The sequence below is a fragment of the Natrinema sp. 1APR25-10V2 genome, assembly GCF_031626495.1.
GTDB lineage: Archaea > Halobacteriota > Halobacteria > Halobacteriales > Natrialbaceae > Natrinema.
Genome location: NZ_JAMQOJ010000003.1, coordinates 281,265 through 389,318 on the forward strand (window position 1 = coordinate 281,265; position 108,054 = coordinate 389,318).

At 63.9% G+C, this 108,054-nt stretch carries 126 protein-coding genes, 2 tRNA genes and 4 pseudogenes (2 of these 132 running past the window's edge); 86 read left to right on the forward strand and 46 right to left on the reverse strand.

The genetic code is table 11. From position 1 onward, the window contains the following. On the reverse strand, window positions 1–193 hold the 5' portion of the coding sequence (locus tag NDO75_RS10710) for a polysaccharide deacetylase family protein (protein WP_310906205.1). The gene continues 1,010 nt to the left of window position 1, outside the view; the window shows 193 of its 1,203 coding nt (coding positions 1–193); the start codon lies at window positions 191–193; its stop codon lies off the left edge, out of view. Between the two features lie 388 nt (window positions 194–581). On the opposite strand from NDO75_RS10710, the gene NDO75_RS10715 reads away from it, so the two are divergent. Together NDO75_RS10715 and NDO75_RS10720 are read left to right on the forward strand one after the other, a co-directional pair. After that, window positions 582–1,343, forward strand: coding sequence for a protein sorting system archaetidylserine decarboxylase (locus NDO75_RS10715; RefSeq protein ID WP_310906206.1), 762 nt, complete (start codon window positions 582–584; stop codon window positions 1,341–1,343). A gap of 182 nt (window positions 1,344–1,525) precedes the next feature. Continuing rightward, window positions 1,526–1,801, forward strand: a complete 276-nt coding sequence (locus tag NDO75_RS10720) for a hypothetical protein (RefSeq protein ID WP_310906207.1) — start codon at window positions 1,526–1,528, stop codon at window positions 1,799–1,801. A gap of 57 nt (window positions 1,802–1,858) precedes the next feature. Here NDO75_RS10720 and NDO75_RS10725 read toward each other — a convergent pair whose 3' ends face one another. Together NDO75_RS10725 and NDO75_RS10730 are read right to left on the reverse strand one after the other, a co-directional pair. Continuing rightward, window positions 1,859–2,785: a DMT family transporter gene (locus NDO75_RS10725; protein ID WP_310906208.1), complete on the reverse strand. Its 927-nt coding sequence runs from the start codon at window positions 2,783–2,785 to the stop codon at window positions 1,859–1,861. Between the two features lie 158 nt (window positions 2,786–2,943). Then, entirely contained in the window at window positions 2,944–3,309 is a 366-nt protein-coding gene (locus NDO75_RS10730) for a hypothetical protein (RefSeq protein ID WP_310906209.1), read from the reverse strand. 275 nt (window positions 3,310–3,584) lie between these two features. On the opposite strand from NDO75_RS10730, the gene NDO75_RS10735 reads away from it, so the two are divergent. From NDO75_RS10735 to NDO75_RS10745, 3 genes are all read left to right on the forward strand, one after another. Further along, window positions 3,585–4,226 carry a ribonuclease H gene (locus NDO75_RS10735; RefSeq protein ID WP_310906210.1) on the forward strand — a complete coding sequence of 214 codons (642 nt, stop codon included), beginning with the start codon at window positions 3,585–3,587 and terminating at the stop codon, window positions 4,224–4,226. An 82-nt stretch (window positions 4,227–4,308) separates the two neighbouring features. Further along, on the forward strand, window positions 4,309–4,767 hold the full coding sequence (locus tag NDO75_RS10740) for a DUF2240 family protein (protein ID WP_310906211.1): 459 nt from the start codon (window positions 4,309–4,311) through the stop codon (window positions 4,765–4,767). Window positions 4,768–4,791: 24 nt separating this feature from the next. Then, on the forward strand, window positions 4,792–5,184 hold the full coding sequence (locus tag NDO75_RS10745) for a hypothetical protein (protein WP_310906212.1): 393 nt from the start codon (window positions 4,792–4,794) through the stop codon (window positions 5,182–5,184). Between the two features lie 17 nt (window positions 5,185–5,201). On the opposite strand, the gene NDO75_RS10750 is transcribed toward NDO75_RS10745, so the two are convergent. The 5 genes from NDO75_RS10750 to NDO75_RS10770 all read right to left on the reverse strand — a co-directional run bounded on the left by NDO75_RS10750 (window position 5,202) and on the right by NDO75_RS10770 (window position 11,025). Beyond that, window positions 5,202–5,744, reverse strand: coding sequence for a HalOD1 output domain-containing protein (locus NDO75_RS10750; RefSeq protein WP_310906213.1), 543 nt, complete (start codon window positions 5,742–5,744; stop codon window positions 5,202–5,204). A 146-nt stretch (window positions 5,745–5,890) separates the two neighbouring features. After that, complete coding sequence (locus tag NDO75_RS10755) at window positions 5,891–8,653, reverse strand: PAS domain S-box protein (RefSeq protein WP_310906214.1); 2,763 nt, start codon at window positions 8,651–8,653, stop codon at window positions 5,891–5,893. A gap of 442 nt (window positions 8,654–9,095) precedes the next feature. Further along, window positions 9,096–9,752 carry an HAD family hydrolase gene (locus tag NDO75_RS10760; RefSeq protein WP_310906215.1) on the reverse strand — a complete coding sequence of 219 codons (657 nt, stop codon included), beginning with the start codon at window positions 9,750–9,752 and terminating at the stop codon, window positions 9,096–9,098. Between the two features lie 315 nt (window positions 9,753–10,067). Next, the gene (locus NDO75_RS10765) at window positions 10,068–10,397 is read right to left on the reverse strand and encodes a HalOD1 output domain-containing protein (RefSeq protein WP_310906217.1); all 330 of its coding nucleotides are present in this window, start codon (window positions 10,395–10,397) and stop codon (window positions 10,068–10,070) included. Between the two features lie 181 nt (window positions 10,398–10,578). After that, window positions 10,579–11,025, reverse strand: coding sequence for a response regulator (locus NDO75_RS10770; protein WP_310906218.1), 447 nt, complete (start codon window positions 11,023–11,025; stop codon window positions 10,579–10,581). A gap of 113 nt (window positions 11,026–11,138) precedes the next feature. Here NDO75_RS10770 and NDO75_RS10775 point away from each other — a divergent pair, with 113 nt between their 5' ends. After that, window positions 11,139–11,798, forward strand: a complete 660-nt coding sequence (locus NDO75_RS10775) for a helix-turn-helix domain-containing protein (protein WP_310906219.1) — start codon at window positions 11,139–11,141, stop codon at window positions 11,796–11,798. 79 nt (window positions 11,799–11,877) lie between these two features. Further along, window positions 11,878–12,168: a HalOD1 output domain-containing protein gene (locus NDO75_RS10780; protein ID WP_310906220.1), complete on the forward strand. Its 291-nt coding sequence runs from the start codon at window positions 11,878–11,880 to the stop codon at window positions 12,166–12,168. A gap of 376 nt (window positions 12,169–12,544) precedes the next feature. Here the strand turns inward: NDO75_RS10780 and NDO75_RS10785 are convergent, their stop codons facing one another. From NDO75_RS10785 to NDO75_RS10810, 6 genes are all read right to left on the reverse strand, one after another. Continuing rightward, entirely contained in the window at window positions 12,545–14,203 is a 1,659-nt protein-coding gene (locus NDO75_RS10785; protein WP_310906222.1) for an NAD-binding protein, read from the reverse strand. A 229-nt stretch (window positions 14,204–14,432) separates the two neighbouring features. Next, window positions 14,433–15,764, reverse strand: coding sequence for a cation:proton antiporter (locus NDO75_RS10790; protein WP_310906223.1), 1,332 nt, complete (start codon window positions 15,762–15,764; stop codon window positions 14,433–14,435). A gap of 35 nt (window positions 15,765–15,799) precedes the next feature. Further along, entirely contained in the window at window positions 15,800–16,294 is a 495-nt protein-coding gene (locus tag NDO75_RS10795) for a TrkA C-terminal domain-containing protein (RefSeq protein WP_310906224.1), read from the reverse strand. A gap of 100 nt (window positions 16,295–16,394) precedes the next feature. Next, window positions 16,395–16,763, reverse strand: coding sequence for a methylglyoxal synthase (locus NDO75_RS10800; RefSeq protein WP_310906225.1), 369 nt, complete (start codon window positions 16,761–16,763; stop codon window positions 16,395–16,397). A gap of 85 nt (window positions 16,764–16,848) precedes the next feature. After that, window positions 16,849–17,550 (reverse strand): SDR family NAD(P)-dependent oxidoreductase, encoded by a 702-nt coding sequence (locus tag NDO75_RS10805; RefSeq protein ID WP_310906226.1) that lies wholly within the window; start codon window positions 17,548–17,550, stop codon window positions 16,849–16,851. Window positions 17,551–17,647: 97 nt separating this feature from the next. Continuing rightward, a complete protein-coding gene (locus tag NDO75_RS10810) occupies window positions 17,648–18,529 on the reverse strand; it encodes a halocarboxylic acid dehydrogenase DehI family protein (protein WP_310906227.1) in 882 nt (293 codons plus the stop codon). A gap of 96 nt (window positions 18,530–18,625) precedes the next feature. On the opposite strand from NDO75_RS10810, the gene NDO75_RS10815 reads away from it, so the two are divergent. From NDO75_RS10815 to NDO75_RS10825, 3 genes are all read left to right on the forward strand, one after another. Continuing rightward, complete coding sequence (locus NDO75_RS10815; RefSeq protein WP_310906228.1) at window positions 18,626–19,315, forward strand: haloacid dehalogenase type II; 690 nt, start codon at window positions 18,626–18,628, stop codon at window positions 19,313–19,315. Window positions 19,316–19,464: 149 nt separating this feature from the next. Next, window positions 19,465–20,556, forward strand: coding sequence for an AI-2E family transporter (locus tag NDO75_RS10820; protein ID WP_310906229.1), 1,092 nt, complete (start codon window positions 19,465–19,467; stop codon window positions 20,554–20,556). Between the two features lie 159 nt (window positions 20,557–20,715). Beyond that, a complete protein-coding gene (locus tag NDO75_RS10825; protein ID WP_310906230.1) occupies window positions 20,716–21,198 on the forward strand; it encodes a peroxiredoxin family protein in 483 nt (160 codons plus the stop codon). Window positions 21,199–21,224: 26 nt separating this feature from the next. On the opposite strand, the gene NDO75_RS10830 is transcribed toward NDO75_RS10825, so the two are convergent. Beyond that, a complete protein-coding gene (locus tag NDO75_RS10830; protein WP_310906232.1) occupies window positions 21,225–21,536 on the reverse strand; it encodes a tautomerase in 312 nt (103 codons plus the stop codon). A 265-nt stretch (window positions 21,537–21,801) separates the two neighbouring features. On the opposite strand from NDO75_RS10830, the gene NDO75_RS10835 reads away from it, so the two are divergent. From NDO75_RS10835 to NDO75_RS10845, 3 genes are all read left to right on the forward strand, one after another. Then, the gene (locus tag NDO75_RS10835) at window positions 21,802–22,485 is read left to right on the forward strand and encodes a haloacid dehalogenase type II (protein ID WP_310906233.1); all 684 of its coding nucleotides are present in this window, start codon (window positions 21,802–21,804) and stop codon (window positions 22,483–22,485) included. Between the two features lie 116 nt (window positions 22,486–22,601). After that, window positions 22,602–22,892, forward strand: coding sequence for a helix-turn-helix domain-containing protein (locus NDO75_RS10840; RefSeq protein ID WP_310906234.1), 291 nt, complete (start codon window positions 22,602–22,604; stop codon window positions 22,890–22,892). 106 nt (window positions 22,893–22,998) lie between these two features. Next, window positions 22,999–23,418 carry a VOC family protein gene (locus NDO75_RS10845; RefSeq protein WP_310906235.1) on the forward strand — a complete coding sequence of 140 codons (420 nt, stop codon included), beginning with the start codon at window positions 22,999–23,001 and terminating at the stop codon, window positions 23,416–23,418. A 48-nt stretch (window positions 23,419–23,466) separates the two neighbouring features. Here the strand turns inward: NDO75_RS10845 and NDO75_RS10850 are convergent, their stop codons facing one another. Then, a complete protein-coding gene (locus tag NDO75_RS10850) occupies window positions 23,467–24,816 on the reverse strand; it encodes a transposase (protein WP_310906237.1) in 1,350 nt (449 codons plus the stop codon). A gap of 269 nt (window positions 24,817–25,085) precedes the next feature. On the opposite strand from NDO75_RS10850, the gene NDO75_RS10855 reads away from it, so the two are divergent. Beyond that, the gene (locus NDO75_RS10855; protein WP_310906238.1) at window positions 25,086–25,226 is read left to right on the forward strand and encodes a hypothetical protein; all 141 of its coding nucleotides are present in this window, start codon (window positions 25,086–25,088) and stop codon (window positions 25,224–25,226) included. A 109-nt stretch (window positions 25,227–25,335) separates the two neighbouring features. Here the strand turns inward: NDO75_RS10855 and NDO75_RS10860 are convergent, their stop codons facing one another. Beyond that, window positions 25,336–25,602, reverse strand: a complete 267-nt coding sequence (locus NDO75_RS10860) for a hypothetical protein (RefSeq protein ID WP_310906240.1) — start codon at window positions 25,600–25,602, stop codon at window positions 25,336–25,338. 149 nt (window positions 25,603–25,751) lie between these two features. Between NDO75_RS10860 and pyrF the strand changes: the two genes are divergently transcribed. Further along, on the forward strand, window positions 25,752–26,555 hold the full coding sequence (gene pyrF, locus NDO75_RS10865) for an orotidine-5'-phosphate decarboxylase (RefSeq protein WP_310906242.1): 804 nt from the start codon (window positions 25,752–25,754) through the stop codon (window positions 26,553–26,555). On the opposite strand, the gene NDO75_RS10870 is transcribed toward pyrF, so the two are convergent. Further along, on the reverse strand, window positions 26,552–26,839 hold the full coding sequence (locus NDO75_RS10870) for a hypothetical protein (RefSeq protein WP_310906243.1): 288 nt from the start codon (window positions 26,837–26,839) through the stop codon (window positions 26,552–26,554). The genes pyrF and NDO75_RS10870 overlap by 4 nt on opposite strands. Before the next feature lie 19 nt (window positions 26,840–26,858). Beyond that, window positions 26,859–27,035 carry a hypothetical protein gene (locus tag NDO75_RS10875; RefSeq protein WP_310906244.1) on the reverse strand — a complete coding sequence of 59 codons (177 nt, stop codon included), beginning with the start codon at window positions 27,033–27,035 and terminating at the stop codon, window positions 26,859–26,861. 179 nt (window positions 27,036–27,214) lie between these two features. Between NDO75_RS10875 and NDO75_RS10880 the strand changes: the two genes are divergently transcribed. Next, on the forward strand, window positions 27,215–28,816 hold the full coding sequence (locus NDO75_RS10880; RefSeq protein WP_310906245.1) for a GTP-binding protein: 1,602 nt from the start codon (window positions 27,215–27,217) through the stop codon (window positions 28,814–28,816). 237 nt (window positions 28,817–29,053) lie between these two features. After that, the gene (locus tag NDO75_RS10885) at window positions 29,054–29,455 is read left to right on the forward strand and encodes a carboxymuconolactone decarboxylase family protein (protein WP_310906246.1); all 402 of its coding nucleotides are present in this window, start codon (window positions 29,054–29,056) and stop codon (window positions 29,453–29,455) included. Window positions 29,456–29,487: 32 nt separating this feature from the next. Here the strand turns inward: NDO75_RS10885 and NDO75_RS10890 are convergent, their stop codons facing one another. Beyond that, a complete protein-coding gene (locus NDO75_RS10890; protein WP_310906248.1) occupies window positions 29,488–31,872 on the reverse strand; it encodes a PAS domain S-box protein in 2,385 nt (794 codons plus the stop codon). A gap of 251 nt (window positions 31,873–32,123) precedes the next feature. Between NDO75_RS10890 and NDO75_RS10895 the strand changes: the two genes are divergently transcribed. The 5 genes from NDO75_RS10895 (at window position 32,124) to NDO75_RS10915 (ending at window position 36,416) form a co-directional block, all read left to right on the forward strand. Beyond that, entirely contained in the window at window positions 32,124–32,450 is a 327-nt protein-coding gene (locus NDO75_RS10895) for a TRAM domain-containing protein (protein WP_310906249.1), read from the forward strand. A 344-nt stretch (window positions 32,451–32,794) separates the two neighbouring features. Next, entirely contained in the window at window positions 32,795–33,289 is a 495-nt protein-coding gene (locus tag NDO75_RS10900) for a DUF411 domain-containing protein (protein WP_310906250.1), read from the forward strand. Window positions 33,290–33,483: 194 nt separating this feature from the next. Continuing rightward, window positions 33,484–34,260, forward strand: a complete 777-nt coding sequence (gene proC, locus NDO75_RS10905) for a pyrroline-5-carboxylate reductase (protein WP_310906251.1) — start codon at window positions 33,484–33,486, stop codon at window positions 34,258–34,260. After that, window positions 34,253–35,086, forward strand: coding sequence for a glutamate 5-kinase (gene proB / locus NDO75_RS10910; protein WP_310906253.1), 834 nt, complete (start codon window positions 34,253–34,255; stop codon window positions 35,084–35,086). The genes proC and proB overlap by 8 nt, the downstream gene beginning before the upstream one ends. Further along, on the forward strand, window positions 35,079–36,416 hold the full coding sequence (locus NDO75_RS10915) for a glutamate-5-semialdehyde dehydrogenase (protein ID WP_310906255.1): 1,338 nt from the start codon (window positions 35,079–35,081) through the stop codon (window positions 36,414–36,416). Before proB ends, NDO75_RS10915 begins: the two co-directional genes overlap by 8 nt. 4 nt (window positions 36,417–36,420) lie before the next feature. Here NDO75_RS10915 and NDO75_RS10920 read toward each other — a convergent pair whose 3' ends face one another. From NDO75_RS10920 to NDO75_RS10940, 5 genes and pseudogenes are all read right to left on the reverse strand, one after another. Next, the gene (locus NDO75_RS10920; protein WP_310906256.1) at window positions 36,421–36,996 is read right to left on the reverse strand and encodes a hypothetical protein; all 576 of its coding nucleotides are present in this window, start codon (window positions 36,994–36,996) and stop codon (window positions 36,421–36,423) included. A gap of 2 nt (window positions 36,997–36,998) precedes the next feature. Continuing rightward, a complete protein-coding gene (gene mch, locus NDO75_RS10925; RefSeq protein ID WP_310906257.1) occupies window positions 36,999–37,931 on the reverse strand; it encodes a methenyltetrahydromethanopterin cyclohydrolase in 933 nt (310 codons plus the stop codon). Between the two features lie 62 nt (window positions 37,932–37,993). Then, window positions 37,994–38,188 (reverse strand): annotated as a pseudogene (locus NDO75_RS10930) (heavy-metal-associated domain-containing protein); the annotation flags it as partial. Between the two features lie 27 nt (window positions 38,189–38,215). Then, window positions 38,216–38,539: an MTH1187 family thiamine-binding protein gene (locus NDO75_RS10935; RefSeq protein WP_310906258.1), complete on the reverse strand. Its 324-nt coding sequence runs from the start codon at window positions 38,537–38,539 to the stop codon at window positions 38,216–38,218. Between the two features lie 151 nt (window positions 38,540–38,690). Next, a complete protein-coding gene (locus NDO75_RS10940) occupies window positions 38,691–39,044 on the reverse strand; it encodes a HalOD1 output domain-containing protein (RefSeq protein WP_310906260.1) in 354 nt (117 codons plus the stop codon). 378 nt (window positions 39,045–39,422) lie between these two features. Between NDO75_RS10940 and NDO75_RS10945 the strand changes: the two genes are divergently transcribed. From NDO75_RS10945 to NDO75_RS10955, 3 genes are all read left to right on the forward strand, one after another. Beyond that, a complete protein-coding gene (locus NDO75_RS10945) occupies window positions 39,423–39,869 on the forward strand; it encodes a DUF4112 domain-containing protein (protein ID WP_310906261.1) in 447 nt (148 codons plus the stop codon). Between the two features lie 87 nt (window positions 39,870–39,956). Beyond that, window positions 39,957–40,235, forward strand: coding sequence for an amphi-Trp domain-containing protein (locus NDO75_RS10950; protein ID WP_310906262.1), 279 nt, complete (start codon window positions 39,957–39,959; stop codon window positions 40,233–40,235). Between the two features lie 4 nt (window positions 40,236–40,239). Continuing rightward, window positions 40,240–41,118 (forward strand): universal stress protein, encoded by an 879-nt coding sequence (locus NDO75_RS10955; protein ID WP_310906263.1) that lies wholly within the window; start codon window positions 40,240–40,242, stop codon window positions 41,116–41,118. 374 nt (window positions 41,119–41,492) lie between these two features. On the opposite strand, the gene NDO75_RS10960 is transcribed toward NDO75_RS10955, so the two are convergent. Further along, window positions 41,493–41,563 (reverse strand) — tRNA-Gly (locus tag NDO75_RS10960). A 302-nt stretch (window positions 41,564–41,865) separates the two neighbouring features. On the opposite strand from NDO75_RS10960, the gene NDO75_RS10965 reads away from it, so the two are divergent. The 25 genes from NDO75_RS10965 to secY are packed head-to-tail and all read left to right on the forward strand — an operon-like array spanning window position 41,866 to window position 56,367. Then, window positions 41,866–42,735, forward strand: coding sequence for an RNA methyltransferase (locus NDO75_RS10965; RefSeq protein WP_310906265.1), 870 nt, complete (start codon window positions 41,866–41,868; stop codon window positions 42,733–42,735). Window positions 42,736–42,739: 4 nt separating this feature from the next. Then, on the forward strand, window positions 42,740–43,759 hold the full coding sequence (locus NDO75_RS10970) for a 50S ribosomal protein L3 (RefSeq protein ID WP_310906266.1): 1,020 nt from the start codon (window positions 42,740–42,742) through the stop codon (window positions 43,757–43,759). 3 nt (window positions 43,760–43,762) lie between these two features. Beyond that, window positions 43,763–44,515, forward strand: a complete 753-nt coding sequence (gene rpl4p / locus NDO75_RS10975; protein ID WP_310906268.1) for a 50S ribosomal protein L4 — start codon at window positions 43,763–43,765, stop codon at window positions 44,513–44,515. Next, complete coding sequence (locus NDO75_RS10980; protein WP_310906270.1) at window positions 44,512–44,763, forward strand: 50S ribosomal protein L23; 252 nt, start codon at window positions 44,512–44,514, stop codon at window positions 44,761–44,763. The genes rpl4p and NDO75_RS10980 overlap by 4 nt, the downstream gene beginning before the upstream one ends. A 2-nt stretch (window positions 44,764–44,765) precedes the next feature. After that, window positions 44,766–45,488: a 50S ribosomal protein L2 gene (locus tag NDO75_RS10985; RefSeq protein ID WP_310906271.1), complete on the forward strand. Its 723-nt coding sequence runs from the start codon at window positions 44,766–44,768 to the stop codon at window positions 45,486–45,488. After that, window positions 45,485–45,907, forward strand: a complete 423-nt coding sequence (locus NDO75_RS10990; RefSeq protein WP_310906273.1) for a 30S ribosomal protein S19 — start codon at window positions 45,485–45,487, stop codon at window positions 45,905–45,907. The genes NDO75_RS10985 and NDO75_RS10990 overlap by 4 nt, the downstream gene beginning before the upstream one ends. 7 nt (window positions 45,908–45,914) lie before the next feature. Continuing rightward, a complete protein-coding gene (locus NDO75_RS10995; protein WP_310906274.1) occupies window positions 45,915–46,394 on the forward strand; it encodes a 50S ribosomal protein L22 in 480 nt (159 codons plus the stop codon). Next, complete coding sequence (locus NDO75_RS11000; RefSeq protein WP_310906275.1) at window positions 46,394–47,362, forward strand: 30S ribosomal protein S3; 969 nt, start codon at window positions 46,394–46,396, stop codon at window positions 47,360–47,362. Before NDO75_RS10995 ends, NDO75_RS11000 begins: the two co-directional genes overlap by 1 nt. Then, window positions 47,362–47,586, forward strand: a complete 225-nt coding sequence (rpmC, locus tag NDO75_RS11005) for a 50S ribosomal protein L29 (RefSeq protein WP_310906276.1) — start codon at window positions 47,362–47,364, stop codon at window positions 47,584–47,586. Before NDO75_RS11000 ends, rpmC begins: the two co-directional genes overlap by 1 nt. A gap of 7 nt (window positions 47,587–47,593) precedes the next feature. Continuing rightward, on the forward strand, window positions 47,594–48,046 hold the full coding sequence (locus tag NDO75_RS11010) for a ribonuclease P protein component 1 (RefSeq protein WP_310906278.1): 453 nt from the start codon (window positions 47,594–47,596) through the stop codon (window positions 48,044–48,046). After that, window positions 48,037–48,474, forward strand: a complete 438-nt coding sequence (locus NDO75_RS11015) for a 30S ribosomal protein S17 (RefSeq protein ID WP_310906280.1) — start codon at window positions 48,037–48,039, stop codon at window positions 48,472–48,474. Before NDO75_RS11010 ends, NDO75_RS11015 begins: the two co-directional genes overlap by 10 nt. Further along, window positions 48,474–48,872 (forward strand): 50S ribosomal protein L14, encoded by a 399-nt coding sequence (locus NDO75_RS11020; protein ID WP_006180012.1) that lies wholly within the window; start codon window positions 48,474–48,476, stop codon window positions 48,870–48,872. The genes NDO75_RS11015 and NDO75_RS11020 overlap by 1 nt, the downstream gene beginning before the upstream one ends. Window positions 48,873–48,874: 2 nt before the next feature. Next, a complete protein-coding gene (gene rplX / locus NDO75_RS11025; RefSeq protein WP_310906289.1) occupies window positions 48,875–49,231 on the forward strand; it encodes a 50S ribosomal protein L24 in 357 nt (118 codons plus the stop codon). Next, window positions 49,228–49,929: a 30S ribosomal protein S4e gene (locus tag NDO75_RS11030; protein WP_310906290.1), complete on the forward strand. Its 702-nt coding sequence runs from the start codon at window positions 49,228–49,230 to the stop codon at window positions 49,927–49,929. The genes rplX and NDO75_RS11030 overlap by 4 nt, the downstream gene beginning before the upstream one ends. Continuing rightward, complete coding sequence (locus NDO75_RS11035; protein WP_310906292.1) at window positions 49,926–50,468, forward strand: 50S ribosomal protein L5; 543 nt, start codon at window positions 49,926–49,928, stop codon at window positions 50,466–50,468. Before NDO75_RS11030 ends, NDO75_RS11035 begins: the two co-directional genes overlap by 4 nt. Then, a complete protein-coding gene (locus NDO75_RS11040) occupies window positions 50,461–50,643 on the forward strand; it encodes a 30S ribosomal protein S14 (protein WP_130498710.1) in 183 nt (60 codons plus the stop codon). The genes NDO75_RS11035 and NDO75_RS11040 overlap by 8 nt, the downstream gene beginning before the upstream one ends. A gap of 1 nt (window position 50,644) precedes the next feature. Then, complete coding sequence (locus tag NDO75_RS11045) at window positions 50,645–51,037, forward strand: 30S ribosomal protein S8 (protein WP_097378332.1); 393 nt, start codon at window positions 50,645–50,647, stop codon at window positions 51,035–51,037. A 2-nt stretch (window positions 51,038–51,039) separates the two neighbouring features. Next, window positions 51,040–51,573, forward strand: a complete 534-nt coding sequence (locus NDO75_RS11050; RefSeq protein ID WP_310906294.1) for a 50S ribosomal protein L6 — start codon at window positions 51,040–51,042, stop codon at window positions 51,571–51,573. Window positions 51,574–51,576: 3 nt separating this feature from the next. Continuing rightward, on the forward strand, window positions 51,577–52,293 hold the full coding sequence (locus tag NDO75_RS11055) for a 50S ribosomal protein L32e (RefSeq protein WP_310906295.1): 717 nt from the start codon (window positions 51,577–51,579) through the stop codon (window positions 52,291–52,293). Then, entirely contained in the window at window positions 52,286–52,735 is a 450-nt protein-coding gene (locus NDO75_RS11060; RefSeq protein ID WP_310906296.1) for a 50S ribosomal protein L19e, read from the forward strand. Before NDO75_RS11055 ends, NDO75_RS11060 begins: the two co-directional genes overlap by 8 nt. Next, a complete protein-coding gene (locus NDO75_RS11065; RefSeq protein ID WP_310906297.1) occupies window positions 52,735–53,283 on the forward strand; it encodes a 50S ribosomal protein L18 in 549 nt (182 codons plus the stop codon). Before NDO75_RS11060 ends, NDO75_RS11065 begins: the two co-directional genes overlap by 1 nt. Beyond that, window positions 53,280–53,939: a 30S ribosomal protein S5 gene (locus NDO75_RS11070; protein ID WP_310906299.1), complete on the forward strand. Its 660-nt coding sequence runs from the start codon at window positions 53,280–53,282 to the stop codon at window positions 53,937–53,939. Before NDO75_RS11065 ends, NDO75_RS11070 begins: the two co-directional genes overlap by 4 nt. After that, a complete protein-coding gene (locus NDO75_RS11075) occupies window positions 53,939–54,406 on the forward strand; it encodes a 50S ribosomal protein L30 (protein ID WP_310906301.1) in 468 nt (155 codons plus the stop codon). Before NDO75_RS11070 ends, NDO75_RS11075 begins: the two co-directional genes overlap by 1 nt. Window positions 54,407–54,408: 2 nt before the next feature. Next, complete coding sequence (locus tag NDO75_RS11080; RefSeq protein ID WP_310906303.1) at window positions 54,409–54,906, forward strand: uL15m family ribosomal protein; 498 nt, start codon at window positions 54,409–54,411, stop codon at window positions 54,904–54,906. A 3-nt stretch (window positions 54,907–54,909) separates the two neighbouring features. Next, window positions 54,910–56,367 (forward strand): preprotein translocase subunit SecY, encoded by a 1,458-nt coding sequence (gene secY, locus NDO75_RS11085; protein ID WP_310906304.1) that lies wholly within the window; start codon window positions 54,910–54,912, stop codon window positions 56,365–56,367. A 156-nt stretch (window positions 56,368–56,523) separates the two neighbouring features. Here the strand turns inward: secY and NDO75_RS11090 are convergent, their stop codons facing one another. The 4 genes and pseudogenes from NDO75_RS11090 to NDO75_RS11105 form a co-directional block, all read right to left on the reverse strand. Beyond that, entirely contained in the window at window positions 56,524–57,225 is a 702-nt protein-coding gene (locus NDO75_RS11090) for a hypothetical protein (protein ID WP_310906305.1), read from the reverse strand. A gap of 57 nt (window positions 57,226–57,282) precedes the next feature. Continuing rightward, window positions 57,283–57,638: pseudogene (locus tag NDO75_RS11095) on the reverse strand (helix-turn-helix domain-containing protein). Between the two features lie 118 nt (window positions 57,639–57,756). Continuing rightward, window positions 57,757–58,041: a hypothetical protein gene (locus tag NDO75_RS11100; protein WP_310906307.1), complete on the reverse strand. Its 285-nt coding sequence runs from the start codon at window positions 58,039–58,041 to the stop codon at window positions 57,757–57,759. Window positions 58,042–58,214: 173 nt separating this feature from the next. Next, window positions 58,215–58,703, reverse strand: a complete 489-nt coding sequence (locus NDO75_RS11105; protein ID WP_310906308.1) for a twin-arginine translocation signal domain-containing protein — start codon at window positions 58,701–58,703, stop codon at window positions 58,215–58,217. Between the two features lie 101 nt (window positions 58,704–58,804). On the opposite strand from NDO75_RS11105, the gene NDO75_RS11110 reads away from it, so the two are divergent. From NDO75_RS11110 to NDO75_RS11145, 9 genes and pseudogenes are all read left to right on the forward strand, one after another. Continuing rightward, on the forward strand, window positions 58,805–59,890 hold the full coding sequence (locus tag NDO75_RS11110; RefSeq protein WP_310906309.1) for a DUF3179 domain-containing protein: 1,086 nt from the start codon (window positions 58,805–58,807) through the stop codon (window positions 59,888–59,890). Beyond that, window positions 59,887–60,489 carry a hypothetical protein gene (locus tag NDO75_RS11115; protein ID WP_310906310.1) on the forward strand — a complete coding sequence of 201 codons (603 nt, stop codon included), beginning with the start codon at window positions 59,887–59,889 and terminating at the stop codon, window positions 60,487–60,489. The genes NDO75_RS11110 and NDO75_RS11115 overlap by 4 nt, the downstream gene beginning before the upstream one ends. Before the next feature lie 82 nt (window positions 60,490–60,571). Next, window positions 60,572–60,802: a hypothetical protein gene (locus tag NDO75_RS11120; RefSeq protein WP_310906311.1), complete on the forward strand. Its 231-nt coding sequence runs from the start codon at window positions 60,572–60,574 to the stop codon at window positions 60,800–60,802. A 26-nt stretch (window positions 60,803–60,828) separates the two neighbouring features. After that, a complete protein-coding gene (locus NDO75_RS11125) occupies window positions 60,829–61,551 on the forward strand; it encodes a prenyltransferase (RefSeq protein WP_310906782.1) in 723 nt (240 codons plus the stop codon). Between the two features lie 105 nt (window positions 61,552–61,656). Further along, window positions 61,657–62,445, forward strand: coding sequence for a DUF547 domain-containing protein (locus tag NDO75_RS11130; RefSeq protein WP_310906312.1), 789 nt, complete (start codon window positions 61,657–61,659; stop codon window positions 62,443–62,445). A gap of 58 nt (window positions 62,446–62,503) precedes the next feature. Continuing rightward, window positions 62,504–62,638 carry a hypothetical protein gene (locus NDO75_RS11135; protein ID WP_310906313.1) on the forward strand — a complete coding sequence of 45 codons (135 nt, stop codon included), beginning with the start codon at window positions 62,504–62,506 and terminating at the stop codon, window positions 62,636–62,638. A gap of 282 nt (window positions 62,639–62,920) precedes the next feature. After that, window positions 62,921–63,424, forward strand: a complete 504-nt coding sequence (locus NDO75_RS11140) for a hypothetical protein (protein ID WP_310906314.1) — start codon at window positions 62,921–62,923, stop codon at window positions 63,422–63,424. A gap of 152 nt (window positions 63,425–63,576) precedes the next feature. Continuing rightward, a pseudogene (locus tag NDO75_RS27750) lies at window positions 63,577–63,789 on the forward strand (dihydrolipoamide dehydrogenase); the annotation flags it as partial. A gap of 111 nt (window positions 63,790–63,900) precedes the next feature. After that, window positions 63,901–64,470 (forward strand): hypothetical protein, encoded by a 570-nt coding sequence (locus NDO75_RS11145; RefSeq protein WP_310906316.1) that lies wholly within the window; start codon window positions 63,901–63,903, stop codon window positions 64,468–64,470. 48 nt (window positions 64,471–64,518) lie between these two features. Here NDO75_RS11145 and NDO75_RS27755 read toward each other — a convergent pair. Further along, window positions 64,519–64,977, reverse strand: a pseudogene (locus NDO75_RS27755) (carboxymuconolactone decarboxylase family protein); the annotation flags it as partial. A 366-nt stretch (window positions 64,978–65,343) separates the two neighbouring features. Between NDO75_RS27755 and NDO75_RS11155 the strand changes: the two are divergent. From NDO75_RS11155 to NDO75_RS11170, 4 genes are all read left to right on the forward strand, one after another. Further along, complete coding sequence (locus NDO75_RS11155; protein ID WP_310906318.1) at window positions 65,344–65,607, forward strand: helix-turn-helix domain-containing protein; 264 nt, start codon at window positions 65,344–65,346, stop codon at window positions 65,605–65,607. Between the two features lie 98 nt (window positions 65,608–65,705). Next, complete coding sequence (locus NDO75_RS11160; protein ID WP_310906319.1) at window positions 65,706–65,882, forward strand: hypothetical protein; 177 nt, start codon at window positions 65,706–65,708, stop codon at window positions 65,880–65,882. 115 nt (window positions 65,883–65,997) lie between these two features. Then, window positions 65,998–66,372 carry a helix-turn-helix domain-containing protein gene (locus NDO75_RS11165; protein WP_310906320.1) on the forward strand — a complete coding sequence of 125 codons (375 nt, stop codon included), beginning with the start codon at window positions 65,998–66,000 and terminating at the stop codon, window positions 66,370–66,372. Window positions 66,373–66,418: 46 nt separating this feature from the next. Then, window positions 66,419–67,360: a DUF3179 domain-containing protein gene (locus tag NDO75_RS11170; protein ID WP_310906322.1), complete on the forward strand. Its 942-nt coding sequence runs from the start codon at window positions 66,419–66,421 to the stop codon at window positions 67,358–67,360. 113 nt (window positions 67,361–67,473) lie between these two features. Here NDO75_RS11170 and NDO75_RS11175 read toward each other — a convergent pair whose 3' ends face one another. The 4 genes from NDO75_RS11175 to NDO75_RS11190 form a co-directional block, all read right to left on the reverse strand. Beyond that, the gene (locus NDO75_RS11175) at window positions 67,474–69,117 is read right to left on the reverse strand and encodes a hypothetical protein (protein ID WP_310906323.1); all 1,644 of its coding nucleotides are present in this window, start codon (window positions 69,115–69,117) and stop codon (window positions 67,474–67,476) included. A gap of 268 nt (window positions 69,118–69,385) precedes the next feature. After that, the gene (locus tag NDO75_RS11180) at window positions 69,386–70,222 is read right to left on the reverse strand and encodes an alpha/beta hydrolase (RefSeq protein WP_310906324.1); all 837 of its coding nucleotides are present in this window, start codon (window positions 70,220–70,222) and stop codon (window positions 69,386–69,388) included. Between the two features lie 213 nt (window positions 70,223–70,435). After that, window positions 70,436–71,488 (reverse strand): FAD-dependent oxidoreductase, encoded by a 1,053-nt coding sequence (locus NDO75_RS11185; RefSeq protein ID WP_310906325.1) that lies wholly within the window; start codon window positions 71,486–71,488, stop codon window positions 70,436–70,438. 69 nt (window positions 71,489–71,557) lie between these two features. After that, window positions 71,558–71,791, reverse strand: a complete 234-nt coding sequence (locus NDO75_RS11190; RefSeq protein ID WP_310906326.1) for a hypothetical protein — start codon at window positions 71,789–71,791, stop codon at window positions 71,558–71,560. 203 nt (window positions 71,792–71,994) lie between these two features. Here NDO75_RS11190 and NDO75_RS11195 point away from each other — a divergent pair, with 203 nt between their 5' ends. From NDO75_RS11195 to NDO75_RS11215, 5 genes are all read left to right on the forward strand, one after another. Then, window positions 71,995–72,534: a hypothetical protein gene (locus tag NDO75_RS11195; RefSeq protein WP_310906327.1), complete on the forward strand. Its 540-nt coding sequence runs from the start codon at window positions 71,995–71,997 to the stop codon at window positions 72,532–72,534. Between the two features lie 107 nt (window positions 72,535–72,641). Beyond that, complete coding sequence (locus NDO75_RS11200; RefSeq protein WP_310906328.1) at window positions 72,642–72,782, forward strand: hypothetical protein; 141 nt, start codon at window positions 72,642–72,644, stop codon at window positions 72,780–72,782. Window positions 72,783–72,784: 2 nt separating this feature from the next. After that, a complete protein-coding gene (locus NDO75_RS11205) occupies window positions 72,785–74,287 on the forward strand; it encodes a glycosyl hydrolase family 28-related protein (protein ID WP_310906329.1) in 1,503 nt (500 codons plus the stop codon). A gap of 106 nt (window positions 74,288–74,393) precedes the next feature. After that, window positions 74,394–75,005: a uracil-DNA glycosylase gene (locus tag NDO75_RS11210; RefSeq protein WP_310906331.1), complete on the forward strand. Its 612-nt coding sequence runs from the start codon at window positions 74,394–74,396 to the stop codon at window positions 75,003–75,005. A 78-nt stretch (window positions 75,006–75,083) separates the two neighbouring features. Further along, complete coding sequence (locus tag NDO75_RS11215) at window positions 75,084–75,380, forward strand: hypothetical protein (protein ID WP_310906332.1); 297 nt, start codon at window positions 75,084–75,086, stop codon at window positions 75,378–75,380. A gap of 171 nt (window positions 75,381–75,551) precedes the next feature. Here NDO75_RS11215 and NDO75_RS11220 read toward each other — a convergent pair whose 3' ends face one another. Together NDO75_RS11220 and NDO75_RS11225 are read right to left on the reverse strand one after the other, a co-directional pair. After that, window positions 75,552–76,265 (reverse strand): NADH-cytochrome b5 reductase, encoded by a 714-nt coding sequence (locus NDO75_RS11220; protein ID WP_310906333.1) that lies wholly within the window; start codon window positions 76,263–76,265, stop codon window positions 75,552–75,554. Window positions 76,266–76,796: 531 nt separating this feature from the next. Beyond that, window positions 76,797–77,063, reverse strand: a complete 267-nt coding sequence (locus tag NDO75_RS11225; RefSeq protein ID WP_310906334.1) for a cytochrome C oxidase subunit IV family protein — start codon at window positions 77,061–77,063, stop codon at window positions 76,797–76,799. Between the two features lie 167 nt (window positions 77,064–77,230). Here NDO75_RS11225 and NDO75_RS11230 point away from each other — a divergent pair, with 167 nt between their 5' ends. Together NDO75_RS11230 and NDO75_RS11235 are read left to right on the forward strand one after the other, a co-directional pair. Continuing rightward, entirely contained in the window at window positions 77,231–78,631 is a 1,401-nt protein-coding gene (locus tag NDO75_RS11230) for a hypothetical protein (protein ID WP_310906336.1), read from the forward strand. Window positions 78,632–78,683: 52 nt separating this feature from the next. Then, window positions 78,684–78,971: a hypothetical protein gene (locus tag NDO75_RS11235; protein ID WP_310906338.1), complete on the forward strand. Its 288-nt coding sequence runs from the start codon at window positions 78,684–78,686 to the stop codon at window positions 78,969–78,971. A gap of 501 nt (window positions 78,972–79,472) precedes the next feature. On the opposite strand, the gene NDO75_RS11240 is transcribed toward NDO75_RS11235, so the two are convergent. The 4 genes from NDO75_RS11240 to NDO75_RS11255 all read right to left on the reverse strand — a co-directional run bounded on the left by NDO75_RS11240 (window position 79,473) and on the right by NDO75_RS11255 (window position 86,215). Then, entirely contained in the window at window positions 79,473–81,959 is a 2,487-nt protein-coding gene (locus tag NDO75_RS11240) for a cbb3-type cytochrome c oxidase subunit I (RefSeq protein ID WP_310906339.1), read from the reverse strand. After that, window positions 81,959–82,960 carry a cytochrome c oxidase subunit II gene (gene coxB, locus NDO75_RS11245; RefSeq protein ID WP_310906340.1) on the reverse strand — a complete coding sequence of 334 codons (1,002 nt, stop codon included), beginning with the start codon at window positions 82,958–82,960 and terminating at the stop codon, window positions 81,959–81,961. Before coxB ends, NDO75_RS11240 begins: the two co-directional genes overlap by 1 nt. Window positions 82,961–83,299: 339 nt before the next feature. Continuing rightward, a complete protein-coding gene (locus NDO75_RS11250) occupies window positions 83,300–85,534 on the reverse strand; it encodes an amino acid permease (RefSeq protein ID WP_310906341.1) in 2,235 nt (744 codons plus the stop codon). 219 nt (window positions 85,535–85,753) lie between these two features. After that, window positions 85,754–86,215, reverse strand: coding sequence for a hypothetical protein (locus NDO75_RS11255; protein WP_310906343.1), 462 nt, complete (start codon window positions 86,213–86,215; stop codon window positions 85,754–85,756). A gap of 59 nt (window positions 86,216–86,274) precedes the next feature. Between NDO75_RS11255 and NDO75_RS11260 the strand changes: the two genes are divergently transcribed. After that, window positions 86,275–86,910: an adenylate kinase gene (locus tag NDO75_RS11260; protein WP_310906344.1), complete on the forward strand. Its 636-nt coding sequence runs from the start codon at window positions 86,275–86,277 to the stop codon at window positions 86,908–86,910. Between the two features lie 60 nt (window positions 86,911–86,970). On the opposite strand, the gene NDO75_RS11265 is transcribed toward NDO75_RS11260, so the two are convergent. Continuing rightward, window positions 86,971–88,389 carry a hypothetical protein gene (locus tag NDO75_RS11265; protein WP_310906346.1) on the reverse strand — a complete coding sequence of 473 codons (1,419 nt, stop codon included), beginning with the start codon at window positions 88,387–88,389 and terminating at the stop codon, window positions 86,971–86,973. Window positions 88,390–88,672: 283 nt separating this feature from the next. Then, the gene (locus NDO75_RS11270) at window positions 88,673–91,156 is read right to left on the reverse strand and encodes a VWA domain-containing protein (RefSeq protein ID WP_310906348.1); all 2,484 of its coding nucleotides are present in this window, start codon (window positions 91,154–91,156) and stop codon (window positions 88,673–88,675) included. Between the two features lie 400 nt (window positions 91,157–91,556). Here NDO75_RS11270 and NDO75_RS11275 point away from each other — a divergent pair, with 400 nt between their 5' ends. From NDO75_RS11275 to NDO75_RS11320, 10 genes are all read left to right on the forward strand, one after another. Next, window positions 91,557–92,510: a DUF106 domain-containing protein gene (locus NDO75_RS11275; protein WP_310906350.1), complete on the forward strand. Its 954-nt coding sequence runs from the start codon at window positions 91,557–91,559 to the stop codon at window positions 92,508–92,510. Window positions 92,511–92,638: 128 nt separating this feature from the next. After that, window positions 92,639–93,214, forward strand: coding sequence for a (d)CMP kinase (gene cmk, locus NDO75_RS11280; protein WP_310906351.1), 576 nt, complete (start codon window positions 92,639–92,641; stop codon window positions 93,212–93,214). Beyond that, complete coding sequence (locus NDO75_RS11285; RefSeq protein ID WP_310906352.1) at window positions 93,214–94,122, forward strand: RNA-guided pseudouridylation complex pseudouridine synthase subunit Cbf5; 909 nt, start codon at window positions 93,214–93,216, stop codon at window positions 94,120–94,122. The genes cmk and NDO75_RS11285 overlap by 1 nt, the downstream gene beginning before the upstream one ends. Before the next feature lie 257 nt (window positions 94,123–94,379). Continuing rightward, entirely contained in the window at window positions 94,380–95,729 is a 1,350-nt protein-coding gene (locus NDO75_RS11290; protein ID WP_310906353.1) for an ABC transporter substrate-binding protein, read from the forward strand. Window positions 95,730–95,738: 9 nt separating this feature from the next. Further along, entirely contained in the window at window positions 95,739–96,587 is an 849-nt protein-coding gene (locus NDO75_RS11295) for an ABC transporter ATP-binding protein (RefSeq protein ID WP_310906355.1), read from the forward strand. Window positions 96,588–96,606: 19 nt separating this feature from the next. Beyond that, entirely contained in the window at window positions 96,607–97,305 is a 699-nt protein-coding gene (locus NDO75_RS11300) for an ABC transporter ATP-binding protein (RefSeq protein WP_310906357.1), read from the forward strand. Continuing rightward, window positions 97,302–98,339: a branched-chain amino acid ABC transporter permease gene (locus tag NDO75_RS11305; protein WP_310906359.1), complete on the forward strand. Its 1,038-nt coding sequence runs from the start codon at window positions 97,302–97,304 to the stop codon at window positions 98,337–98,339. The genes NDO75_RS11300 and NDO75_RS11305 overlap by 4 nt, the downstream gene beginning before the upstream one ends. A gap of 151 nt (window positions 98,340–98,490) precedes the next feature. Then, window positions 98,491–99,720, forward strand: a complete 1,230-nt coding sequence (locus tag NDO75_RS11310; RefSeq protein WP_345784903.1) for a branched-chain amino acid ABC transporter permease — start codon at window positions 98,491–98,493, stop codon at window positions 99,718–99,720. A gap of 119 nt (window positions 99,721–99,839) precedes the next feature. Further along, window positions 99,840–99,910, forward strand: a tRNA-Pro gene (locus NDO75_RS11315). Window positions 99,911–100,019: 109 nt separating this feature from the next. Beyond that, window positions 100,020–100,259, forward strand: coding sequence for a hypothetical protein (locus tag NDO75_RS11320; protein WP_310906362.1), 240 nt, complete (start codon window positions 100,020–100,022; stop codon window positions 100,257–100,259). A gap of 542 nt (window positions 100,260–100,801) precedes the next feature. Here NDO75_RS11320 and NDO75_RS11325 read toward each other — a convergent pair. Together NDO75_RS11325 and NDO75_RS11330 are read right to left on the reverse strand one after the other, a co-directional pair. Beyond that, a complete protein-coding gene (locus NDO75_RS11325; protein WP_310906364.1) occupies window positions 100,802–101,131 on the reverse strand; it encodes a hypothetical protein in 330 nt (109 codons plus the stop codon). 1,007 nt (window positions 101,132–102,138) lie between these two features. After that, complete coding sequence (locus tag NDO75_RS11330) at window positions 102,139–102,405, reverse strand: HalOD1 output domain-containing protein (protein WP_310906366.1); 267 nt, start codon at window positions 102,403–102,405, stop codon at window positions 102,139–102,141. Between the two features lie 454 nt (window positions 102,406–102,859). Here NDO75_RS11330 and NDO75_RS11335 point away from each other — a divergent pair, with 454 nt between their 5' ends. From NDO75_RS11335 to NDO75_RS11355, 5 genes are all read left to right on the forward strand, one after another. After that, on the forward strand, window positions 102,860–103,888 hold the full coding sequence (locus NDO75_RS11335) for a hypothetical protein (RefSeq protein WP_310906368.1): 1,029 nt from the start codon (window positions 102,860–102,862) through the stop codon (window positions 103,886–103,888). A 6-nt stretch (window positions 103,889–103,894) separates the two neighbouring features. Continuing rightward, complete coding sequence (locus NDO75_RS11340) at window positions 103,895–105,409, forward strand: molybdopterin-dependent oxidoreductase (RefSeq protein WP_310906369.1); 1,515 nt, start codon at window positions 103,895–103,897, stop codon at window positions 105,407–105,409. Between the two features lie 42 nt (window positions 105,410–105,451). After that, the gene (locus tag NDO75_RS11345; protein WP_310906371.1) at window positions 105,452–105,730 is read left to right on the forward strand and encodes a winged helix-turn-helix domain-containing protein; all 279 of its coding nucleotides are present in this window, start codon (window positions 105,452–105,454) and stop codon (window positions 105,728–105,730) included. A 2-nt stretch (window positions 105,731–105,732) separates the two neighbouring features. Continuing rightward, entirely contained in the window at window positions 105,733–106,029 is a 297-nt protein-coding gene (locus tag NDO75_RS11350) for a hypothetical protein (RefSeq protein ID WP_345784898.1), read from the forward strand. A 480-nt stretch (window positions 106,030–106,509) separates the two neighbouring features. Then, window positions 106,510–106,779 carry a HalOD1 output domain-containing protein gene (locus tag NDO75_RS11355; RefSeq protein ID WP_310906374.1) on the forward strand — a complete coding sequence of 90 codons (270 nt, stop codon included), beginning with the start codon at window positions 106,510–106,512 and terminating at the stop codon, window positions 106,777–106,779. A 71-nt stretch (window positions 106,780–106,850) separates the two neighbouring features. Here NDO75_RS11355 and NDO75_RS11360 read toward each other — a convergent pair whose 3' ends face one another. After that, window positions 106,851–108,054, reverse strand: the 3' portion of a protein-coding gene (locus tag NDO75_RS11360) for a hypothetical protein (protein ID WP_310906376.1). Its footprint extends 14 nt past the window's final position; only the last 1,204 of its 1,218 coding nucleotides appear in the window; its start codon lies beyond the right edge, outside the window; its stop codon occupies window positions 106,851–106,853.

A 108,054-nucleotide genomic window follows, 5' to 3' on the forward strand; every position in this document is an offset into this window, starting at 1 on the left:
GCTCCGCGTCCGCGGTGACCGTCCCGATCGGCGCGGACCACGCCTCGAGCGTTTCGAAGTCGTCGAACGGCTCGGCGTCCTCGTCGCTCGAGTCCGTCCGTCCTCCGTCGGGATCGTCGCCGGACTCTTCGGTACTGGAGCAACCGGCTACGGCGGCTACCCCCGCTGCACTGAGATACGTTCGTCGTTTCATCTCCGGTGACCGCCCCCGCGACGGACCGCCGTATTGTTATTCTCGATTGCCAACGGTGAGTTTCCGTCGCTAGCTCGAGCGAAACGGGCTCGAGACGGGTTCCTTGTCCCGAACGCGGTCGACTCCCCCGAAACGACGCGACCGACCGTCGTCGGTGTCGCGTACTCGCCGACTATCAGCTTTGTATCCGTGCAACGACCGTTTGTAGCCCCCTAGCGCACTGGGTCGCACCCGTTACCGACGTAACTCGTTCCGTATCGAGAGTCGATCGGTGCGCATACGGACCCCTCTCTGTCGTCTGGATCGTTCCGGTGACTCCCCCGATACGCGTCTGCCCTGCGGTTAGGGATCCGTAACGGCCATACGACGCGGCCTCGTCACTTCGTCCATGAAATTCGCACCCGGGGCCTGGAAGTACGCCATCCTTCCGCTGCTCGCCGCCCCGTTTGCCTTCATCATCAGCGTCACGGCGAGCCTCGTCGCGCTCGCGCTCGGCGTCGGCACCCTCGCGTTCTTCCGCGATCCGGACCGCACTCCGCCGCCGACCGGCGTCGTCTCGCCCGCCGACGGGACAGTCTCCGTCCTCCGCGAAGAGGATGACCGCGTCCGACTGGGCGTCTTCATGAACGTCTGGCACGTCCACGTCGTTCGCGCTCCCTTCGCCGGCCGCGTCGCCGACGTGGAACACGTCTCCGGCGCGAACCGGCCCGCGTTCTCGAAGGAGTCCGACCGCAACGAGCGGGTTCACCTCCGCCTCGAGACGGATTCCCCGAACCTGCCCGCTGCGGGCGACGAACGGGGCGAGACGCTCGCGGACGACGGCGGCGAATCGGTCGCTGACGACGGGTCGACGCTGCCCGAAGACCCGGTCGGCGACGCCGAAGTGACGCTGATCGCCGGCGCGTTCGCCCGCCGCATCCACCCGTACCTCGAGCGCGACGACACCGTCGAGCGCGGCGACCGGATCGGCCACATCGCCTTCGGCAGCCGCGTCGACGTCCTCTTTCCGCCCGAAGTCGACCTCGCGGACGTCGCGGTCGAAATCGGCGACTCGATGACCGCCGGAGAGACCGTCGTGCTCGAGTCGACGGTCGGTAAACCGGACAGGGCGTTCGATCTCGAGTCCGATGCCGGCGGCCGGGACGAGTAATCCGATCGCGACGGCTCCCATCGGTCGCGGTGCTTCCGGGGCGGACCGCGACCAACCGACCTTTTCGCAGTAAACGACGCGTTCAGTTCGGTCGGACTCGGCTGAATCCGTTCGAACCGATCGAAACGGTCGGCTCGGTATTTGGGGGATCGCCGACAACGAAATCACTAGCAGCACCTCCGATGGCGAGTCCACCATCCCTCTCCGATCAGCGGTCGGCCAGTTCGAACCCGCCGAGCGACCGCCGCGACGATGAGTCCGGTCGCCTCGAGCGAGCGGCGCCGGGGCTCGCCACCCCGATCCGCGCGGTCGGGTTCTGGGCGGCGATCGCAATGCCGATCCTCTATGTGCCGCTGCTCGCGACTGGACTGTCCTCGTCGCTCGACGGAGTACTGTTTCTCGCGCTGATCGTCGGCAACCTCCTCGCGCTGTACGTCGGCCACGCGCACCGCCGGTAGCACCGCTCGTCGAGTCCCGACCTCGGGGCCGGCACGGACCGCTCGTTCGACGGCCGATCACTCGCTCGAGCCGGTCGATCGCACGCCGTCGATCTCCCGCCGGATCGCTCGCCGCTTGACGAGGAGGAAGCCGACCGCGATGAGTCCGAACCCGGCCAGCGCCGTCGCGTCGACGACCTCGCCGAGATAGAGCCAGCCGACCACCGCGGTGACGACCGGGGCGACGTACGACACCATGTTGATCTCGACGGGCCCCAGTCGCTCGAGGAGATCGAAGTAGATGAGAAAGCCGACCGCGCTCGCGCCGACCGACAGGTACGCGAGCGCGCCGATGGCCTCGGGCCGTGCCCACGCGGCCGGTTCGACGGGCTCACCGATCGCGAGGCTCACGAGGTGCAGTGCGATCGCGCCGCCGAGCATCGACCAGGCCTCCATCGTTTCGATCGGCAGCGAGGCGTCGATCCGGCGAGTGAGAACGCTCCCGAGGGCGAACGCCGCCGCGGCGCAGAAGACGAGCCCTTTCGCGACGACGTCGATCGCGAGCAGATTCGACGGATCGGGTCGGACGATGACGCCGACGCCGACGAGACCGACGGCGACGCCGGCGACGCCGACCGCCGAGAGGGCGTCGTCCGGGACCAGAAGCCGCGCGAAGCCGGTACTCAGGACCGGCGAGAGACTCACCAGAATCGCGGCCGCTGCGGCCGTCGTGTTCTGCTGTCCGACGAACAGGAACGCGTGATAAGACGCGATTAACAGGAGCGCGCCGACGGCGATCTGGGTCCAGTCGGCGCGGTCACGCGGTCGCCAGATATCGACGGTAGACGCCGCGTAACCGAGCATCAGTACGCTGGCGATATCGTATCGCAGCGCTGCGAACAGGATCGGCGGGACGTGCGAGAGGCCCGCACTGATCGCGACGAACGCCGACCCCCACAGCGTGGCGAGGAGCAGGAATAGGGCGAGGTTTCGGTATCGGCTCACGGAGAGCGTCGCGGTAGGAGTGTCCTATCGGTTTCGATTTCGAACGCATTCAGCGGCAGCAACGGACTGGTTGGCGGATAGAGACGACAGCGGATAGAGACGATACCGGAGGACGTATGGAGGGAGATCGGCGGCCGAGCGCCGGTCGATGGACCGACTCAGAGCGGGGGCCGTTCGCGAATCTCGAGCTCGTCTTCGGTCTGTCTGAACTGCTCGAGCAACGGTTTGACGTCGTCGAATCCGTCCTCGAGGACGATGTCGCCGCTCCGAAGATCGTAGTCGATAATGTCGTAGTCGGCGAGGCGCGGCAGGTGGTTGTGGACTAGCGAGACGTACACTCGCTGCCGGGTCTCCTTGTCGATCTCGACGGCACGGACGTCGAGTTTCCAGGCCGCGACCTGCGTGACGAGATCCTCGATGTTCGCCGTTCTGTCGGTCGCTAACTGATAGAGCAGATACCGACGTTCGGACTCCGCGAGCAGCGAACAGGCCGCCTCCATCCGACTGGCGCTCGTCTGGTTCATATCTCCCCCAAGCACCCAGTGGTATTACACCTACTGCCAACACAGATTGGGTCCCGATCGATCGGTCGTGTTCCCGGCGGAAACCAAAACCGGAAATTCGGATATTGTGTGCCCTTTGGCGCGATATTCGGCTGATCTGATCAACCCGGTTGACGTTTTCTTTCTCGAGAACGAGTATAGAAGTATATTACGTCGACCGACCCGGCCCGTGACATACATTGTCATTTGTTATCACGGACAACATAATTAAGTGGGTGACTGGCCTACACGGGTATATGGCCGCTCACGGCCGGCCCGCACTGCGGGACCTGTTCGACGAGTCGCCCACACCCCACATCGCCCATCCCCCTCGGACCCACCATCGTGACTTCTACGTCGCTACCGACGGGTCCTTCCGGGATTCGGGCGGTGGGCTGGGGGCCGTCATCGAAACGCGCGACGGCACCCGCGTCGCACGCGTCGCGACCGCGGACGCGCCGCCGGACAACAACGTCGCCGAATATCGGGCGCTGCACCTCGGCCTCGACGTCCTCGCCGCTCGAGCGCCGCGGGATGCCTCGGTCGGCGTACTGATCGACCACGACGTGCTCGCCAGCAACGTCAACAACGCGATCCTCGCGACCCAGCACCCGGACGGCAAATCGCCCCGACCGGTCTCGGTCCCGGCGGCGACGCGGTATCACTGGCGCGGCATCCAGGCCCGTCTCAGCGGCTTCGAGGCGGTCCGGGCCGCCCGCATCGACAGCGATCAGAACCCCGCGCATCCGCTCGCGAACGCGCCGGAGCAGTACCGCCACGTCAACCGGGAACCCGAACGCTGCGTCCTCCCGGAGACGCCCGAACCGACCGCAGCCGAGTTCCCGCCGCCGTCCCGTGCCGACCGGAACGGCGGTGGCGGCGGCCGCGCGTCCGACTGATCGCCGCTGGCCGACACCCCTTTTCCGCTCGATTCGCTCGGAACCGCCATCGTTTTCTCGCCCCTCGAGAGAGTCGTCTCCGATGAGCCTTCGCGTCGCGGTCGCCGCGCCGTTCATCCAGAACGGCACCCGTCGCCTCAAGGAAAACGAGTTCGTCGTCGCCCTCTCGCTCGATCGGGACTGGTTCTCCCCCGACCAGGCCAAGCGACTGATCGACGTCGCGACCGGAGAGGGGCTGCTCGAGCGCGACGACGACGGCCTCGCGGTCACGTTCGACCCCGGCGAGGTGACGGTCCCCGAGGAGTTCGTCCCCGACGAGGACCTCCTGCGAGAGCGGTCGGCGTTCGAACGCGTCCTCGACTCGCTGGTCGCCGAGGGCATGGAGAAACACGAGGCCGTCGGCGCTATCAACGCGCTGCAGGGGGAACTCGAGCTCACGATCGAAGCCGCCGCGGTCGTCTACGCGCGCCGTCAGGGGATCGCGGTCGACGACCTCGCGCCGGTCGCCCGCGAGGCCGTCCTCGACACCGAAGACGGTTAATCCCCGGCGCGCCGACCGACTCGCATGGTCGAGGACCGGATCACCGACGGCCGCCGGATCGCCGAACTCATCTCGAGCGAGATCGACGGCCGCGAAGACGGCGAACTCGCGCGCTTTTCGGTAACGAACGCCGACAGAGACGTCGAGCCGACGACAGACGGCGCTCGCGCCTACGACGTCACTCGGGACGGCGACCGGCTCGCACGCGCGTTCGTCCACGAAGACCGCGCCCGCCTCGAGTTCGAGGACGGCCAAGACGCGGCCGCCGAGGCGGCGGCCGAGGTCGATCTCCGGGTGCGCCCGAAGGCGACGACGCCCCCGCGGACGCTCGTCTTCGTCGAGAGCGGGGCCGAAGTCAAACGTTCGACGGACGTGTTACAGACGGTGAGCCGACGGCTCGAGGACGGCGACGACTGACGAAGTGGGCGGCTCGGTCAGACGCTCGGCGTCTCGGTGACCGAATCTACGTATATCGTTCCCGTCGCGGTCACGGAAACGTCGCATTCGCAGTAGCGGAACTCGACCGCGCTCGCTCCCTCCTTCCCCGGCGGAGGCGGGTTCAGGACTCGCTCCAGCGCTTCGGGATCGACGGCATCGTACAACGGGTCCATCGACGTCGGTTCGGCTCCCGTTTCGGCAGTGACCGCCTCGACGAGCGACGGACAGATGGGACTGTCGCGGTGCCACTCGTGCGCACGACCGTCGGGCTCACCCCGATCGTCGCCGTTCGGTGAGACGGTTACCGCTCCGGTGCTGCGTACGTCGACGCGGCGGCCGAGATACGTGAACTCGACCCGACCAGCGGTGTCCTCGCGTCCGTCGAAGAGCGCTTCCAACGCGTCGGGATCGATCGCGTGGTACAGGGGCGGAATCTCTACGGGCGATGCGTCGACGGTGCTGGCCGCTTCCGATACTACTGTCTCACAGATGGTGGCATATTCGGGTGATGAGGGCTGACTCGGGGCGGTATCGATCATGGTGCTCTCATCGACTGTAGCGTATCAGCCCGGATACCGGTATTGACTAAATGAGTGCCCCCTCCCCGAGGGACCGGTTCAATGGTTAGGGTCGGTCGGGAACCGGCGCCTCCGCGAAAACTACCCGAGGCGTGTCGTCGGACTGCCTATCGCGGGCCCCCGTCCCCTTCGTAGAGGAGTCCGAGCAGTTTTCGCAACCCGGCGCGGATGTGATTGCTGACCGTCGGCGCGGAGACGCCGAGCGAGGTGGCGATCTCTTCGCCCGTCCGTTCGCGCGGCGATTCGAAATACCCGCTGAAGTACGCCGTCTGCAACACTTCGCGCTGACGGGCCGTCAACTGCTCCTCGACGGCCGTCGCGAACGCGCTCCGGGGCCGACCCGAACGGTCGCGCTCGCGGTTGGCGACCAACTCCGTGGTCGGGTATTCTTCGGTCAAGAGGTCGACGAACTCCCGGATATCGTTGTCATTCGATAGTTCGACTCGGAGCCGCCCGCCGTCTCGCGTGATCGTGAACGATCGCGGTACCGCACCGCGGTCGAGCAACCAGAACAGCAGGCTCTCGTCGGTAATGACGCTCTCGTACAGGTTCGACTCGTCGTCCGTCGAGATCAATTGACTGTCCTGAACGGCCACGTGCCGATCGACGAACGAGAGGTACGATTCCGGCGGCGCCCCGACGATCCGATAGTAGGCGCGGTACGCGCCCTCTCCGGTCGGGACGATGTTCTCGAGGCGGAACTCGCGATCGGGGTCCCGAGCGACGAACTCCTTGAGCGGATGGTCGGAGAGATCGATCGCGAGCTCGAGGTCGACGACGGTGTCGCTCACGAGCGCCTGTTTGCTCTCGACCGCGTTGATCGCGTGGCCGACCGTCTCGCCGAGTTCGGTGAGGACCTGACGCTCGATGCCGTCGAACAGTTCCGTCCGATCGGAGTACACGGTGAGAACGCCGTAGAGACTGTCCCGATAGGTGAGCGGAATCGAAATCACGGACCGGTAGCCCCTTCGGAGGGCTTTCTCTCGCCACGCTTCGTGTGGCGGATCGGTGAGGAGGTCGGTTTCGATGACGGGTTCCCGCTTCCGCACTGCCGTCTCCGCTGGCCCCTCGGACCCGTTGTCGGCGCCGGCGAACGAGAGCGATTTCAGGTATCCCTGCTGGTGGCCGCCCGATTCCCGCGGACTGACCGCGTCCGTCGCCGCTTCGTACCCGCCGATCCACGCGAAGGTGTACGTGTCTCCCGCGGTGAGCTTTTCGCACACCGCCCGCTCGATCTCCGTTCGACTCGAGGCGCGGACGAGCACCTGATCGATGCTCCGGACGACGTTGTTGATCCGATTGAGCCGGTTGAGCGATTCGTTCTGTTCCTCGAGGAGTTCGTCCCGGTCCTGGAGATTCCGCTCGCGGTCGATGCGGTCGAACGCCCGACGAACGTCCTCGGCGACGGTCTGAACGAATTCCATGTCGAGCGACGGCGACCCCGCGACGAGCACTCCGTGTCGACCCAGCGGGTGAACGATCAGCTCGTCTACCGGTCCGCGCTCGTCCAGATAGGGCGACGGATCCTCGATCACCGTGGGCTCTCCGCTCGTGAAGGCGCGCCACGCGATCCCCTCGTCCCGATCGAGGAGGTCGAAGGCGTTCAGCCGGTCCCGCGCCGACTCCGACTGCGCGGCCGGTCGGAGTTCCCCCTGTTCGCCGACGAGGGCGACGGTCGCGATCGGGAGGTGGAGTCGCTCCTGCGCGGCCTCGGTGAGGACGTCGCAGATATCCCCTTTGGATTCGACCTCCATACACTGAGAGAGGGTCTCGTTCAGACCGGCGATCCGTTCCTCGTGACGCTTTCGGCCGGAGACGTCCTGAAAGTAAAACGCCAGTCCGCCGTCGGACTCGGGGTAGACCTCGACGTGGAACCAGCCCTCGAGCTGGGCGAAGTGTTCGTCGATGGTGGCCGGTTCGCGGTCCTCCATCACGCCGCGATAGACCGTCTCCCATCGCGTCCCGAGTCCGTCGGCGAACACGTCCCAGAAGTGCTCCCCCAGTAACGCGGACTCGTCCATTCCGTAGATCTCTTCGGCTCGATCGTCGACCAGCGTGAAGCGCCAGTCCTCGTCGACCTCGACCACCGCGTCCGTCATCCGATCGATGATCGTCTGGCGCTCGCGCTCGCGCTCTTTCCGGCCGGTGATGTCGTGGCCTTCGGCGATCAATCGCGTGACGGTCCCGCCCTCGTCGGTGATCGGCCGGATGGAGAAATCGATGACGAGCTCTCGGTCTTCGCCCCGGACGCGGATTTCGTCCCGAAACTGCTGGCCGCCCCGTCCGCGTTCGATCGCTTCCCGAACGGTTTCCCGGGCCGCCTCCGACGACCGTACCCAGTAGGTATCCCAGAGACGCTTTCCGATCACGTCCTCCCGGTCGAGTCCGCCGAAGTAGAGCGCCGTCTCGTTGGCCTCGAGAACCGTCCCGTCCGGATCGAGGAGCCCCGCGAACTGAAACGTGTTGTGGAAGATAGACTCGAAGCGCCGCTCACGTCGTTTCTCGTCCGTGACGTCCTCGACGTAACCGAGGTAGGCGGGAGCCGAGCCCTCCGTGACGACGGTCCCGTGCGCTTCGATGGTGATCTCGTTCCCGTCCCTCCGTACGGCCTCGTGTTCCGCCGTGACGCTCTCGGCGTCTCCGCGAGCGAGCGCGGCCTTCTTCTCCCGAAACGCCTGGTACTCCCGTTCGGCGAGAACTGCGAACGGCGACGCTCCGACGAGTTCCGACGGGGTATAGCCAAACAGCTCCGCGAACTGTTGATTGACGTACGAGAACTGGTCGTTTCGAATTTCGCAGATCCCGATGTCGTTTCGCTCGACGAGCGCTCTGTATCCCGTCTCCGGCTCGCGGTTCGTGTTTCCGTTCATACCGGCGCGGGCGATCGATACGGCGACAGCGGTTCTCTACCGGTTCCGTGTCGGGCCGACGGGCCGTTCCCACGTCCGCGTCGTGCCCTTTCGTCTACTAAGAGACAGCGTTCGCGAAACGAGAGTCGCGGTCTGCGCACTGCACAGCGACGCTCGTTCGATACTGGACCGGAGCGATCCGGTCGAGAGACGTTGCTGAACGTGATACCGATTCTCGATGGAAGTAGCGAACGATACCGACTGCGATGCGCTTCGGGTCGACTTCTCGAGACGAACCGCGAGAGTCGATCGAATCGAGTGGGGCTAATCGTGATCGATTCTCGAGGCTTTTCGGCAAAAACCGTTCTTCCCAATTATCGAGGTGACTGTCGATCGATCGCGAACCGTCGGCGGCGCGACACGGCCTCGAGCAAACCCGGCGCGAGTACGAGAGACCGATCGGTTACGCCTCGAGGTCGGCGACGAGTCCCGATAGCGCGGTTGCGAGCTCCCGTTGTTCGACGTGCGCGACGGCGCGCGGATCGGGGTCGGGGCCGTCCTCGAGGAGGACTTGAATCGCGGCCATCCCGGTTTCGGTCGCACCGCGGACGTCCGCTTCGACCTCGTCGCCGACGTAGACTGCCTCGGACGGCTCGATGCTCAGTTCCGCCGCGATCGCCTCGAACGCGCGGGGGTCGGGCTTCCCGGCCTCGAGTTCGCCGGTGACCAGCGCGGCATCGAAGGTGTCCTCCCAGCCCAGCGTCTCGAGTTTGTCCCGCTGGGCGCGGACGGGGCCGTTCGTGAGCAGGCCGACCCGGTACTCGCCGCGCAGATCCGCGAGCATGGCCTCGACGCCCGGGAGCGGCTCGAGGTCGTCGGCGATCGTCTCGCGGTAGGCCGTCGCGACCTTGGCCGGGTCGGCGTCGCTGTCCGCGAGCAGATCGGCGAAAATGGGTTCGCGAGTCTCGGTGGTGAGGTTTCGGCGGTGAGCCTCGAGATAGTCGTCGCGGGAGAGCGAGGGCGCGCCGGTCGTCGTCGTGGCCTCGTCGAGGATGGTCGCCCGATCGCGTCGGGGAACGGCCAGCGTGTAATCGAGGTCGAAGACGACCGCCTGTGGCATAGGCGTTACAGGGGACTCGAGAAGGTTGAAGGTGTCCCTTCCGATCGGTACGTGTCGGTGCCGCTCGGAACGGGAACTCGAGCACGAGTTAGACGGCCGATTCGATGTTCGGACTCGCGGAATGACCGTCTCGTTACTAAAATGACGCTCGCAACCGTGCGGATGACTATGAGGGCCGTGGCCGTATGAATTATCCAGACTGACCATAGCAGAGTGGGCAACTGACCACCAATTCCGACGGCTTTCGGAGGGTGACCTGAAGTGGGAGAGATACGACCTGATTGAGGGCTACGAATCGGCCGAATAGTTATCAGATTACGCGATCCGATCGTAGCGGATAAGGAGACGGTCATCGCTGTACATTTCGACGGAGTAGATGTGTTCGGTCGAAACCTCGAAGGAGACAGAAGTCGTTCCTTCTCTTCCATCGTTCTCCAAGATGGTATCGAGGGCTCCGGGGTTGATGTGATCGTAGAGAACAAACCCAACCTCGGTCGGTACCTCCGTGGGATCGATGTCTTCGAGGACGCAAATCGCCTGAACTACGGCGGTGCTTGGCTGTATCTCATCGCTGTATTCATATTCAACAGCGGATCGGGACCCCTCTGTGGCAATTTCCTCGATACGTGTATCGGACTCGCTCATGTGTCTGTCTCAACAGATCGAACGCGGTCAACGGTGAATACGGCTCTGCGTGGGTTTGCAAATACCACACATTTTAGGTGCGGTCTCTTCACTAATCGCAGAGAGGCCTCTTCTCGAGCCGAAATTCAGGTTCGTAGTGACTTTTCTCGTCAATCCGTCCCAGGCAACCGGCTATCCGCTTTCACTCCGCGGTTTGGCGAAGCAGGCTCAACCAGAAGTACTCGAACGAACGGACGAGTCTGAGAAATTCGCTCGGATCGACCGGCTTCGTGAGATAGGCGTCGGCTTTCGGGTCGTGGGACCTGAGAAACTCTTCTTCGATATCGAAACCCGTAAGGACTATGACGGGAAGGTCATCTAAGTCGTCGGTGCTGATCTCCTCGAGGATTCTCTCCCCCGTCATCTGTGGTAATCGCCAATCGAGCAGGAGTAGGTCGGGGTATGGCTCGTCGGCGAACTCCCCGCGGTGATGGAGGTAATCGAGTGCGTCTTGGCCAGTCGTCACGACGGAGAGTGTGTTCGCGATACGCGCGTCGGTGAACGCTTCCTCGATCAATCGCGCGTCTCCCGGGTTGTCGTCGACGAGAAGGATTTCGACTGCTTGCCCGGAAGCGGCGGGGGAATCCATGAAACGATATCCACTGCCGTCGAGGTTAAGTCCCTTGTTTGATTGACACGGGTGAGAACGGCGAAATATAGCCGGGGAAAGAGTTGAGAGGACAGCAGTAGAGAGACGGTGGTATGCTACTCGCGACGCTTCGACTCGAGCACGGTGCGCTCTCTCTCGAGGAGACGTTCGAGCGGATACCGCACCTCGAGGTCGAAGCCGAACGGATCGCGGCCCATAGCACCGAATGGACGATGCCCTGCATGTGGGCGACCCGTGCCGAGCAGCAACGGATCACCGAGGTGTTCAAGGAAGATCCGTCGGTCGACGACATCGTCGATGCCACCGCGTTCGACGACGAGTGTTTTTATCAGGTGGAATGGAGCGACGACGTCGAAACGCGAATAGATGCGTATCTCGACACCGGCGGGTCAATTCTCGACGCGGAAGCCACTGCTGACGGCTGGCAGGTACGAATCCGGTTCGGGGCCCGTGATCAGTTCGATACCTTTCGGACGGTGTTGACCGACTGGGGGTACGAATTTGCGCTCCTCGGACTTACCGAGCCGAACGAGCCCCGCCATCTGGGCGGACAACTGACCGACGCCCAGCGTGAGGCCCTCACCGCCGCGAACTCCTACGGCTATTACGAAGTTCCACGCGCGATCTCGACGCGAGAGCTCGCGGACGAACTCGAGATGTCCCATCAAAACCTCTCGAAGTTACTCCGGCGGGCGACGGGACGGCTCATCGACGAAACGCTAACTGCGGCGGCCGATACCGAATCGGAGTGAGCCAGCGGCCGTAATTGCACTTAAAGGGGTGCCAGGGCAACCGGTCTCTTCTTGCCTCACGTTCCGTTATAAAGCGACAATGGATATCGATTCTGAGGAGGTTACGATTGACGGTCCGTCATCTCCGAGCCAGGCGATCGTGATGGGGCTCGCCGAGCGAAACGACGTGAGCCCGCTGGAAATGCAACCGCTGTACGAGGCGGTTAATCCGGAAGCACTCGACACACTCTTTCAGAACGGACGGTCTGGTCGCGTTACCTTCGAGTACGCTGGATACGAGGTGGCCGTCCACGGAAACGGGCACATCGATATCCACGAAACCGAGCACAGTGCTGGAGAGGGGGAACTGGCGGGCGCAGACGAGGAATGAGAGAGTCATCAGAAATTCAGCTTCGGTGTGGAGTCTGTAGGTGGGAGATCCCAGTCACCGATTCCATCGACTCAACAGAGGCGAGCCAGCGAGCGATCGATCACTTCCTCGAAACGGATCACACACCCATCGGAACACGAGATCTGATCACCGCATGAGCACTCAGACCACCGATGCGCCTCTCGAACCCTCCTCGCCGAGGACGACCCCGGTGATATCCGTCTGATTCAGGAGGGGGGCAGGGATCTCGAGTTCGAGACGGCGTTCTAACTGCCGTCGACGGGGATCGGCTTCCTGCGATCGTCTTCTTCCTTCTCGACTATCCGCCCTGCCGGGAGTCGTTAGCCCTGATCTGCGTCGTGGTACAACGCGATGGTCATACCGTGTCGACGGTTCGCTCGAACTCCTGAATCGCCCCGTCGCTTCCCGCGACGATCACTTCGTCGTCGGCTTCGACGGTGATGCGTTCGTCGGTCCGAACGGTACCACCACGCGAAACGCCGACGATAGTCCATCCGCGTTCGGTGTTGCGACGGACGTCCGCTACCGTCTCGCCGACGAACGGCGCAGCGTCGGCTCGGACGAGGCGAATCTGACTCGTCGGATCGATCACTCGTTCACCGTGAACCTCCGTCGCGGCCAGGCGAGCGGCCACCTGCTGAATGGAGAGGACGTAGTCGGCACCCGCTCTGAACGCCGCCTTCGTCTTCTCGCCGTCGGTCACTCGAGCGAGGATCTCTGTCTCGTCCGAAAGCGACCGAGCCATTGCGACTGTCAACAGGGCGGTCGAGTCGTCGTCGACGGTGACGACCAGTGCCGAGGCGTCGTCGATGCCGGCTTCGCGAAGCGTCTCGGGTTCGGTAATATCGCCGACGAGATCGGGATTTCGATCCGCCGATTCGTCCACGGTCGTCGCCGAAACGCCCGACGGGAGCGCCTCGGCGGCTGCGGTTCCGCCTTCTCCGAATCCGGCTACGATGATGTGTGACGGAGCCGTGACGCGTCGCGACCGGACGCCGGCGGTCTCGTTCGCGAACTCGTCGAGCTCGCTCGCCGGCCCGGCGACCACCAGCACGGTGTTCGGCCTGAGTCGATCGTCAGGTGACGGTGGCAGGTGCAATACGCCGTCGAACCACCCGGCGACCAGCGTCAAGTTCGGATGGCTCACGATCGGTGAGTTGCGTACGCGGACGCCGTGAAGCGGGCTATCGCGACGGACGAGTATCTCGCGGACGTCGACCTCGTCCCCCTCGGACCGTCCGTTGACCGTGACGGGGGTCACCGCTTTCTCCGCGAGTCGCTGCCCGATCAGTGCATGTGGAGCGACGCTCCGGTCGACGCCGACCTCCGCGAGCGCCGCCTTGCGGCGCGTCGACTCCGTGAAACTGATCACTCGGAGGTCTTCGTTCGCTTCGAGCGCAGTGAGGACGACGCTCGCCGTTTCGTCGCCGGCGTCGGTGATGAGCAGGGTGGCTCGCTCGATCGCCGCCCGGTCGAGGTCGGCTCGTTGCTCCGGGTCGCCGTTGATAGCCTGATAGCCGTCGTCCGAGAGGCGCTTCGCCTCATCCTCGTCGGATTCGATGAGAACGTAGTCGATACCGAGTTCCTCGAGTTCATCGAGCAGTATCTCGGTGTCGTGCCGGTACTCCACGATAACGACGTGGTCGTTCTTGCTCGTAAGTCGGTCGTCGAGGTTCAGCGGCGTCCGTTCGAAGAGCGGAATGACGAGGACGCGCAGCGTGACGAATCCGATGACGACGCCGCTCAACTGGATCGTCACCATCAGCACGTTCATTACCGGCGTCGACCACGGCGAGTCCGCGCCGTACCCGGTCGTCGTCATCGTTTCGACTACCGTCTGAAACGACCGAAAGACGGACTGCGGACGGTCCTCGAGCGCAGACATTCCCCAGTTGTAGACGATCGTGTAGAAGAGAACGGTCAGACTGAGACCGGCTACGAACGTCAGCAGGAGTCGCTGTCGCTTCGTGAGATTCTGCGGACTGAGTCCTTCGATGTCCCGGAGCGCACGCATCGAATACCCTCCAATCATCACCGATAGGGGCTCTGAACGATTAAGTGACGGGCTTTCGCCGGGACGGGTACTGTCCGTCGGGGAACGTCTCGTTCTTCGAGTATCGGTTACACGTCGTCTCGTGGAAACGAGTTGAGAGCCGCGATTTACCGTCCTATAGACTGTTCAGAGTCATCGTGAAGGGAGAAACGACGCTGTTCGCTCCCGGTTCGACGGTGGGACAACTGACTCATTCCTCCACCGGTCGAGCGGAACCGACGCCGTGCCGCTCGAGCAGGCCGACGACGGCGGGTTCGATCCGGCTCGAGTGTTGCATAAGCGAGGTGCCGAGGACGCTCATGACGAGGACGTAGCCGACGGCGAACGCGTAGATCGTCTCCGCTGTGCCCGTCGCGATGCCGGTACCGGCCCCCGAGAGCGCGAGGCTCGCGATAATCAGCGAGAACTCGCCGCGGGTGGCCATGCCGAGGCCGACCCGGACCGATCGGCGGTCGTCGAGACCGTAGATCTTCCCACCGAGGAAGCCGCTGACGATCTTCGCCGGCGCCGTCAGGACCGCCGCTGCGGCGATGGTGGCGAGCACCGACGGCGAGAACAGCCTCGGATCGGTGACGAGCCCGATCCAGACGAAGAAGATCGCCGCGAACGCGTCCCGGATCGGCTCGAGCAGCCGCTCCAGATCGTGGACGTGATCGGTCCCGGAGAAGGCCATCCCGACGAAGAAGGCGGCGACGGCCTCGCTGACGCCCAGCGCGTACGCGATGCCGGCGACGAGGATCGTGACGCCGAGCGCGCGCACGACGACGAACTCGTTGGTGTCGGCGTCGAGGAACCGCTGGAAGAAGCCGGTGCCGTACGAGACGAGCGCGAGCAGGGCGACGATGACGCCGATCGCGATCCCGATCTGCCCCGCGGCCGCCGCGACGTCTCCGCCGCCGAGGACGAGCGCCGACACGATCGCCAGGTAGACGGCGATGAACAGGTCCTCGTAGACGAGGATCCCCAGCATCGGTTCGGCCTCGTCGTTGGCGATCCAGCCGAGATCGAGCAGCGACTTCGTGATGATGGCGCTCGAGGAGATGTAGACGATGCCGGCGGTCAGCATGGCGGCGAGCAGACCGCCGAAGACGAGATAGCCGAACCCGAATCCGATCGCGAAGTTGACGGCGAGATCGACCGATCCCGCCTTTCCGATCCGATTCCGGCTCGCCAGCAGCCGCTCGAGGTTGAACTCGAGGCCGAGGAAGAACAGTAGGAGAACGATCCCGATCTCCGCGCCGACGACGACGAAGTCGGTGTCGGTGAGCGCGAGTCCCCCCAGCGCCGCGAGGAGGTCGACGCCGCCGATCGTGAGCTCGGGAACCGTGGCGGTGTACCCGCCGATCCCGACCTCGCTGCCGGCCAGCGCGGGCAGTTCGCCGAGGACGTTCGATCCGATGAGGATGCCGGTGAGGATGTACAGCGGGATCACCGACTGATCGATCCGGCTCGCCAGCACGCCGGCGAGTGCGACCGCTGCAAAGAGGAGTCCGACGTCGACGAGCGCCGTCTCAGTCGCCACTACCGCTCACCTCCGGCTGGGAGCATCCGTTTCGATCACTCCTCTCGCTCGCCACCGAGCAGTTCCTCGAACCGGGCGCAGTCCTCGCGCTCGCCGATGACGACAAGCGTGTCGCCGACTTCGATGGCCGTCTCCGGCGTCGGCGGCGAAATCAGGTCGTCGCCGCGCTGAATCGCGACGATGGAGACGCCGGTACGCTGGCGAACTCGCGCGTCGGCGATGCTCTTCCCGGCGATTTCGGACTCGTCCGTGACGCCGTACCACTCGAGGAACGTGTCGTCGCCGAGCATCGTCTCGACCTGCTCGGTCTCGACCGGCTGGAAGTACGCCCCCTCCAGAATCGTGCCGATCTTCCGGGCGAGCTGGTCCGAGACCTCGAACAGCTTGTCGCCGTCGGCGTCCGGATCCGCTTTCAGGTACACCTCTCGTTTCCCGGTGTTGTGGGTCACGATGACGAGCTGCTCGCCGTCCTCGAGGTCGACCTCGAACTTCTTCCCGACGCCGGGGAGGTCGCTCTCGTAGATGGTCATACGGAGACGTTCGAAGCCGCCGTATTAAATAGCATGCCCGCAGCGAAGTCCGAAGACAACATGACCGGCGGTATACCCCGTCTGGTCGACCGCGGAGACGCTACTCGGCGAGCCCTTCGATGAGAAACGTCGCGGAGGCGAGGTTCGTCGCGAGCGCCGTGTCGTGAACGTCGCAGATCCGCAACAGCGCCGAGATATCTGGCTCGTGGGCCTGCGCCCGCAGCGGATCCCGGAGGAAGACGATCCCGTCGAGCCGGTCTGCCGCGACTTCGGCGCCGATCATCAGGTCGCCGCCGAGCGGCCCCGACGCCTTCCGCTCGACCTCGAGGTCGGTCTCGTCCGCAATCCGCTTTCCCGTGGTCCCGGTTCCGACCAGGTCGTACTGCTGGAGTTGCTCCTCGTGGGCGCGAGCGAATTCGATGATGTCCGGTTTCTTCTCGTCGTGGGCGATCAAGGCGACGCGCGTCATAGTGGAGGATCGGCGCCAGACGTGATAACGGTATGCCACGTCTGAGCATCGGAGGGGACTCGGGGCCCTTGGATACCGCGGCCGCTCAGAACTCCTCGACGTGGGGGCGCAGGTCGAGTTCGAGCGTCCACGCCGACCGGTCCTGCTCGACCAAATGCCAGTAGGAGTCGGCGATTGCGTCCGGATCGAGGAACTCGTCTTCGTCGCGGTCGGGTTGGGACTCGCGGACCGACGGCGTCGCGATCCCGCCGTCGATCACGACGTGGGCGACGTGAATTCCCTCGGGACCGAGCTCTCTCGCCATCGATTCCGCCATCCCCCGAACGGCGAACTTGGCGGCGCTGAAGCCGATCGCACCGCCCCGGCCGCGGACCGCGGAAGTCGCCCCGGTGAAGACGACCGTCCCACCGTCGCCGGCGAGCATGTCGTCGACTGCTTCCCGCGAACACAGCAGCGCGCCGTAGGCCGACGTGCGCCACGCCCGTTCGAACTCCTCGAGCGAGATATCTCGGAGGCCCGACCAGGACCCGCCGCTCGCGTGGTTGACGAGGACGTCGACGGGGCCGAACGCGTCGCGGACTGCCTCGAACCCGGCCTCGACCTGTGCCGGATCGGTGACGTCCGTCGGGACGGCGACCGCGTCGTCGCCCAGGTCGGCCGACAGCTCCTCGAGGTAGTCGTCCGAGCGGGCGAACAGTCCCACCTGACAGCCCTCGTCGACGAACTTGCGGGCGAGCGATGCTCCGAGACCGGGACCGACGCCGGCGATGACGGCTGTGTGCGTCATAGGCCGAGGGACGACGGCCGGCCCCAAAACGCTGTTCCGGGGGAGACGGGCCGCTCGCCTCGAGCGTCGGCCTCAGCGTGCGCCGGCCGGCGACGCGTCAGAGTGACCGCTCGCCGCCCGCGTCGAGCGTCGCCGCGTAGGTGACGATGGTCTGGAGGACCATTCCGGTGGCCCCTCGGTTGAACGCCCGAACGTAGTGCTGGAGCTCGTCGATCGTCTCGTCGTCGAACCCCTGCTCCGCCAAGTCGGCGGGCGAGAGCCGCGGCGTGTACGGGAGCCGCTCGAGGTGGTCGTCCACGACCGCGTCCGCGTCGTGACAGCCTCGTTCGAACGCCTCGCTCTCGAGGACCGGCTCGAGATCGGCCCACGCCGGCTCGAGGTAGCCCGGCCACTGCGCGAGACAGCGGTAGATGCTCGGAAGTCCGCTCTCGAAGCCGTGGAACTCCCGAATATCGGCGACGGTCTCGGAGAGGTCGTCGGGAACGTCGCCGACCTCGAGCATCGTCACGGACCGACCGCGGTCGCGGTCGAGCCACGCGGGAAGGGGCACCGTCGACGGCGCGCCGTCCGGGTCGGCGTCCGGCAGTTCGTCGTTTATCGCCCGATCGCAGACCGCGAACGTGAGCGCCAGTCGCGGCGCGACGATGTCGAAGGTCGCGATCTGGCCCCGGAGCTCGCGCCACTCGGCCGGTCGGAGGTCGGTGTCGGCGCGCCGGTAGCGCGGCAGGTCGGTCGGGCCGCCTTCGATCGCCGAGAGCACGGCGTCGCGATAGCCGACGGAGTACCGGCCGAACTCGCGGGTCTGGAAGAGCGGCTTGATCTGCCCCCACATGTAGCGCGCGAACGCGGGCTCGTTGGCCGTCAGCGATCGAAAGTACCAGTTGACGATCGGCGCGCGAAAGGTCGTCTTGATGTCCTCGTAGAGGCCGCGTTGCCAGCCGGTCGCGTCCTGCTCGTACAGCTGCTTGCTCCGGTCCATACGGGCACGTCGACCGCGACGTCTATCAGTTCCGGGGCCGCCCGCGTTCCGCGAGCCGGACCAAGCTATTTCGACGTTCGTGGGGTAGCGATCGCTATGTCGTTCGACCCCGAGGCAGTCGAGACGATCGCGTTCGACTCGTACGGAACGCTCGTGGACGTCTCCGGCGTCTCCGAGCCGCTCGCGGAGCACGTCGACGACCACGATCCGAACCTCGTCGCGAAGCTCTGGCGTGAACGATCGCTGTCGTACGCGATGGTCGGCAACGCCATCGAGGAGTACGACTCGTTCTACGAGATGAACCGCCGTGCGCTGCAGTACGCCCTCGAGACGGCCGGCGTCGACGTCGACGAGGACGAGCGCGAGGAGATCCTCTCGACGTACCACGAACTGCCGGTCTTCGACGACGTTCACGACGGCATCGAGCGATTGCGCGACGCGGGCTACGACTGCTACATCGTCTCGAACGGCAGCGAGGAAATGCTCGAGTCGCTGCTCGAACACGCCGACCTCGGCGGGCTGATCGAAGACGCGGTCAGCGCCGACGAGATCGAGCAGTTCAAACCGCAACCCGAACTGTACCGCTACGCCGCCGACCGGATCGGGACGCCGATCGAGGATATCGCCTTCGTGGCGGGCGGCTGGTGGGACGTGCCCGGCGGGATTCACGCCGGAATGCAGGGCGTCTGGATCAACCGGCAGGACACTCTCTGGGGACCGTACGAAATGGACCCCGACCTGACGATCGAGAGCTTCCACGACCTCGCGGACGAACTCGAGGGCTGACGGCGGACCGCGTCGTCTCCCGCACCGTCCCGGTCGGGAACGCGAGGGCGCTCGATCGGACCCGGTCGCTCGACGTGACACTCACGCGTCGATGACCGCATTCTATCTCAAGACCGGCATTTTTCCCCTCGAGACCCGTGAAACCGCCTATGGGCGGTTTTCGCGGTCGTGAGGGGACGCGGCTCGTCTGGATCGCGCTGGGGCTGGTCATCGCAGCGCTGATCGCGCTCGCCCTCTACAGATACTTCGGCGCGCTTCTGTTCGCGATCTTCGTCTACTACGCGACGCGGCCGCTATACCGGTGGCTCGACGGCTACATCGACCACCCGAACGTGACGGCGACGGCCACGATACTGTTCGTCATCGTCCCCATGCTGGCCGTCGTCGCCTACGCGACCGTCGTCGCGCTCAGAGAACTCGATCAGTTCCTCGCCGCGAGCGATCTCGGGGCGTACCGGTCGCTCTTCCAGCCGTATCTGCGGCTGGCCAGGGAGGGAAATATCGATCGGCTTCGGGACGCGATCGCTGGCGGATCCGGCGGCTCGCTCGGCAGCGCCCTCCGTCAGGGCGTGCCGAGCGTCGTCGGACAGCTGCGGTCGATCGTCGGGACCGTCTTTTCGATCCTCGCCCAGTTCTTTCTCATGCTCACCTTCCTCTTTTATCTCCTGCGGGACGATCACAAGTTACGGCGGTGGTTCTACGAGAGCATCGACTACGACGACGACATCGTCTCGTTCACCGAGTCGGCCGACGGCGACCTCGAGACGGTTTTCGTCAGTAACGTAGCGGTTATCGCGGTCGCGGCCAGCGTCGCCGCCGTCTCGTTCTACGGGCTCAACGTCCTCTCCTCGAGCGGAGCCGTCGTCGCGGTGCCGATACTGCTCTCGCTGCTCATCGGGATCGGGACGCTGGTCCCGGCCGTCGGCATGAAGATCGTCTACGTCCCCTACGGGCTGCTCCTGCTCGGCGTCGCGGTTACGACGCCGACGCCACTGTGGCACCCGTTCGCTTTCCTCGCCCTCACGTTCGTCGTCGTCGACACGATCCCCGATTTCTTCGCGCGATCGTACCTCTCCGCGCGGAGCGGCGTCCACATGGGACTGGTCCTGCTCGGCTACTTCCTCGGGACGCTCGCCTTCGGCTGGTGGGGGCTGTTCTTCGGTCCGATCGTCGTCGTCCTCGCGGTCCACTTCGCCGATCAGATCTTTCCCGACCTCGCCAGCGATTTCCTCGAATCGTAACACGGCGACGGTTCACAGCACCGTGGTACCGGTTGGATCGAACCGAGCTGAGGCTCGAGCGAGTCGCGCCCGAGCCCGACGAGCACGGAGCAACGTCGACCGGCCCTTGCTTCCACGTTCAAGCCACGGACATACCCCACCGCGGACGCTCATCGGGGTATGGGACTCGAAGGCGAGCAAGCACCCGACTTCACGCTCCCGAGCACCGCCGGCGGCGAGGTATCGCTCTCCGATCGACTCGAGAACGGCCCGGCCATCGTTATCATCAACCGCGGTCACTGGTGCAGCTTCTGTGCGGAACAGCTCCAGACGTTCAGCGAGGTCGCCTACGACCTCTGGTTCCACGAGAAGGTCGACGTCCTGCCGATCGTGACCGATCCGCTGCCGCGGGTCGCCGAGATGCGCGACCGCTACGACCTCGAGATCCAACTGCAGGCCGATCCCGACGGCGAGGTCGCAGACCAGTACAGCGGCACCGAGGAGACGAGCCACGGCCTCACCGGCATTGCAGCCGTCTACGTGATCGACGAGGAGGGAACGATCCGCTACGAACAGGTCGCGGACGACCCCGCGGACCGCACCTACGCGAACTGGATCCGGTACTTCATCCGGAACGACTACCGGGATCCGTTCGGCGAGTAGCTGACGCCCGGCCGTTTCGGCACTTCTCACCGCCGACCAGCGCCGTCTTCGGCCTCGTGTCCTCCCCACGACGAGAGCACGCGGTCGTACTTGTGGAACCGGTCGCCGTCGTGCTCGGTGACGACGGCGTACATGTTCTCGGTCGGAACACCCCACCGTTCGTGAGCGCCGCCTTCGACGCCGCTCACGAACGATCGCCGCTGTTCGAACGACCGTCCGGCCCTGATGTCCGCGTTCAGCATCACCGCGTCCTCGCCGGGATCAAGCCGACCCAGCGAGAACGAGGCAATATCGAGGGCGCGGACTGTAACCGCGACGTGGCCGGTCCCCGTCGCCATCCGATCGACGTACGCGTCCGTGATCTCGCCGGCGAACGCGCGTTTCTACGCCGAATCGACTGCGGCCGTGGTTTCGAACTGAAGATGTGGTACGTGATTGCGCACCATCCGTCTCGGGATACGTCTTCGGTGTGACGTGAGTTGCGGTCGGGGACACCGCGGCTGCCCCCAATTAGTTTCACGCCGTCGGCTCCCCTTATTCCAGCCGCGACGGGTCGAGAGCGCGCGCGGGAACTATTACGCCTCGTGCAGACGTTCCGCCCGAATGACTTTCGACTCCGACCGCGTCACGACGATCACGTTCGACTCCTACAGCACCCTCGTCGACGTCGAGGCGGCCATCCGTGCGCTCGCCGATCACGTCGACGATCCCGGCCCCGTCTCGACCCTGTGGCGACTACGCTCGCTCGAGTACACCCTCGTCGCGAACCACGTCGACGCTTACCAGCCGTTCTACGAGATGAACCGCGACGCGCTCCAGTACGCGCTGGACGTGTTCGACGCCGACGTCACCGAAGACGAGCGCGACGAAATACTGGCGGTCTACCACGAACTCGATGTCTTCGACGACGTTCGTGACGGTATCGAGCGCCTCCGCGACGGCGGCTACGACTGCTACGTCGTCTCGAACGGCGATCCCGACATGCTGTCGTCGATGGTCGCCCACGCCGACGTTGACGACCTCCTCGAAGACACGATCAGTGCCGACGAGATCGAGACGTACAAGCCCGCAGCCGACCTCTACCGCCACGCGGCCGGCAGAACCGGCACGCCGATCGACGAGATCGTCCACGTCACTGCCGGCTGGTACGACGTTATGGGCGCCAAACACGCCGGCATGCAGGGTGCGTGGGTCGACCGCAAGGGCCGGCCGTGGGAGCCGATCGCCGGCGACCCGGATCTGACGATCGGGAGCTTCCACGAACTGGCCGATGAACTCGGAGTCTAACGCTTGCGACCCTGACGACTCGCGTCTCACCGACCGGCGGTCGTCCGGTGGCGGCTGTGCAGACCCGATACATTGCAGGGTGTGATTAAAGGCGGTCCGTTGCGATGTATCGCCAGATGAGTGATCAGGTCGTTCTCACCACCGACACTGTTCCGGACGCCGTCGACGAGACTCCTCCGAGCGCCAAACTCGTGCTGACGGTCCTCGCGCACGAGGGCTCTCTCACGCAGTCCCGACTCGCCGAGGAGACGATGCTCCCCGCTCGGACGGTCCGCTACGCGCTCACCCAACTCGAGGAACACGACCTCGTCACCTCACAGATATCCTTTGCCGACGCCAGACAGCAGATCTACTCACTGAACGACGACCTGTTCGCGGCGGCGGAGCGACGCGCATCGCGTTCGTAAATCGCTGCGAACGGTCGGTGCGATCTCCGGAAGACGTACGCCGACGAGCGGACCGCCGGACGGCACGGACGAAAGCGTTTTTCCCCGCGCTCGAGCGATCCAGAGTATGGCAGCCCTCAGTACACACCACGTCGGCATCACCGTCGCGGACCTCGAGGAGACGCTCGCGTTTTACCGGGACACCCTCGATCTCGAGGTCGCCGATCGATTCAGCGTCGGCGGTCAGGCGTTCGCCGACGCCGTCGGGGTCGACGAAGCGAGCGCCGACTTCGCTCACCTCGAGGCCGACGGGACGCGAATCGAACTCGTCGAGTACGACCCCGAGGCACGCGGATCTCCTGCGGCAGAGTTGAACCAGCCTGGCGCGACGCACGTCGGTCTCTCGGTCGACGATCTCGATCGATTCGCCGAGACCCTGCCCGGCGACGTGCCGACGATCAGCGGGCCGCGAACGACCGAGAGCGGCACGAAAATCATGTTCCTGCGGGACCCCGAAGGGAACCTGATCGAAATACTCGAAGCATGACATCCTCCGCGCCCTGAAGAGCGCGGTTTCCTCTCCGACGTGGGAGTCTCAGACTGCCTGAGACTCCCCGGAGGCAACATTCCTGTCACGGTGGACAGTACTCGGGTCTGTGCGCTGTTCTTTGGGATTTTCATGAGAGCATGGTGACTCCGACCATCGGTGGTCGTTCCACTCGAACCGCACAGGCCGTGCCATCGGCCTGACTGCTTTGCTTGTGTGCCGCTTCAGGAACGTTTTTGATGCCGTGAGGTCGGCGTGCCCTTCGAACCCACACGGGCAAGTGAGCGTGTCCTGATGCCGTGTCGTTCGGTCTGTGCCCCCGCACTGCGGGCACTCCTGACTCGTCCACGCTTCTGACCGAACCTCGAGCGAGATACCGTACTCTTCGGCGGTACAGGTCAGTCGCTCGGTGAACTGCTTGAACGCCCAGAAATTGTGCGTCTTGGCGTTCGTCTCCACTGACCAATGAGTTTCGAGGACATCGGTCAGCCCGCCAATATACACGGTTTCAACGCCATCGTCGTACAATCGTTCGATTAGATCACGACACAACGCTTCTTGAGCGTGGTCACGGCGACGAGTTCGCTTGCGGTACAGCCGCCGGATACGCTCGCTACTGTACTGATCTTCCTCAAGTTTCGACTGCAACCGAGCGATCTCTGTTGTTGTCCCACGGAACCGCTGGAACAACTTACAGCCGTTGTACAGATATTGTTTTCCGGTCGTGGTGGTACAGGCGACGAGCTTGTTGGCACCAATGTCCAGAGCGGCCTTCTCTGAGGCCAGTGGAGTTGCCCGTGCGTCGTCAGAAACAGTCACGGGTTGCGAAGTCCGGAAGGTGCTATCAGTCTCGTCGTACCACAGGTCCAACCGGCCCTGTTTGTCGTAATCAGGCCAATCCGGGCTGCCAGCAATTTCCAGCCGGAGACGCCCGGTGCGGTCGTATCGGTCTTTCAACTCACTTCCAACCAGTATCTCAAGTCGGGACCGCTCGCCCCAGTCGACGGTGTACGACGTGTTGCGAATGACGGTGTGCAGCTTGCGACCATCGTCTTTGTTGCCCCAGAATCCCGGTGGTTCCGGGTGTTCAGTGACCGATCTATCCGACTCATCGTGATACGCGTTCTTGTTCTCGAAGAATCCACGCCATGCTTCGCTATTTTTCCGTATCACCTGTTGGGCGGTGGAAGCGCCGAGAACGCCTTTGTATTTCCCTTCGAGTCGGCCTGTATCGGCGTCCCACACGTTGTCCTCGAAGCCATCCTCGCCGTTGTACCGCATGAGCCGTTCGTAGTTGGCTTCGTTCCAGAGAGCGGCAGAAGCGTCCAGCAGGTCCCGTAGTAGTTGCTCTCCGGTTTCGGAGAGCGGTCGTACGGCAAACGTGTTGGTTCGCTTCATGCTACAATATTTTTACTCATTTAATTCAAATAATTATTATGGCGTATGGCGACTGAAACGCCACTTACCTGCTACATTTGTGGTCGAACCAGCGACGAGTGGATGACCGTCGATATGATTGGGCTATTCAAAGACCAAGAAGCGGCACGAGACCGATTTGAAGAAAAACACGGAGAGGAACCTGAGAGTTACCTGTTCGTCTGTCCTGACTGTGATGAGGAGAGTCCACACCACGCAGAGAATAGCCGCGACAAGTACGGAGTGTACCGATGAGGCCAGTAATCGCCATTTCCGACGCGTTTCACGGGCCGATAAAAGACTACGCCGAAGCAAACGACCCCTCACTCGATGAGGCGTATGTTGTGGCGCTGGAAACTGGCCTCGACACGTTGGAGACTCAAGACAAGTAGTAACGCGGTGGTTCCTCACTGGAGTGTACGCGATTCACGCCCGCCGTGAACGGCGGGACTCTCTCGCTGTTGAAAGGTAGCCCGCCGACGACAGCGCGCTGGCCGGCGGCTACGGCCCCCGACAGGCCAGCGTCGATCGCACCTGCTCGACTTCCTCGTCACACTCCGAGCAGATGCGTTTCTCCGCGGCGATGTAGACGACACTGCACCGAGAGCAATGGAAGAGATTACCGAACGAGTCCGAGACACTGGACCCGCTATCGCGGTCGCCGCGATCCGTCTCGTCGACCGCCGTTTCGGGTTCGTTCGTCAACGTCGATCGGACCCGTTTACGGAGGCGCTGCGAGAGCGACGTTGCGTTTTGTCGAATTCCCATATCGGTGTACACTAGCGAGCGAGCGAAGTAACTGATGTCTAAAATATTTGGAACGGCTAGGTGTACCATGTCACGTTCGCGTCGGCCGGATTCGCTCCCGTCGGCCGACGGATAGCAACCTTTTCGACCGTCGCGGAGCCACTGCCGGCATGAACTTCTTCGACCGCTTGCACGACCGCATTCGGACGGTCGACAGCGTCGTCTCCGTCGGGCTCGATCCCGACCCGTCGCGCATTCCAGACCACCTGCAGGAGTACGACCTCCCCCGCTGGGCGTTCAACCGTCGCATCATCGACGCGACCCACGAGCACGCCGCCGTCTTCAAGCCCAACGCCGCGTTTTACGAGGATCCGGACGGCTGGGCCGCCCTCGAGGAGACCATCGCCTACGCCCACGGCAAGGGTGTTCCCGTCCTGCTTGACGCCAAACGCGCCGACATCGGAAACACGACTCGCCAGTACGCGAAACTGCTCGAGACGGTCGACGCCATCACCGTCAACCCCTACATGGGCCGCGATTCGCTGCAGCCGTTCCTGGCGGACGAGGAGTCCGGCGTATTCATCCTCTGTCGGACGTCGAATCCCGGTGGATCGGATCTGCAGGACCTCGAACTCGAGACCGGCGAACCCGTCTACGAGCGGGTCGCCGCGCTGGCAGACCTCTGGAACGAGAACGACAACGTCGGGCTCGTCGTGGGTGCGACCCAGCCCGAAGAGCTCGAGGAGCTGCGCGAGCAGGTGCCCGACCTGCCCTTCCTCGTCCCCGGAATCGGGGCACAGGGCGGCGACGCCGAGGCGGCCGTCGAGCACGGACTCGCGAACGGTGTCGGGCTCGTCAACTCCTCGCGCGGAATTATTTTCGCGGGCGAAGACGATGGCGAGGAGTTCGCCAGCGCCAGCGGTCAGGCGGCGAAGCGGCTGAAGAAGCGACTCAACCGATACCGGGAGAACTAGCGACTCGTCTCGGCGTCGTCCGATTTCGCAGCACCGTCGGGATCGGCGTCCACCACCCGCCCCGCGATCCGATCGTCGACCACTCGTGCGACGATCTCGACCGCGACGGGCTCCGTCGGCGGACGTTCTTCGAGCCGATCCAGCCCCTCGACGACGGCGATGTCCATCGGGCTGGCGTCGTTCGGGTGGGCGGCGACGAGCTGGCCGTCGCGCTGCTCGAGCCGGAGGCGATAGGTCTCGCCGATGCCGAGGGATTCGCTCAGCAGGTCGCGGATGGAAGTCACGGGTTCGTGGCTCGCGGGGTCAGAACCGGTTGATGTCCACGTCCTCGGACTGACCGGGCTTGGCCTGCGCGGCACAGTCGGCGCACAACCCCAGTTCGTCGTCGTAGTGGAGCTCACAGGCGAGCGTGCCGCAGTTGGGACACCGCTCCTGTGCGGGGCGTGATTCGCAGATCTGACAGAGGCCGCTGACGCTCATGGGTCGCAGTACGGACTCGAGCGGCTTGAAACCGAGCCCGGCAGTCGTGATCCATCCGATGGCCGGGACGGGCGACCGAGCAGGAGCCGGCGTAGTTTTCCGCGGCTCGGCAATTGTACCATGACAAACATTGTCAACATACGCGAAGGCTTTTGCCGTGTGCCTCCTTACCAGGGAATATGAGCCGTGACCGGGCTCTCCTCGAGCGAGCCCTGGACCGTGGCGAACAGGACGGTGGCAACGTCGAGTTCAAGGAACGACTGTCACGAGACGTCCACCTCGAGGGTGGACGACGGGAGAGCCTGGCCGCGCAACTCCGTCACCGCCTGCTGTCCGGCGACGGCGAAGCGACCTACGTGGTCGGCGTCACGGACGACGGCGGCCTCGCCGGCGTCGATCCCGACACCTTCTCCGAGACGATGGACGTCCTCTCGCTGCTGGCCGAGGAGGCCGACGCACACATCGAGGACGTGCAGACGTGGGGGATCAACGACGGACTCGTCGGTGTCGCCCAAGTTCGAGAGGGCGGCGTCCTCGAAACGGACGACGAACACGTCGTCGTCGGCACCGCCGGCCACGTCGACCACGGCAAGAGTACGCTAGTAGGGTCGCTCGTCACCGGCAAACCCGATGATGGGGACGGAGCGACGCGCGCGTTCCTCGACGTCCAGCCCCACGAGGTCGAGCGCGGCCTCTCGGCGGACCTCTCCTACGCGGTCTACGGCTTCGACGACGACGGACCGGTTCACGTTCGGAATCCCAATCGGAAGGCCGATCGGGCCGAGGTCGTTCAGGAGGCCGATCGGCTCGTCTCCTTCGTCGACACCGTCGGCCACGAGCCGTGGCTCCGGACGACGATCCGCGGACTCGTCGGTCAGAAACTCGACTACGGGCTGCTGACGGTCGCCGCCGACGACGGTCCGACTCGCACCACGCGGGAACACCTCGGCGTGTTGCTCGCGACCGACCTCCCGACGATCGTCGCGATCACGAAGACCGATCTCGTCGACGACGAGCGCATCGAAGAGGTCGAACGGGAGGTCGAGCGGCTCCTCCGAGAGGTCGACAAATCGCCGCTCCGAGTGTCCCGCCACGGCGTCGACGCCGCCGTCGAGGAGATCAGCGAACAGGTCGTCCCCATCGTCGAAACGAGCGCGATCACGATGGAAGGATTAGAGACGCTGGACGAACTGTTCGACCGGCTTCCGAAAACGTCCCAGGACACCGGCGAGTTCCGGATGTACGTCGACCGCAGCTACTCGGTGACCGGCGTCGGCGCTGTCGCTTCGGGGACGGTGATGGCCGGCGAGATCGAGGCCGGCGACGAACTCCTGATCGGACCCATGTCCGACGGCCGCTTTCAGGAAGTCGAGGTCCGCTCGATCGAGATGCACTACCACCGGGTCGACAAGGCCCAGGCGGGCCGGATCGTCGGCATCGCCCTCAAGGGGATCAAAGAAAGCGCCATCGAACGTGGGATGGTCTTGCTGCCTCGCGACGCCGACCCCGAACCGGTCCGAGAGTTCGAGGCCGAGGTCATGGTGCTCAACCACCCGACCCGCATCGGCGAGGGGTACGAACCCGTCGTCCACCTCGAGACGATCGCCGAGGCCGCGGCCTTCTACCCCGAGAACGGCCGGCTGCTGCCCGGCGATACGGGGGAAACCACCGTCCGGTTCAAGTTCCGCCCGTACCTCGTCGAGGAGGGCCAGAAGTTCGTCTTCCGCGAGGGTCGGAGCAAGGGCGTCGGGACGGTGACCGACGTTCATCCGATGGACTGAGCAGCGTCCTCGGCTGCGCTTCGTCGCCTGTTCCCGGGCTCGCGTTTCGATGCCTACGTCCGGGTCGAACCGGCCGTGTCGTTAGGACGAAAGGTGTCAAATCCATCGCGTTCCGTATCAAATGCTTGTGTGTGAGTTTGATTGCTCTCCGAACCGTACGAACCACGGGTTTCCACTGTCGTCCCGACGCCCCGACGCATCGGCGACGAGCACGAAATCCACGGGGGGTGAGACCACATGGTATCTACCGAGACAGAAACGGAGATAGAAGCGTACCTCGGGCGGGTTCCGAGCTGGCTCGCGGCGCTACCGGAACCGGCCGCAGACCACAGTTGGGGGATCGTCCGTGACCTCGAACTCGAGGAGACGAAGCTCGCGCAGCGGGAGAAAGCGCTCGCCGCACTCAGCGCCGCGGCAGCTATCCAGTGTCCGTACTGCGTTCACTTCCACCGGGAGGAAGCGAAACTCGAGGATGTAACGGAACCGGAACTCGAAGAGGCGATCGCGGTCGCCGGCAACGTGCGACTGTTCTCGTCGGTCCTTCACGGCGCGGAGGTCGATCACGAGGAGTTCGCCTCCGAGACGGCGGAGATCGTCGAACACGTGAAGGAACAACAGGCAGCGGCCGGAGACGACTGACGGGCGTTCCGTCAGTTATTTTTCGACAAGTGTCACCGATCGCTCTCGTCCTCGCTCGCGGCGGGGAGCGGAAACGAAAACGTCGCGCCTTCTCCGGGCCGGGAGTCGACCCGGATCTCGCCGCCGTGGCGTTCGACGATCCGCTCGCAGAGCGCGAGGCCGATGCCCGCCCCGTCGTACGCCTCGCGGCTGTGCAGGCGATCGAACACCGTAAACACCCGGTCGTGGTTCTCCGGTGCGATGCCGATCCCTTCGTCGCGAACCGAAATCGCCCACTCGTCGTCGCGCCGGTTCGCGTCGACGTGGACTCGCGGCGGCTCGTCGCCGCTGTACGCGAGCGCGTTCGACAGCAGGTTTTGCAGGACCTGCCGGAGCTGGCTGGCGTCGCCCTCGACGCGGGGGAGGTCAGCGGTCGTGATCTCGGCGTCGGTTTCTTCGATCCGGACCTGCAAGTCCGCGAGCACGTGCTCGAGAACCTCGTTCAGATCCGTCGGCTCGAACGAATCCCCTCGCGTCTCGACGCGGGAGTATTCGAGGAGGCCGTCGATCATCTCGCGCATGCGCTCGGCCCCGTCGACCGCGTACGCGAGGAACTCCTCGCCGTCCTCGTCGAAGGCGTCGGCGTAGCGCTTCTCGAGCAGTTGCAGATAGCTCGTCACCATCCGCAGGGGCTCCTGTAAGTCGTGAGAGGCCGCGTAGGCGAACTGTTCGAGCCGCTCGTTCGACGCCTCGAGCCGATCGACCAGTTCCTCGAGTCGGCGCTCGCGTTCGACCTGCTCGGTGATGTCCTGCGCGAAACTCAGGCCGGCGGAAATTTCCCCGTCGGCGTTCCGGAGCGGCGTCGCCCACACCCGCCAGTCGTAGCCGCCGAACGTCGTCGTCGTACTGGTCGTGATCCCGTCCTCGACGGCGGCGCGGAACACCGGCTCGAGGTCCGCGACCGTCTCGTCGGAGAAGATCTCGGGGAGGGGATTCCCTTCGAGGCGGTCCCCGCTGGGCAGGCGCTCGCCGAGGAGGGCACCGTCCGCCAGCGTGTATCGCAGCTCCTCGTCGTAGACGCCGACCGCGCCGTTCGGGAAGTTCTCCGCGAGCGTGCGGTAGCGACGTTCCGACTCCTCGAGCGCTCGCTCGCGCCGTTTTCGCTCCGTGATGTCCCTGACGACACCGACTTCTTCGCGGTCGCCGTCGTCGGTCTCGATCGCCGCGAAGGACCCCTCTGCGGGGACGCGAGGTCCGTCCGCCGTCAGGAGTTCGGCTTCCATGGCGGGGCTACTCGCGTTCTCGTCGGCCAGTTCCGACAGCCGCTCTTTCGACTGCTCGATCGTGTCCTCGTCGACGACGAGCGAGGCGTGTTCGCCGATCAGTTCCTCGCGGTCGTAGCCCGTCAGCTCCGCGTAGGCGTCGTTGACCATCGTGAACCGTCCCGCTTCGTCTTTGACGTAGATGCCGTCGTTGATCGTCTCGACGATGGTTTCGTACTTGGTCAGCGCTCGCTCGTGTTCGGTCCGTTCGCTGATGTCGCGCCCGATCCCTGCCAGCACTCGGTTTCCGTCGGGATTCTCGAGCCGGGCTGCGACGAATTCGTAGGGGATCTCCCTGCCGTCGCTGGTCAGGACGTCGACTTCGACGCGCGCGCTTCCGGTTTCGAAGATCTCCGCGATTCCGTTCTCGAGCCGTTCCCGATCGGACTCCACGACGAACTCCGTCGGCCGCATCGATTCGATCTCCGCGTCGGCGTAGCCGGTGACCTCGGTCAGCGTCTCGTTCCACCGCTGGAAGCGTCCCGCCTCGTCGACGACGTAGAACATGTCGTCGACCGCGTTCAGGATCTCGTCAGTGTAGGTCCGGTACCGCTCGAGTTGCGCCTCGCGGTCGCGGAGCCGTCGTTCCGTCTCTGCCCGGTCGACCGCCGCCGCGAGGACGTTCGCCACGCTCTGGACGAAGTTCGCGTCGTGTTCGGTGAACTCCCGTCGCGCTTCCGTATGTGTTCCTAGCACGCCCCACGGTTCGTCGACCGAGCCGATGACGACGCTGATGCCGCTGACCACGTCGTGATCGATCAGGAGGTCGGGACCGGAAAACCGCGTCTCGCGCTCGAGGTCGTCGACGATGACGGGCTCCGCCGACAGGAGCGTGTATCCGGCCTGCGAATCCATGTCGGTCGGCACCTTTGCCGTCCCGACGAGTCCCGACTGCCAACCGACGCCCTGACGCAACAGGACCTCGTCTCCGTCGGGGAGCAACTCGAGAACCGTGCAGTACTCGACGTCCAGCGTGTCGGCGACGGCCACCGAGGCGTCGTGCATCAACTGATCGATGTCCCCCGTTTCCAGCGCCTGTTGCCCGAGGTCCGCGACGACCTCCTGCTGGCGAATCCGGGACTCGAGTTCCGCGTCAGTTGGCGGGGGCGTTTCCATCTCGTCACTAATGCGGCGCGGAACTGGTAAAACTTCTTGGTAAGTATCCGGTTCGAGACCGTTCATCCTCGAACGCTGTGAATCGGCATCCGTATCGGGTTGCGGGTTGTTCCTTTCTTTCGGAGTTCATCTCGGTAGCGTACGTATTTCGGCGAGTGCCGCGCTCGACGATCACTCCGTTGTGAACGGCGGACGACGCAGTTTCGCGGAACGAGCGGCACGCTTTTGGGTGGCAGAAGCAACGGACTACTGTGGGACGCTACCAGCCCGGAGTTCACGACTCCTTTATCAAGTGTGAGACGCCTCGGTGTGGGGCGAACAACGCTCCCGAAGGAACCGCCGAGTACGACACTGACTGTTGGCGGTGCGGGGAGTCCCTCGGCGGGAAACCCGAACCGGGCGATACCGTCGCCGTCGACATCGTCGACGAGCAATCCGACGGGACACTCGTCTGTAAAACCGAGGGCGGTTTCGTCCTCTTTCTCGAGGCGGACGTGGCGGCGATCGAGGCCACGGTCCGCGTCACCGCCGTCGACGAGACGCACGGTGAGGCGGAACTCGTCGAAACGGGCTCGTAGCCGGCTCTTCTGCCGAAGACCGACGATGCATCGGTGCCGAACCGCTACCTGATCGAGCCGGGTGGCCCGACGCACGCCGCGGTCGTATCGCGTCGTCTACTGCCGGTGAGAGAGCGGACGGTTCCTCGAGGAGCCACGCAACGGCCGGGCCGATGGCTATGTGGGTCGCTCCGTGCTCGCCTCGGCCTCACCGTCACCGGCTTCGACCTCCACGGCGGCGCGGTCGAGACTTCCGACTCGACGCTTGGACCCGCTTGTGTACCCGATGAGGTGCCCGCGTCAGTCGTTCCTGCAGCGTCGGAATCGTCGCGAGAGGGATATACCGGTCCGATGTAGACGAGCGCATGCCAGCCCAGTGGACTCGGCGGCGCTTCCTCCGTCTCGGTGGTGTCACCGGAGCGCTTGGTGTCGCCGGGTGTTTCGGCGACGCCGACGAGAACCGATCGGAGATCGAGGATGCGATCGCCGTCACGAATGCCCGTCAGTACAACGCGCCGGAGTGTCGGTGCTGCGAACGGTACGCTTCTACTCTTCGTGACAGTATCGACGGTGAAATCACGGAGACCGTACCGGAAGATATCGGCGCTATCAAACGCGAGTACGGTGTTCCCGAGGGGCTCCGGAGCTGTCACACACTCGTCATAGACGAGTACGTCGTAGAGGGACACGTCCCCGTCGAAGCGATCGGGACACTTCTCACAGAGCAGCCGGACATCGACGGCATCGCGCTCCCGGGGATGCCGGCCGGCGCGCCCGGAATGGGTGGCCAGAAAGAGGCCCGATTCGCCGTCTACGCGATCGGCGGCGACCGAACGGGTACCGAGTTCACGACAGTGTAAGGTCGACCGCGCTGCGCTCGTTTGGAAACCGACCTCGAACAGTGTCCACCGCTTGCACGACTCGAGCGATCTCCGTTCACTCGCGGCGCGATTTGTGGGGCCACGAAACGGCCCCGCACACGGCCACCCGCGCTCGAGCCGACCGACCGAAACCAAAGTTGGTATGTCTGCCTCGGTTCCTTCCCCTAGACAAGATGGTACAGACGAGCGTTATCGGTTGCGGAAACATGGGGAGCGCCCTCATCAAGGGGCTCCATCGGGCCGGGAATCACACGGTGACCGCGTGTGATCTCGATCCCGACGCCCTCGAGTCGGTCGCCGATTACTGCGAGCGGACCACGTCGGACGTGTCGGAGGCGGCCGACGCCGACGTGGTGGTCGTCGCGGTGAAACCGGACATCGTCGGCGCGGTGCTTTCCGATCTCGAGCTCTCGCCGGACCAGACCCTTCTCTCTATCGCCGCCGGCGTCTCGACCGACTACGTCGAGGCCCGTACGGACGCGAACGTCGTCCGGATCATGCCGAATCTCGCGGCCGAGACGGGAGATATGGCCGCGGCCGTCACCGGCGACGACGTGCCCGACGAGGTGCGGGAACTGCTCGCCGACGTCGGCGAGTTCGCCGAGATCGACGAGGCACAGATGGACATCGCGACGGCCGTCAACGGCAGCGGTCCAGCCTTCGTCTTCTATCTCATTCAGGCGATGACTGAGGCGGGCGTCGAGGGCGGGCTCGAGGAAGCCGACGCCGAGACGCTGGCCGCCCAGACGTTCAAGGGCGCGGCCGAGACCGTCCTCCGGTCGGACGAGGACATAGAGGACCTGATCGACGCCGTCTGCTCGCCCAACGGGACGACCATCGAAGGGATGGAGGTCCTCTGGGACAGCGACGTCCAGGAGAACGTCGCCGCGGCGGTGACGGCGGCCGAAGAGCGCTCCGCGGAACTCGCATCAGGGCTCAACGATGAGTAAGGGACTCGAGGAGTCGGCCGTCGACGAGGCTCGACAGCTGGCGGCCGACGCCGATCGCGTGATCGTCAAGGCGGGGACGAACTCCCTGACCGACGCGGACTCCAACCTGGACGACGAGAAACTCGACAAGCTCGTCGACGACATCGAGGACCTCCTCTCGCGGGACAAGGAGGTGATACTCGTTTCGTCGGGCGCAGTCGGGGCCGGGATGGGGCGGATCGCACAGGGCAGCGAGACTCTCGAGGAGACCCAGGCCCTCTCGACGGTCGGCCAGAGCACCCTCATGCACCGCTACACCGAGAGCTTCGCGCGGTACGATCGGAAAGTGGCCCAGCTCCTCCTCACCCAGCACGACCTCGAGAACCCCGAGCGGTTCACGAACTTCCGAAACACCGTCGAGACGTTGCTGGACTGGGGCGTCGTCCCGATCATCAACGAGAACGACGCCGTCGCGACCGAGGAGCTCAGGATCGGTGACAACGACATGCTCTCGGCGGCGGCGACGATGGGCGTCGACGCGGACCTGCTGGTCACGCTGACCGACGTCGGCGGCGTCTACACCGGGAATCCGAAAGAGAATCCCGACGCCGAGCGCATCGAGGCCGTCGGACGCAACTACGATACGGTTCAGGACATCATCTCCGAGAGCACGACCGACGGGTTCGGCGGCATCCAGACGAAAGTCGAGGGGGCACGCGACGTCAGCGAACACGGGGTTCCGGCCGTCATCGCGAAGTCGACCGAGCCCGACGTACTCGAGAAGATCGCTACTGCCAAACCCGTGGGGACCGTATTCGTCCCCATCAACGGTGTGAGCGATGACTGAGACCGACATCGAACGAGACGTCGAGGAGGCACAGCACGCGGCCCTGGAGCTCGCGAAACTGTCCGACGAGGAGCGAAGCGGCGCGCTCCGCGAGATCGCCGACGCGATCGAGGCCAGAACCGACGAGATCCTCGCCGAAAACGAGAAAGACGTCGAGGAAGGCGAGCGGCTGCTCGAGGAAGGCGAGTACACGCAGGCGCTGGTCGACCGACTGAAACTTTCAGAGTCGAAGATCGAGAGCATCGCCGAGATGGTCCGCAGCGTGGCCGATCAGGACGACCCGCTGGGCGAGACGCTCGCGGCTCGCGAACTCGACGACGACCTCGAGCTGTACAAGGTCGCCGTCCCGATCGGCGTCGTCGGGACCGTTTTCGAGTCCCGTCCCGACGCGCTCGTCCAGATCGCGTCGCTCGCCCTGAAATCGGGGAACGCGGTGATCCTGAAAGGCGGCAGCGAGGCCCTGCACTCGAACCGGATCCTGTTCGAGATCATCGAGGACGCCGCAGCCGACGCCGGCATCCCCGACGGCTGGGCCCAGCACATCGAGGCCCGCGAGGACGTCGACGCCCTACTCGAGATGGACGACGCGATCGACCTCCTCATGCCGCGCGGAAGCTCGGCGTTCGTGAGCTACATCCAGGACAACACGAGCATCCCCGTGCTCGGCCACACGGAGGGGATCTGCCACGTATACGTCGATGACGTCGCGGACCTCTCGATGGCCGAGGACATCGCCTTCGACGCCAAGGTTCAGTACCCCGCCGTCTGTAACGCCGTCGAGACGCTGTTAATCCACGAGGACGTCGCCGCGGAGTTCCTGCCGGCGATCGCCGACCGCTACGAGACCGCCGGCGTCGAGATCCGCGGCGACGACGCCACCCGCGAGATTGTCGACGTCGAGGCCGCGACCGAAGCCGACTGGGACACCGAGTACGGCGACCTCATCGTCTCGGTCCGCGTCGTCGACTCGCTCGAGGCGGCCATCAATCACGTCACTACCCACGGCTCGAAGCACACCGACTCGATCGTCACCGAGGACGAAGACCGCGCGAGCACCTTCATGCGCAGCATCGACTCCGCCAGCGTCTTCCACAACGCCTCGACTCGCTTCGCCGACGGCTTCCGCTTCGGCCTCGGCGCCGAGGTCGGTATCAGTACCGGGAAAATCCACGCCCGCGGCCCCGTCGGCCTCGAGGGGCTGACGACCTACAAGTACCACCTCGAGGGCGACGGTCAGCTCGTCGCCACCTACGCCGGCGAGGACGCGAAACCGTACACCCACCGGGAGTTCGACGGCGAGTGGTCCCCCGGCCGGCTCTCTGACGAATAGCCGTCTATTTCTCTTCGCGCCCACGCGCGAGACGATACCCGATTCCGTTTTCGGCCCGCTCGGCCAGCCCGAGCAGCACCGCCCACTCGAGGAGGCGTTCGATCCGATCCTCCTCGATGCGGGTCCGGCGGGCTCGCCGCTCTCCGTCCGACGGGCCGTCGCTGACCGCGTCGGCCACCGCTGCGGCCGTCAGCGCCCGATCGGCGTCCCGACGAGTTTGCGAGTCGGGGCTCGTGGAACCGTGTTCCACGGCGTCTGCGAGCACTGCGAGTATCGCTTCGGTCCCGTCCACCCGCTCCCGGAACGCCCGACGGAGTCGGTCGCGCTCGAGCGCGGTATCGGCATCGTCGCTCGGACCCGGACTGCGCCGGCGATAGCCCGCCGACTCCTCGGTCGCGAGCTCGAGTGCGCGGAGAAAGGTGAGCCACGTCGCCGCCTCGTCGCGGTCTGCGATGGGGGTTTCCTCGAGGAGGTGGGCACAACAGTCGTCGACCGCGCCAGCGGTTTCGGGGACCGATCGCCAGACCGTTTCGACGAACGCGAGGTCGGCCGGCGGCTCGGGAACCGGCTTGAACCGCACGGCTACAGGTCGAAGGAGTCGACGAGCAGGTCTTCGTCCGTCTCGCCGTGGACGTAGGTGGGCCCGCCGATCACGTCGATCGTCACTGTCGCCGGCGCGAAGAGGTCCGACGGAACCTCCGCGAAGTCCCAGTCGAGGTCGTCGAAGACCGCGCCGAACGGCCGGCCGTGGTCTTCGGCTGCCGTCGACGGCACCGAATCGAAGACGTCGGCGTCCTCGCGGACGGTGAGGTGGGCTCGGCCGCCGTAGGCGATCGCGTCGGTCGTCCGCGCGATGGCCGTCCGTTCGTCGCCCGCGACGGGCGCGACCGGCGCGCGTCCGGTCGCCGAGACGATGTCGAGTGGGTCGTAGCCCAGTTCCGAGAGTCGGAACGTCGCGAGTTCCGCGGCGCGGGCGGCGTTCGTGATGCTGCCGGCGACGCTCGCGGTCCGGTAGGCCAGCAGGAAGACGCTGCTCGGCTCGACCTCGGCGAGGTCGGCGACCTGCTGGGCCGCGGCTTCGGTCGGCTCCGCGTCGGTTTCGACGGCCAGCGCGGTCAGGTCGAACGCGTCGGTGTAACCGATGCGTCGGAACTCGTCTTCCTCGGCGACCAGCGCTCGAGCGGGGCCGCTTCCCAGCCCCTCGAAGTCGTCCGTGGTCAGCTCCCAGCCGGCTTTCTGGGAACACAATAGCGAGAGCGCGGGCTGGTCCGTCGAGAGCTCCACGTAGGGGATCGACGCGCCGCCGAGTTCGCCCAGTTCGTAGCTCGGCGTCGCCATCCCTGCGGTCTGGATCTCCGTGAGCAGCAGTCCGGCCTCGATCCCCCCGTCGAACTCGAGCCCGAAGTCCAGCACCGTCGATTCGTTCGCGAGGTCGTAGGCCCCGACGTTGAGCTCCTCGGCGTAATCGAGGGCCTCGTCGACCAGCTCGATCGCCATCCGATTGAGACTTTCCATGCGACGGAGTTCAGCCTCCGTGGTGAAACAGTTTGTCCGTTGGGATTCGGTGGGGGAGCGCCTCACTCGGGGCCGCTGCGCAGCGCTTCGACGGCGTTACCCGCCTCCGCGGCCGTTCCTGCCGGAGTCCGCTCGCCGACCGTCGATTCGTCGTGTTCGATGCGCGCTTCGTCGACCTCGGGATCCGCCCGCGCCGCGGACACCCCCTCGAGCGCCTCGAGGGCGTCGGTCACGGTCCGTTCACAGCCTTCGCGGGTCGTGTCGGTGACTGCGAACGGTGTCCGTCATTCGTCGGCCCCGTCGGAACTTCGTGCCGGCCGACCGAGTCGCTCCTCGACGGCGTCGACCTTCTCCGACGCGCGCACGTCTCGCGTGCGCTTGTCGTCGATTTTCAGAACGGTGCTCACCCGGTCGGCGTCGACGGCCTCGTGGGCCGCCTGCGCGGCCGCGAAGAGTTCGTCCGTCGTCTCGGCCTCGATCACCGTTCCCATCGGGTTCGTCTCGTAGCTGACGTCGTACTCCTCGAGCGCGTCGACGGCCTTCGCGACTTCGCCGGCCATGCTGTCCTCGATTACCGGTGCGACGCTCAACAGCGCGACTACCGTCATGATGTCAGCGGACGGGGCGCACGCTCCTAAATCCGTTCCATGTGGACGCGTGATCCGTCGGATACCCGCGGCCGTGTGCAGCCACAGCGCTCACGAGGGAGTGGTATCGCGTAAAAACGATCAGGGCGGCGACGGCGTCTATTGGCCGACCTCAGCGCGGGGCGGCCGACCGGTGCGTCTCCGCAGGCGGGTAGATGATGACGTCGCCGTTCGCGTAGACGTACACCTCGTGCTCGAGGGCGGTGAAGGCGATGTGGCCCCCCGTCCGATCGGTCCCGTCGGCCTTCTGGCTAAAGATGCGCTCGAGCGCGTCCGGATCGACGCTGTCGTACAGGGAGAACTCACCCTGCGAGACGTCGGTGTCCGCGATCGACGCGAGTGCGTGGACGATCGTCGTGGTGATCGTCGCCGTGCTGTCGTCGTCGTGGTGGAAGACGTAGCGGTCGTTTGTCTGGTCGTACTGGAGGTCGTCCGTGCCGTCTGCGGGTGAGAGTTCCGTCTGCATTGCTAGATCTGATCGTTCAATCGTGTATTAGACTGTAGTTACTCATAGTATAAAAGCCACTCGTCGTGACCAACAGTAGGCATTTGTGAGATACATATCTGTATTAGTAAGGTATGTCAAAAACGAGAGTACGGAGTCGTTCACGGTCGTTCGCACGAGTCGCCGACAGGAGTACGCCGGTGACGTTCTCGGCAACACGAACTTTGAAACCGGCAATCTGTGGTTGTTGGCAGTCGTTCGGCGACGGAACGAGCGCTCTGCTTCGGCCGGCGACTGCGTCTTCACGCCGTTACTCGACGAGTCGCGACTGCACCCGGTCTCGCCGCGCTTGCCACGGCCGCCCACGGGCTTATCTACGCACGCGCCCAATCGAGTCGTATGGCTACCGACACGATCGACGACATCAGTGCCGAACTCGAGGAGGTCGACGGCGAACTCCCCGATTCGGTCGACGAAGGCGCGCTCGAGCGAATGCGCGTCGTCGCCCACACGCTAGACGAAGGGGTCCGCGTTCCGCTGACGGACTTTCGAGTCGGGATCGATCCGATCGTCGGCATCCTCCCGGGAGCCGGGGACACCGCGGCGGCGGTCGTCTCGCTGTACATCGTCGCCGAAGCCGCTCGCATGGGCGTCTCCCAGTCGACGCTGCTTCGCATGGTCGCGAACGTGGGCGTCGACGCCGTCGGTGGTTCCGTTCCCATCCTCGGGGTTCTCTTCGATTCGATCTGGAAGGCGAACAAGTGGAATCTGCGGCTGGCACTCGAGGACCTCGCCGACGAGGGCGAGCAGTCCGATATCGACTCGGACGTCGTGACCATCGACTGACGGACGCCGATCAGTGTCCCGAACCGATATTCCCTCTTCCTGAGGAGTGCCGTCCCCGTTTAAGGGAACCTTCGGTGTCGGGGAGATATGGGAGAACTGGAAACCGAAGCGAAACGATCACGAACGGAGATCGCCGATTCCCTTCGAGAACTGGCCGACCAGCTCGATGGCGACGGCGACGTGACGCTGGAACTCGGTGGGACGCGAGCACGATTGAACCCGACCGACCCGATCACGTTCAAACTCGAGGGCGAATCCGACTGGTCCGAGGGAGACACGGAAGCGAAACAGAGCATCGAATTCGAACTCGTTTGGTGGCGAGCGGCGACCACCGCCGAGGAAGCGTCGCTGGACGTTCGGGAGTAATTCGATGTTCACGAACATTTGCTTTCCAACCGACGGCAGCGACGGGGCGTCGGTCGCGTTCGACCACGTCCTCGAGATCGCCGCCGCCCACGGCTCGACGGTACACGTCCTCAACGTAGCGGACACGACGAAGGACAGCGTCGTCCGGATGCAGGGCGACGTCGTCGACGTTCTCGAGCGGACGGGCGAACGGCTCGTTCGCGACGCCGCGGATCGCGCACGGGAACGCGGGGTCGAGACGGTCACCGAGGTCCGTCAGGGAACGCCGTACAGTACGATCGTCGACTACGCAGACTCGTACGACATCGATCTCGTCGTCATGCCGACCCACGGCCGCCGGGGGCTCGAGCGACTCCTGCTCGGCAGTACGACCGAACGCGTCGTTCGCCGCTCCGACGTCCCCGTATTGACGATCCGACCGGACGCCGAAGCGGGCACCTATCCGTACCGAAACGTGCTGGTCCCGACCGACGGGAGCGACTGTGCACGGGAGGCGCTCGCGACCGGAGTCGAGATCGCCGATACGGACAACGCTGCCCTCCATCTCCTGTCGGCCATCTCCACGACGAGCCTCGGGGTCGACGTTCGTAGCGATATCCAGTTGACGATGCTCGAGGAGAGCGTCGAGACGATCCTTTCGGACGCCTCGTCGTTCGCCGCCGACGCTGGCGTCGAACCGGTCGAGACCACGGTCGAATTCGCCCCCTCGATTCACGAGGCGATCCGTTCGTACATCGAGGACCACGGGATCGAACTCGTCGTCGTCGGCACGCACGGCCGGACGGGCTTCGACCGGTATCTCCTCGGCAGCGTCACCGAACACCTCGTTCGAACGTCGCCGATCCCTGTGCTGACGGTTCGAGAAAGTCTGTCAGACGAGTAGACAGACGGGGAACTCGAGACGGAATCGGCGGCAATCAGCCGCTGTAACTGGTGCATTTGCATCGCTATCCGATGCTTGCGGTGCGCGTTTCGAGAAATGCGCTGGCTGGGATTCGAACCACGGTCAGACGGTCGCCTCGCTCCGTTCGGCGCTGCGACTGATCTCGTTCAAATCCAGTACGATTTCTCTGAATACGGTACTCGCGTTGCTACGCAACGCTCGTGGTGTTGTGTTCAGAGAAATGCGCTGGCTGGGATTTGAACCACGCCCAGACGTGCTCGCTACGCTGCGCGCGACTGGTCTGATTCAAATCCAGGACGACTTTTCGATACTCGAACTCCTCGCTACGCTCGTCGTTGTTGAGTATCGAAAAGTGCGCTGGCTGGGATTTGAACCCAGGTTGTGACCATGGCAAGGTCACGTGATACCACTACACTACCAGCGCCCTGCTGCACTCATACCTACTGCCGGACGGATGTATAAGGGTTGCGAATCGATCCAGCGTCGGCATGCTTGCGCATGGCGATTCTCGAGCAATCGGTCTGACAGGCTCGCGGAACTTCCGGCAACTGTCGCCGGCTCCCGGCGCAGGCGTCAAGTGACACATTCCCAAACGAGAGTGTGTCCGTTCCGCACGAATTCGTGGGTGTGAGCCGTTGACAGCCGGAATCGAATCCGCTATTCTTTTAAGACCCTCTCCGCAATAGATCGCTACAGTCTAGTGACGCGGTGCCGAAGCGTTTCGGCATGACCGTCAGCGTACTCGTGCCGTCGTCGCTCAGCCGGGAAGCCGAGGACAAACGCGAGGCAACTCGCAAACTCGGATACGTCGCCCGCGCGGCGACGATCTTCCGGGCCGATCGCCTGCTCGTCTATCCCGACCGGGACGGCGAGACCGGGCGATTCGACGGCGGGTTCGTCCGTACCGTCCTGCGGTACGCCGCAACGCCCCCCTACCTCCGCAACGAGGTCTGGGGGATGCGGGACGAACTGGAGTACGTCGGCGTCTTGCCGCCGCTCCGCGCGGTGTCACAGACCGGCTCCGAATCGAACGGTTCGGGGTCGTCAAGACAAGGGATCGTGACCGAGGTCGGACCTGAAGGGCGCGTCCGGGTCAATTGCGGCTTGCAACACCCGATCTCCCTCAACGTACCGCCGAACATGGCGGTCGAGGAGGGGGAGCGCGTGACCGTCAGGATCTCTTCGCGACGACCGGTCCGGGCGAAGCTCGTCGACAGCCCCCTCCCGGGGCTGTCGGTCGAGCGGACGGACCTCTCCGCAGCACTCGGCCGTGAGGACGCCGGCGTCCGCATCGCGGCCTCCCGATTCGGTGAACCACTCACCGTCGGGCGGCTCGAGACGCTGGCCGGGCGCGTCCAGCGCGACGGCATGACCGTCGCCTTTGGCGCACCCGAGCGAGGGCTGCCGGATATCCTCGGAATCGAGGCGTCAGCCGTCCCCTCGTCTCCGGACGAGGCGGACGATGACGGAGTCGAACCCACTGCCGATCCGGGGTTCGACCTCTGGCTGAACACGGTTCCGGATCAGGGAAGCGAGGTGGTGCGAACGGAGGAGGCTCTGTTCGCCACCCTCGCTCCCCTCTCACTGAGAGAGTGATAGAATGCCACAAGCAAATAGACCACGCAAAGGCTCACTCGGGTTCGGCCCACGGAAGCGCGCGACCAGCGAGGTTCCGCGCTTCAACTCGTGGCCGGACGACGACGGACAGCCGACGCTCCAGGGCTTCGCGGGCTACAAGGCCGGCATGACCCACGTCGTTATGGTCGACGATCAAGCGAACTCGCCGACCGAGGGGATGGAACAGACCGTCCCCGTGACGATCGTGGAGACGCCGCCCATGCGCGCCGTCGCTCTGCGAGCGTACGAAGATACACCGTACGGGAAGAAGCCGATAACCGAGGTCTGGACCGACGAGTTCGTTCCCGAACTCGACCGCGTCCTCGACCTCCCAGGTGACGACTACGACCCCGACGCCGCCGAAGACGAACTTCGCGGCCTCCACGAGGAGGGGCGCGTCGACGACGTTCGAGTCATCACCCACACGGTTCCGGCCGACGTTCCCTCGGTGCCCAAGAAGAAACCAGACGTCATGGAAACGCGCGTCGGCGGCGGCTCCGTCGACGAGCGCGTCGACTTCGCCCTCGAGACCGTCGAGGACGGCGGCGAGCACGTCATGAACGACGTGTTCCGCGCCGGCGAGTACCTCGACGCGAGCGGCGTGACGAAAGGGAAAGGGACCCAGGGTCCCGTCAAGCGATGGGGCGTCCAGAAACGCAAGGGCAAACACGCCCGGCAGGGCTGGCGTCGCCGCATCGGCAACCTCGGCCCCTGGAACCCCAGCCGCGTCCGCTCGACGGTCCCCCAGCAGGGGCAGACCGGCTACCACCAGCGGACGGAACTGAACAAGCGCCTCGTCGACATCGGCGACGGCGCCGACGCGACGGTCGACGGCGGCTTCGTCAACTACGGCGAAGTCGACGGGCCGCACGCGCTGATCAAGGGCTCGCTCCCCGGACCGGAAAAGCGCCTCGTGCGCTTCCGGCCGGCGATCCGACCCGGAGGACAGCCGCGCCTCGACCCCGAGGTGCGCTACGTCTCCACCGCATCCAACCAGGGATAACACATGGACGCAACAGTACGAAACCTGGACGGCGACGACGCGGACACGGTCGAGCTCCCGGCGGTCTTCGAGACCCAGTACCGCCCGGACTTGATCGGCCGCGCCGTGCGCGCCGCACAGGCAAACCGAAAACAGGACTACGGCGCCGACGAGTTCGCCGGCCTTCGAACGCCGGCCGAATCGTTCGGCAGCGGCCGAGGCATGGCCCACGTCCCCCGACAGGAGGGTCGCGGTCGCCGCGTTCCCCAGACCGTCAAGGGACGGAAGGCTCACCCGCCCAAAGCCGAGAAGGACTGGTCCGAATCGATCAACACGAAAGCAAAGAAACTGGCCGTCCGCAGCGCGATCGCTGCGACGACCGACGCCGAACTCGTCGCCGAGCGCGGCCACGAGTTCGACGACGACGTCGAGATTCCGGTCGTCGTCGACGACGAGTTCGAGGACCTCCAGAAGACGCGTGAGGTCGTCGACTTCCTCGAGGCCGCCGGCCTCGCCGACGACATCGAACGCGCCGACGAGGGTCGCAGCGTCCGCTCGGGTCGCGGGAAGACCCGCGGTCGCAAGTACAAGACCCCGACGTCGATCCTCTTCGTCACCTCGAGCGAATCCGGTCCGTCCCGTGCGGCCCGGAACCTCGCAGGTGCCGACGTGACGACGGCCGCAGAGGTCAACGCCGAGGACCTCGCGCCCGGCGCACAGCCCGGACGGCTGACCGTCTGGACCGAGAGCGCACTCGAGGAGGTGGCCGACCGATGAGCGTCATCGAGCACCCCCTCGTGACCGAGAAGGCGATGAACGACATGGACTTCGAGAACAAGCTCCAGTTCGTCGTCAACACGGACGCGACCAAGCCCGAAATCCGGGACGAGGTCGAGGAGCGCTTCGAGATCTCCGTCCAGGACATCAACACGCAGGTAACGATGAAAGGCAAGAAGAAGGCGATCGTTCGCCTGAGCGAGGAGGACGACGCACAGGAAGTCGCTTCGCGAATCGGGGTGTTCTGAGAATGGGACGACGCATTCAAGGACAACGACGCGGCCGCGGTACCTCGACGTTCCGCGCCCCGTCGCACCGATACAAGGCGAAGCTCGACCACAAGAAAGAGGAAGACGACGACATCGTGCGCGGGACGGTCGTGGACATCGAACACGACCCGGCCCGATCCGCACCGATCGCCGCCGTCGAGTTCGAAGACGGCGATCAGCGACTCATCCTCGCGCCCGAAGGCATCACCGTGGGCGAGGAGTTGCAAGTCGGCGTCTCCGCCGAGATCAAGCCCGGCAACACGCTCCCACTGGCCGAGATCCCCGAAGGGGTTCCGGTCTGTAACATCGAGGCGAACCCGGGCGACGGCGGTCGGTTCGCCCGCGCCTCGGGGACCAACGCCGACCTGATCACCCACGACCGCAACGCCGCGGTCGTCCAGCTTCCAAGCGGCGAGGTCAAGCGCCTCGATCCGCAGTGTCGCGCCACCATCGGCGTCGTCGCCGGCGGCGGTCGCACGGAGAAGCCGATGGTCAAGGCCGGCAACAAGTATCACAAGATGAAGGCCCGGGGCACGAAGTGGCCCCGCGTCCGCGGTGTCGCGATGAACGCCGTCGACCACCCGTTCGGTGGCGGCGGCCGACAGCACCCCGGCAAACCCAAGTCCGTCTCGCGGGACGCCCCACCGGGACGGAAGGTCGGTGACATCTCGTCCCGACGCACCGGTCGAGGTGGCAACAAATGAGTCAGGAGTACCGAACCGGCCGCGAAGGTGAGTTCACCTACCGCGGTCACACGCTCGAGGAGCTGCAGGAGTTAGAGCTCGACGAGGTCGTGGAACTGCTCCCCGCACGTCAGCGGCGAAGTATCGAACGCGGTCTCTCCGTCGAGAAGGAGAAACTGCTCGAGGAGGCCCGCAACGCGGGCGAAGAGGAGACGGCGAACGACCCGCTCCGAACGCACCTGCGGGACATGCCGATCCTGCCGGAGTTCGTCGGACTGACCTTCGAGGTCTACAACGGACAGGCGTTCGAGCGCGTCCGCGTCGAACCCGAAATGATCGGCCACTACCTCGGCGAGTTCCAGCTGACGCGGACCTCCGTCGAGCACGGTCAGGCCGGTATCGGCGCGACCCGATCCTCGAAGTTCGTCCCACTGAAGTGATCTACGCATGGGAATCAACTACTCAGTCGACGCGGATCCGGACACCACGGCGAAAGCTATGCTCCGGGAGCGTCATATGAGCCACAAGCACAGCAAGGAGGTCGCCCGCGAGATCAAGGGCCGAACCGTCGGCGACGCGCAGGCGTACCTCCAGGACGTCATCGACAAGACGCAGTCGGTCCCGTTCAAGTCCCACAACGCCGGTGCGGGTCACCGCTCCGACGTCGAGGGCTGGGACGCCGGCAAGTACCCGGAGAAGGTCTCCGGGGAGTTCCTCGATCTGCTCGAGAACGTCTCGGCCAACGCCGATCACCAGGGATTCGACGCCGAGTCGATGGAGATCGTCCACGTCGCCGCCCACAAGGTCGGCGAATCGGTCGGTCGCAAGCCCCGCGCGATGGGGCGGGCGTCGTCGTGGAACACCCCCCAGGTCGACGTCGAGATCGTCGTCGCAGAACAGACCGAAACCGAGGAGGACGAGAGCTAATGGCTGACGAACATCAATTCATCGAGAACGGCCTGCAGCGGTCCCAGATCGACGAGTTCTTCCAGGAAGAGCTCGGCCGCGCGGGCTACGGTGGCATGGACGTCGCCAAGACGCCGATGGGAACCCAGATCGTCCTCAAGGCCGAGAAGCCCGGGATGGTCATCGGCAAAGGCGGCGAGAACATTCGGAAAGTGACGACCGCCCTCGAGGAGAAGTTCAACCTCGAGGACCCCCAGATCGACGTGCAGGAGGTCGACGAACCAGACCTGAACGCGCGGATCGTCGCGGACCGACTGGCGAACGCACTCGAGCGCGGCTGGTACTTCCGAAAAGCCGGTCACACGACGATCGACCGGATCATGGAAGCCGGCGCGCTCGGCGCGGAGATCGTCCTCTCGGGGAAGGTCACTGGCGCGCGATCGCGCGTCGAGAAGTTCAACCGCGGCTACATCAAGCACAACGGCGAGCCCGCCGAAGAGGTCGTCGACCACGGCCAGGGCGTCGCGGTCATGAAACTCGGCACCATCGGTGTCGACGTCAAGATCATTCCGCCGGGAGCCGAGCTCCCCGACGACTTCCATGTCAACGAGGACATGGACCCCGAAGAGCTCGTCCCCGACGCCGTCGAGGCCAACGAGGCCGAGGGCGTCGAGGAGCTCCTCGAGGGCGAACCCGAAGAGGCAGAAGCCGCCGAGGGCGGTGCCGAGGCCGCGGCCGACGAAGCGGCCGAGCCCGTCGACGAGGACGTCGAGGAAGTCATCGAAGAGGAAGTCGCTGCTGACGCCGACGAGGAGTTCGAAGAGGTCGAGGTCCCCGGCGGCGACGAAGCGGTCGAGGAAGAACTCGAGGAACTCGAGGAAGACGTCGAGGCGGAAGCCGAGGAACTCGTCGCGGAGATGGAAGACGAGGAAGCTGCCGACGAGGAAGCTGCCGACGAGGAAGACGCAGACGAGGGAGGTGACGCCTGATGGCGATTCTCCACGTCGAAGAGATCCGCGACATGACGCCCGCCGAACGGGCGGAGGAACTCGAGGAACTCGAGACCGAACTGCTGAACCAGAAATCCGTCCTCGCCGCCGGCGGGGCCCCGGAGAACCCGGGCCGTATCGGCGAGATCAGTCGCACCGTTGCGCGGATCAAGACGATCCAGCGTGAAGAGGGCGACCTCGAGGACGACGCAGACGAAGAATAACACGACGATGGCACTGACACCCGAGACGCTGCCGCGACACGAACTCAACGGACTCCCCGTGCGAGTCGTCGAGAGCGACGACTCCTCGCGGGTGGGTCTGGAGGGCCGCGTCGTCATCGAGACGACGAAGACCCTCTCGATAGAAGTCTGCGTTCCGCCGGAGGCGGAACGATGGCGAGGCGGTGCAACCGCCGAGCGTCGAGACGGCGAGTCTCGGGTCGTAATGGTGCCAAAATCGGGCTCGACGTTCGAGTTCGCGATCACAGATGAAGCCGCCGACTCCGCCAAGGAGTCGGGGACTGCGTCCAAACTGGCCGACACTCAACCTGGGATGTCCGAGCAATCGAACGTCCCGGACAGTGCTGGCGAGGACGTAGCCTACGTTACGGTCGATGGATCGCGGCTGCTCTCACGACCCGCCCGACGCACGGAAACGAATGGTGACTCACCATGGCAATAGGACTAGACGTTGAAACCCCTCCGGAACCCGAAAACCCGGAGGAATACGACTACGAGAAGTGTCCGTTCTACGGCGAACTCTCCGTTCGAGGTCAGATCCTCGAGGGGACCGTCGTCTCGACGGACATGGACAAGACCGTAGTCGTCGAGCGAGAGTACGATGTGGCGGTCCCGAAGTACGACCGACACATGAAACGTCGCTCGCGCATCCCGGCACACGTACCGGGCGTGCTCGAGCCCCTCTCGGTCGGTGACACGGTCAGAATCGCAGAGACCCGACCACTGTCGAAGACGAAATCGCACGTGGTCGTCGAAGTAACCGAAGAAGCGACCGCGGAGGACCTCGCCGAGCTCACGAGCCAGGCAGAGCCCGAGCCGGAGCTCTCCGACGAGGACTTCGCCGCGGACGAAGACGAGGGTGATCAGTGATGGAGGCGATGAAAGCCGACGTCACGCAGGGCCTGAAGAAGGGTTCGCTGGTCACGTGCGCCGACAACACCGGCGCGCGCGAACTGAAGGTCATCAGCGTCGCGGGCTACCACGGCACCAAGAACCGCCAGCCGAAGGCGGGGATCGGTGACAAGGTGACCGTTTCGGTCACCAAGGGTACCCCGGAGATGCGCCGACAGGTCCTCGAGGCCGTCGTCGTCCGCCAGCGGAAGTCGATCCGCCGGCCCGACGGCACGCGGCTCAAGTTCGAGGACAACGCGGCGGTCATCATCGACGAGAACGAGGAGCCCCGCGGCACCGAGATCAAGGGGCCGATCGCCCGCGAAGTCGCAGAGCGCTTCGGAGCAATCGCCAGCACGGCGACGATGATCGTATAGATATGAGCAAGCAACCACACAAACAGCGAACGCAGACGGAGCGAGCGCCGCTGCACAAGCGACAGAAGCAGCTCCACGCGACGCTGTCCGACGAGCTCCGCGAGGAGTACGACACCCGTCGAACCCGCGTCAACGCGGGCGACACGGTCGAGGTCATGCGCGGCGACCACGCCGGCGAAGAAGGCGAGGTCCTGCGCGCGATCCTCGAGGACGGGACGATCCACGTCGAGGACGTGACCGTCGAGACGGCCGACGGCGAGGAAGTGCCGCGGCCGCTCGACCCGTCGAACGTCCGGATCACGGAGCTCGATCTCGAGGACGAGCGTCGCGAGGCGCGTCTCGAAGGTGATAGCGAATGACGAAACACCAGAAACGACTGTCGGTACCGAAGTCCTGGCCGGTCGAGCGAAAGACCGAGACCTTCACGGTCAAGGCCGACGCCGGCCCGCACGGCGAAGACGGCGTGCCGCTCGTCGTCCTCCTGCGGGACGTGCTCGGCTACGTCGACTCCCGGAAGGAAGCCCGATACGCCCTCTCCGAGGACGCGATCCTCATCAACGGGGACTCGATCAACGACGAACAGCGCCCGATCGGCATGTTCGACATCGTTGCGTTCCCCGGCCGCGATGAGTACTACCGCGTCTTCCCCGACGAGGGCGGTCGGCTCGCGCTGACCGAGATCGACGAGGACGCGGCCCAGAGCCGCCTCGGCAAGATCGAGGGCAAACAGCAGGTCCCGGGCGGCGACACCCAGCTGACGCTGCACGACGGGACGAACGTCATCGTCGACGACGACGAGTACGAGACGAAAGACTCGATCGTCGTCGACAACGACGACAAATCGATCGTCGCGCACTTCCCCTACGAGGAAGGCGCGCTCGTGACCGCCGTCCGCGGCAACCACGGCGGCAAGATCGGCGAGATCGACGCGATCGACGTGACTCCGGGCAGCGGTCCGAACCGAGTCGGCGTCTCCACGGACGACGACGGCTTCGAGACCGTCGAGGAGTACGTCGTCGTGATCGACGAGAACTTTACCGGAGGTGACGACGAATGAGCAGCGAATCCGACTCCGGCGCGGACTTCCACGAGATGCGCGAACCGCGCGTCGAGAAGGTCGTCGTCCACATGGGCGTCGGTCAAGGTGGCCGCGAACTCGGCAAGGCCGAGGACATCATCGAGGAGGTCACGGGTCAGGAGAGCGTCCGGACCCAGGCGAAGAAAACCGAACCCGACTTCGGCATTCGCCAGGGCGACCCGATCGGCACGAAGGTCACCCTCCGTGGCGACGACGCCCACGAGTTCCTCGAGACGGCGCTGCCGCTGACGGACATCTCGCCGGCGCAGTTCGACGACACGGGCAACTTCAGCTTCGGCGTCGAGGAACACACCGACTTCCCCAGCCAGGAGTACGACCCGAACGTCGGGATCTACGGGCTCGACGTCACCGTCAACCTGGTGCGTCCGGGCTACCGGATCGCCAAGCGCGACAAGGCCACCCGCTCGATTCCGTCGAACCACCGACTGACCCCCGAGGACGCACTCGCGTTCATCGAGGCGAACTTCGACGTGAACGTGGAGGCAGACGATGAGTGAAAGCGAAACAGAAAACGACCGCACGGGCGAGCACGCGGCGAAACGGACGGGACAGATCGAGTCCTGCCAGCGCTGCGGCCGCGAGCAGGGACTTGTCGGGAAGTACGACATCAATCTCTGCCGGCAGTGCTTCCGCGAGATCGCCCGCGACATGGGATTCAAGAAGTATCGATAACATGACCGGAAACGATCCACTCAGCAACGCGCTCTCGGGACTCGACAACGCCGAGAGTGTGGGTCATCTCACCCACGAGGTAACGCCCGCCTCGAACGAGATCGGCAGCGTGCTCGAGGTCTTCTACGACCGCGGGTACATCGACGGCTTCGAGTACGTCGACGACGGTAAAGCCGGTCAGTTCGAGGTCGAACTGAAAGGAGCGATCAACGAGTGCGGCCCCATCAAGCCCCGCTACGCCGTTGGCTCCGAGGACTTCGAGAAGTGGGAGAAGCGCTATCTCCCCGCTCGAGACTTCGGTGCCCTCGTCGTCACGACGAGCAGTGGCATCATGAGCCACTACGAGGCGCGCGAACAGGGTATTGGGGGCCAGGTGATCGCGTACGTCTACTAACAATGCGAGTCGAACTGGAAATTCCCGAAAACGTAACCGTCGAGGTCGATCGGTTCGACGTGACCGTCGAAGGACCGGAAGGCAGCGTTACACGCCGCCTCTGGTACCCCGACGTGACCGTCGATGTCGACGACGACCAGGTGGTCATCGAAAGCGACGCCGAGGACGCGAAGACGAACTCGACCGTCGGCACCTTCGAGAGCCACATCACCAACGCCTTCCACGGCGTGACCGAGGGCTGGGAGTACGAGATGGAGGTCTTCTACTCTCACTTCCCGATGCAGGTCCGCGTGGAGGGCGACGAGGTCGTCATCGAAAACTTCCTCGGCGAAAAGGCACCGCGACGAACGACTATCCACGGTGAGACCGAGGTTGCCGTCGACGACGAGCAGCTCGTCCTGTCCGGTCCGAACAAGGACCACGTCGGACAGACGGCGGCCGACATCGAGCAGCTGACGAAGGTCAGCGGCAAGGACACCCGCATCTTCCAGGACGGGGTCTATATCACCAACAAACCCGCCAAAGGAGGTGCCTGATAGATGGCAGACGAAAACGACGAACCCCAGACGCTCGAGGACATCAGCGGCGTCGGCGAGAGCAAGGCCGAAGCCCTGCGCGAAGCCGGCTTCGAGTCCATCGAGGACGTCAAGGAAGCCGATCAGGACGACCTGGCCGATGCAGAGGGCATCGGGAACGCGCTCGCGGCCCGCATCAAAGCCGACGTCGGTGACCTCGAGGTCACCGAAGAGACCGAGGCCGAGATCGAGGACGAGGGCGTCGAGGAAGAAGAACCGGCCGAAGAGGTCGAGACCGAACTGCAGCCCCGCGGGCTGACCGAGAAGACGCCCGACCTCTCCGCGGACGAGGAGCGACTCCTCAACCGCCGGCAGAGCGAGGGGAAACCGCAGTTCAATCGACAGGACTACCACAAGAAGAAGCGCACGCCGGAATCCTGGCGCCGACCCCGCGGCCAACTGTCCAAGCAGCGAAAGGGCATCAAAGGCAAGGGGCCGAAGGTTCAGGCCGGCTACCGCACGCCCAAAGAAGTCCGCGGGAAACATCCCAGCGGCTTCGAGGAGGTCTACGTCGAGAACCTCGACGATCTCGAGGGCGTCGACGGCGACCGCGAGGCGGTCCGGATCGCGTCAGCGGTCGGCGCGCGCAAGCGCGAACGAATCGAAGAACAGGCCGAGGAACAGGGCGTTCGCGTCCTGAACCCGACCTACGAAGAAGTCGAGGTGGAAGCAGATGACTGATCTCTCCGCACAGAAGCGACTGGCTGCCGACGTCTTGGATGTCGGTCAGAATCGCGTCTGGCTCGACCCCGACGCACAGAGCGACATCGCCGAAGCGATCACCCGCGACGAGATCCGCGAACTCGTCGACGAGGGCCGCATTCGGGCTGCCGACTCGTCGGGCAACTCCCGCGGTCGCGCCCGCGAGCGCAACGAAAAGCGTTCCTACGGCCACCGGAAGGGTCAGGGCAAGCGCCGCGGCAAGAAGGGCGCACGCCAGAACGAGAAAGACGAGTGGCAGAACAAGATCCGCGCACAGCGACGGAAGCTGCGCGAACTCCGCGACAAGGGCGAGCTGACGCCCACGCAGTACCGCGAGCTCTACAAGAAGGCTGGCGGTGGCGAGTTCCGCAGCGTCCGGTACCTGTTGAACTACATCGACGACAACTACGGTGACCAATAATGGCGACAGGACCACGATACAAAGTACCGATGCGGCGTCGCCGTGAGGTCCGGACGGACTACCACCAGAGGTTGCGCCTGCTGAAATCGGGCAAGCCCCGCCTCGTTGCTCGCAAGAGCAACAAGCACACTACGGCGCAGCTGATCACTCCCGGACCTCAGGGAGACGAGACGCTCGCGAGCGCACACTCGAGCGATCTCGAGGAGTACGGCTGGGACGCCCCCACGAGTAATATTTCCGCGGCCTACCTGACCGGCCTGCTGGCCGGCCAACGAGCCGTCGACGCCGGTCTCGAGGAAGCGGTCCTCGACATCGGTCTCAACACGGCGACGCCCGGGAACAAGGTGTTCGCGGTGCAGGAGGGGGCGATCGACGCCGGCCTCGAGATCCCGCACAACGACAGCGTGCTGGCTGACTGGTCGCGTACCCGCGGCGAGCACATCGCCGAGTACGCCGAGCAGTTAGACGAGCCGCTGTACAGCGGCGACTTCGACGCGACTGAACTGCCGGAACACTTCGACGAGGTACGAGAGGCGATTCTCGAATGAGTGGAAACAACTACAACGACAGTGGATGGGAACCCGTCACCCGTCTCGGCCGGATGGTCCAAGAGGGCGAAATCGACGACATGGAGACCGCTCTCAACTCGGGCCTCCCGCTGAAGGAACCCGAACTCGTCGACCAGCTCCTCCCCGGACTGGAAGACGAGGTGCTGGACATCAACATGGTCCAGCGGATGACCGACTCCGGACGGCGCGTGAAGTTCCGCTGCGTCGTCGCCGTCGGCAACCGCGACGGCTTCATCGGCTACGCGGAAGGCCGTGACGATCAGGTCGGGTCCGCCATCCAGAAGGCGATCGGTATCGCGAAGCTGAACATGATTCAGGTGCCCCGCGGTTCGGGCTCCTGGGAGGACCGCTCGGACCGGCCCCACTCGCTGACCCGACGAACGACCGGCAAGGCCGGCTCCGTCGAGGTCGAGGTCATTCCGGCCCCCGAAGGGCTCGGCCTGGCCGCCAGCGACACCGTCCGTCACGTCCTCGAGCTGGCCGGAATCGAGAACGCCTGGACCAAGAGCCACGGCAACACCCGAACGACGGTGAACCTGGCGAAGGCGACGTTCAACGCCCTCGAGAACGCATCGCAGTCGCGACGACCGCGTCGAAACCGCGGCGGCCGTGAGGAAGCCGAGGTGAGCGAGTGATGAAGGCGATCGTCCAGATTCGCGGCGAAGTGAACCGACAGGAGGACGTTCAGGACACCCTGTCGATGCTCAACATCCACAACGTCAACCACTGCACGCTCGTCCCCGAGACCGACGCCTACGAGGGGATGATCGCGAAGGTCAACGACTACGTCGCCGTCGGCGAGCCCGATGCGGACGTGCTCGAGACCCTGCTCGCGAAGCGAGCCGAGCCCCTCGAAGGCAAGCAGGCGGACGTCGACGAGGAGTGGCTCGCCGAGAACACCGACTACGACGACTTCGGCGAACTGGCCGAGGCGCTCCTCGCAGAGGAGACGACACTTCGTGACGAGGGACTGTCACCGACGCTTCGACTTCACCCACCGCGGGGGGGTCACGACGGTATCAAAAAGCCGACCGTCGAGGGCGGCCAACTCGGAAAGCATACAACGGGGCAGATTAACGACCTGCTAGAATCGATGCGATAACCATGACGAGCAAAAAACGACGCCAGCGCGGATCGCGGACCCACAGCGGCGGTTCCCACAAGAATCGACGCGGTGCGGGCCACCGCGGTGGCCGCGGCCGTGCCGGGCGCAGCAAACACGAGTTCCACAACTACGAACCGAAGGGCAAACACGGCTTCAAGCGACCGCACGACATCCGCGAGGACGTCGCCGAGATCGACGTCCAGAAGCTAGACGAGGACGCGATCCTCTACGTTGCGGACGATCTCGCCGAGGAAGCCGACGGCGGCTACGAACTCGACGCACGCGATATCGTCGAGGACGGCCACGAGGTCGACGTCGTCAAGGTCCTCGGATCGGGTCAGGTTCGCAACGAGCTGACCGTCACCGCGGACGCCTTCTCCGACGCAGCGGAAGAGAAACTCGAGGCCGCCGGCGGCAAAGCGGTCCTCTCCGAGCGCGGCGAGGAGCGGGCGGCCGAGGACGAGGCCGAAGCCGACGCTGAACAGGACGAGGAATAACGTATGGGATGGAAGGAAGCCGCTGAACCGGTCTTGACGCGGATGCCAGCAGTGCGCCGTCCGGAGGGGCACGTCCCCTTCAAGCGGAAGCTGATGTGGACGGCGGGTATCCTCATGTTGTACTTCTTCCTGACGAACATCTCACTGCTCGGAGTGCAGTCCGGCTCGGAAGACTTCTTCGGGCAGTTCCGCGCGATCCTTGCTGGCTCGCAAGGGTCGGTGTTGCAGGTCGGTATCGGACCGATCGTCACCGCGAGCATCGTCTTACAGTTGCTCGGCGGTGCGAATCTGCTCGGCCTCGATACGGACGATCCGCGGGATCAGGTCCTCTATCAGGGCCTCCAGAAGCTGCTGGTCGTTCTGATGGTGATCCTGACCGGGCTTCCGATGGTGTTCGCCGGCGGCTTCCTGCCAGCGGTACCCCAGTTGCAACTCGGCGGACTCACGCTCGAGGGGACGCAGCTCCAACTGCTGATCTTCGCCCAGATCTTCGTCGGCGGCGTCCTCATCCTCTACATGGACGAGGTCGTCAGCAAGTGGGGTGTCGGCAGCGGGATCGGCCTGTTCATCATCGCCGGCGTGAGCCAGCGGCTCGTCACCGGGTTCATTCAGCCCGCAGCGGGCGGCTTCTTCTTCGACTGGTACCGCATCCTGACCGGTCAGGTCGAGGTCGGCTCGATCATCTCCGGCGAGGGGCTGCAGACGCTGCTCATCAGTCAGGGGCACATCATCGCCCTGCTGACGACGCTGCTGATCTTCGGGATCGTCGTCTACGCGGAGTCGGTCCGCGTCGAGATCCCGCTCAGTCACGCCCGGGTCAAGGGCGCACGCGGTCGCTTCCCCGTGAAGCTCATCTACGCGAGCGTCCTGCCGATGATCCTCGTTCGCGCAGTGCAGGCGAACGTCCAGTTCATGGGCCAGATCCTGAACCGGCAGCTGGCGAGTATGCCCAGTTGGCTCGGCGTCTACTCGCAAGGCCAGCCGACCGGCGGGTTGTTCTACTACCTCGCGCCGATCTACTCGCCGCGGGATTGGATGTGGTGGACGGCGAACGTCGCCCAGGAGTGGTGGCAGGTGATGATCCGCATCGGCATCGACGTCACGTTCATGGTCGTCGGCGGTGCGATCTTCGCCATCTTCTGGGTCGAGACGACGGACATGGGTCCCGAATCGACGGCCAAGCAGATCCAGAACTCCGGGATGCAGATCCCCGGCTTCCGACAGAACGTCGGCGTCATCGAGAAGGTCATGGAGCGATACATCCCGCAGGTGACCGTCATCGGCGGCGCACTCGTCGGCCTGCTGGCCGTCTGGGCCAACATGCTCGGCACCATCGGGAACGTCTCCGGCACGGGCCTGCTGCTCGCGGTCTCTATCACGTACAAGCTGTACGAGGAGATCGCCGAGGAGCAGCTCATGGAGATGCACCCGATGATGCGCCAGATGTTCGGCAACGAGTAACGAATATCTGGACTCTTCTCCGTTATTTTCGGCGGATCAGACACCTCTATTTCGGTCTGACCGTGTCGACGAGTGGTGGTCGCAGTGACCGCCCGCAAATTCCTGTGGTTTCAGTGCCACGAGTTCGACGGTCATTTCCATCTCGTTCGGGGTGGACTAAAGCCGTACTATGCACTCACGGGCGTCCGGAAGAACCACGACTGGACCAACGAAGGCAAGCCGTCCGGCACTTTCGAGGCCGGCGGAGAAACCTGGCGGGTCTGTCTCGACAATGATGACCAGCTGATTCTCCCGTGGGATGATCCGTTCTACAAGCTCGAGACGGCGTATCTGTACCGACTCTACTTCGTCTGCGAAGACGAACCGTACGACGGCGAACGGGCCGATCGGAGTCAGCGAATGAAGGGCGGGACAATCACGTTCCGCCCTCGCTGGCCGGACATGAAGCGCCGAGAGAAAGCCGACAGTGACGGCGATGGTGAATGGACTGGTCCTGTAAAAGACGTGAACGGTTACATGGACCTCGGCGTTCCGTACGTCGACGCTCAGGGACAGGAATCGAATATCGAATTCGATCGCTACTCCCACCTGCTCGCTGAGGCCGCAGCGACCTTCGGGATACCGCGTCGGTACTTCGACGAGTTCTGCCAAACCAGCAACATCGTCGATGTGGCGGTATATGTTCGACTCCAGCGATCGGAGTCGGGACCGATCTATGCGGCAGATGGGCCGATCGCTCGAATGCATTCGCTCCTCGAGTCCGATCGGTCGGGGTATCGGAAACACGTCGAGGACGACCGGGAACGTCCTGGCGACTACGTGACCAGTGTCGTTAACGAGGCGGGTCGGGAAGATCATTCGTGGTCACGAGATCGGGAAAGAGATCAAGCACTACTACATAAAGGATCCCGATAACTACGATCCCGACGAGTTCGGGTGGCACCCGATATGAGACTCAATTCGATCGTGGGCCTGTGCCGCCCACTGATCGATGGACGAGTGCAGTAGTGTCTTGGCCTCCGGAAGCGGAGTCGGAAAGTATGGTAGACATATCCACCGCCATCCAATATCTTCCGGTCGCGCTGGATGAGTCCCGTCTCGGAAAGCGCCGAAAGAGATCGGTTTACGCTGCTCCGATCGCGGTCGAGGTCTACGGCCAGTTCGGTCGTCGTGCTTCCCGGCGCCTCGAGCAGCGCAAAGTAGGTGCGACGCTCGTGACTACTGATCCCGAGCACGCACTCGAGCACCTGACCGAATTCGGGGTCGTCGATACGAACGGGTTCAGTTACTTCCGTACGCTGATCAGCGGTGGCTGCCGCCGACGTTTCGAGCTGACGGTGTCCTGTCGGCTGTACACTTCCAGTACCGGTACTGCCACTCCGCGGTCTCTCACTCATGGGACGGCACCTCGAGTCCGCCGGCGACGTCCGGCTCCCGATCTGACGTCGCGAGTCTGTATCGCTCGAGACAGGATCGCATCTCTTCCGTCGTACTATATTTGAGGAGTTTGACTGGCGTATCGCAGTAGTACGTCTCATCGTGCTTGCGAACGACCATTCGAATCGATTTCCCGAGAAGATCGATTTCGATTACGACTCGATTCCCCGTGTTGACCTCATCGAGAATCTCCGTTGCGGTCAGCTCTCCTCGCTGGACGTAGAGTGTGTCAGTCATCTGTATTACGTTCGAGCAGCGATCAGCGGGTTGAGTCTACCAGTCCGGATCATTCTGCTGCGTTCTATCAAAGCCGCAAATCTCTGCGCTACCGATTTCGGTGGTTCGAGCCGCAGTTGGATCATCTGGTGATCGTCTCACATATCCCTTCGTCGGGCCAGCATCAAATAGTGTCAGGTAGCCGAGTAGTAACCCCATTTCGGTGGTAGGAATCGGCACCCGGGTGAGCGCCGATGCGATCGAATCCCGTCTCGACCGGCGATCGCTGCGATGAGGCGAGTCGCCGCGTCATCCGCAGTAACAGTTGTCCCCAGGGCAGAACGTCGGCTCCCGATCACCGACGGAGAGACCTCGACGTCGGTTCCGTACTGATTGGCCGGGAACAACGGGGTCGTATCGATGAAGACGGTCTCGATCAGTTCGTCGGCGGCGCCGTCGATGACGCTCATCGTTCGATCGGCGTTGTTGAACACGTACACCGTGGGCGCTTGACTTCCAGTCGAGTCCGAAAGACAGCCCGACAGCGTCGCTGTCGCGCCGATCGCAGCGGAGGACCGCAGTACTCGGCGTCGATCGATGCCGTTCCGGAACGGGTTCTTCGCCGCCGGATTCGCTCGATTCTGCGCTGCCTCGCCGTCGCTGTTCCCGTCTGTGAGATGCACGCGATGGTTTCGTCGGACGACGCTAAAAATCGATACGGGGCTGTGCGTCGATCACGCACGGCCGACGCCGGGTTATCTGCGATGAGCCCCTTTCGACACCTATGCGCGACGGACGACGCAACACCCTGTCGAGACGTCGCACTATCGGCGCTGCCGGTAGCGTCGCGTTCGCGGTGCTGGCGGGCTGTCTGGACGGCTCAGGTGCATCAGATCGCGAAGCGACGTCGATGAGCGGCCCGCCCCTTGCCGACCGATCGCTTCCCGAGGAGTACACGACCGACGAACTCGAGGACGCGAGCCTGTCCGGCGGCCCGGGACAGGACGACATCCCGTCGATCGACGATCCCCAGTTCTCCTCGGCCGACGATCCGCCCGCGAACCTGGCCGCCGGCGATCCGGTCTTCGGGGTCGAGTTGAACGGGAACGCGAAGGCGTATCCGCAGTATGTACTCGTGTGGCACGAGGTCGTGAACGACGTCGTCGGTGGCGAATCGGTCGCAGTGACGTACTGTCCGCTGACCGGGACCGCACAGGGCTTTTACCGCGGTGAAAGCGAATTCGGCGTCTCCGGCCGACTGGTTAACAGCAACCTCGTGATGTACGACCGCGGGACGGAGACGTGGTGGCCCCAGATGCTCGCGCGGGGTATCCGCGGTCCGAACGAAGGGGAATACCTCGAAGAGTTTCAGGTGACTTGGACGACGTGGAAACGATGGAGCGACCGGCACCCCGATACGGCCGTGCTCACGGAAGACACCGGTCACATCCGTAACTATGGCGACGATCCCTACGGCGGATACAATCCCCGGAGCGGCTACTACGAGGACGAGAACACGCTGTTCAGTCCTCTCGCGACCGACGACCGATTCCCCGCGAAGCAGGTCGTCGTCGGAGCCCGGAACGCCGACGGTTCTGTCGCGGTTCCCAAGACGACCCTCCGCGAGCGCTCGGTCGTCGACGGATCTGTAGGCGGCGTTCCGCACGTGACCGTCTACGACAGAGACCTCGATGCGGGCCACGTGTATCGAAATCCCGACGATCGAACGGTCGAGTACGACGGCGACGCCGTCACCGTCGACGGTACCGCGCACGAACCGACTGCGCTGCCGCTCGAGCGCGAAATCGGGTTCGACGCGATGTGGTTCGCCTGGTACGGCTACTACCCGTCGACGGAGGTCCACGCATGAGTACCGAGAGCCGATTCGAGCTACACCCGAAACGACGACTCGACGAGACGCTGGCCGCGATCGCCCTCGTCTTCCGCCGATACGACTCGCTGGCGATCGCCGCCGTCGTCTCGGCGGGCTACCTCGTGACCTTTCTCTGGGCCACCGGCGACCTCGCATTTCGGCCCGACGTCGCGGCGAACCTGATCGTGGTCGACGATCCGCTCGTTCGAGCGTTCGAACGAACCGGCCCCGCGTCGTTCGAAGCCGTCGCACTTCTCGACACCGGCGTCGTTCGAATCCTGATCGCGCCACTCAATATTGCGATCGGTCTCTCGATCGCCGGGCTCGTCGGCGTCAACCTCGGGCTGACCTACCTCGCGGTCGTGCAACCGGCGGCCTGCGGGCTCGGCGCGGGAGCCGGTCTGTTCGCCTCGGCGCCCGCGTTACTGTCGGGAACGGTTTGCTGTGGCCCCGTCGTTCTGATCGCCCTCGGTGTCCAGGCGAGCGGCTTCCTGTTGACCCTGTTCGTGTGGGTGTTGCCGCTGGGAATCCTCCTGCTGCTTTCGAGCCTGGTGTACGTCGCCGGGAAGATCGACATCGCCGGAGCATCGCAGTGAGGGTGCCAACGAGGCGACGCAGCCCTCCCGGAAACGGACACCGGTCGGCGGAGTTACGGGGTGTCGGTACGGAGGCCGTACCGTGACTGCCTCGAATTCCGAGTCGCCGCCCTCGAGTTCGGCAGTCCCCGACCGGATGCCGAGACTCTGGACGCTCTGGGCGGCCGCGCGACCCAGCCAACTCGGGCTCATCGCGGTAGTCTACGCACTCGGTGTCGGAATGGCGACTGCGGGACCACCGCTGGTCGCGCCTGAATCCGCACCCGTCGACGCGAATTCAGCCCCGTTTTTCGAGGCCGTTTCGGGGGGCTGATCGCACTGCTTTCCGTTTCGATCGCGATCCACTACGCCAACGAGTATGCCGACGTCGAGACGGATGCGCTGACGGATCGGACGCCGTTTTCTGGCGGTAGCGGAGCGCTCGTCCGATCGGGACTACCGCGAACGTTCCTTCGTTCGTCGACGATCGCGTCGGTCGCGATCGCGTTGACCATCGTGGGTGGGGCGACCGATACCCTGGGACTGCCGCTCGACGCGGTCGCGCTCCTCGCGACGATTTTCGGTCTCGGACTGGCGTACTCGCTGTGGCCGATCGCGTTCGTCCGACGCGGTCTCGGTGAGCCCGTGAACGCGTTGCTCGGCGGGCTGTTGCTGCCGCTGTACGGCGTCGCCGTAGTCGCCTCTCCGGGGTTCGCTGCCGCACTCGCGGTCGTCCCGTTCTCGCTGCTGGTCGGCTGCAACCTCTTCGCGACGCACTGGCCGGACAGAGCGGCGGACGCGACGGTCGGAAAGCGGACGCTCGCGGTTCGGTGGTCTCCCGCGCGGATCAGGCGTGGCTTCACCGTCCTCGCCGTCACTGCCGCGACTGCGACGGCCGTCACGTGGGGAATCGGCGTGTTCCCGGACGCCGTCGCGGTCGCTCATCTCGCACCGCTCCCGTTTCTCCTCTGGGGGAGAGCCGTCCTGACGCGGCAGCGATCGCCGTTTCCGGCGGTCCTCGAGATGGTCACTCTCGCAGCGACGAAAATGCTCGCCTGGTGGTGGGTCGGGGTGGTCGGGTGACTACGCCCTGAATTCTCTCCTCGGCTTCGTGTGGCGCGCGGCTGCTTTTGCAGGCTCCGTACCACACCGCGCAACGGTTTTGTGGCCCGATGGCCGTGTCATCGTATGGCAGACTCCTCCGGAGAGGATCAAAGCGAGGCGCCCGAGGGCGATACCTCTTCTCCAGTGACGGCTCCCGAGCCCGAGGGCACACAGCTTACGGACCTCTCCGCAGCCTCCGCCGCGCGCGGCCTGTTCGAGAGCGTCAGGCGTGAGGAGTCGCCCGATCCGTTCTCAAGCCGGATCGCCGAGGCCGGTGACGACGACCTCGTTCCCGTCCGGACCGACCGGCGTCAGGGGCTCGCGTTCTGGCTCAACGTCTACAACGCCGGCGCGCAGCTCCTGCTCGAGCGCCGTCCGACCCTCTTCGAGTCGCGGCTGCGGTTCTTCCGGACGCCCGCGGTGACCGTCGCGGGCGTCGATCTCAGCCTCGACGACATCGAACACGGAGTGCTCCGCGGCGGTCGATCGAAGTACGGGCTCGGGTATCTCCCGCGGGTCGAGCGAACGGGACTCGACCGCGCGTACCGGATCGAGGTGGATCCACGGATTCACTTCGCGCTCAACTGCGGAGCCGCGAGCTGTCCGGCCGTCCTCGCGTACGACCCCGACACCGTCGACGAGACCCTCGACGACGCGACGCGGTCGTATCTCGACGAGACGGTCCAGTACGACGCCGAGCGAAATCGAGTGCGGGTACCGCGATTCTGCCTGTGGTTCGTCGGCGATTTCGGCGGTCGATCGGGAATACGTGAATTGCTGCGGGAATTCGAGCAGATCCCGCCGGAGTCGTCGCCGTCGCTTCGCTTCTCGGCATACGACTGGACGAAAGAACCCAGACGGTTCGAGGGGTAGCGCGCCGAAACGAGCGCTACGCTCGCTCGACGTCGGGGACGTCGGTGGTCATCGGGACATGGCCGGCGGTTCGCTCCGGCTCGGGAGCTTCGGCGATACCGTATTCGACGATGATCACCTCCTCGAGTTGCTGTTCGATGACATCGCTCGACGATTTTTCAAAGCGTTACATCTCGACGAGCGCGTCGGATAACGCATCAGGTGGCTCCCGATCGGTTTCTCGTCGATGCGTCGGCGCCCGTTCTGACACAGCGATGGTCGACCGAACCGCGTCTGGGTCTGTGTCGAGTGCTGACGGTGCGATTGACGACTCCCGGAGCGTGACGTTCCGGCGGTCCCCGCCGGAAGTCCGCGCTTCTACCGACCCCCGTTCGTATCAGCTAATCGATCGTTCGTCGAGGGCGCACGATCGAGTACGGGTTTTTATTGGTCAGGACCCGTGTTTCCGTAGATGCCACTCTGACGGAGCAACACCATGAAGAGAAATATATCCGACACGAGCGACGGCGTATCGAGACGATCAGTTCTGACTATCGGGGCCGTGGCCGGCGTCGGAACGGTCGCAGGCTGCCTCGGTGGGACGGACGAGGGTGAAGGGGACGCGGAGCAAGAGGCTAGCAACGGCGATCACCCGGGCGACGTCGGAAGCGACGTCAGTGAAGAAACGAGAGCGCTCGCGGCGGAGATGGTCGAATCGATCGACGACGACCTCTCGGTGCGGGAATGGCAGTTACACAGCATGTTCGTCCCGGAGTACACCGACAGCCGCGGCGTGGAAGGTGACGTCCGGATTCTCGGAGACGCTTACGCCGACATCGTCGATCGGGGGTTCGACTACCGAGCGATGCCGACTGCCCTCGACGAAAATATGTATACCGACTTCATGGTCTTTCTCGAGCCCGAGTGGGCTACCGCGTATCTCAACGGTGACTGGTCGAAAGAGGTGTACTACGCGGAGATCGAAGCCTCTCACCACTGATCCCCACGACTGTACCACATCCTTCGGCGGGAGTGTCAGGATCGTGCACGTGTCCGGCTATTTTCCCCCTCGCGTTATTGGCTCGGCGGTCGTGTTTCCCCGACGAATACCCCCGCCACTATTTACGCGCTTCCGGTGGTGGTACCGCTGGAATAGCCGATTTTGACGTCCTCGTCATCGGTGGTGGCACAGCTAACAATGTCGCTGCGGCGGCCGCGAACGCCGGACTCGAGACGGCGCTCGGCGGGACGTGTCTCAACCGAGGGTGAACCCCCTCGAAGATGGTGATCCAGGCCGCAAACGCGATCAACCACGTCCGAGACGCCGACGCGTTCCACGTCGACGCCACCCTCGAGGGGATCGACTAGGGAACCGTCGTCGACGAGATGGATGCTCTCCTTCCGGGATATCCCGACGTGATCCGAAGCGAGCGCCCGATCCGAGAGCGTTTGTATGCGGGATGTCGACGAAGTACTATGAGGGATTTTGCTCCCCGCAGACGACGCCTCCTCGGCGGGCTGGCGAGCGCGCTCGCGTCCGTGACGCTGGCCGGTTGTAGCGACGGGTCGGATTCGGCCGGCGAATCTTCCCCGAACGGTGACGAGGCGGGGGAGGCAGACGACCCCGATCCGGACGACGGTCCCGATTCGGAGCCAGAGGGAGAGACGGAAGCGGACCTCGATCTGCGCGAGGCGAACGTCGTCGACGTCGCGTTCGAGCGCCAAAACGGTGCGTACACGTTCGACGTCTCGTTGCACCACGACGACGCGGGCGAAGACGGCTACGCGAACTGGTGGCAGGTCGAGACGCTCGACGGGACGCAACTGGGTCGGCGCGACCTCCTCCACGCACACGACCAGCAGCCGTTCACCCGCTCGGAGACGATCGAGATTCCGGACGACGTTACCTGCGTCGTCGTTCGGGGGCACGACCAGACGCACGAGTACGGCGGTCGGCTGCTGGTCGTGAATCTCGAGTCGGGCGCGACACGCGCCGTCGATCAGGGCTCTGATCCCCGGCCCGTCGACGAGAGCGACTGTCCCTGATTCGGAGGGAGTACCCCTCATCTCGCGGGCGCCGAGACGGACGGCGATCTACGACGATTCGTCGTCGAAGAGCCGTGAAACCGTCCTGTCGTCAGGTACCCAGCCGACGAATTCCCCGCCTTCGAACGGCAGATCGACCGCGGCGATGTAGTTGCACAGGCCGACGTAGAAGTCGATGAGCAGACCGGCCGCGACGATCTCCGCCGGCGAATACTCCCGAGCGAGGGCGTCGTGAATCTGATCCGAAACCGTCCCGGATTCGACGGCTCGAGCGTACTGGAGCAGGACGAACTCGCTCTCGTCGAACGACGAGAAGTCGCCGCCGCCGATCGCCCGTATCTCGTCGACCGCGACGCCCTTCTCGCGAGCGATGTCGACGTGCTGGTGCCACTCGTAGCGGGCGCTACGCGCTCGTGCGACGGTGAGGATGACCAGCTCTTTCCGACGATCGCCGAGCTGGTCGTAGAGCGTGTTCAGATACTCCAGAGTGGCCTCGAGCACCTCGGGAACGAACAGTACGAACTCCCGTTTCCGCTCCTGGCCGACGAATCGAAGGCGACGAGCGACCGGTACGATCAACCGGTTCGATTTGGAGCCGTCGGTTCGTTCCACGACATGGTCGGACGGATGCCCGAGGCGATTCTCGTTGATACTTCCAGTGAGCAACCGTCGATCGAATACGTTCATCGCGGAAAACATCCCGCCGATCGTCCGACCGCCGACGACCTTCTCGAGCGTATCGACGAACTCGCGGCCGCACGGGTCGAACGGTAACCGTACCCATGTCTGAATTGAGCGGTAGTCCATGCGGTCGTGTGCGCGCAGTGCACCACCGGTATACGAGTATATAATTCCGAGACCAAGAGAGCGCGTGTGACCCGTCTTTCTGACCGGCTCTATGACCTCCCACCGAGCGCGAAACTCGTCTTGAAAGTCCTCGCGATCGACGGTACGATGACTCAAGGACAGCTCGCAACCGAAACTCGGCTAAGCAAGCGGACGGTTCGGGACGCGCTCGAACGCCTTCGCGATGTCGACGTCATCGACGAACGCGTCGACTTCCGCGACGCGAGGAGATCGCTCTACTCTGTCTCGGATTCGATCGCATCCGACCAATCGGTGGGTTTCGAGGACTGACTTACCCCGGTGTTACCTCGTAACCTAGTCGTTCGCGAGCCCTTATGAGTAACCAACTGTTAGTTAGTACTACAAGGTTACCTACCCGGAGGACCACCATGTCCGCAGACACCACACCATCGGATCGACAAACGACTGTCGGCGTCGACGCAGTTTCGCTCGAACGGTATTCCGCCGTTCAGACGGACGACTTACAATTGATCGTCTACGACGAACTGATCGACGACGCCTGGATTCAGTCGACCGACTGGATCGACGCGCTGGCAATGGCTTGACGCCCCTCCCGTCCCGAAAGACAGGTCACCATTCACTGGAGAGGAACGGATAGATACCTATAGTAACGTAGTTACTACACGTAACTGTATGGTGATCCGGAACGAGGACACAACCATGGTCGAGACGACAGAACAACTGGAAATATGGTGCGCGGGCGAAGACTGGTGTCCCGTCACGTCCACCGCGACGTTGATCGGCAAGAAGTGGCACACGGTGGTTCTCCATCGACTGCTGGCCAACGGCCCGCTCGGGTTCAACGCGCTGAAAACGGAGGTCGGTGGTATCTCGAGCAAGGTCCTCTCGGACACCCTGGACGACCTCGAGGAGAAACGGTTGATCGACAGGGAAATCGTCAGCGAGAAACCGGTGCGCGTCGAGTACTCGCTGACCGAGCACGGCCAGTCGCTCGAACCGGTCATCCAGGAGATTGCCAAGTGGGGTCAGGAACACCTCACGGCGGCGGCGGACGAAGAGAGTTCGATCGCATGAAGGAGCCCACCGTCTCCGCTCGAGGGCGGAGTAACGGATTACGAAAATGAACGTACGGAACGTCCTCCCGCGTGACGCCATTCCGAGTATCGACGAGCCCGAATTCGGTGACGAGTACGTCGGAGACTCTGACGACGAGGTGATCGTCGCCGACGGCGATCCCCCTCGAGCGTGCCCGATTCGCTTCCTCAGCTACCACGAAATCGTCAACGACACCGTTGACGATCGCCCCATCGCAGTCACCTGGTGCCCGATCTGCTGGAGCGCCGTCGTATACGATCGAACGGTCGACGGACGAACGGTAACGTTCGGCGTGTCCGGGAAACTCGCCGACGATGCACTCGTCATGTATGACCGCGAGACGGAATCGGAGTGGAAACAACCGACCGGGACGGCTATCGCCGGCGAACTGGAAGGAGCGCAGCTCGAGGCGCTCCCGTCGCCCGTAGTCTCATGGGAACGGTTCGTCACCGATCATCCGGATGGGATCGTCCTCCAACCCGTCCGCGGGACCGAGACGGAGAGCGACCGCTCCCCGCTCGAGATCTACAGCTTGGAACCGTACGAGCAGTACGTCGAACGGGGAGACTTCGGACTCTACGGGATGCGCGGCGAAGGAACGCGCCGATCTTGGGATCGTGATGATTTCGACGCGAAGACGCTCGTCCTCGGAATTGAACACGGTGGCGAGGCCATCGGTTATCCAGAATCACAACTCGAAGCCGCAGGAGGTGTCGTCACCGATACCATCGGCGGGCGAGACATCGTTGTTTTCGCGACGGACGACGGGATTCACGCGTTCGAAAATCCCGGCTTCGAATTCGAACATCGAGACGGGGCGTTGTCTGCTGCCGGAACGACCTGGAACGGCATCACTGGCGAAAGCGCCGATGGTCGTCAACTCGAACGCGTGCCCGGTCGACGGCTGTTCGCGTTCGTGTGGGAGGACGATCACGGACCTGCTTCGTTCTATCGGACGACGGAGTAGCGATAAGTACTCTACGCGAACCGGTTCTCGGTGGTGATCTCGCGAACAGGTCCTCGAGAGCGGCCTTCTCACGCTTGGAAGGTCGCGGCGTCCTCGTGAAATCGGTCGTCGACTTACTCGCTGGGGGGCGAGTCGGAGTGTCCCGGGCGACCGCGGCCCTGGTAGAAGTCACCAGCCCACTGCCCGATCCAGATATCCTGATTGGCGAGGTAGAGTGACCACTCTGTCTTGAACCGGTCGTCGGTCACGGACCACTCGTCGGCGTTGGAGTCGTACTCGACCACGGCGTTGGAGACCGCCGCCTGGCCGTATTCGCCGCCAGCTTCGGGTGGCAGCGGAAGCGTATGCTCGGCGCTGTCGTCACGAGACTGCGGCCGCTCGGCGCGCTGAAGTCGCCCGCGGTTGAACGTCTGGTTGAAGAATCTGGCGAACAACTCCTTCGCGCCCTCCATCTCGAGAACGGCGTCTCCCGCGTTGAGCCCCCCGACGATGTCGCCGGCGTCTCGAGCCGTGATCGTGTAGGTCGTCGCGTTCGACCCAGATTTGAACGTTCCCGCGTCGGCGTCCCACAGTTCGTCGGTCATGTATCCGAGCACGTTCTCGGCGGTGTCCGTGTGGTCGACACCGTCGAGTTCCGACGCCCACAGCAGTCCTTGACCGACCAGCCCCTGGGTTGCGGCTTGATTCGCCGGTCCGTTTTCGACCTTCCCGTTGTCGTCGAGGGCGTCTTCGACCGCCCCAGCGAGGCCGTTCGCGTACTCGACGGCGTTCGCCTGCATTTGATCGTTTCCGGCCTGAGTGCCGTACCATCCGACCGCCCCGAGCGTCTGGCCGAGTTGCCGCGTCGACCGGGACGCGATGTCGGCCGGCGCGAACTGGGACCGGGTCGTCCGGAACATTCCGCCGGCTAACTCCTGAATCTTATCCGCGGGGATGAGCGGCTCTGGATTCTCGTATCCGAACCAGCCGCCCTGGGAGAGGCTGACCATCTCCGACAGGAACCAGAGCATCGCCGAGTGATGGTGGACTCGCGGCGTCGAGTCGGTAACCTCCGGACCGCCCGGTCGGAACCCCGAGATCAGTTGCAACGAATCGTCGCCGGCCGTGAGGGCACCGTTGCCCTCCGGTCCGCCGGCGATGAGCGTGGCCTTGATGCCGATCTGGGCGAGCGTCGAAAGCACTTCCGAGCGAAACTCCGCTGCGATGTCGTCCGGCAAGACGTCGAAATGGGCCTCGAAGTTTTTCGCCCACGTGACTCCCTTGAGGTGTGTCCACGCCAGCGACGAGGGACTCACCACGCCGGAGGACTTCGATTTATCCCACTCGAGGGTGCTCGCGTCCGGCCGCCCGCTATCGTCTTCGAGCACCGGCGGCTGGGTGAACGACGGATCTCCTTCGGTGAACGCGGCCATGTTCAGATTCGCGTTCTTGACGGGCGGCTGCTCCTGGCCTGCTGCCTCGAGCATCGCCGGAAACCGCTGGTCGAACTGAGCCTGCTGCTCGTCGTTGTGCGGGAACAACACGCCGTTCCCGCTCATCGCGATGTTGGTGCTCATGTTGTACAGGGAGTACCAGTAGGAGTCCCAGGTCGCGTCCTCCCAGCCGTACGACTCGCCGTCGTTCCCGCCGTCCATCTCCTGATCGGTCGTGTCGTCCTCGTTCGGCTCCTGTTCGGTATTCGTATCGGAACAGCCCGCGAGAGCTGCAACCGTCGCGAGACCACCGAGACGAAGAACGCGTCGTCTATTTATGTTCATCACGGTCAGAAAATTGTTCGAGAACTCAAAGGACATTCTCCGGTACTGTATCCAGAAACAACACGCCCCAAAGATTTATTGCCCTGGTTCTCCCCCGAAAGGGATCGGCGATGCAGAATAATCATTTCACTTCGGTCTGGGAGCGCCGCACGACGACAGACCAGGCGTCGAAACCGATGCCCCGAGATAGTGGCCGAAGTCAGGCGATCAAAATATGGAGTCGCAGTCGTCCGCTCGTGAACCGAAACCGCGTATAGTGGTGACTGGCTCAATCACCTTCGAGGAACTCGTCCAGTCGATCGCGGTAGGCGTCCGGTCGATCGGCCATGACCCAGTGGTTCGCGTCGTCGAGTCCGACGAGTTCTGCGTCCGAAATGTCGTCCTCGAGCCGCTCGGCGTTGGAGATCGCCTGGAACTCATCGTCGGCGCCCCATAGCAGGAGCGTCCGGGCCGTAATCTCGCTCGGGTCGATTTCGGTCGTGTGGCTCGTGTTCGTCCCGATGGCGTTTCGCGACAGCGAAATCATCGCTTCCTCCGAGTCCCAAGGCGCGAGCATCCCCTCGACGAACGCCTCGTCGGGGTCGCCGGTCAGGGTGTCCCGAAAGAGCCCCTCGAACATCTCCTGGAGTTCGTCGACGCTCATCTCGTTGATCGTCGACGGTAGTCCGAGGTCGACGATCGTCTCGATCGGCCACGAGTCGTAGCTGACCGCGTTCGAGAGCACGAGCGCCTCGACCGTGTCGGGGTTGTGTGCGGCGTAGCGAAGCCCCACGCCGCCGCCGAGGTCGTGGCCGACGAACGAGAGCGTCTCGAGGCCCAGTTCGTCGACCAGCCCGTCGATCATCACCTCCTGCGCCCGGATCGAGCGGTCGAAGCCGTCGTGCATCGCCGAGTTGCCGTAGCCGACCATATCCGGCGCGATCACCCGGTGCCCGTCGGAAAGCGGCGGCGCGACCTCGTTCCAGAGGAACGATGACGTCGGGATGCCGTGACAGAACACGACCGGATCGCCGTCGCCGTCGTCGTAGTAGGCGACCTCGAGGTCGTGTCCGTCGACGGTGACGGTCGCCGTCTGCTGGTTCTCGGACCATGTGTCGTAATCCATGCCGCGTCGCGCTCCCACGCCGACAGCAATAGTGCTTTCACCGGTCGGCGTTCGAACGAGTTGCCGGCTCGCGGATTCTCACTGCCCGGTCGGGTCGATCCCTCGCAGTCGTCACGACCGCGACGGTCCCATGCCGACCTCGGCAAAGCGGTCGATGGTACGGACTGCGCTCAGTCCAGCGGTCCCGCTGTATGCTCTGGCGTCTTTCTCCCCTTAGTAGAGGGCCCTCCAGTAAAACGGATAGCTCTTCGCGGCGACGGCTCGAACGAGGGCCGGTCCCCGACCTTTGTGAACGACGCCGTTTATCACGGCCAGTGCGGTGTCTCGCCCGAGATAGACGATTCTCGGATGCCACCGGACATCGTGCTCTATCCGTCGTCGTCCTCGGATATCACGAACGATGTTCTTTGCAGCGGTTTTGGCCTCTAACCCCGCCGAGTAGCCGTCTTTCACTTTTCCCGGATAATCGACCACGTCGCCGGCGGCGTACACGTCGTCGGTCCCCTCACAGCGTAGATGTGAGTCGACGTGCACGCCTCGATCGGTCAGCGGAAGGTCGAAACGGTGGATCACTGGATTCGGTCGTACGCCCCCCGCCCAGACCGTCAGGTCGCTTCGCTTGGCCCGTCCGCCAGCGAGTACGACGCGGGTATCAGTGACTTCGTCCACGCGAGTGTCCGACCGCGTGTCGACATCACGCCGTCGGAGCTCCCGTTCGGCGAGTCGACTCGCCCGCGGCGGAAAGTCGGGGAGTAAACGGTGACTCGACGTAACGAGCGTCGTATCGACGCTCTCAGTGATGGTCGCGAGTGTCGCAGCCGTCTCGACGCCGACCGGCCCTCCGCCGACGATGACGACGTCGTGAACGTCGGGAGAACGCACTTCGTCACGAATCTCACGTGCATCGGTCCGGATATCGGAGACGTGCCGCCGATCGTCGATCGTGTACTTCGTCACGCCGCCGACAGCGATCAGGAGCGTATCGAAACCCAGCGACCCGCTTCGAAGTTCGATTCGGCGTTCGGATACGTCTACGGCGTCGACGAGGCCCTGAAGGAAGGTCACGTCCGTATCGCGAAATACACGTCGGAGATCGAGGCACGCGTCGGCGAACGGTCTCCCTTCGAGCACGTGGTAGAGGAGAAAAGAGAATACGTGACGATCCCGCTCGGAGACGACGACCACGTCCGTCTCCTCCGCCCGCTCGAGGGACGCCGCCGCGATCAGTCCCGCATCGCCGCATCCGAGGACGACCGTCCGTTCCATCGTTTCCAGTAGCTCCGTCTCCCGACGAATCCACGGGCCCGCTCTAAACGGTTGGGGTCGTCGGGTCCCTCACCTATCGGCGAACGCCGACGACGACTCCGACCGGTGCTGGTCTTCGTCCGCCGAATGGCCGTACAGTTTCGTCAGCGGCGTGGCCGTAAGGCCGTGGACGAGGATCGAACTCGCGACGACGAGGCTGGTCATGCCCCAGACGAGTTCGTGACCCAGAACGCGGTGGGTGACCGTCGCGTAGAAGATGGCTGCGATGCCGATCGTCTCGAGTGCGATGTTCAGCGCGTCCATAGTCTCGATCGGTCGATATCGGTCCGAACGCGCCCTCGAGCCCGGCTCCTGTGCCGGTGTTTCCGTCGCTTACGGGAGGCTATTCGGCCTGCGTGTTCCGAGCCGTCCCAGCTGAGCAGCTATCGCCAGTCGGACTCCCCTCGAAGCCGCGTCTGCCATCGCCGGTACGGGACCTACCCGTCTGCGGGGCGTCGCGTCGACCGATGGTCAACGCGTTCTGGCTCGATCGCGACCTCGAGCGAGCCGCGGCGTGGCTGGTCGACCGCCACGTCACGAGCAGCGTCTTCGAGTGTTCGATGGTGCTGACGACCGCGGTCCAGCAGAACGGCTACCCGGAGTCCGCCGACCTGTACTTCACCCATCCCGACAATCCGCTGACCCGCTGGGCGGCGCGCTCGGCCGCCAACTGGCAGTACCTGCGCGAGTACACCGCGGCGGCCCACGAGGAGTGGCGCTACCGCTGGGACCACGACCCGACGGAGCGCCACGGCTGCTGGGCGACCGTTCGCTCGCTGGACGACGCGGCCGTCGTCGACCTCGAGTGGCCCGCCGAGGGCCGAACGGACCCGCCCCAGCTGACGGGTGAGTGGACGACCGACGACTACGTCGACGCGTATCGGTACTACTACGCCAACGACAAACGCCACCTGTTCGGCTGGGCGAAAGATCGGTCGATGCCGCCCTGGATCGACGAGTACACGGTCGACGAAGCGGCGAACACAGCGGTCGACGATGTGGGGTGAGCGTCGTTCCGCCGCAGCGTCGCACCGATCTGCGTCGGTCGAACCGCGAGTGGTCTCCGGGCGAATTCGGGCACGTGGTTTATACGCCCTCGGGAGAGTCGGTGGGTATGCGTAGTTCAGGACTACGGCGGCGTGACGTGTTAGTCGCGGTGTCGAGCGGCTCCATCGCGCTCGCAGGGTGTTCCGACGGGACGGTCGACCGATCGAGCTACGGAACCGCGTACGGGCGGAGCTACGGAGCCGAGTAAGCATGGCCGATCGGACGCCGCGTCTCGGACTGGGGACGTTCGACCCGGGCGACGAGTGGGACCACACCGACACGGTCGAGGCCGTCGACGAACGCGCGATCGTCCGCGGGCCGATCGCCGAGCGACCGGCAGCGGGCGAGTACGACGACGAACTCTATCACGCGACCGATCAGGGGATCACCTGGCGCTGGGACGCCGACGGCGAGGACTGGACCTATTTCAGCGGTCGGGGATGTGCCGATCGGCCGGTGCCGGGGACGAGTCACTTCGAGGCGGCACGGCTCACCCACGCGCGGACTGCGGAGACGCCGGTCTGGAACGTCGAGGCCCACGGGATCGAGGGCGACGGGACGACCGAGGTCGGCCGGGCCGTTCACGACCTCCTCGAGACGGTCGCCGAGGCCGGCGGCGGGATCGCGTACTTCCCGCCCGGACGATATCTCCTCGAGCGGACGCCGCTGGTTGGCGACGACACGATCTTGCTGGGCGCGGGGCGCTCGACCGTCCTCGAGGGGCCGCGGCCCGACGGCGACGAGGGCCGAGCGCTCGTCTCGAACAGGGGCTACGACGAGACCGAATACGACGGCGCGTCGAACTGGGGGATCCGCAACGTCCGGATCGACTCCCCGGAGTCGACCGGGATTATGCCCGCACACGCCGAAAACGTCCGGCTGGAGAACATCTACGGCGACCGGATCTATTACCATCACATCGACGTCGTGTCCTCGAAGAACGTCACCGTGGACGGTTTCTGGGCGACCCGCGGCGGCGAGGGCGACTCCGACGCGCCGGTGCAGTTCGACAGTCAGCGGTCGGGAACGAACTGGAACAGTATCTGGGACGGGCACGACGACGGGCTCGTCGCGGACGACGATACGCCGACCCGCAACTGCACTCTCACGGACTTCGAGATCGATCCGGTGAACGAGCCCGAGTACGGGGTCCACCTTCACCGCGGCGAAACCGAGTCGATCACGCTCAGCGACGGCTACATCACGGGCTGTCAGTATACGGCGATCAGGGGCGACCCCGACGAGAGCGTATCGGACCTGACGGTCGACGGCGTCTCGTGTCTCGAGAACGCGAGGGGGATCACCCTGGGCCACGTCGAGAGCGGACGCCGGGAGTTGACGGTCGACAACGTGACCATCAGGACCGACGACGGCGATCTGGCCGCCGGGTCGGGACTGTACGCGGCCGGTTTCGACGGCGCTGCGATCTCGAACGTCACCGTCAGCGGCGCGTTCACCAACGCGATCATCTTCGACGACATGACCGACCTGAAGCTGAGCACCGTGACGGCGACCGGGGCCGACGATCAAGCATTCCGGTTCCGAGAGAACGTCGACGCGACGCTCACGACGGCTCGAGCGGCGAACTGCGGCAGCGCGGGCGTCTACTCCGGACCCGACAGCAGCGTCGCCTACGGCGGCGTCACGTTCGACGACGTCGGCGAGGCCGTCGTCGTCGACGGCGAGACGCGGGCGTGGCGGACGTCGTCCTGACCGCTCTCAGTGGATGCCGGTCCCTGGGCCGAGACCGTCACCCGATCGATCGGTCCAGCATGAGCAACGAAAAGGTGTTTCCTCGAGGTGAGCGTACCGCCGCGGCATGAGCGACCGGCCCACGACCGACTGGGCGTTCGACGACGAGTTCGCGGACGCGCTCGAGACGGTACCGGACGACCAGTTCGACCGCGAGCGGTTCGTTCCCGGCGTCGGCCCGCTCTCCGCGGACGTAATGCTCGTCGGCGAGGCCCCGGGGAAACAGGAAGTGGACCAGGGCGAGCCGTTCGTCGGTCAAGCCGGAAACCAACTCGACCGGGCGCTCGAGGCGATCGGCTACGACCGGGGCAATCTCTACATCACCAACCTCGTCAAGGTGCGCCCACCGGAGAACCGCGATCCCTACGTCGACGAGATCGAGGCCTGGCGGCCGGTGCTCGAGGCGGAGATCGACCGCGTCGATCCGAGCGTGCTCGTCCCGCTCGGGAGCGTCGCGACGGACGAACTCCTCGAAACCGACGAGACGATCACCGACCTGCACGGGCAGGAGTTCGAGCGCGAGGTGCCACGCACCTCGGATTCCTCGAGCGGACGCAGTCCGCGAGAGCGCGAGGGACGGACCGTCGTGCCGGCGTTCCACCCGGCGGCGGCGCTGTACGACCGCAGCAAGGTCGACGCCGTCGAGGAAGACCTGCGGACGGCCCTCGAGTTAGCCTGACGGCTCGAGACTGCCGGAATCGAACCCGGTCCGTGCAGGCAGGAACGGCTTCCCGGAACCGGCGCTACGTTCGACGCGATGTGGCCACCCATCACCGACGACGATGTCGGCAAGCGTGTCGAGAGCGCTGACGGCGAGACGCTCGGGACCGTCGTCGACGTCGAGGCCGAGACCGCATACGTCGAGCCGGAGCCCGAACTGACCGACTCGATCAGGGCCGTCCTCGACTGGAACCGCGATGTCGGCGAAACCGTCCCGCTCGAGGACGACGCCGTCGGCGAGATCACCGCCGACGCGGTTCGGATCGACGCCGAGTTTTCGGCCGACAGCGTCGATTCTGACGCCGACCATCCGAGCAGCGCGGAGAATCGGTAGCCGCGGATCGGCGCGTCGGTCTCTCGGATGACGGCTGTGCGTGGGCGCGTCTCCCTCTCGCGCGGTGCGATCATCGAGCAGCGTCGCTGGCGTTCGGGCCGTCGCTCGAGCCCGTTCTCAGGGACGGAGCATAGCGTCGATCACGACGCCGCGACGGCGACGAACACCCGCTCAATCCTCCTCGTCGACCGCGTCCGATTCCCACCCCTCGCTGTGGATTCGCTCCTCGGGGGCGCCGAGTTCCCGGAGCCGATCGGTCGTCTCGACGACCATCCCCGGAACGCCGCAGACGTAGAAGTCCCTCGTTTCGAACTCGTCGAAGAGGTCCTCGAGATGCTCCTGGACGTAGCCGACGCGGCCGAGCCAGCTCCACTCCGGGTCCGACAGGGTGTAGGTCACCGCGACGGAGTCGTCCATCGCGGCCAGCTCGTCGAGCGTGCTCCGGTGGAAGATCGAGTCGGCCGTCCGCTCGCCGAAGACGAGGTGCGCGTCGCCGTTCCCGATTCGCGCGTACTGGCGGAGGATCGAGAGCAGCGGCGTCAGGCCAGTCCCGCTCGCGAGCAGGGCGATATCGCGGTCCGGGTTCTCGAGAGCGAGGTTTCCCTCGAACTCGCCGATCTCGACCTCGTCGCCGGGCGATCGCGTGTGCATGTACGAGGACGCGAGGCCGTCGTCGTACCGCTTGATCGCCAGCGCGAACTCGTCGGTGCCGGGGAGGGTCGTCGGACTGTACGGGCGGACGACCTCCGTGCCGCCGGCCTCGAACCGAACGGTGGTGTGCTGACCGGGGTCGAACGCGAACTCCTCGCCGGGAACACGGAGACGGAACCCCGTGACTCGCGGGGTGAGTCGATACGTGTCGATGGTCGTGGCTGTCCGCGTCATCGAATCCGACGTACGCGGATCGGACGGAAAACGGTCAGTGCCGTGTTCGACGACTGTCACGGCCGCGGGAACGTCGGGGCGGCGGACGACTGGGCGACCCGCGGTCGGCGATCAGTCGGCCGTCGACCGAAACGCTCTCGATGTCCCGACCGACGACCCGAGACGAAAACGGTGCTCGAGTCGACGATGTTCCGGGACTCGCACGGCGTTTCGTCACGCGGCCGGTTACGGTCCCTTTCGGAGCGGTGTCGGCGTTCGAATCGCGGTAGATGGGCGATAACAATGTCGTCAGTCCGTGACCGTCAGCCCAGTGATCAGAAAGACTCCCTCCAGTCGAAACCGGCCGGTTCGTCCGCCACCGTTCACTCGAGTCGCGAGCGTAACGTCGGCGCCGCGACGACGTCGCGGCCGCCCGAACGGTCCCAATCGTCGGGCACGCGAAGGCGAGTATCGGTTTCGAGTGCTCTCACTCGAGCGCGACAGATCCGAATAAACGGCCAAACGACCGCAGACGGAGAGAAAAGCGGCGAGTTACTGGATCGAGTAGCCCGCGGCGAGGGTCAGCAGGAAGACCATGAACACCGCGGTGAGCATCAGGTAGGTGATCGAGCGGGGCTCGTCTTTGAGGTGCTGGAAGTAGCCGGCGATCAGTGACGTCTTGGTGATCGCCAGAACCATCGTTCCGGCGATGGCCATACCGTAGGTGAAGATCCCGTCGAAGTGGAAGAAGACGAACTTCCCCGTCGCTAACAGTATCAGTGCCACGTAAATCAGGCCGTACGTGCGAAGGCTCGCCATTGGTGGAGAATGTGGGTGACGGATACTTATACCTTACCTCATCCCGCTCGCACAGATGGCCAGACGACGTCCGTGTTCTCCCGAGTAGCGAGGCAACGCGGCGACGAGGCGCCGAACCGTGGGAGCGAAGCGACACGTAGATGGGTCGCCGCTCCGACTAGCCGGCAATGAGTGGACGCTCGGCTCTCGCTCGCCGGACCGCTATCGGACTGGCCGCCGCGCTCGCGGTTTTCGGGTTCGGTACCGGCGTCGTCGCCGCCAGCAACGTCGCCGCCGGTCTCACCACTGGCGGCGACGTCACCGTCCCGACGTGGCTGTACCTCGCGACCGGCGGCGGCGCCGTCGGGGCGTCGGCGCTGTTGACGATGCTCGTCACCGACCGCGACGTGATCGGAACCTACCACGACCGTGCGCTCGAGACCTCCAGAGACCGACTGCTGGACGCCGGTTCGTTGCTGCTCGGCGTGATCGGTCTTCTCGGCCTCGCACTTATCGTCGCCGCCGGACTCGTCGGGCCGAACATCGGCCTCGTGAGCGCGACCGTCCTGATAACGTTCGTCGCGGGCCGCGCCCTGCTGACGATCGTTACCTACACTGTCGGCAACCCGTGGCCGGCGCTCAACCCGTGGCGACGGATCGCCGAAGTCCTGCCGACCGCCGACGAGCCCTATCCCTCCGCGTTCGAGTCCTGGCCCGCCGTCGTCGCCCTGCTGACGTTCGTCTGGCTCGAGATCGTCGCACCCCTTACGTCGTCGCCGGACACGCTGCTGGCCATCCTCGTCGTCTACTCGCTGTTTACGATCTCGAGCGCGGTCGTCTTCTCGCCGTCGACCTGGTTCCGCCGAGGAGATCCGCTCTCGCTGTGGTTTCGACTCTACGGGGCCGTCGCGCCGATCCAGCGCACCGACGACGGCTTCGAACTGCGATACCCCGGCTCACGACTGAGCGACGACGACCTCGTCACCGACACCTCGCTGGTGGCCTTCGTCCTCGCGCTGGTCTGGGAGCTGACCTTCAGCGGCTTCATCGTCACGCCGGTGGGCGTGCGGACCATCGAAGTCCTCGTCGGGATCGGCCTACCGCCGATCCTCGTCTACCTGGTCCTCCTCGTCGGCGGCTTCGGCCTGTTCTGGAAGGTGTACTGGATCGCCATCGATCGGACTCGCGAGCGCGCCGAGACGTACCTCTCCCGGCGCTACCTCGGACTCCGCTTTGCCGCACCGCTGTTGGCCATCGCGGCCGGCTACCACTTCGCCCACTACATCGGCTTCGGGCTCTCGCTGTGGCCGTCGCTGGTAGACGCCGCTGCGATGCCGCTGAATCCGCCGCCGAACCCGACCCAGTACGCGCTGCCGGGCTGGTTCGGCTACCTCGAGATCGCCGCCATCCTGCTCGGCCACGTCCTCGCGGTGTGGATCGCACACACCGTCTCCTTCGACCTCTTCCCCGGCAAGCTACAGGCGATCAGGAGCCAGTACCCGCTCATCGTCGTGATGGTCTTCTTTACGATGGTGAGCCTCTATCTGGTCTCACAGGGAACGATGAGTCCGCCGTTCGTGCCGAGCTAGCCGTGCGGCGAATCGGCAACCACTTCCTCGCGCCGCTGCAATGGGCGATCAAATGGCGACCGATAGCGCGATCGAGCGGGAGTACGACGTGCCGGCCGACGAAACGCCCGGCGCGACCTGTCCGTACTGCGGTCGGCCCTATCGCTCCGAGCAGTACGTGACGTTTCACATCGGCGTCGATCACGCCGATGAGTGTTCCGAGGCCGAACGCGAGGCCTTCGAGGAAGAGCGTGACGACGAGGAGTACGACCTTTTTACGTTCCACTTCAAGGCAGCCATCTCCGTTTTCCTGATCTACTTCCTGTTTACCTTCGTCTACGCGCTGGTCTGGGCGGGATAACGGGTCCCGTTCGATCGCGCGGCCGCCGCTCCGTTCCCGTCGTCGTCTTCTGCGTACGTAGCTTACACTCTATCTCGAGACGGTGCTGTTGCCCCCTGTTCCGATCGGGCGTTCCGGTTCGGGCCATCGGGACAATCCGGAGCGAACGTGCTATCGAGCCGTCCATCGACGCGACCGCTTCTCTGCCTCGAGCGTCGGCCGATCCGCTGGTGAGACCAGTCGATGATGCCGGGTTGTGAATGGGATATAGTAGCCACTGAAGACCACTGCACACCCGATCGCACGACGAAAAGGCGGTTCGGAGCGAGCAGCGAGCGCGAGACCCGCGGACTATGCGATCGATGTGTACATCGTATCAGTTGGTACTATAGCCGAACCGCGACGGTCGTCGCCGGCCGGAACCGTCACCCCGTGCGAACTCGAGGGGCGGCGTTGGCACTCCGCTCGAATCGATCGGTAACGCAAAACGGCGAAAAACGAGCCCTGCGTAGCGGCGAGCCGCTACATCAGGTAGAACAGTGGGAAGAGGAAGACCCACACGATGTCGACGAAGTGCCAGTAGAGTCCGAAGTACTCCACCGGCATGTGATCCTCGAGATACGCATCGACCGAGGCGATGCGGTAGATCATGAACAGGGCGACCAGTAGCCCGAGGATGACGTGCAGCGCATGCAGGCCGGTGGTCACGAAGTACAGCGAGTACTCGATCCCGCTGAACCAGTAGTGACCGTCGGCGAACTTGCTGCTGTACTCGAAGGCCTTGACGCCCATGAACACGAGTCCGAGCAGGACCGTGGCGCTGAGTGCGCCGAGCAGCCCCTTCTTGTTCCCGCGTTCGGCCATCACGTGCGCCACTACGACCGCGAAACTCGAGGTCAGCAGGACGTACGTGTTGAACAGGCCGGCCATGGTGATCGCGTCGAGATGCCAGTTGTTCCAGCCGCCGTGGATGCGCATGAAGACGTACGCACCGATCGCGGCACCGAAGACGACGACGTCAGACGCCAGGAAGAACCAGACGCCGAGCTTCTCGTTGTTGATGCCGCCGAACGGCCACTGCTCGGCGACGAGCATCTCGGGCGCGTCGAACTGTTCGCGGCCGAACTGGAACAGCGTGACGCCGAGGAGCCCGATTCCGAGCGCCGTCAGGACCGGGTAGACGATGCTCTTCGCCGGTGCCGTCCCCGCCAGGGTGACGAACTCGCCGGCGTGCATGTGCTCGCTGACGAACGTGTAGACGTACGGCGTCATGCCGCTGAGGCCGAGGAAGAACACGGCGGTCGCGATGCCGATGCCGAACGGCCAGATGCTGGCGTGGTCGGCGTGTTCCTCCTCGTGGCTGGCCGTCGCCGCACTGGCCGCGTCCTTGCCCGTCGCGACGCCGCCGTCGGTCGCGGTCGCCGCGTCGTCGACGAACTCGAGCCGCCCGCTGGCGTAGCTGGGTCGGTCCGGCCAGTTCTCGAGGGGCGGCGGCGAGGGGATCGCCCACTCCGCCGTTCGCGAGAACGCCCAGGGATTGTCGGGCGCGTCGGGGCCCGACCGCAGGCTCTTCGCGAGCGTGAAGAGCACGAGCAGCACCGACAGGCCGAGGACGAACGCCCCGACAGTCGCGAGCTGGTGGTACAGCTGCGTCCCCTCGGGGTAGTGGAAGACACGTCGCGGAGTCTCCCAGGCGAGGAACATCGGGAAGTACAGCAGGTTGAAGCCGATGAAGTAGACGGCGAAGCTGAGCTTCCCGAGCCGTTCGGAGTACATCTTCCCACTGATTTTCGGCCACCAGTAGTAGAGGCCGCCGATCAGGGCCGTGACGCCCGAAACCATCACGTAGTGGAAGTGGGCGACGACCCAGTACGTGCCACGGAACTCGTAGTCGAGCACGACCGCGCCGAGGAAGACGCCGGTGATCCCGCCGAGGATGAACAACACGAGCGCGCCGAGCGCGAACAGGAACGGCGTCGTGAATCGCACGCGGCCCTTGACCATCGTGTAGATCATCGCGAAGACCATCAGGTCGAACGGCAGCGAGATCCCGATCGTCGTCGCCATGAACAGCGTCTTGATCGGGAGATTGATCGTCGACAGGAACATGTGGTGCATCCAGACGAGGAACGACTGGACCGCCACGAGGACCATCGCGATGATGACCCACTTCCGACCGACCAGCCGGCGTCCGGTGAACGTCTGGAAGATCTCGAACATGATTCCCAGCGCGGGGAAGAAGACGATGTACACCTCCGGATGGCCGAAGAACCAGAAGACGTGAGCCCACAGCAGGCTCGAGCCCTCGTTGGTCGCGAAGTACTGGGTGAGGAAGACGCGGTCGATCGACAGCAACAGGACCGCTGCCAGCAGCGCCGCGAAGGCGAACAGCATCATCCAGACCGTCAGCAGCCACGACCAGGAGAACATCGGCATGTTCCAGAGGCCGAGCCCCTCGGCGCGGGATCGGTGCATCGTCGTCAGGAAGTTCACCGTCCCGAGCGTGATCGAGATGACGAACAGAGTCAACGCGAGGATGGTCGCGTTACTGCCGGCCGTCGCCTCCATCACTGAGGTGTACATGGGCACGTTCAGCGGGGAGTACATCGTCCATCCGCCGGCGAACGATCCGCCCTGGAAGAACGAGAGACCCATGAGAACGCCCGAGAACAGGTAGAACCAGTAACTCAGGGCGTTCAGCCGGGGGAACGCGAGGTCCTTCGCACCGATCTGGAGCGGCACGAAGTAGTTCGCGAAGCCGCTCGCGATCGGTGAGAGGAACCAGAAGACCATGATGAGCCCGTGGCCGGTCACCGACTGGTAGTACTGATCGTTCGTCAGCAGCCCTGTCCCGCCGGCTTTCCACAGGTGAGCGCGGAACAGCAGCGCGAGAAGACCGCCGAACAACAGGAAGAACAACGCCGTCCCCAGATAGAGGATGCCGACGTCCTTGTGATTGGTCGTGACCAGCCACCGTTTGAGCGATCGCCTCGGTGGAAGATCACTCATCAGTTCCCACCTCCGCCGTTCGATTGCGTTTCGTTTCCATTCGTGTTACTTTCAGTCGCGTTGATGCCTTCGATCGTGATGGTCTCGTCGACCGGACCGGTCATGTCGAACTGCGTCGTCGTCTCCTCGAACTGACCGTCGGTCGACGTGACCGTCACGTTGTACTGCCCGCCTTGCTCGATGTCGTTGAGCGTGAGCGTTCCGTTCTCGAACTCGCTCGCCGAGTACGTTTGCTCGAAGTCCGACTCCTGGCTGACGAGCGTCAGCTCGTAGCCCTCGGTGAGCGGCGTCTCGTTCGCACCCTGGACCGTGAGCGACATCGTCAGCTGCTCGTTCATCCACTCTTCGAACGCGTCGGGTTCCATGATCTGGACCGTCCCAGTCATCTGGGTGTGGAACTCGCCGCAGAGTTCGTAACACCGGATAGTTTGCGTTGTACCGGCTTCCTCGGCTTCGAACCACGTCTCGTCGTACTCGCCCGGAATTGCGTCGGCTTTCACCCGTTGCTCGGGTATGCCGAACGTGTGCCAGACGTCGCCGGACGTCGTCCGAATCCAGATCCGCTCGTCGGCGGGTACGCGGAGCGTGCTCACCGACTCGATGCCGTTCGAGTACTCGAAGTACCAGGCGAAGCTCTCGCCCGTGACTTCGACTTCGAATCGTTCCTCGGCCGGTTGGGCTCCGTCCGGACTCTCGACGTACAGGAGCATCCCGTACGTCCAGATCACCAGCGAGATGACGATGATCGCGCTGATGCCGAACGAGAGGAACAGTTTCTTGCCGCCCTTTCCGCCTGTCGGTAACTCCCCGACCGATGGCAGATCCGCGTCGGCGTCGGTTTCGCCAGTGTCACGGTACTTGTACGCGTTGTACAAGACGTACGCGACGACGACGACACCGACGATCGTCCCGAGTCCCAGGAAGACCAGAAAGATCTCCTGGAACACGTCGACACGAGTCTGCTGCAGCGGGGTCGTAAGTGCGCTGAAGATTGTATTCACCTCTTTTGAAGGTCGCTTATATGTCGGTGGATGGTTGCTGGGGACACTTATCTATTTGGAAACCGCCCGGAGGATCCGGTCTGACGGCTACCGCGATGCTGATAAGCCATGCACCAGTTCGATCTGCCACCGATCCGTCTGTCGTGTTCCATCATTGTGCCCTTGGAGTCGATGACCTTTTTTCTGTCGCTGCGCGGGCCGAATAGTGTGTTCCCACTCACACGTTCGCTTCGATATTCAATGTTATAGCGAACGTGTTCGCGTCGGCTGGTCGACGGCGGGTCGAGTCGACCGGCCGTCTCGAGTCACTCGCACCGTTTCGCGGTCGCTCGCCCGTTGTCAACCGAACAACCGCTCGCGAAGCGACCGCTCGTGGCGCTTCTGGGCGAGCAGGACCGAACAGTCGACAGTTTCGGCGACGTCGTCGATGAGCGAATCGCCCATGAGTCGCGATAGCAGCCCCTGTTCGGTCGCCCCGATGACGACCATCGTGTGATCGGTAGCCGCCCGTTCGATCGCCGTTCCGGGATCACCGCGGTCGACCAGCAGGTTCGCGTCCGCGAGGTCGTGATCGGTCGCCCACTCCTCGAGGAAGGATTCGGCTTCGTCGGGAGACTCGTCGTCGTCGCGGACGTACAGCAGGGAGACGTCGCTGTCGTACTCCGCCGACAGCAGGTTGGCGACGGCCGCGCCGAGCTCGGAGTCGGGACCGCCGGCAGTCGGAACGAGAATGCGCGATGCGTCGAACCCGCGATCCTTGAGGACGAGGAAATCACAGGGGAGATCGCCCGTGAGTTCGTCCATGCGGTCTTCCGCCCGTCCGTGCGCGTGCGGCCCCCAGCCCATCACGACCAGGTCGGCGTTGTCCGACTTCGCGGCGTCGAACACCTCCTCGAACGATCGGTGGGAGAGGATCGTTTTCGTCTCGACGTCGACGTCGAGCGTCTCGGCGTCCTGTCGTGCTCGCTCGAGTAGCTGTTCGGATTCGGCGTCGAGCTCCGCAACGTGGTCGGCTCCCTGCTCGAGAGCGGTCTGGTCGGGGACCTGAACGATGTGTGTCGCGACGACGGTGCCGTTTCGCTGGTTCGCGATCGCGCTGGCGAGAGTTATCAGGTCGGTTTCGTGGTCGGGGTTGGCCAGCGGGACCATCACGCGGTAGGTGCCGCCGTCGGGTCGGACACTCGTGGCGGCGGTGACGGCGGGTTCGGGCATTTCGTCGGCCCGGTGGAGGATGTACTCGCTCAAGACGCCCTGCGCATCGGTCTTGTCGCGGGCGTAGACGAGATACCACAGGGCAGCCACTACCACGAACGCGATACAGAGGGCGATGACGCGCGGGTCGATGAACGCGATGAGGGCGAGTGAGAGGACGGCACCGAGGATCGGCGTCGCCGGATAGAACGGGACGCGGTAGTCCGGATCGTACGCCTCGGGTTCGGCCTCGCGCATGACGATCAGCGCGATGTTCAGCAGGCCGTAGATGACGAGATGGAGGACGCTCCCGGCGGTCGAGAGCGTGCGGATGTCGCCGATAAGTAGGAAGAGGACGATGAAGCCGCCGGTCACCGCGATCGACCGATACGGCGTCCCGTAGCGCGGGTGAATCTCGTTGAGTTCGGGGCTGACCAACTTGTTTCGCCCCATCGCGAAGTTGATCCGGGACGAGGCGAGGATCGACGCGTTCGCCGACGAGGCCGTCGCGAGCAATCCCCCGAGCAACAGCGCGGCAGCGCCGATCGGGCCGATGAGCCGGCTCGCCACGTCGACGACCGCCGTATCGTTGTTGGCGACGAGTTCGGTCTCGACGGCGGCGAGGACGGCGAGCAACACGAGCGCGTAGATCGCCGTCACGAGGACGACGCTGCCGATGACCGCTCGCGGGAGGTTTCGCCCGGGATCCTTGATCTCCTCGGCGACGGACGTGATCTGGACGAAGCCGAGATACGAGACAAAGATCAGACCGGTCACCGGTAGCAGGGGCGTGAGCCCCTTGTCCGGCGGGACGATCGGTCGCAACGTCGCGAGATCGGCGTTCAGAACGCCGAACGCGGTGAAGACGGTCAGAATGCCGACCAGCGTGATGACGATGACGTTCTGGAGGGTGCCAGTTTCCTTCGCGCCGACGTAGTTGACGGCGATGAAGAACAGCGCCGCGCCGAGCCCGATCAGCTGCGCGGCCGACAGCGAGAGGAAGCCGAGTTCGACCGGCCCGAACGAGATGCCGGCCATGCGCACGATATACTCGCCGAACCCGTACACGTAAAACGCCGAGGCGAACGCGAGGCCGATCCAGTTCCCCCAGCCGGCGATCGAGCCGAACAGCGGTCCGAGCGCACGGTTGACGTAGAAGTACGCGCCGCCGGATTTGGGCATCGCCGTTCCGAGTTCACTCGCCGAAAACGCCGTTAGCAGCGCGATCCCGCCGCCGAGGACGAACGCAATCGCCGCCAGTGGGCCTGCCGTCGCGACCGCTTCGCCCGGGAGAACGAAGATCCCCGCTCCGATCATCGTCCCGACGCCGATCGTCAGCGCAGCCAGCGGGCCGAGGTCTTTCGCCAGTTCTTCGTCACTCATCGTACTCGGACTGACCGCCGACTCCCGATCGTCCAGCGTTCGAGACTGGCGGACCACAGCATTGGGCCATCGGATCCCGCGACCGTGTCGCGACCAGTCCTGAGTAGCAACGGGACTGGTCGGTGCGTCGTGTGAAGTCCATATCGGCAGTTGCGACTCTCGGTATTATAGTTCCCCGATACTGGTCATTGCCGACCCGACGGCTCACATCTGTGCCATCTATATCTCGACGGCCCAGATGCGACCCGTCGACGGCAACTCGTACACCTCGAGAAAGACCGTATCGACGAACTGCGCGATTCGGTTCGGATCGGCTTTCGCGCTGACCCGGACGTTGACCCCCTCTGCCTCCTCGGGACGGATCAGATCGTCGATCTTGAACGCCGGAAACTCCTCGAGCACGGCCTTCAGCGCGTCGAGTTCGTCTTCGGTACAGTCGAGGTTGACCGTCCCGTCGCCGAACTGGATCCACGGCGCACCGAGTTCGTCCGTGTCGTCGCCTGATTCGTCACCGGAGGCACGGTCGCTAGCTCCCTCCCCCTCGGCGTCCGACCCACCCTCGAGCGCGCTCGGGTCGGCCTCGAGCGTCAGGAATCCGCTGCCGCGCTCGCGGTGTGCGGTGATGGCGTCGACGTACAGCTTTCGTCGCTCGGCGGGCTCGGCGGCGTCGAAGCGAGTCATAGTCGGAGGAACGTGCCCGATTCTTTAAGCCTTTATGTGCTGCCCCTGAACGCTCTCGTATGGCTCAGCCACGAATCCTGATCCTGGGCGCGCCCGGGGCCGGCAAGGGGACCCAGAGCGCGAAGATCACCGAGGAGTTCGGCGTCGATCACATCACCACGGGCGACGCGCTACGGAACAACAAAGAGATGGACATCTCCGATATGGACACCGAGTACGACACGCCTGGCGAGTACATGGACCGTGGCGAACTCGTCCCCGACGACGTCGTCAACGCCATCGTCGACGAGGCGCTCTCCCAGGCCGACGGGTTCGTCCTCGACGGCTACCCGCGGAACTTAGAGCAGGCCGAGGAACTCGAGGACATGACCGATCTCGACGTCGTCCTCTATCTCGAAGTCGGCGAGGAGGAACTCGTCCACCGGCTCACGGGTCGACGGCTCGACCCCGAGACGGGCGACATCTACCACGTCGAGTACAATCCGCCCGAGGACCCCGAAGTCGAGGCGCGACTCGAGCAGCGCGACGACGACACCGAGGAGACCGTGCGGGAGCGACTGTCGGTCTTCCGCGAGAACACGGAACCGGTCATCGAGTACTACGAGGAGCAGGGCGATCTCGAGCGCGTCGACGGCGAACAGGCTCCCGACGGCGTCTGGGAGGACGTGAAGGAGACGATCGAGAACGCGGCATAACTGTCCGTAGCGAGCGATCAATTCGGAGACGAGTCGGGCGTGTGAGGTCTACACCGTCGGTTATTCGTTCTGGACGTCCAGTTTGTGGACGGCGACGTTCAGATAGGTGATCTGAGGCGGAAGTGAGTATTCGTCAGAGTAGGGATCGATGTTGGCGTTTTTCAAACTCTCGTCGTAATCGAAAGAGGTGGAGGCCGAGTGAGCACAGGCCGAGTAGGCCACGATCGATCCGTAGAACTCGCCCTTGGCCTGCATGTGGACTTGATGGTAATCCTTACAATTTCCGTTACCGTTCACTCCGTCCCACCAGTCTCTCTGCTCAGATGACGCGACATACAGCACACCCTCGAAGGAACCCTTACTCCCTGGACCGAGGTCAACGCTCATCGTCGACGGGCCATAGAATTGGATTGACGATGCGTCGTTACTACAATTCCCGTCACTGACATCACAGATGTCTCCGTTTATGACGGTGTCGTTCCCGCCGGCGTAGATGCGAAGGACGTTATTATCGTCTCGATTAGTGATGTTGATCGACCCATCGTCTCCGAGATTTACGTCGCCCTCGACTACCAGCGTCGCGTTTCCGTCCGAGAGATCGAACGTGTAGTCTTCATCACCGTTAATCTCTTCGATGAAATACGTGCCCTCGTCGAGAGAGGGATTGGTGTATGTCCCGTTCGAGAGGTTCTTGTCCACGTTCTCGCCGGCTTTCGCGTCAGCGACCATCTGATCGATGACGCTGTCCATCTCCGGCAACGGTGTTCCCGTTCGGTGAGAGTCGCCGAAGTTGTCGTGCTGATCCTTGAAGTCGGCCGAGTCGTCCGAACCGATCGTTGCACCTTCGTCGAACGCGTTCTCGAGATCAGCGTACCCGAGTAAGACCTTGATCGTTCGGTTCTGGTGATCGACGTTTTGGATCGATGCTCCGCCGGCTTCCGTCCGGAAATACCGTTCCCAGCCCCGGTAGTAGTCGCTCTGAATCGTGATCGTGACAGAGTCGTTTTTCACGAAGGTCACATTACTGATCGGGTCAGTGGTGTTGTGTTCGACCGAGATTTCCCCCGAATTGAGCGATTCTCTGCCGCTGAGCGTCGTAATAGGGAACCACAGTGTTTCCTCCTCTGGATCGTAATCGATGTTCGGTGCGGAGAGCATCCGAGTCTGGTTTCCCGTTTCGCGCCAGACTCCACCCGATTGATAGGAAATAATGGACCCATCGTCGCCTCTGTACTCTACGGCCCCGATCGATCGATTGATGTCGACGCTTCCCCCTTCGATGTGGATCCAGCCTGCTTTCGTTTTCGTCACCGCACCCGATTCGCCCGCTTCGAACTGAAGCGTCCGTGACGTATCATCGTTTACAGAGACCGTCGACATCGTATGACCGAGTTCGACGAACGCCTGTTCGACGCGCTCGTTTTGCGACCCCTGCTCGGCAGCAGTCATCACGTCTCCGGCGACGAGAAGTATTCCCATACTGATCGCTATGACCATCCCAATTAGCAGAATGACGCCAAGTAGTGCCGACTGTCCTCGGCTACTCGAGATAGGTGTTCTTCTCCGCCGAAAACTCATTGTAGACATGATTGTATAGCCTCGTTATATAAAGTTCGACCGATTAAACAGTTCAGGTCGGTTTATTGCCGAACAGAAGACGTGACTTTTAACGCGAGTTGAGAACTGCTTTCTGGCTTCTCCCCGTCTTACGTCATCGATTCAACCGGAAGCCGATGGCGTCGACATGGCGAAAAGATATGATCTACCCGCCGATATTGACCGTCTGCGTGTCGATATTGACGACGTAATCGCTCGAGGTTCCGCTCATCGTGGGTGAGACGCTAATGTCGAACGAGAGATCGCTTTTCTGCTGAATCTCTCTGTTGGCGATCCCCTCGAAGATGTCCTCGAGTTGGCTTGCGTTATCGATCATGTGGAACTCACCGTCGTCGGTAGCGGCGTCTCGCAGGAGTGGCTTGTTGATGTTGTTCTCACCGAGTCCGATCGTATAAACGGTGATGTCCCGGTTCTCTGCTCGTTGTGCCTGCGCCCTCGTTCGGCTGTCCGCCGCGGGATTGCTGTTTTCGCCGTCACTGAGGACGATCATGATCCGATCCCGTCCGGGCGTAGGCGTGGCACTGTACTCGTCGATTGCGCGTTCTATCCCGCTCGAGATGTCCGTCCCGCCGCCGGACGTGACCGAGACGCTGTCGTGGACATCGTCGATGTCGCGGCTCAGCGAGTGGAGCTCGTATCCGTTGTAGTTGAATTCGAAGACGCCTGCACGATCGTCGTTGGACTGATTCAGTAAATCGATGAAGTCCTTGGTCGCATCTGCGCGAAGCCCTTCGGGATCGGACCCGTATCTGATAGTGACGCTATCGGTGCTGTCCCCGCCTTTTATCCGCACAGAGGAGAAATACGGATCGAAGGATTCCCCCGGGTCGGCGGTCTCAAGGGTGCAGTAGGGTGAGCAAGAGTAGTACTCGAGCGAATGACTCGCGGCTGAATCGACGGTCAGCGAGAGATCGCCCGGCGGCGACGGAACTGACTGCCAGCCGGAGCCAGTGACCGTCCCGGTTTCGCCCATCGAGCCGGAGCGGTCGAGTACGAACGTTACGTCGAGCGGATTTCTCGTTCTGTCCGCCTCGATCGAAATATCGCGGTTCTCCGTCGGGATCGGAACGTCGGTTCGAAGCGTCCGATCGAAGTTGATCGTCGCGTCGCCGTGGAGGTTGGTCGTCCCACCGACGACGGCACCGGTGATCTCGACACCGTCGTCGATCGTGACGTGGCTCCCCGGCGCGTAGACGACCCCTTCGTAATCCCGCTCTACGTCGATAGTCGAACTGTTCGAGCCGTACACCCAGAGTGCACCCGTCCGATTGCCCGGGACCTCGACGTCCTGTCGGATATCGACGTGACTCTCGGTGTAGATGTAGGCACTGTTGTTGCCCGTGATCGAAAGATTCGAGAGCTCAAGCGGACCGCCACCGCTACCGATTCCGATGTGGACGTCGCCGTCGGAGGTGTTGATCGTGGTGATCGACCCGTCCAGATCGTCCCCGTAGTAGAGCCCCGAATCGACGGTGGTGCCTCCGTAGCTCTCGATGTCGGTCACGTCGGGGTTGCTCTCGAGATAGTCGAGCGCCTTGTTCTCGACGTTCGAATCGATCGAATCGACGCTATCGAACGGTTGCGACATGTTCGCTACGAGGCTGTCGTGCTGGCCAGTCAACCAGAATGCGGCCGTCGAACCGTCCGCTGTAGTGTTGATGTAGTCGTATCTCGGCGGTGAGTTTCCACGTTCGAGCGCAGCGGCGTACGCGAGCGGCGAGACGTTCGGGTCGCCACTCGCCGTCGGCCGGAGGTGGTCGTTGACCACTGGGATACCCTGAACTTCTGCACCGCCGTTCAGCGTGACACCGTCATCGATGGCGAACAAGTCCGCCGATCTGTTGCTGATGTTGTGGTTCTCGTACCCGCGGACGGTCAGATCCGAGCCGTAGGCGCCGGTGATCCTGTCGGCGTACAGCCCGCCGTAGACCGTCGGATCGATCTCGACGTGATTCGCGAACGGGTTCGTACCGTCGATGGTCGCGATGACGGTAACCTCCTGGTTGGCTTCGTCGTGACAGATGATGTTCTTGTCGGCACCGTCGGCGACGTCACAGTCGCTCGCGCTCGAGGCTTCGAACTCCGTCTTCAGGAACCTGTACCAGGCGTCGTGATACGGAGTGTCGGAGACCTCGATCGCGACGTGACTGACGAAGCCGACGTCCCCCACGTCGAGTCCACTCGTCGACGCTGACGGCTGTTGTGTCACTCTGTTCGTACCTCTCTCGACGTTTCCCCGGAGGTTCGTTACCGAGAAGTCGATCCGACCGACTTCGTTTCCACCGGACTGTTCGGTGTAGTATCGAATACCCGGCTTCGAGACGACGCTCGCGCTTTCCCCGGTCTTGCGCCAGACACCGCCCGCCTGATGGGCGAATTTGTTCCCCGCTTCGTCTTCGTAGCGAAGCGTCCCCATCGGGATATTTTCACTTTGCGTGTCCCCGTATCCGTTCGAGACGGTGATTTCGATGTTCCCCTCGTCAGTGAGATTGTAGTTACCGTTAGAGAGATACACCGATCCAGTGGTGTTGTCCAGCATCGCCGTCTGGAGATCCTTGTCGAACTGTCGCATCACCTGCTCGCCGTGTTCACCCGATGCCTGCATCTGAACGGCGTCCAGCGCAGCCATTCCGGCGGCAACGACGAGCGAACCCGCTATAATCACCAACCCGAGCAGCAGAATTATCCCGACCTGTTCGCTCGCCCCTCGATCCGATCGCCCCGTTGCCGATAATTCTCTCCCCGTTTGCTTCATTGATTGTATCGTGTGTTGCCACCTATTTTATAAAAAACTGTGGCAATTCATTCTCTATTCTGTGAACTGAAACGAACATTTTAAATATATTTGATGTATTATTCCACTTCTATGAACTGAAAGAAACGGAATAAACGACGGCGGAGGAAGGCGATCGAATCACGAAAGAGGAGAACGGTGGGTCGGAAGGGTGCATCCATACTGCAGGAACTGCCGCTCACTGCCAGCCGAAGAAAAACACTTGTATACCGGACGAGGCCTAGACCCACACTAGATGACGCGTACAGCCGAGAAAATCGACGCCCTCGTCCGCGAGGATTCCTCGATGGCGGGTGCACTCGAGGCCATCCGCGAGGAGGCCGACAGGAACGGCGGCGAGGTCCAGTGGGCCGACGTCAACGACGAGTTGACGAGCGGACAGTGGGGGCGGCTGATCGAGAAAGGAGTGTTAGTCGACGGCGACGAGGGGTTCGTGATCGCCGATCGCGAGGCTTTCGACCAGGCGCTCGACGGTGACGGCGAGAGTAGTACGGCGGCGGCCGATATCGATATCGACGAAGAAGAGTCGAGCTGGTCGCAGTGGGACAAAATAGCTGGCCTCGCTGCGCTCCTGTTGATGCCGGGCTACTGGTTCAACTCGATACGGGAGGTCGTCGGAACAACAGTCAACACCGTTCTCGGGCCGCTCGACGCGGCGTTGCCGTTCTACGCCGTGATCCTCACCGTCGCACTGATCACCGGCCTCTACTCGTCGCTGCTACAGGCGAATCTGATGGACACGGAGCGTATGGGGAAGTACCAGGAGCGGATGCAGGCCGTTCAGCAAGAGCAGAAAGACCTCCGCCAGCGCAAGAAAGACGCCGAGGAACGGGGCGCGAGCGACGCCGAAATCGAGCGCCTCGAGAACGAACTCGAGCGCGCCCGCGAGGAACAGATGGAAGCCATGGCTGACAATCTGGGCATGTTCAAAGAGCAGTTCCGTCCGATGGTCTGGATCATGCTGCTGACGATCCCGCTGTTCCTCTGGATGTACTGGAAGATTCAGACGGCGGGGATCACCGGTGCGGAGGCGACCGCCGTCTTGCCGATCGTCGGCGCGGTCGACTGGCAGTCCGGACTGGTCGGTCCGATGCCGGCCTGGATCGTCTGGTACTTCCTCTGTTCGATGGGGTTCTCGCAGCTACTGCGCAAGTCGCTGAATATCGACATGTCGCCCTCTGCTGCCTGATCGATTGCCCCCTCGGATTCCCGGGACCGATCGCTTCGTTGCTGTCGCACCCTCTCGCTCACGGGCGTGATCACCGCCTCCGTTCGCGGATTCAAAACCCATTTTACCTGCCCCCTCGCAGATCGATTATGTTACTCACTGTCTCCGGCCCGCCGGGAAGCGGGAAGAGTACGACCGCGGAGTTGCTCGCCGACGCGTTCGGTCTCGACCACGTTAGCGGCGGCGACATCTTCCGCGATCTCGCCGAGGAACGCGGCTACACCCCGCTCGAGTTCAACAAACTCGCCGAGGAGAACGACCAGATCGACCGCGACCTCGACCGGCGGCTGCGCGAGATCGCCGTCGAGGAAGACGATCTCGTCCTCGAGTCGCGACTCGCCGGCTGGCTGGCGGGCGACGAGGCCGACTTCCGGTTCTGGCTGGACGCGCCGGCCCGGGTCCGCGGAGAGCGTATCGCCGAGCGCGAGGCGAAAGACCCCGAGCGAGCGACGGAGGAGACGAAAGCTCGCGAGGCCAGCGAGGCCCAGCGCTACCAGGAGTACTACGGGATCGACATTCGGGATCTGACGATCTACGATCTCTCGGTGAACACGGCCCGCTGGGAGCCCGACGCCGTGCTCGATATGCTCGTCACCGCCGTCGAGCGCTACGACGCCGCCGGCGACGAAGGAAAAGCGCTCGTCGACCTCGAGTCGGGCTTCTGATGGCCCTGCGTGGTCCACCCGAAGAGCGGACGCCCGCCGAGTTGCTCACCTTCGGCGTCGTCAATCTCGACAAGCCGCCGGGGCCGTCCTCGCATCAGGTCAGCGGCTGGCTGCGCGACGCCGTCGCCGAGACGCTGGCCGACCGGGGCGTCGACGCGACGATCGATCGCGCCGCCCACGCGGGCACGCTCGATCCGAAAGTGACCGGCTGTCTCCCGATCATGCTCGGCGACGCGACCCGGCTCGCGCCGGTCTTCCTCGAGGGCGGCAAGGAATACGTCGCCGTCCTCGAGTGCCACGCGCCGGTCCCGGCCGACGCCGAGTCGGTCGTCGCCGAGTTCGAGGGGCCGATCTACCAGAAGCCGCCGCGCAAGAGCGCCGTCTCCCGTCGCTTGCGCGTGCGCGAGATCTACGACCTCGAGGTCCTCGAGACCGACGAGCGACGGCTCCTCTTGCGAATTCGATGCGAGAGCGGAACCTACGTCCGGAAACTGTGCCACGACCTCGGACTCGCGCTGGGGACGGGCGGCCACATGGGGCACCTGCGTCGCACCGCGACGGATCCGTTCGACGATCGAACGCTACACACCGCTCACGACTTCCTCGATGCGCTCGCCTTCTGGCTCGAGGACGACGATCCCGAGCCGCTGTACGACCTCGTCGATCCCGCCGAACGAATCCTCGAGGGCATCCCGAGCGTCGGTATCGCCCCGAGCGCGGCCCGCGAAGTAGCCGAGGGCGCGCCCGTCTACGCACCGGGCGTCCTCGAGGTCGACGACGGCCTCGAGCAAGGCTCCCTGGTTGCCTGTTACACGCCCAACGGCGCGGCGGTGTGTCTCGGCGAACTGGTCGGCGATCCGGACGCTGAAAGCGGGGTCGTGGTCGATCTCGAGCGCGTGCTCGTCTGAGCGAACGGGAGACGCTCTCGGACGCGGCGGTCTCCGAAAACGTCCGTCGCGTCGAGTGCACGGTCCTTTGACACCCCGTGGACGTCCTCGAGGCCGTCGATTAGGGAGCTGTCCCGTCCCTGGCGCGGAGGCAGACCCCGCCTCTTGGATCGGTCGCCCGATTTACGGACCGCAGAGACGGCCGGCTCGCTCGCACACGACGGGTTCACATGTCAACATTGCATGTCATGTTCCTTTCAGCCGTTTCTTCGTGTGTCATGGTGGATAATGTCAATCGGCGAGCGATACTGAAGCGGACGGGTGCACTGACGACGGCCGGGGCGATCGGGGTCGCCGGCTGTCTGGGAGAGCAGTCGTCCGGCGGTGACGGGCTGCGAATCGGTGCGATCCAGCCCGTCTCCAGCGATCTCAAGTATTACGGCCAAATCAGCCTCATGGGGTTTTACTCCGGGCTGGCCTACAAGTACGATCTCGATCCGATCGAGGAACTGACGACGGGACGGTACGAACTCGAGCCGGACGACGGGCCGTCTATCGAGATCATCGTTCAGGACACGGAGTTCGATCCCTCGACGGCACAGCGGGTCGCCGAGGATCTCGTCGTCGACGAGGACATCGACCTGCTATTCGGCGCCTCGTCGTCGGACTCGGCGCGACAGATCATCCCGAACGTCATCGACGAAGCAGAGATTCCGTACATCATCGGCCCCGCCGCCGATGCGGACATCACCGCGTCCAGCGAATACTGTCACGAGCTGGCCTTCCGGGCCAGCGAACACACGGCGATGGACGCCCGCGCCGGCGGCCGACACGTCGCCCAGCAAGGCGACGTGTCGACGGTCGCCATCTTCGCTGCCGAGGGGGCGTTCGGAGAGGGGGTCGCGAACAACTATCGAGAGGTGCTCGAGGCGGAAGGTATCGAAGTCCTCGAACCCAGGTTCGTCGAGCCGGGGTACAGCGAATTCGGGGGGATGTTCGACGAGGCCATCGATCAGGGCGCCGACGGCGTCGTCGGCGGATTCACGTTCATCACGCTTCCCGAATTCCTCCCGACGGCGATGGCGTACGAGGACATGCAGGTCTTCGGTGGCTTCGCAGAACTCGTCACGACACAGATCACGGGGCAGGCGGTCCAGGAAGCGATCGGCGAAGACTTCACCGCGGAGGATATTCAGAACGCCGGGCTCGGCCCGTTCACCACGCGATACCACTGGAACCAGTACGACAACGAGATCAACGACGAGTTCATCGACATGCATATCGACGCCTACGGACAGGTACCGGACCTGTTCAGTGCCGGCACGTTCGTCGGCGGTTCGGCCCTCGCACAGGCGATCGAGGAGAGCGGCTCGACCGACGGCGCCGACATCGCCGACGCGATGCGGGGGATGACCGTCGACGACACGCCGAAGGGCGAGGGCGCCTATACCTTCCAGGAGCACAACAATCAGGCGGCCTCCGCGATGACCGTCGCCTGGCCGGTGCCGACCGACTCCGAGGTCGAGGAGACATGGGACGCCGCGGTGATGCCCGGCGAACCGATCGAGACGTACGGCGCCGACGAGGTCACGGTCCCGGCCGAGGAAGCCAGTTGCGACCTTAGCTGAGGCGATCCCATGCTACTCTCAACGCACGACCTCACGAAGGAGTTCGGTGGGATCACCGCGGTCGACGGCGTCGACTTCACGCTCGAGGAAGGAGAGCTCTGTTCGGTCATCGGACCGAACGGTGCGGGCAAAACGACGTTTTTCAACCTGCTGACCGGCGTTCTCGAGCCGACGGCGGGGACGATCGAGTTCGCACCGTCAGGGTCCGAGGACGACCGCGGTGACGACGGTGTCGTGGATATCACTGCCGCTTCTCCCCACGAGACGGCGTTGCTCGGGCTCCACCGGTCGTACCAGATAACAAATGTGTTCCCGACGGTCTCGGTCCGCGAGAACGTCCGCATCGCCGTGCAGGCCCATCGGGGCAGTGACTCGTGGCGGTTCTGGCGGAACGTCGGCGCCTTCGACGGTCACATCGCGGAGGCCGACCGGATCCTGCAGCGCATCGGACTCACCGACGCGGCCGACCGACCCGCCGAGACGCTGAGCCACGGCGAGAAACGGACGCTCGAGATCGGCATCGCCCTCGCCGGCGATCCGGATCTGCTCTTGCTCGACGAGCCGACCGCGGGCGTCTCGAGCGAGGACGTGAGCCAGGTCACGGCGATCATCGAGGACATCGCCGTCGATCACGCGGTGATGCTGATCGAGCACAACATGGACGTCGTGATGGGGATCAGCGACCGCGTCGCCGTGCTGAATCAGGGCGAGTTGATCGCACAGGACGAGCCCGAGTCGGTACGCGAGAGCGAAGCCGTACAGCAAGCGTATCTGGGCGGGTACGATCCCGGCGGTGTCGATGCGGGTTCGGAGGCAGACGCCGACGACAGTGGCGAACCGGGGGTGTCCGCGGGATGACCGCGGAGGTGACCCGTCGATGAGCCTCCTCGAACTCGAGGGCGTTCACACCTACTACGACGAGAGCCACATCCTGCAGGGCGTCGATCTCGCCGTCGAAGAGGGTGAGATCGTCGCGCTCCTCGGGCGAAACGGAGTCGGCAAGACGACGACGCTCCGGTCGATCCTGCAACTGACTCCGCCGCGGAAGGGAACCGTCCGGTTCGAGGGGGAGGACGTCACCGGAGCGCCGACCCACGACGTCGCCGCGCGCGGTATCGGCTGGGTCCCCGAAGAGCGGCGGATGTTCGGCTACCTCTCCGTCGAGGAAAACCTCCGCGTCGCGGTCGCTCCCGACGACGACTTCGAGGCCATGCGGGAGTACGCGTTCTCGCTGTTTCCCGACCTCGAGCGGTTCCGAGAGAAGGAAGCGCGGAATCTGAGTGGCGGCCAGCAGCAGATGGTCGCGATCGCACGCGGCATGGTCGGCGATAACGAACTCCTGTTGGTCGACGAACCCAGCGAGGGGCTGGCGCCGCAGATCGTCGAGCAGGTCGTCGAGGCGCTCCGGGAGGCCTCGGCCGAGACGACGATGGTCCTCGTCGAACAGAACTTCCCGCTGGCGATGGATCTCGCCGACCGGTTCTACCTGCTCGATCACGGAACGGTCGTCGAGTCCGGCTCGACTGAGGGCGTCACCGCGGACGACGAGAACATCCGGAGGTACCTCTCGGCATGATGGGGACGACGACGGGTCTCGCGCCGCTGGTGGTTACTCCACTGGTCGTCGATGCCGTCGGCCGATTGCTCCAGTTCGAGACGCTCGCTCGGATCGTCGTCGAGGGATTCGGCAAAGCGGCGATCTACTTCATCATCGCCGTCGGGCTGACTCTCGTCTTCGGCCTCATGGGGGTCCTCAACTTCGCCCACGGAGCCTTCGCGATGTTGGGGGCGTATCTGGGCGGCGTCCTGATGGTCGTCACGATCTCGAGCGGAGCGGGACCGGTGACCCGGTTCGCCCTCTTCATCGTCGTCGCCGCGGTCATCTTCGCGCTGCTGACCGCCTTCGGCTCCGTCCTCGAGATCGGACTCGTTCGTCCGATCTACGACCGGACGCCGATGTACCAGATCCTGTTGACGTTCGGCGTCGGCCTGATCCTCGAGGAACTGACTCGAATCGTCACGTCCGCTCGTGGCATCCAGCCGGAACCGACCTGGACGGGCGCGGCAGCGACGATTCCCGCGTCGCTGGAGCGGTTCTACTCGATCCTCGGCGCGAACATTCGCGGGTTCTACCTGTTCGCGATCGTCGCCGGAATCTTGATCGCGGCCGCCGTCTGGGCGTTCCTGACGCGGACTCTGTACGGCCTGTACATTCGTGCCGGCAGCGAGGACGACGAGATGGTCGAGGCGCTCGGCATCGACGTCCGGAAGGCGTTCACGATCGTCTTCGGCCTCGGAACCGGTCTCGCGGCCGTCGGCGGCGTCTTCCTCATGTGGGACCCGACGCAGGGGCCGAGCGTTCTGCTCAACATCGAGGTCCTGCTGTACGCCTTCGTCGTGGTCGTCATCGGTGGGCTCGGCTCGTTCAAGGGCACGCTCGCCGCGGCGGTGATCGTCGGACTCGCCGACTCGATGACCACGTGGCTGTTCAATACCGGTCTCGTCGACTTCCCCGGACTCTCGGAGGTCACGATCTTCCTGTTACTGGTGATCGCGCTCGTCGTCCGGCCACAGGGTCTCTACGGCGTCGAGGAGGTGGGCGGCCATTAGTCCCACTCGTGACGACGTCCGGGACGGGGACGGCGACCGCGTCCGGGAGGACGGTGGGTCGAACCCCGATATCGACCTCGAGGAGCCGACCGAACCGGAAGGCGGTGAATCGGCGCCCGTCGCGGTCGGGACCGCTCGAGACGGGACCTGGATCCGTAGCTACGTTCGCGATCACGTCGCCCACGTGTTGGTGGTCGCCCTCTTCGTGATCTACCCGCCGCTGTACGGTATCCTGCTCCGGACGCCGCTGGGTGCCGAGTTCGACGCATTCCTGCCGGGGACGACGTTCCTCATCGGGATGCTCTTCCTCGGCCTGTTCGCGATGAGTTTCGACTTCGTTAGCGGCTACACCGGCTATCTGTCGTTCGGCCACGCCGCGTTCTACGGCGTCGGTGCGTACTTCATCGTCCTCGCGGCCAACGGGAAGGTGCCCGGGGTTCCCGAGAGCACGCCGTTTATGCTCACGATGGTCCTCGCCGGACTGCTCGCGTTCGCGCTCGCGCTGGCGATCGGTGCGGTTTCCTTCCGTCTCACCGGCGTCTACTTCGCGATGATCACCCTCGGCTTCGCGCAGGTGGTCTACGAACTCGTTCGCAACTGGGACTACGTCGCGGTGAATCCCCAGAGCGGCCCGACGATCGGCGGCGACGCGCCGACGCCCGAGATCGGCGTGCCGTACGTCGACTCGCTCTCGGTCGCGCTCGGACGGCTCGCCGGCGATAGCTTCGAGAACGTCTTCGGCCTCGGGATCGATATCTCGGCGACACTGACCACCTACTACGCGATCGGGCTGGTCGTCCTGTTCAGCTACTTCGCGATGCAGCGGATCATTCACTCGCCGTTCGGTCGCGTCATGATCGCCATCCGCGAGAACGAGGAACGGGCGCGGGCCATCGGCTACAACGTCTTCTGGTACAAGATGGCTGCGTTCGGCTTCAGCGGGTTCTTTGCCGCCATCGCCGGTGCGCTGTTCGCTGCCTACGTCGGTACGGCTCCGCCCGACGAGACCTTCCACTTCCTCGTGACCGCCGACGCCCTGATCGTCACGATCATCGGCGGTATCGGGACGCTCGCCGGTCCGTTCTTCGGCACCGTCTCCTACGAGTGGCTCGAAGACATCCTCTCGTCCGAACAGGGCGGGCTCGCTCCTTATCTCCGGGCGACGCTCCCGGATGGTGTCCTGACGACCGACATCGCCGGCGTCACCGTCGCCGACGTGATCAACACGGCCGTCGCCGGCCGTGCCCCCCTGTACCTCGGCATCGTCTTCGTGCTGTTCGTGCTGTTCGTCCCCAACGGACTGCTCGGCTCGGTGCGCGATCGACTCGGCGACACCGCGGGGACGGCGCTGGGCGATCGACTCCAGCGGTATCGGCGCTGATCCCCGCGGGGGCGCCGTTCTCGAGTCGGTGTCGTCTCGGCCTGGCACGGCCGGTCAAATCGGTATCCGTCGGGCGAAAACGACATCCTTAAACGGCAGACGCTCATCGGTTCACGTGCGGGACCGTGGGGTAGTGGTATCCTCTGCGGATGGGGTCCGTAGGACCCGAGTTCAATTCTCGGCGGTCCCACTCGAAATTATCTAAGTGTTCAACTCTTAGCGTCTCGTACCCCTGAGGCAGCCGAAAATCCAATTATCGGTTTCGGTATATTACCATGTAGTCGACAGACTCTTGGGGGGTGGTCGACGTGACGGTCGCACCTTGGCCGTCGGTCGACAACTCGACGTGCGACCACTGTGGGGCTCACGTCACCGATCGATTCCGTCGCGTCTTCGGTGACGACGAAGACCGTGCTCACCGTTGTGGCGACTGCGATACCTACGCGCGACTGAGTCGCGGCTCCGCTGCTGGGATTGACGTGTCGATCCCCGATCCGGAAACATCGCCCGGCCGTCACGGAGGTGAGCCCGATGCGTGAGGGGTTCGTTCCTGCGAGTCAAGTCAGTTGTACGATGTCGAGCGTCGGACGCCCAACGTCCATCCAGCTCATCAAGCGACCGACGCGGACGTTCGTTGTGCGCTCGTCGACGGCAGAAATATCGATACCCTGCCGACAGTGCTAACTTGTCCCACACCGTAGAGAGACTTGCCGAGTCGGGGGAGAGTAGCACTGGGTCATCATTGGTCCCTGATTCGGCATCCGATTCTTCTGAGCCATTGTACCAGAACGGAAAGGTCCCGAGCTGGCGAAGCCCTCGAGCCCGCCGCCCTCACCCTCCTGCAGCGCCGGGAGATCGCCGAGACGCTCTCGATTCGAGCGATGGCGTTCGAGGTCGACATTGCGGTCGTCGCGAAGATCAATTCAGAATGGCTCGAGGTGGACTCGTTGAAACTCTCATACGGTGATAGGTTTCAGCGGTCGTGCTGAATACAGAGCGCGAATGTTGTAGGGATAGACGTCCACTCAGGGGGCAGCCTAATCTTTCAGTAGAGAGAACAAACGTGTTCGCAGGGGCGATACTACTCTTCCGTAATAGACTGACAGTCTGCTTCGAGTCGAATGTCTGGTGTCCCGTCCTGTGCGTTCTCAACGTATATCTCAATACCTGCCTCATTCGCGCCGTCACAAGGGAGTGCCGGTTGCTCGAAGCCCGGCCAGTCGCGTTCAAATCGAGTCCCGTCAACGGTCACAACGGTGGTCTCGGGTTCGGTCGATGCTGGAAACGTAGCGTCTTCGTCAGCCTCATTACTATCTGAGAGTTGGTATTCTTTCTCGAAAAGGATATCGCTATCCTGATTTGTGATCTCGACAGTAACGTCGTGAGTCTCGTCACGGTCACCCAGATACATTTTCACCCAATGAGGGTCGGAGTCTTTCCCACTCGAATTCGGGGAGGAACTCGAAGCAGCACAACCACTGACGGCGGAGAGTACCGCACCTGTACCGGCAAGGACCGCACGTCGGCTAATGGAGGGCATTGCAAGAGAGAGCTATGATGTTCTCCCAATTAAGTGCCACTATGAATGATATATAGATTCACCTGCCAGAGATCTTGACCGATTAGTATCGCATAGTGCTGGGTTAGTAAATAGGCGCTCGACTACTGGTACGCCAATGACAAAGTGTTCAGTTTGCAGACCTACTGATCAGGTGATTCAGTACAGATCAGTCGGAACAAACGAAGCCCGATTGCTGAATCCATCCCCCGTATGCAGCACGCGCTTTCTGCCAGCCACTGAATAGATTGAGCGAGGTGTGCGAGATACACGGCGCGCATCTTGTAGCGCGACTCTACCAGAGTCAGTTAGCCGGGATCGGTAGATTCAGAGGACTGGATATACACCACCGGTCAACCGCAATATTAAAAATATGATACAGCAATTACTCAGCCGATGACTGGGGGTTCTGTCCCAAAAATCGTCGTTGACGAGAAAGTTGAGGTGGCCGTATACTTAGCTGGAATTATAGCAGGCTGTGCAGCCGCCTACCATGTGGGAAAGACCGGGAACTGGGAACCGCTGTCAGCGGTAACTATGGGGACTGGCACTCATCATTCTGCTCGTCATGTCTGAAGAGTAAGCATACCTACTGAACGGAATATTCAGTGTGCCCTCTGTGAATAGAACCTATTCGTCATGCTGAACTCAACCTCTGAGCCTTGTTTAGACGCTCCCGAATGGACGAGATAGGAACCATTTCGTCCAACCAGAACCCGGTGATGAGCACCTCCCGATTCTATTTCGCATTTAGAGGACAAAACGTAAGAGTCGATTTGTGCCGCGTCTAAACAAGGCTCAACCTCTGTATTCAGTACCCGATTCGCGTCAACATCTGAGGGTTTTGCTAGACATCGAAGTTACACTGACGCTTTCTCGAGATCCAGGGCTGCTGCCTGTTTCTCGAGATCCACATCGCCTGTGCTATCGACGGTGACCGTGTAGCCCTTGTAGACGAATTCGACCCTGGACGGACTTCTCTCGGAGTCATCTGCTTGATAAAGTGAATCGAGTGCGTCCGTGTCGATCACGTAATGAATCGGCGGGCTGACTTCTTCCGGCTGCACCCCTTCACGGTCGGCGATCTCCTCGACGATCGTCAGGCTGAGTGATTCGGTGGTTTGCACACCCACCGCTGCCAGAAATTAGTATATAAATCCAGATGTTCCTCTAATGACGTGCGTCAGACAATCGAGTCTGAACAGTTCTCACAGAACGTTCTGGCTTTCGGGAAATACGAGATTACGATTGCACAACAGCGCCTCGTCAGAAGATAGAGTCGATTGAAATCTTCGCCTGCTGGATTCCACGGCAATCGCCGTCGACACGCCCTCGCGCAACTGTCCCAGGAGGTCGGCGAAATCCGACTTCTCCGCCCTCATCTCCCCGAGAATGCAGAGAGTGGCCTCACTGCGGCCGCGGTCCCATTTTTCGTCGCGTAGCGACGAGCCGACGATGCGACGGTGTCGCTGTATAGCTCGGCCCGACGGAAGTCTAGAGAGACTTCCAACGCACTCGAGTCGAATCTCGGCCGAACCTTGAAAAATCTACATTACCAGCGCAGGCCTCGCAGAAGACGAGATGTCCGAAAACGAAACGCGACGACGGTTTCTGACGATGGCTGGCGCGCTCGGCACGGCGTTGGTGGCCGGCTGTGCAGAGACGGGATCGACCGACGGCGCTGACGATGAAATGACCGACGGGACGAACGAAACCGGGATGGACGACGGTATGGAGAGTGCGACTGATCTCGCGGACGCCCCGAGAGCCACGATCGACCGGTTCAGCGAGGCAGCGGGAACGCTCATGGTCCGGAACGAGGAGAACGACCTCCCCGGGCCCGATGAGCCGATCGACTTCGATCAGGCCCCGTTCCTGACGCGGGGGCTCGGCCCCAGCGGTGAGCCGGTGTCGTACTACAACTTCGACGTGCAGCCGACCGAACCGGCACCGATCTACGTGCTCTTCCGCGAGGGCGAAGACGCGCCGGTGGCGGAGCAACTCAATATCGTCGACGTAGTTCCCGGCGACGAGGGGTACAACGATTTCTGGCACGTTCACGAGGTCACGGTGCCGGCCGACTACGAGGCGAATACGGCGACGAGCGTCCAGGACCTGATGGATGCCGACTACGACATTACGGGGACCGACGTCGTGAAGAACTGCCCGATCGTCCCCGAGGGATCGACGGCTTCCATGCGCGAGGGCGATGGCGAGACGGATCTAATCGATGGCTGGTACGACGGCGAGGTGGTGAGCTACTTCCTGTTCGAAGAGGCCCCGATCGCGGTTACGGACGGCTCCGTGCCCGTCTCACCGATCTACGTCACGTTCAACACGAATCCCGGCATGGATGGCGGCGGCCCGCAGTCCGGCTTCGTGACCGAAATGGAGACCGACCGCACCCACAACGTCGTTGCGACGCTTCCCGGTGACGACGGCTACTCGCCGCTGTGGTCGGTCTCCGTCTACGACAACGCCGACTTCGACGCCGTCTCGGATCTCGAGTCGGCGATGGCGGCGACGCTGCTCGAGGCGGGGACGGCGACCGTCAACTGTCCGATCGTCGCCGTCGGAATGGAGAGTCGCACCACGGACGGTTCTATGTAGGCAACAATGACGTTCCTTCCCACAGAGTGGCTCGCTGCGCGGCGTCGCGCGGGAGACGCGTTGGTGGTGGCGTGGCTCGCAGGCATCGCGGGCGTCGTCGGCTCGTTCGCCGTCGCGTCGTTCACGCCGTCGTTCGTCGCGACCCCTATCGCGGACAGTCTGGCTCGCAACCTACCCGGAGCGGTGATCACGTTTGCCATCGTCGTTCTGGGGGACCTCGGCGCGAAACTCAACGTCGTCGCGGCGCTGGTGCTCGCGACCCTCCTGCTCGCCGGCATTGCGTTGGTCGGAATCGCGGCGGGGCGGCGCATCGACGGGCAGCTGGCCGGACCGCTGATCGCGACGACGGTGAGTTCGGTGGTGACGTTCGTTCTGACAGGGGCGTCTCTCGCATCGATCGCGGCCGGCGTCGGCGTCGGCTCGGTGCTGGGAGGCGCGACGCTGCTGGCAGCGACGAAACCGGCTGCGAGCGACGCCTCGGGGCGGCGACGGGTGCTCGGCGGCGCGGCGAGTGCGCTCGCGTTCGGGATCGGAAGCTATCTGCTCGGTGAACACGTCGGATCCGATCGAGCGTCACCCCCGGACGTCGCTCCCACGACGGACGAGTCGGTCGTCGCGGCCGTCGACGCCTCGCTGGCGGAAGCCGACGAGAAGTCGCTCGATATCGGGGGGCTCGAGCCCCTCGTGAGCGAGGGGTTCTATCAGGTCGATATCAACGCGGCCGACCCGATTATCGACGCCGACGAGTGGTCGCTGACCGTGACCGGTGCAGTCGAAGACGAACCAACCTACAGCTACGACGAGATCCGAAACCTGGATCCCGAGAGCCGCTTCGTCACGCTTCGCTGTGTCGGCGAGTCGCTCAACGGGAAGAAACTCGACAACGCGCTGTGGACCGGCGTCCCGATCATGGATCTCCTCGAGCCAGCCGCCCCCGCAGACGAGTGTTGTGTCATGCTCCGGGGAGCGGACGGCTTCTACGAAGAGTTCCCGCTGTCGGCCCTCCGGGACGGATTCCTCGCGTACGAGATGAACGGCGACGTGCTACCCCGTGGCCACGGCTTTCCGGTCCGGGCACTCATCCCCGGCCACTGGGGGGAGATCAACGTCAAGTGGCTCACCGAGATCGAGGTGCTAGAGGGAGAACAAGACGGCTACTGGGAGAAGCGCGGCTGGCACGGCACCGGGCCGGTCGAGACGGTCGCGAAACTTCACGCGGTCAACGACCTGACGGACGGCCGGGTCGAGGTCGCTGGCCATGCCTACGCGGGGATCCGAGGGATCAAACGGGTCGAGGTGTCGACGGACGGCGGCGAGAGCTGGGCCGACGCCGAGCTTTCGGAGCCGTTACCGGGCGACGACGTCTGGCGGCAGTGGCGGTATCGCTACGATCCGCCGCCGGGGAGCCACGAGGTCGTCGTTCGAGCGACCGACGGAACTGGCTCTCTTCAGCCGGAAGAAGAGAGCGACGCGTTCCCGAGCGGTCCGACGGGATGGGTCTCCCGGACGATCGACAGGTGAGCACATATATTACAATCGCGATGAAAACTCGAGCAACGGCAGATGGAGAAGGCGCTCTGGTACCTACTGGTCGGGACGCGCGGCGGCGAAAACCGGGTCCGGATCATCCGCGCGCTCTCCGAGCGCCCCCAGAACGCGAACCAGCTCAGCGAGCGGCTCGACCTCGAGTACAACACGATCCGGTACCATCTCGAGAAGCTCGTCGAGCACGATATCATCGAAACGGGCGGTGACGAGTACGGGAAACTCTACTTCCTGACCGACCGGTTCGAACGCCACGAGGAGGAATTCGAGCGGATCATCGACCAAATGAGGGACTGACAATGGCAATGGAAACGAATCTCGCGATCGCAAGCGTACTGTCCGGACTGAGCATCCTGCTGTTACTCGGCCTCATCGCCGTCTGGATACGGAACTATCGGACCTTCCGATCGTCGCTGGTCCTTGGCTTGATTGCCTTCGGCGTCGTGCTCCTGGCCGAAAACGTGCTCGCACTCTACTTCTTTTTCAGCACGAACATGCTCTATGCGGGCGACCAGTTCGCCCAACAGATGCTGCTGGTGCTCCGGACCCTCCAGCTGGCCGCTGTCGCGTTCCTCGCCTACGTCACGATGAAGTGAGACGGACTCGACCGGGTCACAGCGTCTCGTAGCATGTTGTCGCCGTTTCCGTTCGTCGCCAGTGAACGCAGCATGGTTGTACCCCGAATAGACGGTCGTTCGCCGTTTCGTCGACGATCCGAGCAGCGGCTCGGTTTCAAGCAGGTGTTGTAGCGTATCTGCAGTCGCCTGATGATCACTCCCGAGAATTGGATCAGCGCAGTCGGTGCTCGCTGTTGCCGACGATACCCGACCAATATGTGAATTCGCTCACCAGCTACTGGTGACGATTCGGAACGAGCGGGTGAGAGAACTGACGGCCGGGAGAGGACGGTTTCGCCTGAACGGCACTGTGGTGCGGCGAATGGAGAATTCACTCGCTTGCGGTATACTGTGAATGCGTGGTCGATCACTATTCACCCTGATTTGTCTGACGTGCGTCAGCCGTCCGTCAGCAAAGTATCGGGGGGAGTTATTTACACCTTTGTTGGCGGGCGATGTATGGCGAACACAGCACCGACCAGTCTGCAAGTCGTTCGGGCAGTAGCGGCCGAAGAAGGCGTCGAGCCCGTCGAGTTGGAACCGCCGCTTCACGAGGTCGTCGACGCCGATGCGCTCGACGAACTGTTTCCCGCCACGCCGGGCACGAGCGGTCCTGCTCGAGCCGTCGAGTTCGCATACCGCGGGAAGCGAGTGTGCATCGACAGCGGGGGGAACGTGGAGATCGTGGTATCGACCGATCCCAGTTCGTCGGCGGCACCCAACCGATAACGGGGTCGTTTGCCAAGGTGTCGGTGAAGGACGCGTCTCGACGGCGCACGCGGGACCGAGCCGCGGCCGCGTCACGGGGAGACGGTGACGGCGTCCGTCGACGGCGTGTACATGTGGTCGTCGAAGTATTCCCAATCGTCGAAGCCCGTGAGGCCGCTCGAGGAGAAGCCGTAGTATTCCGGCGGCGCGTTGTAGTTCATCACGCTTCGGTACCGCCAGAAGCCGTACTGCTCGGAGTCGATCCCTTCGAAGTCGCTGTCGAACAGACCGAGGGAGTGGCCGAGTTCGTGCATCGCGGTCGATCCCATCTCGTCTGGATCTGACTGCGGTTCGATCATCATCGTTCCGCGCCTGGCCTTGCCGATGACGTTCGTCGTTCCCGAGTCGCCGCCGACGTTCGCGACGATGGCGAGATAGTGATACCCCTGGCGCGCTCGATCGAAGTGCTTGACCCGGTAGCCGTTCAAATCGTTCATGCTGGTCGACGGCTCCCAGGGGATCGTCTCGTCGTAGACGAAGTGCAGCGAGATACCGGTCGACCCGTCGGGATTCTCGAGCGGCGCGTCGTCGAACTCGGCGGCGATCCGCTCGGTCTGGGTCCGACCGAGTTCCGTCCCCTCCATGGCATCGATTTCGACGTAGATATCGGTCCGAAGCGGGTCGGCGTCGGGAAAGAGGTCCCGACGATGGATCTCTGCGCCGTCGGAGAGACCGTCGTCGTCTGTGTCGGCGACCAGCGGGTCGGTGTCGTATTCGGTCGCTTCGGCACTGTCGTTCAGTCCGTCGCCGTCCGTATCCGCATCCGTCGGGTCCGTGTCGTACGTCTCGAGTTCGTCCCCGTCGGTCAGTTCGTCGTCGTCCGAATCCGTCGTGAGCGGGTTCGTCCCGTACTCCTCGACTTCGGCGCTGTCGGTGAGTCCGTCACCGTCGGTGTCCTCGAGTTCGGGATCGGTTTCGTGGGTCGTGATCTCTTCGCCGTCGTCGAGGCCGTCGTCGTCCGTATCCGCGTCGGTCGGGTCCGTGTCGTGACGAGAGAATTCTGCGCCGTCATCGAGGCCGTCGCCGTCCGTGTCGGCGACCGTGGGATCGGTCCCTCGCTGCTTCTCCTCGCCGTCGTCGAGGCCATCACCGTCGGTATCGCTCGCGAAGACGGCGGTTCCGTCGCGGAGTTCGCGCACCGGCGTCACTCCGTCAGAGTCCGGGTCGACGACCGCCGTTCCGCTGACGAGTCCGGCCGTGAGGAGGCCGATCGCGAGAACGGAAATGCCAACCGAC

What these genes read in the sequence shown, in the direction of transcription:
- NDO75_RS10715 (WP_310906206.1), top strand. Translation starts at nt 582, where the DNA reads ATGAAATTCGCACCCGGGGCCTGGAAGTACGCCATCCTTCCGCTGCTC.
- NDO75_RS10720 (WP_310906207.1), top strand. Translation starts at nt 1,526, where the DNA reads ATGGCGAGTCCACCATCCCTCTCCGATCAGCGGTCGGCCAGTTCGAAC.
- NDO75_RS10730 (WP_310906209.1), bottom strand. Translation starts at nt 3,309, where the DNA reads ATGAACCAGACGAGCGCCAGTCGGATGGAGGCGGCCTGTTCGCTGCTC.
- NDO75_RS10735 (WP_310906210.1), top strand. Translation starts at nt 3,585, where the DNA reads ATGGCCGCTCACGGCCGGCCCGCACTGCGGGACCTGTTCGACGAGTCG.
- NDO75_RS10740 (WP_310906211.1), top strand. Translation starts at nt 4,309, where the DNA reads ATGAGCCTTCGCGTCGCGGTCGCCGCGCCGTTCATCCAGAACGGCACC.
- NDO75_RS10745 (WP_310906212.1), top strand. Translation starts at nt 4,792, where the DNA reads ATGGTCGAGGACCGGATCACCGACGGCCGCCGGATCGCCGAACTCATC.
- NDO75_RS10750 (WP_310906213.1), bottom strand. Translation starts at nt 5,744, where the DNA reads ATGATCGATACCGCCCCGAGTCAGCCCTCATCACCCGAATATGCCACC.
- NDO75_RS10755 (WP_310906214.1), bottom strand. Translation starts at nt 8,653, where the DNA reads ATGAACGGAAACACGAACCGCGAGCCGGAGACGGGATACAGAGCGCTC.
- NDO75_RS10760 (WP_310906215.1), bottom strand. Translation starts at nt 9,752, where the DNA reads ATGCCACAGGCGGTCGTCTTCGACCTCGATTACACGCTGGCCGTTCCC.
- NDO75_RS10765 (WP_310906217.1), bottom strand. Translation starts at nt 10,397, where the DNA reads ATGAGCGAGTCCGATACACGTATCGAGGAAATTGCCACAGAGGGGTCC.
- NDO75_RS10770 (WP_310906218.1), bottom strand. Translation starts at nt 11,025, where the DNA reads ATGGATTCCCCCGCCGCTTCCGGGCAAGCAGTCGAAATCCTTCTCGTC.
- NDO75_RS10775 (WP_310906219.1), top strand. Translation starts at nt 11,139, where the DNA reads ATGCTACTCGCGACGCTTCGACTCGAGCACGGTGCGCTCTCTCTCGAG.
- NDO75_RS10780 (WP_310906220.1), top strand. Translation starts at nt 11,878, where the DNA reads ATGGATATCGATTCTGAGGAGGTTACGATTGACGGTCCGTCATCTCCG.
- NDO75_RS10785 (WP_310906222.1), bottom strand. Translation starts at nt 14,203, where the DNA reads ATGCGTGCGCTCCGGGACATCGAAGGACTCAGTCCGCAGAATCTCACG.
- NDO75_RS10795 (WP_310906224.1), bottom strand. Translation starts at nt 16,294, where the DNA reads ATGACCATCTACGAGAGCGACCTCCCCGGCGTCGGGAAGAAGTTCGAG.
- NDO75_RS10800 (WP_310906225.1), bottom strand. Translation starts at nt 16,763, where the DNA reads ATGACGCGCGTCGCCTTGATCGCCCACGACGAGAAGAAACCGGACATC.
- NDO75_RS10805 (WP_310906226.1), bottom strand. Translation starts at nt 17,550, where the DNA reads ATGACGCACACAGCCGTCATCGCCGGCGTCGGTCCCGGTCTCGGAGCA.
- NDO75_RS10810 (WP_310906227.1), bottom strand. Translation starts at nt 18,529, where the DNA reads ATGGACCGGAGCAAGCAGCTGTACGAGCAGGACGCGACCGGCTGGCAA.
- NDO75_RS10815 (WP_310906228.1), top strand. Translation starts at nt 18,626, where the DNA reads ATGTCGTTCGACCCCGAGGCAGTCGAGACGATCGCGTTCGACTCGTAC.
- NDO75_RS10820 (WP_310906229.1), top strand. Translation starts at nt 19,465, where the DNA reads ATGGGCGGTTTTCGCGGTCGTGAGGGGACGCGGCTCGTCTGGATCGCG.
- NDO75_RS10825 (WP_310906230.1), top strand. Translation starts at nt 20,716, where the DNA reads ATGGGACTCGAAGGCGAGCAAGCACCCGACTTCACGCTCCCGAGCACC.
- NDO75_RS10830 (WP_310906232.1), bottom strand. Translation starts at nt 21,536, where the DNA reads ATGGCGACGGGGACCGGCCACGTCGCGGTTACAGTCCGCGCCCTCGAT.
- NDO75_RS10835 (WP_310906233.1), top strand. Translation starts at nt 21,802, where the DNA reads ATGACTTTCGACTCCGACCGCGTCACGACGATCACGTTCGACTCCTAC.
- NDO75_RS10840 (WP_310906234.1), top strand. Translation starts at nt 22,602, where the DNA reads ATGAGTGATCAGGTCGTTCTCACCACCGACACTGTTCCGGACGCCGTC.
- NDO75_RS10845 (WP_310906235.1), top strand. Translation starts at nt 22,999, where the DNA reads ATGGCAGCCCTCAGTACACACCACGTCGGCATCACCGTCGCGGACCTC.
- NDO75_RS10850 (WP_310906237.1), bottom strand. Translation starts at nt 24,816, where the DNA reads ATGAAGCGAACCAACACGTTTGCCGTACGACCGCTCTCCGAAACCGGA.
- NDO75_RS10855 (WP_310906238.1), top strand. Translation starts at nt 25,086, where the DNA reads ATGAGGCCAGTAATCGCCATTTCCGACGCGTTTCACGGGCCGATAAAA.
- NDO75_RS10860 (WP_310906240.1), bottom strand. Translation starts at nt 25,602, where the DNA reads ATGGGAATTCGACAAAACGCAACGTCGCTCTCGCAGCGCCTCCGTAAA.
- pyrF (WP_310906242.1), top strand. Translation starts at nt 25,752, where the DNA reads ATGAACTTCTTCGACCGCTTGCACGACCGCATTCGGACGGTCGACAGC.
- NDO75_RS10875 (WP_310906244.1), bottom strand. Translation starts at nt 27,035, where the DNA reads ATGAGCGTCAGCGGCCTCTGTCAGATCTGCGAATCACGCCCCGCACAG.
- NDO75_RS10880 (WP_310906245.1), top strand. Translation starts at nt 27,215, where the DNA reads ATGAGCCGTGACCGGGCTCTCCTCGAGCGAGCCCTGGACCGTGGCGAA.
- NDO75_RS10885 (WP_310906246.1), top strand. Translation starts at nt 29,054, where the DNA reads ATGGTATCTACCGAGACAGAAACGGAGATAGAAGCGTACCTCGGGCGG.
- NDO75_RS10890 (WP_310906248.1), bottom strand. Translation starts at nt 31,872, where the DNA reads ATGGAAACGCCCCCGCCAACTGACGCGGAACTCGAGTCCCGGATTCGC.
- NDO75_RS10900 (WP_310906250.1), top strand. Translation starts at nt 32,795, where the DNA reads ATGCCAGCCCAGTGGACTCGGCGGCGCTTCCTCCGTCTCGGTGGTGTC.
- proC (WP_310906251.1), top strand. Translation starts at nt 33,484, where the DNA reads ATGGTACAGACGAGCGTTATCGGTTGCGGAAACATGGGGAGCGCCCTC.
- proB (WP_310906253.1), top strand. Translation starts at nt 34,253, where the DNA reads ATGAGTAAGGGACTCGAGGAGTCGGCCGTCGACGAGGCTCGACAGCTG.
- NDO75_RS10915 (WP_310906255.1), top strand. Translation starts at nt 35,079, where the DNA reads ATGACTGAGACCGACATCGAACGAGACGTCGAGGAGGCACAGCACGCG.
- mch (WP_310906257.1), bottom strand. Translation starts at nt 37,931, where the DNA reads ATGGAAAGTCTCAATCGGATGGCGATCGAGCTGGTCGACGAGGCCCTC.
- NDO75_RS10935 (WP_310906258.1), bottom strand. Translation starts at nt 38,539, where the DNA reads ATGACGGTAGTCGCGCTGTTGAGCGTCGCACCGGTAATCGAGGACAGC.
- NDO75_RS10940 (WP_310906260.1), bottom strand. Translation starts at nt 39,044, where the DNA reads ATGCAGACGGAACTCTCACCCGCAGACGGCACGGACGACCTCCAGTAC.
- NDO75_RS10945 (WP_310906261.1), top strand. Translation starts at nt 39,423, where the DNA reads ATGGCTACCGACACGATCGACGACATCAGTGCCGAACTCGAGGAGGTC.
- NDO75_RS10950 (WP_310906262.1), top strand. Translation starts at nt 39,957, where the DNA reads ATGGGAGAACTGGAAACCGAAGCGAAACGATCACGAACGGAGATCGCC.
- NDO75_RS10955 (WP_310906263.1), top strand. Translation starts at nt 40,240, where the DNA reads ATGTTCACGAACATTTGCTTTCCAACCGACGGCAGCGACGGGGCGTCG.
- NDO75_RS10965 (WP_310906265.1), top strand. Translation starts at nt 41,866, where the DNA reads ATGACCGTCAGCGTACTCGTGCCGTCGTCGCTCAGCCGGGAAGCCGAG.
- NDO75_RS10970 (WP_310906266.1), top strand. Translation starts at nt 42,740, where the DNA reads ATGCCACAAGCAAATAGACCACGCAAAGGCTCACTCGGGTTCGGCCCA.
- rpl4p (WP_310906268.1), top strand. Translation starts at nt 43,763, where the DNA reads ATGGACGCAACAGTACGAAACCTGGACGGCGACGACGCGGACACGGTC.
- NDO75_RS10980 (WP_310906270.1), top strand. Translation starts at nt 44,512, where the DNA reads ATGAGCGTCATCGAGCACCCCCTCGTGACCGAGAAGGCGATGAACGAC.
- NDO75_RS10985 (WP_310906271.1), top strand. Translation starts at nt 44,766, where the DNA reads ATGGGACGACGCATTCAAGGACAACGACGCGGCCGCGGTACCTCGACG.
- NDO75_RS10990 (WP_310906273.1), top strand. Translation starts at nt 45,485, where the DNA reads ATGAGTCAGGAGTACCGAACCGGCCGCGAAGGTGAGTTCACCTACCGC.
- NDO75_RS10995 (WP_310906274.1), top strand. Translation starts at nt 45,915, where the DNA reads ATGGGAATCAACTACTCAGTCGACGCGGATCCGGACACCACGGCGAAA.
- NDO75_RS11000 (WP_310906275.1), top strand. Translation starts at nt 46,394, where the DNA reads ATGGCTGACGAACATCAATTCATCGAGAACGGCCTGCAGCGGTCCCAG.
- rpmC (WP_310906276.1), top strand. Translation starts at nt 47,362, where the DNA reads ATGGCGATTCTCCACGTCGAAGAGATCCGCGACATGACGCCCGCCGAA.
- NDO75_RS11010 (WP_310906278.1), top strand. Translation starts at nt 47,594, where the DNA reads ATGGCACTGACACCCGAGACGCTGCCGCGACACGAACTCAACGGACTC.
- NDO75_RS11015 (WP_310906280.1), top strand. Translation starts at nt 48,037, where the DNA reads ATGGCAATAGGACTAGACGTTGAAACCCCTCCGGAACCCGAAAACCCG.
- NDO75_RS11020 (WP_006180012.1), top strand. Translation starts at nt 48,474, where the DNA reads ATGGAGGCGATGAAAGCCGACGTCACGCAGGGCCTGAAGAAGGGTTCG.
- rplX (WP_310906289.1), top strand. Translation starts at nt 48,875, where the DNA reads ATGAGCAAGCAACCACACAAACAGCGAACGCAGACGGAGCGAGCGCCG.
- NDO75_RS11030 (WP_310906290.1), top strand. Translation starts at nt 49,228, where the DNA reads ATGACGAAACACCAGAAACGACTGTCGGTACCGAAGTCCTGGCCGGTC.
- NDO75_RS11035 (WP_310906292.1), top strand. Translation starts at nt 49,926, where the DNA reads ATGAGCAGCGAATCCGACTCCGGCGCGGACTTCCACGAGATGCGCGAA.
- NDO75_RS11040 (WP_130498710.1), top strand. Translation starts at nt 50,461, where the DNA reads ATGAGTGAAAGCGAAACAGAAAACGACCGCACGGGCGAGCACGCGGCG.
- NDO75_RS11045 (WP_097378332.1), top strand. Translation starts at nt 50,645, where the DNA reads ATGACCGGAAACGATCCACTCAGCAACGCGCTCTCGGGACTCGACAAC.
- NDO75_RS11050 (WP_310906294.1), top strand. Translation starts at nt 51,040, where the DNA reads ATGCGAGTCGAACTGGAAATTCCCGAAAACGTAACCGTCGAGGTCGAT.
- NDO75_RS11055 (WP_310906295.1), top strand. Translation starts at nt 51,577, where the DNA reads ATGGCAGACGAAAACGACGAACCCCAGACGCTCGAGGACATCAGCGGC.
- NDO75_RS11060 (WP_310906296.1), top strand. Translation starts at nt 52,286, where the DNA reads ATGACTGATCTCTCCGCACAGAAGCGACTGGCTGCCGACGTCTTGGAT.
- NDO75_RS11065 (WP_310906297.1), top strand. Translation starts at nt 52,735, where the DNA reads ATGGCGACAGGACCACGATACAAAGTACCGATGCGGCGTCGCCGTGAG.
- NDO75_RS11070 (WP_310906299.1), top strand. Translation starts at nt 53,280, where the DNA reads ATGAGTGGAAACAACTACAACGACAGTGGATGGGAACCCGTCACCCGT.
- NDO75_RS11075 (WP_310906301.1), top strand. Translation starts at nt 53,939, where the DNA reads ATGAAGGCGATCGTCCAGATTCGCGGCGAAGTGAACCGACAGGAGGAC.
- NDO75_RS11080 (WP_310906303.1), top strand. Translation starts at nt 54,409, where the DNA reads ATGACGAGCAAAAAACGACGCCAGCGCGGATCGCGGACCCACAGCGGC.
- secY (WP_310906304.1), top strand. Translation starts at nt 54,910, where the DNA reads ATGGGATGGAAGGAAGCCGCTGAACCGGTCTTGACGCGGATGCCAGCA.
- NDO75_RS11090 (WP_310906305.1), bottom strand. Translation starts at nt 57,225, where the DNA reads ATGATCTTCCCGACCCGCCTCGTTAACGACACTGGTCACGTAGTCGCC.
- NDO75_RS11100 (WP_310906307.1), bottom strand. Translation starts at nt 58,041, where the DNA reads ATGACTGACACACTCTACGTCCAGCGAGGAGAGCTGACCGCAACGGAG.
- NDO75_RS11110 (WP_310906309.1), top strand. Translation starts at nt 58,805, where the DNA reads ATGCGCGACGGACGACGCAACACCCTGTCGAGACGTCGCACTATCGGC.
- NDO75_RS11115 (WP_310906310.1), top strand. Translation starts at nt 59,887, where the DNA reads ATGAGTACCGAGAGCCGATTCGAGCTACACCCGAAACGACGACTCGAC.
- NDO75_RS11130 (WP_310906312.1), top strand. Translation starts at nt 61,657, where the DNA reads ATGGCAGACTCCTCCGGAGAGGATCAAAGCGAGGCGCCCGAGGGCGAT.
- NDO75_RS11135 (WP_310906313.1), top strand. Translation starts at nt 62,504, where the DNA reads ATGGCCGGCGGTTCGCTCCGGCTCGGGAGCTTCGGCGATACCGTATTC.
- NDO75_RS11140 (WP_310906314.1), top strand. Translation starts at nt 62,921, where the DNA reads ATGAAGAGAAATATATCCGACACGAGCGACGGCGTATCGAGACGATCA.
- NDO75_RS11145 (WP_310906316.1), top strand. Translation starts at nt 63,901, where the DNA reads ATGAGGGATTTTGCTCCCCGCAGACGACGCCTCCTCGGCGGGCTGGCG.
- NDO75_RS11160 (WP_310906319.1), top strand. Translation starts at nt 65,706, where the DNA reads ATGTCCGCAGACACCACACCATCGGATCGACAAACGACTGTCGGCGTC.
- NDO75_RS11165 (WP_310906320.1), top strand. Translation starts at nt 65,998, where the DNA reads ATGGTCGAGACGACAGAACAACTGGAAATATGGTGCGCGGGCGAAGAC.
- NDO75_RS11170 (WP_310906322.1), top strand. Translation starts at nt 66,419, where the DNA reads ATGAACGTACGGAACGTCCTCCCGCGTGACGCCATTCCGAGTATCGAC.
- NDO75_RS11175 (WP_310906323.1), bottom strand. Translation starts at nt 69,117, where the DNA reads ATGAACATAAATAGACGACGCGTTCTTCGTCTCGGTGGTCTCGCGACG.
- NDO75_RS11180 (WP_310906324.1), bottom strand. Translation starts at nt 70,222, where the DNA reads ATGGATTACGACACATGGTCCGAGAACCAGCAGACGGCGACCGTCACC.
- NDO75_RS11185 (WP_310906325.1), bottom strand. Translation starts at nt 71,488, where the DNA reads ATGGAACGGACGGTCGTCCTCGGATGCGGCGATGCGGGACTGATCGCG.
- NDO75_RS11190 (WP_310906326.1), bottom strand. Translation starts at nt 71,791, where the DNA reads ATGGACGCGCTGAACATCGCACTCGAGACGATCGGCATCGCAGCCATC.
- NDO75_RS11195 (WP_310906327.1), top strand. Translation starts at nt 71,995, where the DNA reads ATGGTCAACGCGTTCTGGCTCGATCGCGACCTCGAGCGAGCCGCGGCG.
- NDO75_RS11200 (WP_310906328.1), top strand. Translation starts at nt 72,642, where the DNA reads ATGCGTAGTTCAGGACTACGGCGGCGTGACGTGTTAGTCGCGGTGTCG.
- NDO75_RS11205 (WP_310906329.1), top strand. Translation starts at nt 72,785, where the DNA reads ATGGCCGATCGGACGCCGCGTCTCGGACTGGGGACGTTCGACCCGGGC.
- NDO75_RS11210 (WP_310906331.1), top strand. Translation starts at nt 74,394, where the DNA reads ATGAGCGACCGGCCCACGACCGACTGGGCGTTCGACGACGAGTTCGCG.
- NDO75_RS11215 (WP_310906332.1), top strand. Translation starts at nt 75,084, where the DNA reads ATGTGGCCACCCATCACCGACGACGATGTCGGCAAGCGTGTCGAGAGC.
- NDO75_RS11220 (WP_310906333.1), bottom strand. Translation starts at nt 76,265, where the DNA reads ATGACGCGGACAGCCACGACCATCGACACGTATCGACTCACCCCGCGA.
- NDO75_RS11225 (WP_310906334.1), bottom strand. Translation starts at nt 77,063, where the DNA reads ATGGCGAGCCTTCGCACGTACGGCCTGATTTACGTGGCACTGATACTG.
- NDO75_RS11230 (WP_310906336.1), top strand. Translation starts at nt 77,231, where the DNA reads ATGAGTGGACGCTCGGCTCTCGCTCGCCGGACCGCTATCGGACTGGCC.
- NDO75_RS11235 (WP_310906338.1), top strand. Translation starts at nt 78,684, where the DNA reads ATGGCGACCGATAGCGCGATCGAGCGGGAGTACGACGTGCCGGCCGAC.
- NDO75_RS11240 (WP_310906339.1), bottom strand. Translation starts at nt 81,959, where the DNA reads ATGAGTGATCTTCCACCGAGGCGATCGCTCAAACGGTGGCTGGTCACG.
- NDO75_RS11250 (WP_310906341.1), bottom strand. Translation starts at nt 85,534, where the DNA reads ATGAGTGACGAAGAACTGGCGAAAGACCTCGGCCCGCTGGCTGCGCTG.
- NDO75_RS11255 (WP_310906343.1), bottom strand. Translation starts at nt 86,215, where the DNA reads ATGACTCGCTTCGACGCCGCCGAGCCCGCCGAGCGACGAAAGCTGTAC.
- NDO75_RS11260 (WP_310906344.1), top strand. Translation starts at nt 86,275, where the DNA reads ATGGCTCAGCCACGAATCCTGATCCTGGGCGCGCCCGGGGCCGGCAAG.
- NDO75_RS11265 (WP_310906346.1), bottom strand. Translation starts at nt 88,389, where the DNA reads ATGGGAATACTTCTCGTCGCCGGAGACGTGATGACTGCTGCCGAGCAG.
- NDO75_RS11270 (WP_310906348.1), bottom strand. Translation starts at nt 91,156, where the DNA reads ATGGCTGCGCTGGACGCCGTTCAGATGCAGGCATCGGGTGAACACGGC.
- NDO75_RS11275 (WP_310906350.1), top strand. Translation starts at nt 91,557, where the DNA reads ATGACGCGTACAGCCGAGAAAATCGACGCCCTCGTCCGCGAGGATTCC.
- cmk (WP_310906351.1), top strand. Translation starts at nt 92,639, where the DNA reads ATGTTACTCACTGTCTCCGGCCCGCCGGGAAGCGGGAAGAGTACGACC.
- NDO75_RS11285 (WP_310906352.1), top strand. Translation starts at nt 93,214, where the DNA reads ATGGCCCTGCGTGGTCCACCCGAAGAGCGGACGCCCGCCGAGTTGCTC.
- NDO75_RS11290 (WP_310906353.1), top strand. Translation starts at nt 94,380, where the DNA reads ATGGTGGATAATGTCAATCGGCGAGCGATACTGAAGCGGACGGGTGCA.
- NDO75_RS11295 (WP_310906355.1), top strand. Translation starts at nt 95,739, where the DNA reads ATGCTACTCTCAACGCACGACCTCACGAAGGAGTTCGGTGGGATCACC.
- NDO75_RS11300 (WP_310906357.1), top strand. Translation starts at nt 96,607, where the DNA reads ATGAGCCTCCTCGAACTCGAGGGCGTTCACACCTACTACGACGAGAGC.
- NDO75_RS11305 (WP_310906359.1), top strand. Translation starts at nt 97,302, where the DNA reads ATGATGGGGACGACGACGGGTCTCGCGCCGCTGGTGGTTACTCCACTG.
- NDO75_RS11325 (WP_310906364.1), bottom strand. Translation starts at nt 101,131, where the DNA reads ATGTATCTGGGTGACCGTGACGAGACTCACGACGTTACTGTCGAGATC.
- NDO75_RS11335 (WP_310906368.1), top strand. Translation starts at nt 102,860, where the DNA reads ATGTCCGAAAACGAAACGCGACGACGGTTTCTGACGATGGCTGGCGCG.
- NDO75_RS11340 (WP_310906369.1), top strand. Translation starts at nt 103,895, where the DNA reads ATGACGTTCCTTCCCACAGAGTGGCTCGCTGCGCGGCGTCGCGCGGGA.
- NDO75_RS11345 (WP_310906371.1), top strand. Translation starts at nt 105,452, where the DNA reads ATGGAGAAGGCGCTCTGGTACCTACTGGTCGGGACGCGCGGCGGCGAA.
- NDO75_RS11350 (WP_345784898.1), top strand. Translation starts at nt 105,733, where the DNA reads ATGGCAATGGAAACGAATCTCGCGATCGCAAGCGTACTGTCCGGACTG.
- NDO75_RS11355 (WP_310906374.1), top strand. Translation starts at nt 106,510, where the DNA reads ATGGCGAACACAGCACCGACCAGTCTGCAAGTCGTTCGGGCAGTAGCG.